Source organism: Pseudomonas sp. NY8896, from assembly GCF_039634505.1.
In genome coordinates this window covers 574,536-689,878 of sequence record NZ_CP132350.1, presented here as the reverse complement: position 1 = coordinate 689,878, position 115,343 = coordinate 574,536, and the positions used below count along the sequence as shown (strand labels likewise).

Sequence of the window (115,343 nt, the reverse complement as noted above, 5' to 3'; positions counted from 1 at the left end):
CGCGGACATTCGGAATATCGCCCATCTTGGTCGTCAGGTAATGCCGCATAAAGGCATCAAAGTGCTGGGTATAAGCCGCCTGGCCGAAGGCTTTTTCCATGGGGCGCCAATAACTTTTATACAACTCCGTCTGCAGCGCAGGCTCCAGCCCCATTAGGATGTAGTTGCGAATCAGGTCGGCCTGACTGAGCTCCAGGCCGGTGGAGTTCATGCTTTCGAAAATCAGCTGCGGATTATCCTGACCACGATCAAGGGAGACATCGACGATGACCAGCTTCGCGAGCCCTTCACAGATCGCAACCAGTTCGGAACTATTCTGTCTCAGCAGGGACTGGAAAAGCTGAAAGTTCTCCTGAATGCGGGTGCTGCGCTCGGCAGGCATCGGCGCTTGCTTGAGGATTGCCAGCAGCGATTCCTTGTCGGTTTCCGAAAGAATCAGCTTGAAGTGACGGTCGCCGTCCTCATCGGGGTTGAGCAGATAGTAATTGCGCAGCTTCCTGGCCGAGAACGTCTCCAGCAGCTCATCAAGCGCCGCCAACTGATCATCAGGAAGACTCTCGATATGACTGGATAATGCAGCGATCAGCAGAGTACAGGTTGTCAGGCGCTGCTGCCCATCGATGACCAACAATGCTTCCGGACTGGTGACCGACGACAGGGCGCGCTCGATGTACACGATGGAACCGATGAAATGGGCATTGACGGACTTCTCACGCCCGGCACGATGGATGTCCGACCACAGCTGACGGCACTGTTCTTCTGTCCAGGAGTAGTTGCGCTGGTAAATCGGGATGACAAACTGCGGTGACTTGCGGAGAAACTTGAGCAGATTGGCTTCGGTCGCTTTCACTTCGTTCCCTCGGATATGCCTTTGCGGCCGGACCTCATCTTCAAAGTCCGCTCCGCGAACAGAAAACCCTTTGCTCCAGACACAGAAAGCACCTGGAGCACTGAGTCATTCGGGCCTATTGCTCAGCCCTACACCTTTCAGCTCACCACCGATACAACTGCCTTTACCTCAAACCTCAGATAGTCCATCAATCGCTTCGCCTCGGTTACTTCGCTGTGCGGGATCAGCAGATACTTCCAGGGCTTGCCGCCGACGCTCTTTGCGTAGTCGGAGGCATGCTTGGCCCACTGTGCAGCAGCGGCAGCCTTGGCCTGCACTTCCTGGGTCTCCAGGTCGCTGGCAGCCTTGGTTTCGGCGAGGAAAATACAGCTGTCCGTCTCCACTACGAAGTCCGGCACATACTCCGGCTGCTCAGCACCGAGCTTGTAGAATATCTGGAACTGCCCCTTAGCCGGCTTAAGCCACTTCAGGGCTTCACGCTCAAGGATCACGGCAAAACGCCGCTCGGTGTCCGAATCGAACTTCTGCAGCGGGTACAGGCAGCGGGTGAAGCCGCCGAACAGCATCTGCTTGATCCGGCTAGTCTCGGTGACTGTTTCGCGCACGCGGTGTACCGGTTGGTTAGCCGCTACCGTGTAGTTGCAGGGCTTGAGCCCGGTGAAGCCGCGGCTGACCTTGACCTCGTAGCCGCTGGCCTCTTCCCAGAAGTGCTTGTGCATTTCTGCATGGATCAGGCGGGCCAGATCTGCACCGTGAGTATCGAGGATCTCGTGCAGCTCGCTTTCGGCATAGTTCTGCTTCTGGTAGTGGGCCACCGCCTGCTCGGCCAGGTTGTAGAGCAGCTCGGCCTGAGTGAAATAATCCACGTCATCAAAGTCGATCAGCTTCTTGACGATATAGTCCTCCAGGCGCTTTTCGCGGATACCGCTTTCGCGGCTCAACGTGGACTGCTTGCTGGTGCGCAGCTCCTGCACAAGGAGCTCGCGCTGGCCCCGCTGGTAGTTGGGCAGATCGCCCAGCGTGAACGGATGGTAACCCGAGGTTACCTCGCCGGTCGGCACCACCGTGATGCGCGGAATATCGATGGTCTTCTGCACCACCACTTCGGCGGTTTTGGCCACCACCTCATCCAGATTCAGCTCAGGTGCAGTCGCGTCCTGTCCTTCCAACAACGAGCCCTGCTGGGGCTTAAGGCGCTCGGCGACTTCGGCCTTGATCTGCTCCTGCACCTCCTTCTTAAGCAAATCCTTGCTGCTTGGCACCAGATCACGGCGAGTTTCGTACTGGCCGATGACCTCCATCACCACACGGGCGGCCTGCCTCTCTGCATCAGTGGTGAAAATCGGCGAAGGCTTTAGTGTTTCGGCGTTCGCGCCTGTACTGCTTGCCTCGCCAGACTCGCTCTCTTGCTCAGCAGCCGGCTGCGCTGTGCCTTCGCTCAGGCCGAGCATCGCATGCGCACCGGACTGCACCTGCACGCTGGTCTTGTTATCGTCCGCCTTGGGCGCATCGAGAATTACCTGCTTGAGGCGGATTGGCGAATCGCCGCGGTTGGCCTCGTCGATAATTTCCTGGAACTTGTCGTGAGCGACGATGTTCAGGCGATCCACGGCCTCCACTCCGGTGCGTTTGCCATAGGGCAGGCGCAGGCCGCGGCCGATTGACTGCTCGATCAGCGTGCGTGCATTGGCGGCCCGCAGCGGAACGATGGTGTACAGGTTGGTAACGTCCCAGCCCTCCTTGAGCATATTGACGTGGATGACGATTTCGGTCGGCTCATCCACGCTCTCCACGGCCAGCAGGCGGGTGATCATTTCCTCTTCATCCTTACCGCTCTTGCTGGAGTCGACCTGGATGGCCTTGCCGCGATAGCGCCCCTCGAAGAAGACATCCGATTCCAACAACGCCAGCAGTTGTCCGGCATGGGCGGTGTCGCGAGCGATCACCAGCATGAAGGGCTTCACCACCCTGGCGTCGTTTTCGCGGGCGTAGGTCAGCAGCTCGGCCTTGGTCGCCTCGTGCAGGCGCACGCCGTCCTCCAGCTTGACCCGCTCCACTTCTTCCGGCGTATGCTGCCTGGCGTTGAAATCGCGTTGAGTGACCACGGCCGGTTCCTTGACGAAGCCGTCTTCGATGGCACGAGCCAGCGGGTAGTCCATCACGACGTTCTTGAACGGCACCGGCCCCTTGCTCGACTCCGTGAAGGGAGTAGCGGTCACTTCCAGGCCGAACAGCGGCTTGAGCTCGTTTATCGCCCGCATCCCGGCCTGGGCGCGGTAGCGGTGCGACTCATCCATCAGCAGCACCAGATCCTCCAGGTCGGACAGATGGTTGAAGTAGCTATCACCCAGCACCTCGCGCATCCGTTTGATCCGCGGCTCCTTACCTCCGCGCACCTCAGAGCTGATCTTGGCGATGTTGAAGATATTAATGCGAACCTCGCCGAACAACTCACCACCGAGGATGTTCTGCTGGTCGTAATTGTCGCCAGTGATGACCCGCGGCACATTGATCGAGAACTCGCCGATGCCCTTGAATACGTACTTGGGCGTGTTCGGGGTGAAGTCGTTGATCAGCTTGTTGTAGATGGTCAGGTTCGGCGCGAGCACGAAGAAGTTGTTGATCTGGTGCTCAAGGTGCAGATAAGCAATGAAGGCGCCCATCAGCCGGGTCTTACCCACACCGGTGGCCAGCGAGAAGCACAGTGACGGGAAGTCGCGCTCGAAGTCCTCCAGGGTCGGGAACTGTGCCTTCAGGGTATCGAGGATCGCCCGCACGCTCTGCTGATGTTCCAGCATCTCCGGCGCAGAGCCCAACGCCTGCACCAGCTTGCTCAGCGACTCGGCCTGCGGCGGGCGCAGCGACAGGCGCCCGGAAACGTGATGTTGAATACGCGAACTGCTCATACTGTCTTCCTTTGTTCCTTGTAGCCGGCAGGCTTTGCGCGGCTTTCAGGCATCACGCCTCGTCTTCACCAAATAGCGCGGCTTGTGCCGGCTCAGCGACCTTGCTCTTTTTGCCTTCTTTCACTGGCTCGGGCGCTACAACGGGTTGCTCAGCCAGCGGCAGGTTGGCTACGTTCAGGCTGTAGTCGTCGTGGCCCCACTCACAGCGCGTCAGCACCATCTTGGGGATCTTTTTCAGCGTCAGGTTCGGCCAGCGTGCTTCGGCCTGAGCAGCGTTCACGCCGTGGAAGGCGGCACAGCAAACCAGCAGGCTCTGCTCGGCCCCCACGTCATCGGCCAGTGCCTGTAACTGTTCGGTGGACAGGTTCTGGGTGGTGACGTAGATGAAATCGCGCTCGCTGGAATGACCGTGCAGCCACCAGTGGGCTTCCGAGGGCCCATAGGTGAAGCCTTCCAGCTTAGCCAGTGCCTCGGCCAGCATGGCGGCGTTGTACTCCGGATTGATCACCGAATTGCCCCAGCGGTCATTGACGATCAGTGTGGGGGCCAGCTTGTAGTAGCGGAAGCCACCGCCGCCCTGCCAGTTGACCACCTTGCTGATACCTCCTTGGTCGGTTCCGTCGATAACCTTCTGCATACGCGGGGTAATGCAAGTATCACAGTGCTCACCCAACTCGACCATGATCCAGCGGCGCCCCATCTTGTGCGCAACTGCGCCAGTGGTACCAGAGCCAGCGAAAGAGTCGAGTACAACATCTCCTGGGTTGGTCGCAATCGTTATAATTTGTGCAAGCAAACGCTCCGGCTTGGGAGTATCAAAAGGGATCTCTCCCGGGAAAAGGGCTTGAATCTCTCGCTTAGCCTCTTGAGAGTGCCCTACATCAGTGTGTGGCCACCAAGTCCTGGGCACCAATCCCTCTTGGACTTCACTCAAAAACAACTTCACGGCCGGATTATTGTCGCCACTCTCACCAAAAACGATCCTACCCTCATCAACCATTCGCCAAAATTGGTCCTCTAGCATGCGCCAATGGCTTCCCTTCGGAGGGCGCACCTCTCTCCCTGACGGAGTTTTAATTGTGTACATAAGCCCATCATGACGTTCACCACCTGCGAATATTGGCCCCAGACGCCAAGCCCCCCGTGGATCACCATCAAGATTCTTATATTTACCGGCACTTTCCTCTCCCCGAGGAAGAAGGTTTCGGACCTTCTTCCAATCCTGACCCATCGGGGAATACAAGAGAACATAGTTATGCGCAGGAGAAATTGCCGCAGCATTACTCCGACCATAAAAATTCTCCCAGACCATTGATGTAATAAATGCCTGACGTCCAAAAATCTCGTCACACAAGACCTTTAAGTAATGCCCTTCATTATCATCAATAGCGATCCATAAAGACCCATCCTCCGACAACAATCGTTGAATGATCTCCAGTCGATCCCGCATCAAGCCTAGCCAAATCGAATGCTCCAGCCCGTCGTCGTAATGGGTGAAGGCACTGCCGGTGTTGTACGGCGGATCGATGAACACACACTTCACCTTGCCGGAAAACTCCTGCTCCAGCGCCTTCAGAGCCAGGAGATTGTCACCGAATATCAACCGGTTATCAAAGATATCGTTTTCCGTCATGCGATGACTGGAGTGATACGACTTCGCCGGATCTTCCAGCAGAATGCGCGGTTCCAGCTTGGGACGCTTGTCCTTGCCGATCCAGGTGAGTTCGAGTTTTTGCTTGCTCATTGTGGTGACACCTTAGTTCTTGTGCAGACCAAGCCTCTCGAAGAGCACGCGATTTCTCCGCGCTGCGTCCTTTATAAGCTTGTCATAGGAAATTATTTCAACGTATCCGTTGCCGCCCGTGAGCGTCTTAAAATAGCCTTCGCCGTCAATCGACTCGTGATAGTTCATGCGCATCTCTCGCTTGAGAGAAGGCGTTAAATCTGCAATCAAATAGCCAAAAAACCGAATACCGCGTGCGTTGATGGGTCTTCCATCCACGTCGTCTAGTTTGCTCTCTTGAATCTCGACAAACCTCTTGATGATCTGCTGGGCGGGATCCGTCTGATAGTCGTCACGACCGGGGCGTTTGAACTCAATTACAACAATCGCCCCCGTGGAGTCCTCTTCTTCCCGTACACCGATGGGGGTGTCGTAGAAGAAGGCGCAGATGTCGGGCTCCTTGCCGGACGTGTCTTCAAGGCCCTCGATCGATTTCAGTTTCTTATCTGAGGTGAGCAGCGTGTGATAACAAAGCCGTTCGTCAATCACCCAAAGGTTTTGCTGCTCAAAGAAAATATCCTTCGAAGTTGCACCCATGGGGAAAAGCATCTTGTGCAAAACCCGTTCAAGGGGGTATTTGTTGTCCGAGCGTCGCTTCTTGAGGCTCAGTGACACCAGGTCAAGAATCGTCCGACGATGAGTGATGTACTTCGCAAGCTCAGCCTTGCCTAGCTCGTTAGCCTGTTCGGCGAGCGTTTGGAAGCGTTCGGCGTACTGTTCAAACGACTCACTCTCAAAGTAGGTGGCCGCATGACGCAGATCCTTGCGAACACTGTCTTCAACGTCCCGTTTGACATGCAGGAGCGCTTCATCCAGCTTCTCGTCTGACAAGCCAGGTTGAATCCTCTGCTCAATGATTTCTCGGTAGCGTGGATGAGTCAGCGCCCTGTACTCGGGCGCCTGTTCGACGAATTTTTCGATCTGGACGCGCTTTTCTTCATTGGTTGACTTCAGGTCGCCAGTGAGCAAGGGTCGCAATGCGCCGGTGATGCCCTGGTTCAAGGCGCGACGAGAGACAAGCGTCTGCTCCAGCTCGGGCTCTTCATCGCTCTGGAACGCGATCCGCGTGCGCTCCTGGTTGGCGTGGTCGTCCAGATACTCCCCGGTCACCAGCACAATGAGGGTGTACGGCGACTGCTCGTCATCCAGAAACTTCTCTGGCAGCTCCGGCAGCAGATCACGCAGCTTGGTGGTGGTGACTTCGCGCCCGTTGGCGCACAGGTTCAGCTCATGACGCGAACGGCCATCACGGTGTCGATAGGCCTGCAAGGCGAACGTGTGGCCGGACACATCGAAGAACTGCTCTTCAATGTGGGCCAGCACCGTGGACTGAAACAGTGCGTGCAGGTCAATCGGCGCGTGACCAGGTAATTCCAGCGTCATCGGCGGGCAGGAGCGGGCCGCAAAACGGATCAAGAAATGCGTGATCACGCGCTCGGCAATCATCTCGGGCTGTGTGGGCCACCCAGCGCGATACTTCTCGTTCATGCCCCGCAGAGAAGTCGTCGTGCCTGGGGTCAGTTCGACCTCGGTCGTGACATCCGCGCCCTTAAGCTCATCTTCGATGCTAAAGTCGAACTCACGCAGCAAGGCTTGCCGCTCGCGCTTGAAGACGCTGCGAATGCGGACGGATGAGAACACTTTCAGAAAGGTAAAACGGCCAACACCTCGCCCACCAAGCTTCACCTTTGACAGCGTGTGGGCCTCTTTAAAAGAGGCCAGATTTTTGTCATTGAAGCCGACGCCGTCGTCAATGACATCGAAGCCGTCTACGATCAGCGTCCCGTCTCCGGCCTGGTGGGCGAGATCATGGGAAGCAACCAGACGAATACGAATCGAGTGGTTGCTAAAGCCGTCTTGATGCTCTTCGATAGCATCGACGGCGTTAGAAATGGCCTCATAGAGAGGCATCATGGCCTTGGCCTGGGAAAGCTCCAGCCGGTCTACCAGACCTTTAATGTTAGCTTGCACTACTGATTTTCTCCCTGGCGTGACGCCTCACTATCAGCACTCAGCATGAAAATATGCGCAGGCCCATATAAGAGCATGTTAGTGGTATTTCCCAGAGCGATTATTGAATGCAGGCTTGGTGCCTTCCAGTACGGTCACAACCGCACTATTCAGTAGTGGGTTTTCCAATGAGCCAGACACATAGTTGATGCTGCAGCTTGAGGCTCGGTCAAAGGATGCATGAATAATCTGCTCTGCATCACAGACCACCGCCAGGTTCGGGTTATGGGTAACCATGATGATCTGTCGTTTCTTTTTGGCCTCGGTTAGCACCGGAACCAAGAGACGGAACACGGTTTCGTTGTCAAGATTTTCTTCGGGCTGGTCCAAGATGATGGGCGTCTTGCCGTTGTCCACCAGCAAATAGAAGATCAGCAAAAGCGCGCCGCGCTGGCCAGGAGACAGCTGCTCAATCTGCGTATCTTGGAAGAGCAGTGAATACCTTGGCTCGAGAAAATCGAGCCCGAAAATCAAGTCGTAGACCGAAATGGCCGATTGGTCCTTCTTCAGTAGGCTGGCAATACCGACCCCAGCACCAGGTCCCTTGGCCGCCTCTTCAAGGGTTTCATGTAAGGCCTTCGCAAAGGCCAGGGCGCCCTCCTTGGTGTTCAAGTCGTGACTATCAAAGAGCTTCGTGACTGTTAACAGCGCCTCGTCTTGGCCACGCAGCACACCTGACGTCTGCTTGATCAAGGCGAAGAGGCGCTCCGCGATGGCCTCTGCCGAAGCGGCCAGCGTCGCCTGAAACTGAAGCCGGTAATCCTCGCGGATCAAGTCATTCGCCTTGATCAAGTCTTGCACTGGCTTGAAGAGTTCTTCTCGCGCCTTCCGCTGCGCATCCAAGGAGTCGAATATCTCGGCCGTCAGCTGAAGTCGTGCAGCTTGCAGTTCCTCACGCTTGGCAGGCAGCTTCTTGATCTGGGCCAGTCTGGTTTCCAAGCCCACCTTAGTGTCTGGATCCGTCGGCGTGCCGGCCAGGGCATCCAGCATCTTAGTCCACTCAGCGAGCTGGTGCTGGTATGTTTCGAACTGCTGCTGACGGGCGTTGAGCTTGGTAGCGTGGGCCTTCTTCTCTTCCCCGAGGGTCTCGAGGGCGCCGGCCAAAGTGCCCGCCTCGGCCTGAAGAGTCGACTGCTGTTCTGTGAGGACAGAGGACCGTTCATCGAGCAAGTTAGTCTTGATATCCAACTTCGCGACGTCGCTCCAGTTCAAGCCCGCGAGCTCGAGGTCTTGGGCAACTTGCTGCTGGGTTTGATCGAAGGAGCGCTGAAGTAGTCGCAATTGCTCTTTCGCGTTGGCGAGAGCCTTCTGTTTCTTGGCGATCGACGTGAGTTCCGCCTGAATATCCTGCGTGCGCTTGGTGGAGGCGTCGATCTTCTGAGCCGTGGCCGCAAGCGCATCAGCTGCTTGCTTCTGCTCCGGCTCCATCGTTTCAGGCGGTGCTGCAACCTCCGCGGGTTTGATCTTCTGGTGTTCCTCGATCTCCCGCATCTTGACCAGCAGCTGGTCCGTCAACTTCTTCTCCTCAATCGGCTGCAGCTGATCTTCAATCCGCGCGATGGTGGCATTGACGATCCTCAGCTCCTTGCGGTATTCACCAAGTCGATTTCTCAGCGCTTGCTCCTGCTGCTCAGTCAGCTGATCGAAATCGAGGGCGCCAAGACGCATCTCCTCACTGGTGTGAGAGAAGATGACGGCCCGCAGCTCCTGCTCAAAGGCGTCCGATTTGCCAGAGACGTGATCGTTGCAAAGCTCCTCAAAGTAGTTCTGAGGGATGTATCGAACCAGCTCTTGTTTGTCTTCTGTCGGAGGCTCGTCAAGTGGACGAGCCTCGATACTCTCATCTCGCCAGGTCAGAGTGCCCGTAAATTGACGTGCGGGATCTCCACTCTTGCCCAGAAAGCGATCACGCTTGAGAAAACTGAAGTGCTTTGCTTGCCGCGAATGTCCAAGGGTCGCGATGACATCGGCCAAAGCGCTCTTGCCGCTGCCCTTGTTGCCGATGATGGCGACAAGGTCCGGATTGATCGGCAGATCGCAACCGTGCAGCCAGTTGCCGATACCAGCCTTAGTGCCTGTCTTGGCGACTTCGATTGACTCAATGAAGTGAGTTTTGCTCGTCTCCACGGCATGGAGCTTAGGGGGCTTCTCCCCAATAAACGACCGCTTGGCCGGCTCCAGGATTGCCTGCTTGAGTCCGTGGAAAGACAGGTCTGCCTTGATCCAGGTCTTTTTACCTGATGGGAAGTCGCCGTACCCGCGGCGGTCGTTGTCACCTGCCACGCCGACGAAACAGTGCGCATCGCTGCCGGAGACGACGAGCCTCGGGATGTTCTTGAGGCCATGCTTGAAGTTGCCGATCCAAGCTTTGTTCTTCGGCGTTTCCTCGCAGAGGAACGCAGCTCTGAGGTCGGCATTCCGTGACTCAAAGATGGGAGACGACTCAAGGAGACCGAGGAAGTAGGCGTAGTGGTCCTCCCACTTCACCTCCGTCAGGCCATCACTCGTATCGAACGGCATGAAGCCAATGGCCTGTCCGTCAGGAACCTTCTTGATGGCGGCCTTGTAGCTATCGGCCTTCACTTCCGCCAGCTTGTACCCTGCCATCAGGGCTTCTTGAGCATCGCTATCAACAGCAACCTTCTTGTGGCCCTTCTTCATGAGCATGTCGTCGGCGGTGCCGCGCGCTAGGTCGATCAGAGACTCCTTGGACACGGACCTGTCCGTACGCTCAAGCTTCAGGTCAGACAAGAACTCGCGCAGATGGTGGTCGGGAATAGTCTCCGCGAAAATGACATGTGCGTTGAGGCGCTTAGTTGTCGGGGCGGAAAGTCGCAGCTCGATTCCCGGAAAGACCGTCTTCTTCAGCACAGGCGCGCCAGCTTCGGCCAGCCGGTTCTTGAGCGCGAACCATCCGTCAAACGTCCAGTAGTCCATGATTGCGAATGCGGCAGGTTCGGCAGCATTCATCGCATTGATCATTTCATCGATCAGCGCCCGATTTTCCGGTGATGACAGATCGCCCTCGAACTTCTTGCCCGTCCAGTGGAAGGAGGCCGGCGTGTGTACGTGCAGATCCCACTGGCGCCAAGCCGAACCACGAGCCATTTCCCTATTTGACATCAAAGTAACTCCCATTCCACAGTAAACAGCGTCTGCTCCACCACATGGTGCTGAAGTTGAGCCTCCAACTGATCTATCAGCGCGTTGCGTTCTTCTTCGATCTCATCTTGGCGGGCATACAGCTCACGGCGCAATTTACTGCGCCTGCCTTCCAGCTCACGTTGCTGCTTCTGGTAGCCGAGCTTCTCTTCCAGCGTCGCCGCGGTTGCCGCTGTACGACGCAATTCCTTAATCTCACTATCTATTGACTTAATTTCCTGCTCCAAGCCCAGCTTGAGATCGTCGGCCCAGGCATCGAGCTTGGCGACTTCCTGCTCAAAGTAACCCATATTGCGCTGGTTGATCTCGCCCAACAGCTGATGCTTGCGCTGCTCCAGGTCGTTGGCCAACTGTGCCGCTCCGGCTGCTGCATCACCATGTTCCAGACGTGCCGGCAGGCGCAGCAGCTTGCCCGGATCATCCTCGGGCAAGGCATGACCGTCAGCCGTGACGGCTGAAACCACCAGATGCTGCTCCAGGCTCCCCAGCGCCTCGACGGAAAACAGTTTCAAAGTCAGCCAGCCGTGCTGGCCACGCAGGGGCTCCAGGGTGCTGATCCGAGTACCATAGGCGGCGTAGTCGAGTACCAGTCTGGCCGCTGGTTGCTGATCGAGCTGACGGTTCTTGGCCTGATCGATCACCCAGACTGCCAGTGGGTGGCCGAGACGGTACAAATGCGACTCACCGCCACGGCGCGGCAGTTCATAACGCCCTAAGGAAATGCTGGAACCACTGCCGGCCGGCAGCCTGTGAAGCTCGAAGCTGTCACCTTCAAAGTGGGCGTAGTCGTCAAGTTCGGCGCGGGTCAGGTCGAGCAGCAGGCGTTCGAAACGGTTGCGAGTGGAATTGCTGTCTTCGGCACGGATGCGTAGCTTGTCCTGCACCTCTTCGTCGAAGTTTTCCAGCAGCACCTGACGGGTCTTGAGCATGGCTTCGCTGATTTCCCCGGAAAGTTGCAACTGTAACTGCTCGAAGCTGCGGCGGATTTCCTCTGGGTCTCGGCAGTTCTGATAAATGTCAGCAATGCGGCGCTCGAAGTCGACACCGGAACCGATGGAGCCAAGCACCTCGTCGCTTGCGCCGAAAACGCCCTCGAACAACTGAAACTTCTCGGCCAGCAGTTCGTAGACTCGTGCATCCGCCTCGTTGCTGCGGTCGACAAAGTTCACCACCACCACGTCATGCTTCTGGCCGTAGCGGTGGCTGCGTCCGATACGCTGCTCAATGCGCTGTGGGTTCCAGGGCAGGTCGTAGTTGATCACCAGCGAGCAAAACTGCAGGTTGATGCCTTCAGCCCCCGCCTCGGTGGCAATCATGATGGTGCCGCGCTCCTTGAAGTACTCGACAAGTGCGGCACGAGTATCGGCAGTCTTGGAGCCGGTGATTCGATCACTGCCAGCATGGCGCTGCAGCCAGTCCTTATAAATGCGCTGGGCCGTGACATCGGTATTGGTTCCATTAAACAGAACGATGCCATCGCCATAAGCTGTATCGGCCAGCAGCGACAGAAGGTAGTCCTGGGTGCGCCGCGACTCGGTGAAGATGATAGCCTTGCGAGCGGCTCCAAGCCGGTCGAGTTCCGCAAAGGCACGCTCTAGTGCGACCAGCAGCGCCTTGCCCTTGGCGTTCTCACGGATGCTGGTGGCCAGGTTCTTGAAATGCTGCAGCTCAGCGATTTCAGCCGCGATGGCGTCCCGCTCACTAGCCGAAAGGGCCACTGCCTCATGGTTATCCAGCTCTTTTTCGCTCTCGTCGGCCAACTCATCGAGGCCTTCGTAGTCTTCGTCCAGCGTTTGCGTAAGGTCGATGACTTCAGCCGCCTTATCGAGATTACCCTGCAGGCGTCTGGCCATGGTATCCAGCGCACCGGCGATCGCGTGAGTCGAAGACGCCAACAGTTTCCAGAGCACCAGAGAAATCAGTTGCCGCTGACCTTCGGGTAGGGCGTTGAGGTTCGGCCGGCGCAGGTAGTCGGCCACCAAACCAGACAGCTCGCGCTCTTCCTGACTGGGGGCGAACTCCTGAACAATCGCCCGTCTTGCTGTGTAGGGAACGTACTGCTGCACTTGACGACGTAGAGTGCGCTTGCAGATGCTGCCCAGGCGCTGACGCAAACCGCCAAAGGCCTGCGCCCTGTCGGTATTGACGAACTGGGCGCGGAAGCTGTCGACATCACCGAAAACCCGATCATCGATCATACTCACCAGCCCGTACAGTTCGAGCAACGAGTTCTGCAGTGGAGTTGCGGTCAGTAGCACCTTGGAATGCACATGGGCTAATGCGTCCTTCAGTGTCTTGCCAATGACGTTGTTGCTCTTGTAGACGTTGCGCAGACGGTGCGCTTCATCCAGCACAACCAGATCCCAGGCAATGGCCTTGACGTCCTTCGCCTTGGCTTTGGCGAACTGATAAGAGCAGAGCACCGGGCCGTTGGCGAACACGAAAGGGTTTCCGACGCCTTGCTTGCGAAGCGCGTTGTAGCTCTTGGCTTCCAGAATCAGACCTTGCAGATTGAACTTGTCCTGCAACTCTTGGTGCCACTGCTTGCGCAGATTAGCGGGAGCAATGATCAAGATGCGCCGTCTCCGTTCGGCCCAGCGCTGCGAGATCACCAGTCCGGCCTCGATGGTTTTGCCCAGGCCCACCTCGTCAGCTAGGATCACCCCGCGTGACAGGGGATTGCGACAGGCAAAAAGCGCTGCATCGACCTGATGTGGATTGAGATCCACCTGAGAGTCGACTAACGTCGAGGCAAGCGACTCAACCGAATCGCCAGCCGCTCGTCGGGTGAGAAGCCATGCGTAGTACTGACATTGGTGCTCAGTAAGGCGGACTGAAGCCATCTTATCCCTTCAAACACAACTCAAATAACGTGAATCATCGCACGAACTGTAAGCACACGGGCAAACCATCTTGCACAGCTGCGCCAGATTGCCCCTATCAACAGCAAGGCCCCTATAAAAACCGCATCCCACGCAACCATGCCCCCTCCATAAGCTCAACACCCCGAAGACAGCAAGACGATATGTAGCAAAAAAAGACACGTCTATAATGTAGGCTTATACAGGTAAAGAAATCGAGCATATGGAGAGGGCATGAAACGCAAGCAATCCATCGAACAGGTTCGCTGGGACCTAGCCCTTCGCTATCGCCTGATTGAAACCGTAGCCTGGTGGGGAGGCCGGCTGACCACGGGACACCTGATCCAGAGCTTTGGCATCAGTCGGCAGCAGGCATCGAAAGACATCAATACCTACCGGTTCGCTGGATAACCAAGCGAGGCGCATCACCAAAAAATGCGATACGCCATCACTAAAAATAAAGCCTTCGCCAAATGCTTATTGGCGAGAAAATAGCTTGGCCGGCTTTCGTTCTATCCCTACCGCTTGCAGTCACACGTGCAGCGCCTGAATACTGGTTAAGCATACAGGTAAATATTTCAATCATGCACCTCCGCGCAAGGCCCTGAAATGAGCACTGCATCTGAAGAAAACCCCGGGATATGGGCGTTTTGTTGACAGTTTACCATGCCAAATCAAAGTGCCATCATACAGACAGAACAGATAGCGCCGATCTATTGGTCACCCAACGCAATCTCATCCGGGAAGCGATATGCCATCAGTTATTGGGCATGCGCGATCAACACCCTACAGACAAGGACGTGTGCATGCCTTTGCCCTCCCCTTCCATTGCACTCAATGCTTCTGTAACAAGACCACGAGCCAAGCAGTGACGCACTGACCTCGTGAACGGCCCTGAACGCGACCCGAATGCGGCAACTGCGGTTGTAACCTTCTCGGGCCGGCCCCCTTCTCGCACGACGAGAAAAGACCAGCGATTACTTGAATATCCCAGCGCATAAGCCTCTGTGTACCCTATGCCATGCCTTCGCGCAGACCATCAACACTTAAAGGAATATCACCATGCTCGAAAGCCAGAAAGAGTTCGCCACTTACTTGAAGAAAATGCAGGTGCTGCTCAATGACCAAGCGTTTTCATTCGATCAGTCATTGCTTCCAAAAGTGATGGAGACCGAGCTTGTGGTGCCCGTAATCGGGGCCTTCAGCGCCGGTAAAAGCTCGCTGTTGAACGCGCTGATGGGCCAGGACATTTTGCCAGTTGGAATTGCGCCGGAAACTGAACTGGCGACCGAACTGCGTTATTCATCTGAGCCCTATCTGCTGGCAATCAAACCCGACGGTGTGCAGGAACGTTTGCCTGTTGAAGCGCTGAGTACCATCAATCGTCGTTCCAGCGAGTTTTCACACTTGCGCCTGTACCTCGACAGCGAGGCGTTGAAAGCCATTGCGCCCCTGGTGCTGGTCGACATGCCGGGCTTCGGCTCATCGCTGGAAAACCACAATAAGGCCATTGCTTACTACCTGCCGCGCGGTGTGCACTTCGTGGTGCTGACCAGCATCGAGGACGGCAACATTACGCAGTCGATGCTGCGCAAACTCGACGAGCTAAAAACCTACAACACCGATTTCACCTTCCTGCTGAGCAAATGCAACCTGCGCGCCGCCGACCAGGTTGAAGACGTGCAGGCCTACATTGACGACCAGCTCGGGGTGTATTTCGGCGAGCACTACCGCAGCATCACTATCGGTAACCGTGGTGGTGAGGAACTGACAAATGCACTGACCGCATTGCAGCCTGACGTGCTGTTCTCGCGCCTGTTCATCGACATCCTCAAGGACCAGAACTTCGAAGTACTGGCGCAGATCAACCTGGCGCTGAGCATGCTGAAAAAGGACAAGGCCGAGAGCGAGCAAACCGCACGCGCACTCGAGCAGGCCTTGGCAAAGCTGCTGGAGCAACGCAAAGACGTCGAGTCGGACCTGAAAGATCGCTACTCGGGAAAAATGCTCGACCGTAGCCTGCGCGGCCTGGATAACGCGCTTAATGACTCCCTCGACGAGCTGGTCACCTTGGGCAGCAGCAAGAACCCGAGTGCCCTGTCGAATGCACTCTCCGACATCATCCGCAGCAGCCTGTCCAGCACGATCAAATCTGAAGTGCAGGACATCTCCACCAACATGGTCGACCGGATTGCCAGCAACCTCAGTGCCACCAGCAGCCAGATGTCCGTACTGGACATCAGCGGCAACTGGAGCGAGGAGCTTTCCCGCAAAGTCAAGTTTTCGCTGGAGCGCACCACGGAAATGCTCAGCGACTGGTCGACACGCCTGAGCAATCGTGCCGAGGAAGACAAGAACAGCGGCGTCATGCTCTACCGCAGCCTATCTACCGTGCTCGCTGTCACCACCACCGTGGTCAATCCGCTGGTAGAGCTGGTGATCATCTTCTTGCCCGAAATTCTCAAGATGTTTAACGGTGGCGGTAACGAGCGCGAGAAGTTTCGCCAGAAACTGACCGGCGAAGTGTTCCCCAACATCAAGGCGGAACTGCGCGGAAAAATTCCTGCAGTCATCGACGAGCAGCTCAACGCCATGCTGAAGAAGATCAGCGACGGTTTCGAAGAGCAGATCACCAAGCAAAAGCATGTGATCGACTCAATTGCACAGGAAAGCCTGCAGCTTGAAGCACAGATCAGCGAGAAGACTGCTGTGCTGGAAAACCTTGCCACCGCAGTAAAAGCCGCTGCAAACGAACACCTCTACAAGTAAGGCGAACGACCTAATGGATTACCAATCACTCGTCGCTTTTAGCGAAAGCCTGCACACGCTGGCAGCAAGCAACCAGGACCTGTTTGAGCGCGAAATCGAGCAGTTCAAGCGGCTGAACGGCATCGACCAACCGCAACAGCTCGCGCAAGCGTGCCAGACGTTGCAGGACCAGAACCGGCTGATGAACATCGGTATTGTTGGTCGTGTGAAAGCCGGAAAGTCATCGCTGCTCAATGCGCTGATTTTTAATGGCGAACCGATCCTGCCCAAGGCCGCAACACCCATGACCGCTGCACTGACCACCATTACCTGGGGCGAAGTGTTCCAGGCCAAGGTTGAGTTCTACAGCGAAACGGACATCGCCGCGATCCGCTTCAAATCGGACCAGTTCGAGCAACGCCTTGCCACGCGCAAGCGCGAATGCCTGGAAGAGCTGGTGAAGCGTCGTAACGCCCAAGCCAATAGCGCGCCCCTCGATATGGCGCAGCTGACGATCATGGCCGATAAAAAAGCCTTGAGCGAACTGCAACGCGAAGAAGGCTTGTTCGCGGCATACGACCAGTTCCAGCGCATGAAGAGGTCAGGGCTCGATGCGGCCATCCTGCACTTGCACAGCGAGATTCAGGCAGGTAACCCGAAAGAGCTGGCGGCTCGTCTGCACAACTATGTCGGTGCCGACGGCACGTACATGCCGTTCACCAAGACGGTTCATGTCGCCATGCCGCTGGAGGCACTACGCGATATCTGCATCATCGATACCCCCGGCATGAACGATCCGGTCCAGTCGCGCGAAGAGCGCACGGTCGAATTGCTGAAAACCTGCGACGTGGTGTTCATCGTCAGCCCGGCCGGCCAGTTCCTCAATGAGCAAGACCTTGAGGTGATGGGGCGTATTACCCAGAAGGAAGGCATTCAGGAACTGGTACTGGTGGCCAGCCAGATCGACACACAACTGTACGGCAGCGAAAAACGCGCGCGCTTGAGCGATGCCGTGGAAGCCATCCGAGCCCAGCTGTCGGCACGGGCACAGAGCACCCTTGCAGACCTCAAGATGAGCAGCCCGGAAGTGGGCTCGGTGTTCGACAACCTGATCGGATCGGTACACCGTAACCTGCTGCATAGCTCCGGCTTGTGCCACAGCCTCAACCGCCGCTTCGAAACGCCCGAAACCTGGGACTCGAACGAGCAGGTGACCTGGGACAACCTGTCCACCGATTACCCGGATTACTTCACTCGTGACAACCAGGCACTGTCGTTGAGCAGCCTGGACAGCTTGGCAAACATTGACGCGATCAACGCCATGCTTGCCCAGGTGCGCGAGAAGAAAACGGAGATCACACGGGAAAAAATCGCCAACCTGATGGTTCGCAAACAAAAGAACCTTGAGGCATTCAAGGCGCTGATCATCACCCTGGCACGCAACCAGGTCATCCAGATCAAGAACGCCAACGTCGATCAGCTGGACGAACAACTGGCTTCGCTGGAGTCGAAGCGACTGGATCTCTCGCTGGAACTGGATGTCAGCTTCAAATACACCATGGCCGACTACCGCCAGAAGTTGCGTGACGACATGCGCAAGACAGCTGCGCAATTGCTTCGCGAGACGCAGTCCACTGTCAAAGACGCGGAAGGCTCTTTCAGTGAAACCATTGTCGTCGACAACCCTGGGGTTGGCAGCTGGTTTGCCCGCAAGCTTTGGGGCGGCGGCACTACCGAGAAAACGGTCGTCCGCGCCAAGATCATCAGTAGCCAGGTCATCTCCACCATCAACGAGTTCATGAACGACATCCAGGATGAGCTGGGCGCCAAGGTGGAGAGCTCTCATCGCGGGTTGAACGAAGAACTGGCCCGGACCCTCACGCCCAAGATCCGTGAGGTGCTTGAACAGGATGCCAATGCGCAAATGATCAAGCTCGCGATTCTTTCGATCATTCAATCGATTCCTGACGATGACTTTGATTTGGGCATTCCGTTGCCTGACTCCCTGAAAAGCAACGGCACGCTCAAGGGCTACGAGGCCGAACGTTTCAAGGATGCCGCCGATGACTTCATCGGCTCGTTGGGTAGCAAGGTCAAAAGCAAGATCAGTTCGTTCATCAACGATGTTGAACGCAATGCACCTTCCACCATCTCCAACTCCTTCGTCGATGAGATTCAACGCCGGATCAATGTGCTCAAGGATCAGGTCGACAACGCGGCTCAAACCATTGACCGGCTTGAACGTCTGGCACGCAAGGCCGAAGAGGTCACCCTGTGAGCAACCCGCCAGCCATTCATAAACAGGCACGCTCGACGCTGGAGTCGCTGTCCCGCTTCTGGCAGTTCAAACGCAAGAAGCTGGCAGCTGAACTTCAGGGCCACCTGGATGATGCCCAGTGCCAGCTCGACACGTTTTTCAGCACCAATCAGCAATTGTCCGCGCTGTGCGCGGGCCAGAACGACGAAATCGGCGAGCTAAAATCGCGCAACGGCTCGCTAGTCGATGCGTTGCAGCTTCAAACAACCAATTTGGCCTCGACCTCCGAAGCGTTAGCGCAGGAGAAGGGCAAGCTCCAGAAGGCTATGCTCGCACTGGCCCAGGCCAAGGTGTACGCCAAGGATCTGGAAGAGCGGCAGGCTCAGGCCATGACCCAGATCGCAGGGCTCGAAGAGCACCTTGCCGATCACAAGCAGGAGCTTGTCGACAAAGAGCGGTGCATTCAGGAACTCCAGCACACCCTGGCCGATACTCGACAGCAGATCGAAGCGCTGAACAACGTCAAACAGCGGTTGACCGAGCAGTGCGCCGAGCAGACTGAGCAGATCCGCACCCTGGAGTCGAGCAATGAGACGCTCAGCGACCAGTTGCAGGCAGAACAGGCCAATACGGCAGAGCTGGAAGCACGCAAGGACCAGGCGCTTGCCGAGATCGCCACCCTTCAACAGCAGCTAGCAGATCGCAAGCAGGCGCTGGTGGAAAAAGAACAGCGTATCGCTGAACTTGGACACACCCTCTCGGACGCGCAACAGCAGATCGAAGCACTGAACGACGCCAAACAGCAGTTGGCCGAACAGTGCACCGGGCAGGCTGTACAGATCGACTCGCTGGAGTCGGACAATGAAGCGCTAACAACCCAGTTGCAGGCAGAACGAGCCAACGCGGCCGAGCTGGAGGAACGCAAGGCACAGGCGCTGGCACAAATTGCCGAGCTGGAGACGTACCTGGAGGAACATAAGAACCAGTTGCTTTCCACGGAGCAGAACGTCGACCTACTGGAAAGCCTGACCGAACAACTGAAGGCCTCCCAGCAGCACCTGGAAGACAACTACGCCGACATCAACAAGCAGCACCTGTCGCTAACCGAGAAATTTTCCCTGGTGAGCAAAGTCCTGGCCCAGCAACCGCCCGGTAATGAAGAGCTGGCCAAATTCGCCGACCTGATCAACCACGACTACATGGAGTTCGCCAGCCGAGAATCGTCGTTGGCCGGTGAAGCCCAAGCAGTGCTCGACATGCAGGCGATCCTCGCCGAGATGCAGATGCTGAACAACTTCCCGAGCATTGCCGGCAAAACCATCCTGAGCATTGCGGGTGGTTTCAGCAGCGGAAAGTCGGCGTTCGTCAACAGCTTCATCCGTAACCCGAGCGTGAAGTTGGCGACCGGCATCAACCCGGTGACCGTGGTCCCCAGCTACGTGGTGTGCTCCGAAGAAACCCGGATCAAGGGTTATTCGTATAACGGTGGGGCCATCGACCTGGAGCCCAGCCTGTACGCGTCGATGTGCCACGAATATGTTCAGGCCTTCGGCTTCGACCTGCGGCGCATCCTGCCCTTCATCAGCGTCAAGGTTCCCATGGACCCGGAGCTGTTCGGCAACCTGTGCATCATCGATACGCCCGGCTACAACCCGGGTACCACGGGTGGGGCCGCGGCCTCCGACCGTAGCACTGCAGCCTCCCTGGTCAATCAGGCCTCGGCGCTGGTCTGGGTCATCGGCCTTGACCCAGCCGGGACCATCGACCAGTCTGACATCGAGTTCATCGAATCCACGCCGTTCCGCGCAGAGTCGCTGTATATCGTGTTGAACAAGGCGGATGTGAAGTCTCAGGACGATATTCTTGAGATCATGGAGCAAGTAGCCGACGACCTGAGTTTCGCGGGTATCGAGTATGCCGGCATGTGCGCCTATTCGTCCACGCGCAAGAAAGACTACCCCTCCAGCGGCCTGACGTTCGAGCAGTTCCTGCGCTCGATCAACCGTAAAGTGGATGTAGTCGGCAAGGTTAACAGCAAGCTCGATACTGTATTCGATGCCTACAAGCAGGCCATCCAGGCCGATATTGCGCAACTGGAAGGCCGCAAGGGCGAGTTCAATGCGTTCAAGCTCGATGCGCTGGAAATAGGCGGAACGGCGCTGTTTGACAGAATTGATCAAGCATTCCCCATCTCTGAGCAAATGTTCGATTCTTCCGGGCTGGAAAAACTCGTTGATGAATGCGAAGGCCTTCGTCGAACGCTCAAGCTGGCCGCTCGAAAAGCCCTGGAGGTTTGCGAACTCGTTCGCACCAGAACCTCTGTCGAGTCTGATGACTTTCTTCGCACTCGAATACGCCGCTAAACGCCGGCACACAGCGTGTTACTAACCCAGGCCTGCCTGCTGGCAGGCCGTTGCTGGCCAGGGCGCTGAGCCCTGGCCTGTGCGCTCAAAATCGCCGCCGCGCCAGCAACTCCGCCAACGCCCCTTCAAGCCACCCTGCGGTGCGCATCTTCAGTGCCTTGCTCCCGCACCTCGGGCACTGGTCAAACCACTCGCCGGGCATCAGCACATCACTTTGCGGTGCCACTGTCTTTGTCCAACCGCATCCTTCACATTCAAAGGTTAAGGGCCTGGGTTTGATGGGCATTCTAAAGCTCCTTGGTCTCTTCGCTGATGTATTGCCATCGGTGCATTCAACTGCCCGGATAAGCCAATTCGATCTGCTCGTCGAACGCACCACCAACCCCGCAGTAATCACGTGGAACACGCTCAAGATCCTCGGCTACCTGCACGATCACCTGGCGCAGTTCCAGGCGTTCGAACCAGCGGGCAGGAATGGCAGCAGCACCATACTGGGCACCCAACAAGTGCCCGGCGACAAGCCCTGTGCTGTTGCTATCGCCACTGTGATTCACCGCCGTGATCACCCCTTCTTCGAGTGATCGTGCTGTCAGCGCACACCACAGTCCAATCGCCAGCGCCTGCTCGGCAACCCACCCACCCCCAAGGTCGCCAATGCGTTGCGGGGTGGGTGTATAGCCCTCGTAGTAGAAAAACAGCACGCGCTCGATGAGGCTGCGCGTTTCTTCCATACCAGGTACTTGCCCATATTTGGCCAAGCTTTGAGTTACCGCGTGTTCCAGGCTGTCTTGTCTTTCGACAACACGCTGAAGAATGTCGGCGAATAGCCCTGCCGCCAGGTAGCCCGTCGGATGCCCGTGCGTCAGGCGTCCAGACTGCGCCGCGTAGTCAAATGCATTGGCAAAGAACGCACAGGGTGCAACACGTACCAAGGCGCCGCAGCCCTTGCTGTTGTTTTCGGCAACCGCTCCCAACCGCGCGCTGGCCTTTAGTGCATTCAGGCAAGTTGTGCCTGGGGAGCGACGAGACCAGAGTTCGACTTGCTTGATCAGCCAGCCATCTGTGACGATCGGTATCGCAGAGGGGTAATCCTGGGTCATCAGCCAGCGCAGCAACGCTTGGTGAACAATGCTCGGGACATGGCACGCCTGCCGTAAACTGCCAAGCACAAAAGCGCGCAGCAAACCTTCCGCGGTGAACAGCATCATCTGCGTTTCGTCGCTGATGGCGCCGGTGTTGCCGTAAGCCGGGGCAAAATCAATGATGCCCTGCGGACCGAACTTGGCTTCGATGGCAGGCCACTCAAGAAACTCCACGGGGGCGCCAAGCGCGTCTCCGACAGCACCACCCAGCAGGCAGCCTTTGATCCGTTCAAGTCTGTTCATGCACTTCCCTTATCGCTCTGCAGAGATCAAGTTCTGCAAAATCACCAGCTTGCTTTGCAACTGCTCGATGTGCGCTTTCTCAGCACGCAGTGCCGAACGTAGCTCCCGGTTTTCCATCTCCCAGATCCGCGCCCAACGTGCGTCCTGGCGGCAGGCAAGCGCCACGTGCCAGATTTCTCGCAACCTCAGGTACTGCATCAGGAGCACCGTCAGGATCACCCCGATCAACACCAACGCCCCTGTCGAAACCGCTTCAGACATAGTCATGTCCACATCCTTTCGTGACTTCAATTTATTTCGAAGACAGACACACGATATGTAGTGATCAACGACAGGTCTAGAATGTAGACTTATACAGGTAAAGTATTCGCGCACATGGAGAGGGTATGAAACGCAAGCAATCTGTTGAACAGGTACGCTGGGACCTGGCACTTCGCTATCGTTTGATCGAGACCGTTGCCTGGTGGGAAGGCAGGCTGACCACGGGGCACTTGATGCAGAGCTTTGGCATCAGCCGCCAGCAGGCATCCAAGGACATCAATACCTACATCACCGAGCATGCGCCCAAAAACTTGACATATGACAAGCAGCTCAAGGGGTATGTGCCGAGCAAGCAGTTCAAACCCCTGTTCATCGACGACAGTGCCAGCGCCTATTTGCACCTGCTCTATCAGAACAATGAGCGTGCCCCGCACATTGATGGATTGGCACTGGCCTATGCGCACACCAAGGTGTTGGAAGTGCCCGATCGCCCCATTCGACCGGAGATTCTGCGCCCCTTGCTCAAGGCCTGCCGCGAAGGCCTGCGCCTGGAAACCGAGTACGTGTCGTTCAATACCCCGAACGTAGAGGTTCGCCTCATCGCCCCTCACACGCTGGTGTACACCGGCATGCGCTGGCATGTGCGGGCCTACTGCGAAAAGAATGGCCAGTACCGCGACTTCGTGCTAAGCCGTCTGCGCGGGCAGCCGGACCTGCTAGACGAATCGCCGAATACACGGGAGCTGGATGAAGACTGGAATGTCGAGATTCCGGTTATCTTCGAGCCCGATGGGCGATTGAACGAGGCGCAGAAGGCAATCATCGAAACCGACTTCGGGATGACGCAAGGACAATTGGTGGTGCCCAGCCGCAGGGCCTTGGTGAAGTATGTGTTGCAGCGTTATCAGATCGACCCGCGCAACCTGGCGACGAGCCCTGAAGCCCAGCAAGTTGTAGTGAGCAACCTCAAGGAATTGAGGCCGTGGCTGATGAATGACTGACGCTCAAATCTCCGAGACGAGGGGCATGACGCCCCTCGTCGATGGCCGGCTCGTGCTCGTTCAGCCGCAGGTGTATCTGCTCAACCCTATTCGGAGAACGACTCACTAGCGGCCAGCCAAGAAGAGATCCAGCCGTCGAGGATTTCAGCCAAACCGGCTGACGACATCTGTATCAACAGTCAGGTTTGTCCCCAGTCACTGTAGTTTCCGCCCCACGCCTTGGGCCTCGATGATCATGCGGTCGAGCAGAGCGAGCATGTCATCGACATCAATTTCCTGAAAGCAGCCCTTCGCCTCCTGCTCCAGGATCATGGCGGCGAATTCCTCGCTGTATTCGACCTCATCCTCGGTTCTAACTTGCGCGGGACCTGGGTCATCCGAGTGACCATCCCCTTGGTCATTACACATCACGAACCTCGCATTGAAATGGGACCTTAGCTGAACGGTCGCGCCAACTTGGCCCAAGCAGACACCCGTTGGAAGCAGAAAAAGGACGGAGTTGTCGACGTTATCGGCGTTTGTCAGGCCGAATCGGAAGCACGTCGGTCCAGCTCCTGTTTCATCTCCATGTATTCACGGACAAACTCGTAGCCCTTCTTGGCAACGACGATAACACCGATAATTGCGAACAGATTTTTCATAGCAAAACCTCTTGGGATTGACGGGTTTCGTCGAGCGTTCCGTACCTGACCGCCATGCACAAGCCGTTGACCAAGTTCATGTCTTGCGGCGTCTGGCAACGAATGGCCGTCAGATCAGGACTGGCGACAATACAAGCTAGCGACTTCGCCCGGCTGACCGCTACATTCAAACGGTTTTTCGAGTACAGGAAGCCGATGTCCCTGGGCAGGTAGTCTTCATTCGACGTCGCCATCGAGACGATGACAATCTCTGCCTCTTGCCCCTGAAACTTATCCACAGTGCCGACGCGCGCACCCGCCGGCAGCACCTGCTTCAACAGCTGTACCTGCAAATTATAGGGCGCCACGACCAGGATGTTTTCGAGAGACACAGCGTGCTCCTCGCCGGTGTTATCCACATAGCGCTGCTGCAGAAAGTACGTGTACAGCGCTTTGATGTACGCGGCTTCTTCATCGGAACTCTGGCCGTTGCCGTCGTGCTCCACAGAGCAAAACATCAGTCCGCTGCCCGGTACATCTGGCCGCTGGCCATCCAGTCGCAACACCTGCCGCTCGGTTCCTGGTGCCGACGACAGTTGACCTTCGTACACCGCATGAGAAATGAATGAGCAAACGTGCGGATGCATCCGCCAGGTTTGCGCCAGAAACACCCCACGATCAGGCGCAATGGTGGGCGTGCCATCCAGCAGATAATCGAGGATAGAGTCACCGGAACGGCCAGGGTGCACGCCTTGCACTGGTTGCGACAATTGCATCTGGTCGCCCATCAAGACGATGTTGCGTGCCGCAATGCCCATGGTAACCAGGTTCGCCACGCTCACTTGACCGGCCTCGTCGATGAAGAGGTAATCCAACGCCTCGGTGAAGGTCTCGTCGGCAAATAGCCAGGCAGTACCCGCAGTCAGGTCAATTCCCGGCCCCCAGGCATCAAGGAAATCCTTTTTGTCTTCGATGGAGCGAATGCAGCAACCAGTGAACTCAGTGCCCTCTCCCTCCGATGACTTTTTCAACCCCTTGAATGCAACGCCCTCTGCTTGTGCACGAGACTCAACAGCAGACAACAGGTTGTTGATGGCATAGTGCGAATTGGAGGTCACACCGATGCGCTTGCCTGCTTTGAGCAGGTCAACAATCACGTGCGAGCCCGTGTAGGTCTTGCCGGCACCCGGCGGCCCTTGAATAAACAGCACGCTGTTCTCAAGATTGCGTACCACCTGCTTGATGGCATCCGTCGTCGTCAGGCGTGGATCCAGTAGTGGCGCACCCGGCTGGACGTCTTTCACCCGCGGAGCGCATCGATGGAGAAAGTCCGACACCGCCTGGAAGCGCTGCTCACCGGCCAGGACGCTGTCGGCATAGCGAAACAGTGCCTCGCGCAGCGAAGTCGATGGAATCGGCCTGCCGGGAATCATGTCGAAGTCATCCGGTGGCGCTTTGTTCGCGGTGGCTTTGAACATCGCCAGACACGCGTTACTGTCCAGGTTAACCAACTGCACATTGGCCAGGGACTCGGTGATGACGCCTTGGGAACCCGTGCGCATCTTGCTTTCTTGAGGTTCGAAACTGTATTCAAACAGAAATGATTTCTTGATCGGTTCGGGCGGCGTTTTTGTACGCCGCAAACCGGCCAGGCTCTCGATATCCTCCAGCAGCTCCTCAGTGGTCATGTCCTGACGGCTGAACAACTGCCACCATGTCGGCTTGTCTGCCCGACGGTGGAAGTCGAGCAGCTGGAAGGTGAGCAACCTGACTTGATCCGCTTCGCTCAGGGCACATTCGGCGGCGGGCAAGCCAGCGAGCAAACGATCGCGATAGCTTTCCAGACGAACCTCAATCTCCTTTTGTTCCGCTACAGCTTTCTCGCTTTCTGTTTCAGGCTCGGAGAGAGCGCTCGCATCCGACGGTTTAATGCTCAAAAGCCAGTTGCGCAGAAGATAGGTGGATAGCACGTCGTCTTCGTTGTACCGCTCGATCTGCTTGAGCAACGCCGACTCGCCAGTCTCTTTCCAACGCTCATAAAACACGATGCTCGCACCGGCATTGGTAACGTCGCCGTCTCGCTGCCCCATGTAAAAATGCTCGATGTTCTTGATCGAGTAGCTGGGCTCAGACACCCGGATCGCTTCGCGCACAACCTTGTAGAGGTCGATCAGCTTGCCGTTGCGCAGCAACCAGTCCACTTGTGCCTCGCGTGTACCGTGCTGGCTCATCAGGCGCTTGATGGCCGTCTCTTCATAGCTGGCATAGTGGTAGATATGTGCGCTGGGGTAACGCTTGAGGTGAGCGATGACCCAGTCGATGAACTGCTCGAACGCGATCTTTTCTGCCTCTCGGCTATGGGCCCAGAAAGGTTTGAAGGATTGCTGGCCACCTTCGTCGATATACAGACCGAAGAGATATTCCAGGCCGCCCTCCTCCAGCGGATTGCCCTCCATGTCGAAGAACAGATCGCCCTCAACCGCCGTGGGCATTCGGTTAAAACCACGCCTCTTCCCCACGACCGGCAGAAACTCGAACAACGGGCCATCGCTGGAGCGCCCCTGGAACTGCAAACGTGCCTGATGGCGCAACTTGCCCAGCGACTCCACTTGCAACTTGGGGATGCGCAAGTCATCGGTACTGTTCGCCAACTGCTGCAATGTGGTCACACCACCAGCCTGCAATTTCTTGATTTGCGATCGGCTGATGCCGGCGACTGCCGAGAGGTGATCGTCTTGCAGCCGTTGTTCGTCACAGCGATCGCGCCACACACAAAACCCGCAATGCCCGCATGGCTCCGGGTACGTCACAGGTTGTCCGTGACTGTTCACGAACGCCGTGAAACGCTGCAGCACTTGCTCCAGATAATCGGCGTAGTCAGCGACCCGAAACGCCTGCTCCGTACGCGCAGAATCACCCAGTACGACATACATGAACTGCGGCTGTATGCCCTGGATCGCAATCAGCATTCGCGAGTAAAGCGCAACCTGTACAAGGAACTTGGCCTTTGCAGACTTGGCCAGCTTGGTGTCGATCACCTCATAGCTATGATCGCCCAGCGTCGACGCCCGCGGCACCTTACGCAGGAAGTCGGCATGCCCAATAAAGGCACCTTCCTGGAGCGAAGCCTGGAAGATGATGTCCGCACCAGCCTTCATGGCCTCAATGGTCAGTTCCACCCGCCGCGCGAAACTCGGATTGCCCTCGGCAATGTCGACTACGTGAGCATTTTCGCGTTTGAGTCGTTCAAGAAACGTCGCTTCATGAGCGAGCCCCTTGCCCTGGATCAGGCGGTTCTGCTCGCTTGCCGGCGCTTTTTCCATAGGGGCAACAAGATGCTGAAGGTCCAGTGCCGTTAGGTGCTGGCACTCCAGAAAACCACAGATGTCTGAGGCGGAATACAACTGAACGCCGTTCCGGGTTTGCATGGTTGTATTCCACCCTGTGAAAGGCCAAGGGGCACATGGTGCTGCGCAAATGTTGCGTGTGTTGCTCAGGCGTCGAGCGAGCAGTCCTGGTAAAACTGCTCGAACAGACTCGTTGGCGAGTGCTGCGCATCAAGCAGGCCGAAGTGCTTGCCCACGTTACGCCCCAGGGCCATGAGTGTCCTTGCAGAGTTCTCGGTACCGGCATAGCCGGCACTCACGATGTAGTCGACACGATCCTTGTCGGTCGTCGCTCGCGCATACGCGTTGCCCGTGATCAACACATCCACCAAGCAGACACTGACGCGCTCATCACCGACTGTGAACGGCTCGAGGGCCTCGGTAGCCAGGGCCGCACGCAATCCGTCCTCACCACCGGCAACGATGCGCTCAAGCTGTGCAAGCGGTCGGCCGAACAAGTCGAACTCTTCAATGGAAAACGGGAAACAGTAGCCCTGTGCAGTGGTACGCGTGAGCGGCTTCTCGTCACGCGGCTGGGCCACCAGCCATTCAACAAACGAGGTTTTGTTATCGAGAGCACCGCTGTAGCGGAAGGCCAGATAATCCTTGAGAACCTGGCTGAAAGGATGCCCCGTGGGCACCCAATTATTGCCTCCACGCTCGCAGTCCTGCGCCTCGACTTCTGGCTTACCCGCTATGGAATTAGACGCCAGCGCCAGACCAAAGCAGCGAAGGTCATAGCCAAGCATGAACAGGCTGGCCTCGAAGGCATGGTAACGCGCGGGGAGAGTCCCTTGCCCAGCAAACCAATTGGTACGCTCGAGCAGCGCTCGAATAATCCAGCCCAAGCGCACTTGCCAACGCGCCCACTCGGCATAGTCGATCGTCGAAAACTGCGGCGCCGCCACGCTGTTCAAGAACGCTCCCGGGTTGCGGATCTGGCTGCCTCGCGCGCCGCCGGACGGGAACATCAGCAAGGGTTTACCACGCCCCGCCCACTGCTGGCGAAACAGCGAATACAACATGGCAATCGCAGCGCCCACACGGCTGTCATAGATTGGAGAACCAGACAAATCGAGCAAGGCGTGAATCTTGGTCAGGCCAGAATCGAAACGCTCGACACTGCTAGCGTCGAGGTCATCCAGGTCATTGTCACCGTCGAGCGTCATGAGTCCGGCCATCTTTTTCAGGTAGCCCGACAACTCGGCTTTGGCCTCCAACCGGTGCAAGAACGGAATGGCGCCCCGCACGCCGCCCCAACGAAGAATCTGCAAACACGCCTGAAGCGCTTGTTGCTCATCACCAGCGTTGACCGCACTCGTCAGCCACTCACGCAGTTGCCCCAAAGAGCGTTGGGTTTCAGCCCAGGTTTCAGACTCAACCACACTCTGGTTGGAGTCGTGCCAGCTTGCCTTCCAGCGATAGTGCTCAAGTACCCGCTCAATCCCCTGGACTTCAACCGTCAAACCGCCAGGTACAAACTTGCTGGACTTGAAGCGCAGCTTGAACGTGAGCGCCGGCAAGTTGGCTGCCAGCCATGCAACGAAAGATTCCACTTCGGGTTGTGCCAGGAACTGTTCACGCTTCATGCAGGCCGCCTTGCGGGCAATGTCGAATGGCCATACCCTAAGCAAAATGGCAGGCCACGTCCACGTTGTCTGTTCATACAGGTAAACAAATTGAGCAGGTTCTAATGCCCTGAATAGACGCTTTTCAACGCCAGCGGCGATTGGCCCGGCCACCTGTAAAGTTTTCAGGCACACGCTACCTCTTTACCGACCGCCCACGACTTCAAGGATCGGCACTTAATGGACCATCAAGCACTCAAAGCCCGTCACCGCCAGGAACGTGAAGGCCACCATCCCAACCTCACCTTGCGCGTTCATCGCGCATTAAGCTGGCTGAATCGCGCCGAGCAGGCGGATGATCTTGATGGGCGCTTTATCTTTCTGTGGATCGCCTTCAACTCTGCCTATGCCACGGACATTGATGAGCAGTTCCGACTTTCCGAGCAGTCCACGTTCAAGGCGTTCCTGGACAAACTCTGTGCGCTAGACACAGCCAACCTGATCGAGAACCTGGTCTGGTCCGAGTTCTCAGGCAGTATCCGCGCATTGCTGGACAACCCCTACGTATTTCAGAGTTTCTGGGACAACCAGAACGGCAAGATCAGCGAGCAACAGTGGACCGAGCGGTTTGCCAGCGGTCGACGAGCAGCGCAGCAAGCGTTAGCCAACCGCAATACCCCAGCAGTACTCGGTGTTCTGTTCAATCGAATCTATACATTGCGTAACCAGGTAATGCATGGGGGCGCAACCTGGAACAGCAGTGTGAACCGGGATCAACTGCGCGACTGCTCGAACCTCCTCGGCAAGCTGGTGCCTGTGATTATTTTGCTGATGTTGGATAACCCGGAAACGCTATGGGGTGATGCTTGTTATCCGGTTGTTGCTTAGGCAGACCACATTCCAATCCCGCGATGACCGGTGACAAACCAAGTGATTCCGCTTGCTGCTTACACTGAGTGGAAGGCGTTCACACGCGTTTGAATATGCGCGAATGCTTTGCCTGTAGGAAGTCAACGCAACAAGAATTTGAATTCAGGGCTCGAATTTGTCCTCAGTGACAAAGCCCTCCAAGCCCTCAGGTCAGTTTGCCTTCCTGAGGGCTGGACTGGGAACAAGCTACTTACCCTCTATCCTCGGCTGAATCCGAAGCCATGAGCGCCCTCCCCATAACGCTTCGTCGCAGCTTTACAAAGGTAGCTGGCACGATGAAACAGATCAGGTAAGTAATCCACATTCCCTGGCCGGACCTCCCGGTCTACTCGGTATTCCGCATTAGACGGGATATGTACCAAGCCCCTCACTTGCTCAACCTCGCACTTCAACGCACTGGCCCAAGCCTCCTGCATGCGGCTGATCATGTTCGGCCTCTGTGGCTGCAACCGCCCGATTGTGTAGTAGGCGTCCCTGTTGAGCAGGATCAGCAGGTGGTAATGCTGTCGCCCTGCCTCGCTCCTCTCTCTCGCCCATACGTAACGTACCCTGCAGTCATGGGCGTACTTGTTCTGCTCACGTGCTTTCTCACGATTGTGCTCAATTTTTGCTTTGAACGACTCGATGAACCTACTAATCACACGGTTTGACAACGCATCATCCGGAATACCCCCAAAACGCGGAAGACGCAGGTCCACCCTGAACGCAATCACCCTAGGATACTGATCAAGTGCAAGTTTGATGGTGCGACTCAGGGCTTCAAGGTATCCAAGGATAAAAGGGCCTTTTTCACCCATTATCGGCAGGCCCTGAAAAGTATCTGCTGAGTACAAACGAAGATTACGGTTCTCTGAAAAACGACGCATGGTTACTACCTACTCTACTGAAGTTCATATCTTCAGTCGGCTTGATAGTTATTTACACGTTCACCGCAACCCATTGAGCTAGACCTCAACGAGCTCATCACGCAGATACCAAAGTTCAATATCGATCACCTAAACCATACTGCCAACCGCAAGGTATAAAGTAGACATTCATGATAGATACCAGTTAGAGGGACATCTATGACCTTAACCTAATGATTCAATATCAGGCCCTGCATGAGTGATAGGCAGGAGTTATTAAACAGTAGTGCTTAGAACACTAAAGCATACTACCCGCACCGAAAGCTCCAAAAGCATAAACCCTAGAGAAAGTTAAAGCATTCCTGTTCAGAGCCAGAAAAACAACGCCACCAAAAGGTCCGGCAAAAAAACATCATGTCCGGGAGTCAACCGGACATGATGTTTTCATTGAAAGAAAACAAAGCAAACAAGAAGCAGACCAGCTGCCAAGAACAAGCCCATCAAGACCTACTAATTTCGCTCAACTAGCCTAGACTGAATCCAGGAATGAACCTCTGACTCCAACCAGCCAACAGAGCGCCCGCCTAACGAAATAGGCTTCGGAAATATCCCTTCAGCAACGTACTTATACACCGTAGATCGGGCCAGACCAGTAATTTCAATAACCGTTTTCATTCGAAGTATGCGCATGACCAACTCCTCAAATCCGTACACAGGATCTAGGGAAATCCTGAAAAAGACTTCCTGATTTGGCAAAATCCCCGGACACCAATCGCCGAGCTTTTCGATGATGAAACAAATGACCTTCGCCGATGCCGAGTACGCCGGTAAGCGCAAGCAGACCCGCAAGGAGCTGTTCCTGATAGAGATGGATCGGGTCGTACCCTGGGAGGGTTTGATTGCTCTGATCAAACCTCATTACCCAAAGGGCGAAGGGGGCCGTCCAGCCTATCCGCTGATGGCGATGCTGCGGATTCATCTAATGCAGAACTGGTTCGGTTACAGCGATCCGGCGATGGAAGAGGCGCTGTACGAGACGACGATCCTGCGCCAGTTTTCCGGTCTGAGCCTGGAGCGAATCCCGGATGAAACCACCATCCTCAACTTCCGTCGCCTGCTGGAAAAGCATGAGTTGGCCACCGGTATTCTCGGCGTGATCAATGGCTATTTGGGCGACCGTGGCTTGTCACTGCGACAAGGCACCATCGTCGATGCCACTCTGATTCATGCGCCCAGTTCGACCAAGAACAAGGACGGCAAACGCGACCCGGAAATGCATCAGACCAAGAAGGGCAACCAGTATTACTTCGGTGCCAAAGCTCACATTGGTGTCGACGATGAGTCCGGGCTTGTGCACAGCGTGGTGGTCACTGCGGCCAACGTCGCGGACGTAACCCAAGTCGACAAACTGCTGCACGGTGGTGAGAACGTGGTCTGCGCTGATGCGGGCTATACCGGTGTAGAGAAGCGTGAAGAGCATGAGGGGCGCCAAGTCATCTGGCAGATTGCAGCCCGGCGCAGCACTTACAAAAAGCACGGTAACCGCAGCGCGTTATACAAAGCGATACGTAAGATCGAAAGAGCCAAGGCCCAGGTTCGCTCCAAGGTTGAGCATCCATTTCGGGTGATCAAGCGCCAGTTTGGTTATACGAAAGTGCGCTTCCGAGGCTTGGTGAAAAACACTGCTCAGATGGTGACGCTGTTCGCCCTGTCGAACATTTGGATGGCGCGTCGACATTTGCTCTCCAATGCAGGAGAGGTGCGTCCGTGAAGAGTGAAGTGACTGCTGCGAGGTGCTTGCAGCGGCAAAAAAGGCTGAAATAGACGGCAGGTTTGACCGGGATTTGAGCGGCTACCGTTTTTTGAAAGTGTCGATGGCGAAGTAGCCGGAAAACAGGGGCTACTTCAGACCATCCCTAGGAGGCCGGTAAAGAGTTACTGACCATTACTGGCATACAGAGCGATTTACCCCCCGATACCGATAGCGCGTGGGAGTATGAACCTGAAAAAGAAGGCCAAAACGATAACGGTCAATCTCAGGCATCTCCTCCTCACTTGAAAACCTCTCACACGTAGGCTCGCCAAGATTGCTCTCATTCATGACATAGCACTCTCCTGCTCGAAAACTATTACCAGGAACAATCAACAAAGACCGGCCAACAGCAAACCGCCCAAAGTATGTACCGGGCTCAAAACTCGGCAGGATCTGCAACCCGGCAATTTCGTACGCAAAACCCTTAGCACTTAAAACCAAACTCTGCACACGCCGAGCCATCAAAACAGCGACTACATAAACAAACTCAAAAAACAGCTCGCTTCGAAAGCCATCATCCTTGAAATCTCGCCCTGTGCCCGTTCCTTTACTGAAATCTTTCTTGATTCGCAGCTGCAATTCATCATCAGAATTAAACTGACCTAGCTCCAAGGCTTTCCAATGCTTGGACAGTAGCCCTGACGCGTACTCCTCCAATCTAACCTGAAGCGCCCTCGACGAGCTTCTATCCTTGGCTAAAGAAGAAAACAACCCCGCCAGCGCATTAAATCTATCGCTATCAGGCAGTATTCCAGAAAACTTTTTATGCCTCTCGAATTCCAGCCCTTTGCCAAGCCCCGCAGAGCCAATGATGGCTGCAACCTCACTCATCTCCCCCGAATCCCCACTGGATTTCGAGACGAAAGTTAGCACGATCGCTCCCGAACTACCTTTTTGAAAAAACCCATGATGAAAATTAATAAAGTAAACTGACTTTGAAACGCCCAATACAACAGATGTTGCAACCCCCGGAATCACCCCTCTCATGACCCTCAGAGCGATCAGCTTGTGCACCTGGGCCTTTATTCGATCTCGATTCAGACCAGTAGCCTGGGACAGCCTGGATACTCCGATTCCCCGTACAATCCCAAATTGATCGGCGTATAGAAGCAGAGTGGACAGTAGCAACCGATTACAAACACTCAAGCCACCCTTACAATTTTCCGCAGAAGGGTTCAGTACGTGATCAATTCTCGGTCTATTTATCACATTGAGCTTTTTGTTTTCGTCTTCTAACAACCTAGACAACTTACTTGACGCCCGATACCCACTCTTGGGGCGTCCCCGCCCGCAGACGATAGGTGTGCGTATCAAAAGATCTTCGGCCACCAATTCAGCCAGAGCGCTAGATACCACACGATCCGTAGCACCTGAGGCCTTGGCTAACTCCTTAACCCCGATTGTGATCGACTCCCACAACCCGTACAGCTGCACGAACCTTACAAGGACAAACTTCGCCTCAGGGCTGACCCCAGCCAATCCAAGACCCAACAGAACGCAGTGCATCACCCACCCTCACCTCTTAAGGAAGGCAGCCATTAAATCGTAGAATAACACCCTGTTTCAAGCACATGGAGAATAGTCTATGCTACTACGTAACGTCACTCCGTAACGACGCATTAAAAATTACTCTATATAACCTTTAATTTTAATAAGCGCATTAGCGAGGGATTCCTTGGAAAAGGCACAAAATAGACTTGGATGGATAAAAAAAGACAACCAAGACATGCTGAAGTGGGCCATTCGATATTTAAACAATCACAGAGCAAGTATTCCCGAGCAAATCACCTACGACGGGCTTATAAGGGAATCTGAGAAATGGCCTGAAGGCAGTGAGATACGAGAGCTCTTAAAAAAGATGAAAGGCGCCTGGCGCCAAAAGAAACTGAGAGAAAGCCTAAATGGGAAAAAGCCCAGCAACTTTATACTTTCGACTTCAGCAAAGAAATGTCTGGAAAATTTAGCCAAATCAAGACGCAGCACCATAACCGAAACACTGGAGTGGTTAATTAAAAATGGAGTTGAAATAAAAAATCAATACCGCGACCAACTCAACGAGCTAAACAAGTCCCACCGCAAACAACTCGGCGATTATCAAATAGCGGCTATCACTCTCACTGAAAAACTAAGCGAATCTCTAACCGAAAACTGCAAATTAACCCTTCAAATTGAAGCATTAACCCCCACCCCGAAAAGTCTTCCAACCCCACATAAGGACCAGATCGAAAATCTTTTCAGAAAGAAAAAATCAACACTCTTGAAATCAAGTTCAATCATCAAAAGAGACGCCATACGAATACACGAAAGGCAGATACAACCAACAATCCACTACCTTGAGCAGGAGCTGGAGCAATGAATAGCTCCTAAAAATCACCCAATCAGTACTGCAACCGAAAAATCATCGGAAGATAGACCGCGTCCTGCGCTCAGTATTTTATTTCCGTTTGATAGCTAACTGGTTAAGAATTTTAGTTTCGGCATAACAATGCAATTACACCAGCAATCTTAGATATTCTTTACTTACTAAACCGAGGTTTCATACGTCTGAAGATACGACTTGGAGAATCACTAAGACCAAACTTTAGCGTGTCATCCAGCACCTTCTGACGGACTTTTCTAGCCTGGCCACTGGTACCAAATCACCCCCATACTTGGAAAGCACCTCTGCCACAACCAAGTTTTCAGAAGTATTACGTCAGGTCTGTTACGGGAGATACTGCACCGTCACTTTAGGTAGTCTTGGAGAAAGCTCCGCGAGTTCGGCAACACTACTTAGACCCGACTTTTATTCCGTTCAAAACCCTCAAAGACTATCTTTCTATAGACAACCAAGAATACTTAAAAGCTAAAACTCGGTCAAAGCTTTCCAAACCTGCTCTTGATTGATTGGCCACTTCAGCCAAAAAAGATCCAGCACCTGGCCGGCTGGACCGGCGAAAACATCACCAGGTAGCAGCTAGTGAAAGATACAAATTCTTAATACCTCGCAAAGTAAGTACCCTCAGGGTAGCAACTGACCCATCAACATATGCTCGTAAGCGTCAAGAAATTTCATACTAATTGCATGACCAGCTCATTACAGTCGGGCGAAAGCCAACTTGCCGCTACGGATTTAGTTGTCAACCACCAAGGAAATCCTTATGAAACCAAAATAAAAAATCAATAACGCTTTATAACTCATGATCATAGCGTCGGCCATGTAAGCCCAAGACTGCATCACCTGACAAAACTAGGCGAGATATCTAGCCTGATTATAACTTGTCCGGATTTTGCTCCTCTCGGCATGCGCCAATTCACGCTCGATCACGTCCGAGCGAGATTCCATCTAGTTGAGCATGGTCCAGGCTCTGGCGCGAATGTCATGGGCTGAAAAGCCGATGCGGTCCTTACCCATGCGTTCGGGTCCTCGACTCAATGTCGTTGCTGTCATGCACTCATCCGACTTGCGATAATAAGGAAATAGCAACCGATGCGCTCCGTATAGGTGAGAAGCTCACGTAGAAACTCGACCGCCGGAAGACGCAATTCGACAGGATCCAGATCAAATCCCACCACTCCGCCCTGCAGAGTTCTACTGTGCGAACAAAGATGAAAGCATCATATGCAGCACAATCCACGTAGTCTTGTACAAGCCGTTCGGCCTGTCTGCTGTGTGACGGACGGACACCCCAGAAAATCAGTGACCTAGTATTTCTCGCTCATTGCGCACATCAGCCAGTCCGATCTCTCGGGATGCCTCGATCAACTTGCTGCGCAGTGACGGCAAGTCGTAATCTGCTCGGCACGCAGCGCTATTTGCTGAAAACAGCCTGACGCAGCGTGCGTCGAGGGCGTTTTCTGCCCGGTTCTCCGTATTAAGCGCGTGACTCGCCCATACTCATCAGGTGTTTTCGAGCCATCCGCAGGTTCGACAGAGCGAACAGGGTGGTCAACTGAGCCGTGTTTTTCATCAGCCCGCGAAAGCGTACTTTCACGTATCCAAACTGGCGCTTGATCATCCGAAACGGGTGCTCGACCTTGGCGCGCGTTTGGGCTTTGAGATACTCGATTTTACGCTTGGCCTTGTAGATCAGACCGCGCTTGTTGAGCTTGGAATAGGTGCCGCGCCGGGCAGCGATCTGCCAGATCACCTTACGACTTTTGTGCTCCTCGCGCTTCTCGACTCCGGTATATCCGGCGTCCGCGTACACCGCGTTTTCGTCGCATGCAGCAGCTCTGCGACCTGGGTGACGTCAGCTACATTCGCGGACGTACCCTAGGTAAGCGGTTGTGAAGGAACGATCTAGCAATAGCACCGTGTCAGCCCCCCAAGGACCAAGCAAATCCTATCGGCATTCCAAATGGCATTCCAACAAAAAAATCAAACCGATATTTTGTTTTATAATCAATAGCTTATGACTTCTGTTCAGATTACCCCGGCCCAGCGAATAATCCTGGCCCCCGCCTTCAACGTAAACCACACGCAACAACATCCCTAACCCCCCGCCACCATCCCCCCTGCCGCGTCGCCCCCTTACAAACACCCTCCACCACAATGGCAATCAGCCATCAAAACAAGGTAAATTCGCCACATAAATGACGTCAACAATCGCCCGTCCCACGCCCACAAGGAAGTAGCGATGCCCAATCCCAGGGAGTCTCTCCTCAAACACCTCCCCCAGCCGTATCCAACTGCGAGGCCCCCATCCCCCTGCCCTCCAAGCCCGCTGCTCAAAACGCAGCCCGTCCACGGATAGGAAGCCCTCATGCCCCACCCCTTCCATTTCCAGAGTGCGCGGTCTGCCGGCGCCACCGCCACAGAAGCCAACATCTTCATCCACGGCTACAGCGCGGGCCACAGCGATGAAGACAAGCAGTTCTTGCTCGACCGAATCCCCGAGCAACTGAAGCACTACACCAATATCTTCGCGTTCTGGCCTTCGAACCACATCTTTCGGTTCGACAAGTCCTCAGCCTGGAAACTTGCTACGGCAGGCCTGAGCGCCGGCGCAGCGTTCACCGGCGCTCCCATGGGGTCGCTGAGCCTTGTGGGCTCGCTGGCCAAGGACCGGATGGGCAACTTCACCCAGGCCCGCGCACGTGCCGAAAGCATGGGCGCGGTTTTGCTCGACCAGCTTCAGGCGTACCTGCTAAACAACCATCCACAGATCAAGACCATCAACCTGATCGGCCACTCGCTCGGCGGCCGACTGGTCATCAGCAGCCTTAAACACTTTTCGAACAGGCAACAACTGGCCATCAACGATGTGCTGCTGATGGCCGCGGCCGTTGAGGTCACAGCCCTCGAGGCCCGCGAGATGCGGGGGCTGCTCCAGGGGCGACTGATCAATGCCTATTCGAAGGCGGACAAGACTCTGCTGCTGAACGTGGGGGAAACCTGCCTGGGGCGGAACGAGGTCGAACACTTCGAGAGCATCGAGATGGACGACTTCGGCCATACCGATTACTGGGAGCGGCTGCCCGAGGTGCTGACTAAATCACGCTTCAAAACGTGCTTACCGCCCTCACCCGAGCCTGCTCAACCCACCGCTCAACCCAAAAAACCAACCCGCGCCCCCACGCAACCCGCCGAAGCAAAGTCGATGAAACTTGAACTGAACAGCCCACGTGACGTTTATCAGCAAATCAACGATGAACTGTCACTGATCATCGCAGAGCTGAGAAACCCCGCAGACGACGAAACGTTGAACCTGGCTCGCGAAGAGGCACTCCAGCGCCTCAGTGAGCACCGCACAGCCCTGTACATGCGCCTCGCCGAACTGGAGAAGAACGCCGAGTGGAACACATTCACCATTGCCTTCTATGGTGAAACCGGCGCGGGCAAATCCACGCTTATCGAAACCTTGCGCATTCTGCTTCAGGAGCCCGGTAAACGGGCCAGCCAACAAGCTTTTCGCAAACTGCGCGAACAATATGGGGTGACTGAAGATAATCTGCAGCGGCTGCAGCAGGACATCGAGCAAGCCGAAGCGCGCCTTGGCGAATTGACGCAGCAGTTAACTGCCACCCTGCAGCAGTTCGAGCTGCCGTTCAACGAGGCCCGCAGCGCCCTCGACCAGGCCAACACGCAATCCAACGGGCTGTCTCAACGGCTTGGCACTGCACTTGAACAACACGAGCAAGCACACAGGGACGCCCTTGCGGCCGTTACCCGCCTGCATACGCTGCTCGCCACTCGCAAAAACACCGCCTCCCTCTGGCAGACGCTCATGAGCCTGTTCCGGAAATTGCCGGAAGAAGTCGAGCTGAATGCAGCCACCGCGTCGCTGACTGAGACCACTCAAGCACGCGATAGCGCGGCGGCGGCCTTGAACGCCGAACAGCAGAGGTCGAACCATGAGCGCTTGGCCCTGGAGCAGCGGTTAGGCGAGGTGACAACGGCACGCGACCAAGCCTGTTCGGCGCTTGCCAGCCAACAGGCACAGGTCACGCAGCAACAGCAGGCGCTCGTCCAGCAGCGCCTGGAGAATGAAAGCCAGCTGGCAGACCTGGTGGCGCAGCTGCAGCGTCATGCTGATGGTGAAATCATCGGTGACGGGCGGCCCGACCACACACGAGAGACACAGCGCTACGACTTCGAGCTGGACGGCCAGCCATTTGCGCTATTGGATGTACCGGGCATCGAGGGCAAGGAAGGCTTGGTACTCGACCAGATAGAACGTGCCGTGCAAACCGCTCACGCCGTGTTCTATGTCACCAACCAGCCGGCACCACCGCAAACGGGCGATGGGCAGCACCAAGGCACGCTGGAGAAAATCAAACAGCACCTGGGGGCGCAAACCGAAGTCTGGACCATTTTCAACAAGAAGATCTCCAACCCCAAGCACTCTCTGGGTAACCGTCCGCTGACCTCCGACGACGAAAACATCAGCCTTGCCGGGCTGAATGAGAAGATGAGCGAGCAGCTTGGCAAACACTATCAGGAGGTGTTCGCGCTGAGCGCGCTGCCGGCATTCCTCGCCTCGACCGACCACCTTGCACCCGGCTCGCAGAATGCCAAACGTCGCAGCAAAGCACTCGAGGACTTCGGCGCCGACGAGTTGCTGGAAAAATCCCGCCTGCGGGCCTTCCTGCAGATGCTCAGCGATCGGTTGATCCTTAACGGCAAAGCCAAGATCGTGCGGGCCAACTTCAACAAGGCGAACGATGCGCTCAACCAGACCACCACGACGCTCTCAGGCGTGCAGCAAACGTTAAGCGCGCTGTCGAGGAAGCTGTCTCAGGAAGAGCAAAGTGCCAAAAGCCAGCTGAACAGCAGTTTCCAGGCGCTGAAAAAGCGGCTGGAAGCCTGTGGCGAAACCTTGATCGATGACTTCGCCAGCAACGTGCGCAACAGCGTTTACAAACAGATTGAAGCCAATATCAGTAACGACACTTTCAAAAGCACCCTGACCAAGGAGCTTGAAAGCCAGCAAGCACTGCTGGGCAAACAACTGCCCGAGGCGGTGAACGCAGAGGTCGGCAAGTTCCAAAAGGCGGCCGAAGCTATTCTCAAACGCTTTGAAGAGCATGCCCAGGAGCTGACCGCAAGTTACGCGAAGCTCGGCAGCATGCGTTTCAATGAGCATTTCAAGCTCAACATTAAAATCGATAACGGCATCAACGTGATGGGCCTGTTGGCCAGCCTTGCGGGGATCGCCGCTGCACCGTTCACTGGCGGCGCCAGCCTCTGGTTCGTCGGTGCCTCGGTACTGGCCGCACTGGTCTCGGTCAGCAAAGCCCTTATTGGTGCGTTCAGCTCAAGCTACAAAATGTCACAACAACGCCAGGCCCTGGAAAATAACCTGCGCAGCGCTGCCGAGCAATTGCGCGAAACGCTGCATTCCAGCCTGGCGGCTGCCCTTGACGATATGCAGGACACGATCGAACAACTTGACCTTGCCCTGGAGGCACCGGCCAAACAAGCAGCCAACCAGGTAGACACGCTGTCACGTTCGACTAACCGGCTGAAAATCCTCTCCCGCCAAATTGAAATCGCAGGAAACCTGTAATGGAAAACACCCTTAAGACATTCAAGGCCCAACAGGCGAGCGCATTGACGTTGCTTGACCGGCTGCAAGGCTTTCTCGGGCAGGGCGCGCAGGCCGGCATACCGATTGATCCTGCATTGATCGGCAAATTGCAGAATGTGATCAACAGTTTGTCAGGTGAAAAACTCAAGGTCGCGCTGATTGGCGGCTTCTCTGAAGGCAAGACTTCGATCGCGGCGGCCTGGATGGAAAAGCTGGACAGGTCCAGCATGAAGATCAGCCACCAGGAGTCTTCCAATGAGGTGAAGGTCTACGAGGTCGGCGAAGACTTCGTGCTAATCGATACCCCCGGGCTGTTCGGTTTCAAGCAACAGGAAAATACAGAAACGCACACCCTCGAGAAGTACAAGGACATCACCAAGAAGTACGTGAGCGAAGCGCACTTGGTGCTGTACGTGATGAACTCGACCAACCCCATCAAGGAAAGCCACAAGGATGACCTGACCTGGTTGTTCCGCACCCTGGACCTCCTGCCCCGCACCGTGTTCGTCCTCAGCCGCTTCGACGAAGTGGCCGATGTAGAGGACGAACAGGACTACCAATCCAACTTGCAAGTCAAGCGCGACAACGTGGCAGGTCGGCTTCGTGAACAAATCGGGCTGAGCGACCAAGAGGTCGCCGAACTGTCCATCGTCGCCGTGGCCGCAAACCCTTTCGACTTGGGTGTCGAGCACTGGCTAGCCAACCTTGAGCAATTCAAGGCGCTGTCGCACATCGCTACGTTGCAGACGGCTACCACTGGCAAGATCAAGCAGAACGGTGGCAGCGCCGCGCTGGCCAACGAAATGCGCGTCAGCGTCATCCGTGACGTGCTCAACAACCAATTGCCTGTGGCCATCGAGAACGATGAGAAGGTCGCATTGGAGGTTGCCAGGCTTGATGAACTCAACAACCGCTTGGTCAATCAGCTGGCAGTGACCGGGCAGCAAATCGAGGAGGCACGCATCAGCCTGCGCGCCTTCGCCACGCGCTATTTCTCTGACTTGATCATTCAAGCCAAAGGCTCCAGCCTGGAAACCTTCGGTGACTTTTTCGAGCGTGAGGTTGGCGCTGAAGGCATTATCGTCTCCACCCGTCTGCAGAACGAGTTCAGCCGCCAGACCCAGTCGATCACGCTTGAGGTCGAGAAGATGCAAGTGGGCTTCGACAGCGAGGTCAACCACTTCAATACCACCGTCAAGGCACTGGGCAAGCAAGGCATCAACCATCTGCTCAAGGGCAACCTGATCAATAACACCACGGTACTGGCCGCACGCGATGGCCTCACGACGATTGCCAAGACGGTAGGCATGGATATCGGCAAGTATCTGAAGTTCAAGCCATGGGGCGCCGTGAAGTTCGCCAAAGGTGCCAACGGGGCCCTCGCCTTCATCGGCGTGGCGCTTGAAGCCTGGGACAGCTGGGAACAATACAAGCGCGAAGAAGCGTTCAAGAAGTCTGTTGCGGAGATTGTCAGCAACTTCGAACAGCAGCGTCAGGACTTCCTGGACCTGGTGAACTCCGAAACCTTCAAAGAAAAGTTCTTCCCCGACTACCTGCAGCTCAATACTCGTCGACAAGAACTTCAGGCCAACGTGGATGAAAGCCGCGTGCGTCAGCAGCGCTTCCAGGCATGGCGCGACGAAGCTGAAGCCATCGATGCAGAATTCAAAAGGTTGAACTAACCCGGTTCAGGTGCCCGCTGCGCAAGGCAGCGGGCGCTTGGCGAGAGCGTTGCCAAGCACTAATCCACAACCGGCACCACCCCCTGCAACAACTCCACCTTGCGCCGCAACTGCCCCACATGTTCCCGCTCCGCCCGCAACGCCGCCCTCAGCTCGCGGTTCTCCATCTCCCAAATCTGCAACCAGCGCAAATCCTTCTGGCAGTGCTCCACCTTCTTGCCCAGCTCGCCCAGCCTCAACCCCTGCTGAATCAGCACCAGCAAGATGATCCCCATCGCCACCAAGGCACCCGTCGCAACCACTTCCGGCATCGTCATGCTCATGTCCTTTGCTACCTTCGGAGCGTTCCGAAGACGAACCAAAGATATGTAATGCAAAACTACACGTCTAGAATGTAGACTTATACAGGTAAAGTAATCGCGCACATGGAGAGGGTATGAAACGCAAGCAATCCATCGAGCAGGTACGCTGGGACCTGGCACTTCGCTATCGTTTGATCGAAACCGTTGCCTGGTGGGAAGGCCGGCTGACCACGGGCCACCTGATGCAGAGCTTTGGCATCAGCCGCCAGCAGGCGTCGAAGGACATCAATACCTACATCACCGAACATGCGCCCGAAAACTTGACGTATGACAAGCAGATCAAGGGCTATGTACCGAGCGAGCAGTTCGAGCCGCTGTTCATCGATAACAGCGCCAGCGCCTATCTGCACCTGCTCTACCAGAACAACGAACGGGCGCCGCACATCGACGGGTTGGCACTGGCCTACGCGCACACCCGTGTACTGGAGGTGCCTGACCGCCCCATTCGGCCAGAGGTGCTGCGCCCATTGCTCAAGGCTTGCCGTGAAGGCCTGCGCCTGGAAACCGAATACGTGTCCTTCAACACCCCCAACGTCGAGGTGCGCCTGATCGCCCCGCACACGCTGGTGTACACCGGCATGCGCTGGCACGTGCGGGCCTACTGCGAAAAGAACGGCCAATACCGCGACTTCGTCCTCAGCCGCCTGCGTGGGCAGCCAGACTTGCTCGACGCGTCGCCGAACACGCGTGAGCAGGATGAAGACTGGAATGTCGAGGTGCCGGTCATCTTCGCGCCTGATGGGCGGTTGAACACGGCGCAGCAGGCAATCATCGAAACCGACTTCGGCATGACCGATGGCCAATTGGTGGTGCCTAGCCGCAGGGCATTGGTGAAGTATGTGTTGCAGCGGTATCAAATCGACCACCGCAACATGGCGATACTGCCCGAGGCCCAGCAACTGGTGGTGAGCAACCTCCAGGAACTGCAACCGTGGTTGATGAAGTACTGACGCAGGGCGCTTGCTCTAGCTGCAACGCGTCATGTGTTGTTCTGTGGGAGCGGGCTTGCCCGCGAACACGGGCGAAGCCCGTGCCAGCCCGCCCCACCTCACCAGCTGTAACTCAACTTGGCCGTCACTTCGCGCCCCGGGTTGTAGTAGTTCGCCGTCCCCGACCCAACCACATGTTGCTCGTCGAACAGGTTGCTGACATTCAGCGCCAGGTCGGTCCCCTTGGCGATCTTGTAGTTCAGCGCCGCGTCGAACAGTGTTGTGCCGTCGCTCTTCTTGGTGTTGGCAGCATCCATGTAGTAGGCACCCACGTACCGCGCGCCCAGACCCACGCTCACATCCGTGCCCGGTACGTCGTAATAGCTCCACAGCGATGCGGTGTGCTTCGGTGCAGTGGCAAATTCATTGCCCTTGAGCGAGTCGCCGTTCCACAACGACCCGCGCAGCACCTCGGACTCCATGTAGGAGTAAGCACCGATCACGCTGATGTCTTGCGTGACTTGCGCCTTGGCTTCCAGATCCAGACCGCGCACGCGTGACTCGCCCACTGTCTGCTGCTCGATGATGCCGCTTGGCAGCACCACGGCAATGGTCACGTTCTCCTGGGTCAGGTCGTAAACGGCAGCCGAGAACAGTGCGTCCATGCCCAAGGGCGAATACTTCACGCCCACTTCATACTGCCTGCCCGTTTGCGGCGTAACGCCAACTTGCGGGGGTGATACGGACTCCACCATGCTCACATAGGTAGAGACTTCATCGTTGACGATATAGGTCAGTGCCGCGCGATAAGAGGTTTCGGAGAAGTTGTCCTTTTCCGTCTGCTCGCCACCGATGTACTCCTTGCTGGACAGGTCCATCGAGTCATTACGCACGCCTGCGGTGGCGATGACGCGGTCAAAGAACGACAGGTTCTGCTGCAGGAACACCGCCTTGGTGGTGGCATCATTCTTCTTGCGGGTATAGGGCGTGATGCCGCCTGGCACGCCGGTGAATACCGGGTTGGCGATGTCGATGGAAGGCGCCAAGCCGTAGACCGAACTCTGCTTGGTCGTCGAGTCGAGGTACTCCACGCCCACCAGGGTGCTGCTGTCGATATGCTCGAATTGGGCATCGTACTGCAGCATCAGGTTGCCATTGAGCTGATCGGCATCACTGTCGGTGCCGAAGATGTAGCGTGGAATCGTAGTGCCGACACGCGAGGTGCTGTCGCTCAGGTACGCGTAGCCAAAGTCATCGCTCAGCTCGCTGTAACGCAGGTTGCTGCGCAATACGAAGCCATTGTCGAAGTCGTGGGTGATGTTGCCGCTGAGGCTGGTGCGCTCCACATTGTGGAAGTTGTAGCTGGGCTCGCCATAGAAATCGCTGCGGTCGTATTCCTTGTCCAGCGGGTAGCCGCCACTGTTCGGCGAGCTATCGGTTTTCAGGTAGTCGAGCACCATGGTGGCCGAGGTGAAGTCGGTGGGCGCCCAGGTCAGGCCGCCCATCACGAACCGGTTGTCGTCCTGGGAGTGGTCGTACTCGCGGTCGCTGTTCTGCATCTTGGCCGTGAAGCGGCCGGCCAGGGTTTGTTCGTCGTTCAGGGCATCGCCTACATCGATACCGGTTTCGGCATGGTTGTAGGAGCCGTAGGTCACGTAGCCCTGGCCAAACTTCTCGAAGCGCGGTTGCTTGGTCACGAAGTTGACCGAGCCACCTGGGTCTGCCGGGCCGAACAGCGTGGAGTTGGCACCACGCAGAATTTCTATGCGCTCGTAGGCGTAAGGGTCTTCACGCACACCGCGCATCGAACTGAGGGTCAGGCCGTCACGGTAGGTGGTGGCCTGAAAGCCGCGGATCAGGAAGTAATCGTTGCGGTCGTCCGAACCGTAGTAGTCGCTGACCACGCCGGGGGTGTACTGCAGCGCCTCTTCGGTTGTGCTGACGCTGCGCTGCTGCATTTCCTTGTTGGTCACCACAGACACGGAGGCTGGCGTGTTGAGGATGCTGGTCGCCACCTTGCCGCCTACCCACAGCTCCTTGGCAACCACCGAGTTGCTGTCTTCGTCGGCGCTGGCTTTGACCTTGGCATTGATGATGACGGGCGCCAGGCGGTAGTCCTCGGTCGCCCCCAGCTCCAGCGGGCCGGCAGGCTTGGGCTGCGGTACCACCAGATAAGCACTGGGGCCTTGCTGCTGCGCCTGAAGCTCGGTCCCCTGCAACAACTGCGAGAGTGCCGCCGACATGCCCAGCGTACCTTGCACACCTGCCGTGTTGCGGTCGGCTATGCGCTGCGCGTCGAAGGACAGGCTAATGCCCGCCTGGCGTGCAAAGCGGTCAAGCGCCGGCGCCAGTGGGCCGCCAGGAATGTTCCATTGCTGCGCCTGGTTGCTGTGTTCAGCAGTTGCAGATTGCGCAAGGGCAGGCAGCGCACAGCTACTGACAACCAGGCCCAGGAAAGCACCGTGCACAGCACGACTCAATGGGTGGCGCTGTGGAACCGGGGTCGAACTCATTTTTCTCGCTCCGTAGAGGGGTCGGCGGGCTGGCCTGTATTCCGGCCTTCTCTACAAGCCGAACGAGAATGATAAAACACCTCATTTATTTTTAGATCGTTGCACGGACCCTGGCCGTTTCAAGGTCGCCCTTCGGCCATCAGCCCCTCCTGCATGGCAGGCAGTGGCCGGCTCAGCAACACGCCGACCAGCAGCGCAAACAGCAACGCCGCCACACCCGCGACCTGTAACACAGCCTCGAAACCGCCCATGAATGCCTGGCGGGCCAATGGCGCCACCGCCTCACGCAAGCCTGGCTCAAGCAGGGCCAGCGCCGCCTGCAAGTCGCCCGCTGCAACCCGCCTGGCCATCGCGGCAACCTGGCTCGATTGTGCGGGTGCCACAGTGGCCATGGCCTCCTGCAGCAACTGCCCGCTACGGGCAGCGAGCACACCCCCGAGCACACCAACGGCCAGCACGATCGCACCAAACCGCGTGGTGGTGCTCAGGCCCGAGGCCATACCGGTACGCTCACGCGGTACGCAGGCCATGATGTTTTTCTGCGTATCGCCATTGAGCAGCCCGGCGCCCGCCCCCAACACCACGCTGGCCAGGGCGAATGCCCCATAACCGCCGTGGCGCGTGGCCCAGGCACACAGCAAGTTGCCCGTGCCCACCAGCACCAGGCCCAGCGCAAACACCTGCGCCGGGCTGCAGTGGGCAGCCAGGCGCATGCCCAGGCGCGGCGTCAGCAGCATGGCAACGGCGAACGGCAACATACCCGCCCCCGCGGCCAGGGCCGACAGTTGCAGGCCGTTCTGCAAATACAGCGGCAGCAGGGTCATCATCACCTGGGCGCAGGCGGCGTAGGCAAACATGCCCAGCAGAGCCCCTACAAAACGCCCGCTACGCATCAGTTGCAAGTCGATCATCGGCCGCTGCTGGCTGCGCTCGACCATGATGAACAGGCTGAACAGAAAGGCGCTGATCACCAACCGGCCAAGGGTTTGCGCGCTGCCCCAGCCCACCTGGTTGGCATCGATCATCGCCCAGATCAGGTAGCCCAGGCTGCCGGCGAAGGTCAGGCTGCCCCAGGGGTCCAGGCGTGCCGCCGCACTGTCGCGAGACTCTTCGATACTGCGCATGACCATTACCGCCAGCAGTGCCACCAGCGGCAGGTTGATGTAGAAGATCCAGCGCCAGCCCAAGGTACTGGCAATCACCCCGCCCAGCAGCGGCGCGAAGGTGATGGTGGCGCCCATGCAGGCGCCCCAGAAGGCCCAGGCACGCATGCGTTCTTGTGGCTGATGGTACCGGTTGCCAATCGCCGCCAGGGCCGAGGTAAGCAGCAACGCAGCGCCTACCCCCTTGGCGGCTCTGGCCAGGTCGAGAAACAGCAGGCTGGGCGCCGCACCGCAGGCCAGCGAAGCCACGCCGAACAGCACCAGGCCGAGCAGCAGCATGCGCCGCCGGCCGAAGCGGTCGGCCAGGCTACCGGCGGGCAACAGGCAAGCGGCGAAGGCCAGCAGGTAGGCGCTGACTACCCATTCGATGTCGGCGAACGAGCCGGACAGGTCTCGCGCGATACTGGGCAGGCTGACCGCGACAATGTTGGTGTCGAGGATGATCAGGGCGCAGACCAGGGAAGCGGTAAGCAAGGTAAAGCGTGCTGAAGGGGCAGGCATGGCAGGCTCCAGAAGCAGGCTGGTCGTATCAGCGCCAGCCTTGTAGTGTTGACCCCACCATAACGCCGCCAACACCAAGCCTTGTTAGCCCCGGCGGCCTGCGTCATTACCCTGTAGGTAACACCCATGGAAATCCGCCATTTCCGCTACTTCCTCTGCGTCGCCCGCCACGGCCATTTCACCCGGGCCGCCGAGCAACTGGGCATCGCCCCGCCCACCCTCAGCCGGCAGATCCAGGACATGGAGCGCGAGCTGGGCGTGCGCCTGTTCGAGCGTAACCAGCGCGAGGTCAACCTTACCGCCGCCGGCCAGGCGCTGTTGATCGAGGCTGAACAGGCCGTGCGCCAGTTCGACGCCGCACAACTGGGCGCGCAGCGCGCCGCCCGTGGCGAAAGCGGGCGCATCGAGCTGGGCTACGTGGCCTCGGCCGCCTACTCGGGCATGCTTCAGCAGCAAGTCAGCCACTACAGCGAAACCTGCCCCGGCGTGCGCCTGAATATCCGCGAACTGCCCATGGCCGATCTGCCCGGCATGGTTCGCGATGGCCTGCTTGACCTGGCCTATGTGCGCTCGCCCATGGAGCTGCCGGAAGCACTCGAAGCCATTGCCTTGCGCCAGGAAGGCTTCGTGCTCGCCCTGCCGGCCAGCTCGCGCATCAATGAAGTGCCACAGATCCCGGCCGCGCGCCTGGCCAATGAAACCTTCATCCTGCCCGAGCAGATCTCCGGCACGCTGGAGGTGGCCGCGCAAGGTGGTTTCGTGCCACGGCTCGGCCCGCAACCTGGCAGCCTGGTGGCGGTGATTACCCTGGTGTCCCTTGGCCAAGGCATTGCCGTGGTCCCGGAATCGGTCGTGCAGCGCATTAGCTTGCCGCAGGTGAACTACCGGCAAATAGTCGACTGCCAGGCCAGCTCGTGGCTGAGCCTGATCCATCGACGCTTCGAAAAAGCGCCGGCAGTGATGCGGTATGTGCAAAGCGTGATGGGCGGCACTTGATGGCTGCTCAAGCGCTCGGATCGTCTGCAGTACCCAAGGCATAGAACTCATGCAGCTTGGCTTGCAGCAGTGCCTTGTCTGGCAAGCGCGTTTGATACTCGGCAATCAGCGCGGGGGACAAACTGCGATTGAGTGCGTACTCAACCACCTCGTCGTCTCTGCTGGCGCATAGCAACACGCCGATGGCCGGGTTTTCATGACGCTTACGCTCATTGCGGTCCAGTGCTTCGAGATAGAAATCCAGCTTGCCCAGGTACTCTGGCTCGAAGCGACCGACTTTCAGTTCGATCGCTACCAGGCAGTTGAGGCCACGGTAGAAGAACAGCAAGTCGAGTGCGAAGTCACGGCCGCCGACCTGAAGCGGGTATTGTGAGCCGACGAAGCAGAAATCCCGGCCCAGCTCGATCAGGAACTGTTTGAGCCGGTCCATCAATGCGCAATGCAGGTCTGATTCGGCATGCACACCAGGCAGACCAAGAAATTCGACCATGTAGGCATCCCGAAAAACGTCCATGGCCGCAGGATAGTTCTGCCTCAGCGCTGCCGAAACTTTTGCCGGGTTAGCAACGCAGCGCTCATACAGAGCAGCTTTAAGTTGACGCTCAAGCTCACGCCGCGTCTACGCCTGGCAAGCCCCACGCCGACCGCTCGTGCTGCCAAACAAGTGTTTCAAAAAACAAAGGGCACCCATCCACGAGTGCCCTTTGCCCTACCACCCGGTGAACTCAATCACCCCATCGACCGCGCCCCCACCGGTTGCGCATGGCCCCGCGAGGTCACGATCCCCAGGAAGGAAATCACGATCGCCAGGCCCAACGTGGAACTCACTTCCGCCCGGTGCTCAGGCGTGTACATCATCACCGCCAGCGCCCCGGCAATGAAGATGATCACCGCCCAGGTCAGGTACGGGAACAGCCACATGCGGAACTTCAGCTCGGTGTTTTCCCGCTCCAGGCGGCGGCGCATGCGCAGCTGCGAGATGGCGATGACCATGTACACCAGCAAGGCAATGGCGCCGGAGCTTGCCAGCAGGAACTCGAACACACCCTTCGGCGCGAAGTAGTTGAGCACAGCGATGGCCGCACCGATCAGCGTGCTGCCGAACACCGCGGCACGCGGTACACCGACCTTGGAGGTCTTGTTGAGGAAGGCCGGGGCGTCACCGCGCTTGGCCAGCGAGTACATCATCCGCGAAGCGATGTAGATCGACGAGTTCATGCAACTGGTCACGGCCACCAGCACCACCAGGTCGACCATGAACGCCGCGTTGGGGATGTTCATGATTTCCAGCGCACGCTGGTACGAACCCACCACCGCCAGCTGCGGGTCGTTCCACGGCACCACCGAGATGATCACGAAGATCGACAGGATGTAGAAGGTGCTGATACGCCAGATCACCGAGCGGGTGGCCTTGGCGATGTTGCGCGATGGGTCGCTGGACTCGGAGGCCGCGATGGTCACCGCCTCGGTGCCGATGAAGCTGAACATCACGGTAATGAACGCACCGACCACGGCCGACCAGCCCTTCGGCGCAAAGCCGCCGTACTCGGCCATCAACCCGCTCAGCCCGCTGACCTCACGGTTGGGCAGCCAACCCATCAGCGCGGCGAAACCCAGGCCGATGAAACCCAGAATGGCGGTGACCTTGAGGATGGCGAACCAGAACTCGAACTCGCCGTACTTGGCCACACTGAACAGGTTGGTACCGGCCAGCAACAGCACCGAAGCCAAGGCGAAGATCCAGCTGTCCACCTGCGGGAACCAGGCGTTCAGCACATGCCCGGCGGCCAGCGCTTCGATAGGGATGACCAGCACCCAGAACCACCAGTACAACCAGCCGATGGTGTACCCGGCCCAGCGGCCAATGGCCTGGTCGGCATAGGTGGAAAACGATCCGGTGTCAGGGTGTGCCACGGCCATTTCGCCGAGCATGCGCATGACCAGTACCACCAGGGTCCCGGCCACGAAATAGGAAATTATGGTTGCTGGCCCGGCTGCCGCGATGGCATGGCCGGAGCCTACGAAAAGTCCGGCGCCGATGATGCCGGCGATGGACAGCATCGTTACATGACGTGGCTTGAAACCTTGTGCAAGGTTGCCATCAGATCCCACGGTGTTCATTGATGTTGTTCTCTTTTTGCTGACACAAGGATGGACGGGCAGGCGTAGGCGAAAATATCTCCTTTGAATTCAATTAGTCGACAGCTTACTCGCGTTCTGTTGTTGATCTTTGGCACGCATCACAGAGCAGCTGTCAGTGCAGGACGGGCTTCATTTAAGCCCCGCATGGCTGTGGGTAATTACACGAGAACGCCCCGGAACTGTTCGATCACGACAGGGCGTTTCCATTAACGCCAGATGTCGCGAATGGCATGCCCGATCGCGTCACCGGGCCGTTTGGCGCTTTTGTTTTTCATTTGGATGTGTGTTGCCTGCACTGGCCCTATCGGTCAGATACAAAAAAGCCCCGGTTTCCCGAGGCCTTCCTTGCAAAGTCTTGAACCCGCCTTAACGCACCAGGCAAGGCCGCTTGTTATCGAAGCACCACCCCGGTATCAGGTACTGCATCGCCACGCTGTCATCCCGCGCGCCAAGGCCCATGTTGCGGTAGCACTCATGCGCCTTGGCCAGTTGGTCTTCATCCAACTCCACCCCCAGCCCTGGCCGCGCCGGCACCCGCACATGCCCGTCGACAATACGCAGCGGCTCGCGGGTCAGGCGTTGGCCGTCCTGCCAGATCCAATGGGTGTCGATGGCGGTGATCTCACCCGGCGCCGCAGCCGCCACCTGAGTGAACATCGCCAGCGAAATGTCGAAGTGGTTGTTGGAGTGGGAACCCCAGGTCAGCCCCCAGTCGTTGCACATCTGCGCCACCCGCACCGAACCCTGCAAAGTCCAGAAGTGCGGGTCGGCCAGCGGGATGTCTACCGACTGCAACTGGATGGCATGGCCCATCTGTCGCCAGTCGGTGGCGATCATGTTGGTGGCGGTGGGCAGACCAGTGGCGCGGCGGAACTCGGCCATCACTTCACGGCCCGAGTAACCGTTCTCGGCACCGCACGGGTCTTCGGCGTAGGCCAGCACGCCGTGCTTGTCGCGACACAGGGCAATGGCCTCTTGCAATGACCAGGCGCCGTTCGGGTCAAGAGTGATGCGCGCTTCGGGGAAGCGCTCGGCCAAGGCCGTTACCGCTTCCATCTCTTCTTCGCCGCGCAATACCCCGCCCTTGAGCTTGAAGTCGCTGAAGCCATAACGCGCCTTGGCGGCCTCGGCCAGACGTACCACCGTCTCTGTGGTCAGCGCCTTTTCGTGACGCAGGCGGAACCAGTCTTCATCGCTATCGGTTTCGTTGCGGTAAGCCAGGTCGGTCTGCTGACGGTCGCCGATATAGAATAGGTAACCGAGCATCTTCACTGCATCGCGTTGCTGCCCCTCGCCCAGCAGTGCCGCCATCGGCACGTTCAGATGCTGGCCGAGCAGGTCGAGCAGCGCCGACTCGATGGCGGTCACCGCGTGCACGGTGATGCGCAGGTCGAAGGTTTGCAGGCCACGGCCGGCCGAGTCGCGGTTGGCGAAGGTCTGGCGCATGGCATTGAGCACACGCTGGTAATGGCCGATTGGCTGGCCGACCACCAGGCTGCGGGCGTCCTCCAAGGTTTGGCGAATCTTCTCGCCGCCGGGCACTTCGCCAAGGCCGGTGTTGCCGGCGCTGTCGCGCAGCACCACCACGTTGCGGGTGAAGTACGGGCCATGGGCGCCACTGAGGTTGAGCAGCATGCTGTCATGGCCGGCGACGGGGATCACGCGCAGGTCGGTGACCACCGGGGTGCTGGTGTGAACGGCTGGGTTGGTCTGCATGTTCATGGTTGTTGTCTCGCAGTCATCAGTGGGTCTGGCCCAGGGCCGAAGGGGCCTTGAGGTCATCGGAAGGGGCGCCTTTGGGGCGCATGCGTACGAAGAAGATGGCGATGGCTGCAAGCACCGAGGTTACCGCCAGGCCGTACAGCCCACCCTGGATCGAGCCGGTTTGCTGCTCCAGCAGGCCAAAGGTGGTGGGGGCGACGAAGCCACCGAGGTTGCCGACCGAGTTGATCAGGGCAATGACCGCTGCCGCGATACGGGCATCCAGGTAGCCCTGGGGGATTGGCCAGAACAGCGACGACGCCGACTTGAAGCCAATCGCGGCGAAGCACACCGCGACGAAGGCGAACACCGGCCCACCGGTAGTGGACATGAACATGCCGATGGCGGCGACCAGCAGGGCTCCCGCCACCCAGGCCTGCTGGAATTTCCAGCGTGTGGAACCGGCGGCGAAGGCGTACATGGCCAGGATCGAGATCAGCCACGGGATCGAGTTGAAGAACCCGACCTGCATGTCACTCAGATCGCCCATGCGCTTGATGATGCTCGGCAGCCAGAACGTGGCGGCATAGATGGTCAACTGGATGCAGAAGTAGATCAGGCAGAACAGCACGATCTGGCGGTCCTTGAGCAGGCTCCAGGCCGACGGTTTGACAGCGCCAACGGCCTCGCGTGCTTGCTGCTCGCGGTCGATGGTGGCGACCAGTGCGTCCTGTTCGGCCTTGCTCAGCCACTTGGCATCTTGCGGCTTGGAGTCGAGCCAGAAGAACACGAAGAAGCACAGCACCACCGAGGCCATGCCTTCGATGAACAGCATCCACTGCCAGCCATGCAGGCCCAAGCCCTGAAGCTGCATCAGCGCCCCGGCCAGCGGCCCGGAAATCAACGAAGCCAGTGCCGAACCGCTGAGGAAGATGGCAATGGCCTTGCCGCGCTCGGCAGCCGGCAACCAACGGGTGAAGTAGTAGATCACCCCTGGGAAGAACCCCGCTTCGGCCACACCCAGTAGAAAGCGCAGCACATAGAACTGGGTTTCGTTCTGCACAAAGGCCATGGCCGTGGCCACCAGCCCCCAGGTGAACATGATGCGGGTCAGCCACAGGCGGGCACCGACCTTTTGCAGCAGCATGTTGGAGGGCACTTCGAACAGCGCGTAGCCGATGAAGAACAAGCCGGCGCCAAAGCCGAAGGCCGCAGCGCTGATGCCCAGGTCACTTTCCAGGTGCGGGCGGACAAAGCCGATGTTGACGCGGTCGAGGTAGTTGACGATGAACATGATGACGAACAGCGGCAGTACGTGGCGCTTGACCTTGGCCACGGCGCTGGCCAACGCGTCGCCGTCATGCCGGGCAGACGGAGCGAGGGTGTCGTTCACTTGCGGATCTCCCACTAATTGTTTTTGTGCGGGTCGAGGTTGTCTGACATGGCAGTGGGGGTGAGCATATGCGCCGCGCAGTTGTACGACAAGCTTACTAACGTCGGTAAATCCTCAAAATACAAGCCATCACAATGGCAATCTGCTTCGATTATGCAAAAACACTTAACCTACGCGTTGACTTGATCACGTGAAAAACCAGCAAAAAATATTTCTATCGATTAACTTGTCATACAAGTACAACAATCAGCGGATGGCACATGGAACCCGAACACGCCCGTAAACGCGGCCACAGCCGCGCTCATGACCTGGTTTCCAGCCTGACCCAGCACATTTTGCTGGGCACCTTCAAACCGGGCGACAAGTTGCCCTCGGAAAACACCCTGGTGCGCGAGCACGGAGTCAGCCGCACGGTGGTGCGCGAAGCCTTGTCCAAGTTGCAAGCTTCGGGGCTGGTGGAGCCGCGCCACGGTATCGGTACGTTCGTGATGGAGCGCCAGGCCCAGGCCGGCCTGCGCGTGGCGGCGGAAAGCGCGGCGAATGTGCGTGATCTGCTGGAACTGCGTATTGGCCTGGAGGGTCAGGCCGCCGCATTGGCCGCGCTGCGCCGTGACGAGGGGCAGCTGGCACGCATGCGCCAGGCGCTGGATGACTACCAGGACCTGGCCGCAGCTGGCGACAGTTGCATCGAAGCCGACCGGCGCTTTCACCTGCTGATTGCCGAGGCCACTGGCAACCTGTATTTCACCGAGATGCTGCTGCAGCTAGGCAACGGCCTGATCCCGCGTAACCGCATGGCCCTGGCCGAACGCTCCGGGGCCAAGCTGGCGCGGCAAGCCTACCTGGCCAACCTGGAGCACGAGGCGATCCTCAATGCCATCCGCCGACAAGACCCGGATGCGGCGCGGGCGGCGGTGTGCCTGCACCTGTCCAACAGCCGCGACCGGTTGCTGCCAGGTTGATAATCATCCGACTGGCGCATCCCCCCTGTGTAGGAGCGGCCTTGTGTCGCGAAAGGGCCGCGAAGCGCCCCCCGGTCATCAGCTATATCGCATAAATCGGGGGGCTGCTTCGCAGCCCTTTCGCGACACAAGGCCGCTCCTACAAGGGACCGCATCTGGCCGGTTTTCAAGCCAACGCCCGGTCCACCAGCACCTGCAGGCGCCCCTGCGAACAGCGCTCCACCCGGGCCACCACGCCATACACCTCAGCCAACAGCCCCGGCTGCAGCACATCCCCCGGCGCCCCGCAGGCCACCACCCTGCCCTCACGCAACACCACCAGCCAATCTGCGTGGCTGGCTGCCAGGTTGATGTCATGCAGCACCGCCACCGCCAGCAACCGATGCGCCTGCACGCGTTCGCGCACAGCGCCCATCACCCGCAACTGGTAATGCAGGTCCAGCGCACTGGTCGGCTCGTCCAGCAACAGCACCTGTGGGTTGCGTGCCAGCAACTGGGCCAAGGCCACCAGCTGCCGTTGCCCGCCAGACAAACTGTCCAGCGAGCGCTCGGCCAAACCCTCGATGCCCAACTGGCGCAACGCATCGAAGGCGCTGCCCAGCAGATCGCTGCCAGCGCTCACGCGCAAGGCCGCAACAATGCTTTCCAATACGCCCAAGGCGATACCCGGCGGTAGCTGCTGGGGCATATAGGCCAGGCGACGTGAGCGCTCGGCAAAGCCCAGGCGCGTCACATCCTGCCCATCCAGGCGCAAACCACCGCGCATCCGCTCCAGCCCTGCCAAGGCACGCAACAACGTGGATTTGCCCGCACCATTTGGCCCGACCAGCGCTACCAGGCTGCCGGCCGGCAACGCCGGCAGGCTCACCCCCTGCAGGATCTGCCGCGCGCCGTAGGCCACCGAAACACCCTCGATCAACAGGCTCACAACCTTCTCCCCCGGCGGAACACCAGCACCACGAATACCGGCACGCCCACCAGCGCGGTAACGATGCCCACCGGCACGATCACCCCCGGCAAGATCGCCTTGCTGACAAGCGACGACAGCGACAGCATCAACGCCCCCACCAGCGCACTGGCGGGCAGCAGGAAGCGTTGGTCCTCACCGACCAGCAGCCGGGCGATGTGCGGCCCGACCAGGCCGACAAAACCGATGGTGCCGACGAATGCCACCGCCGTTGCCGACAACAGGCTGATGCGCAGCAGCGAGGCAAAACGCAGGCGCCGGGTATCGACGCCAAAACTGCGCGCACGGTCCTCGCCCATGCGCAGCAAGGTCATGGCCGGTGCCGCCCGTAGCGAAAACGGCAACAGCAACCCCAGCACCAGGGCCAGCATGCCAAGCTTGTGCCAGTCGGCGCGGGCCAGGCTACCCAAGGTCCAGAACACCAGTTGCTGCAGCACATCCTCGGTGGCCAGCAATTGCAGCAACGAGACCAACGCATTGCAGCTGAACACCAAGGCGATGCCAAACAGCACCAGGCTCTCGACCCCGGCGCCACGCAACCGCGACATGGCCTGCAACAGCACCACCGACAGGCAGGCGAAGATGAACGCCATCACCGTCACCTGGGCGCTCGGCGCCAGCCAGGCAATGCCCAGTGGGTAGGCAATCGCCAGCGAGGCGCCGAGTGCCGCCGATGACGACACACCCAAGGTGAAGGGGCTGGCCAGCGGGTTGTCTAGAATCGCCTGCATCTCGGCACCGGCAAGCGCCAAGGCCGCCCCCACCAGCACCGCCATCAGCGAGTACGGCAGGCGCACGTTCCAGATGATCACCCGCTCGGTGGCACTCAACGTCGCCGGGTCGAAGACGCCATGCAGCAATTGCCCCAGGCCCATGCCCGAGGCACCGCTGGCCAGGTCGCCCAGTACCGACAACAACAGCAACAACGCCAGCGTGAAGACCAGCAAGGCCCGCCGCCACAACAGGCGACGATAATGCCAGGCTGCCAACGCCGCGCCTTCGTGGGCCAGCGCGGTCACCTGGCATCGACCCAGTACTGGCCGTCCAGGCCGACCTTGAGCATGCGGTTGATTTCACCCATGGTTGCCTGCGGGTCGAGCGCCTTGAAACGCTCCGGGTGTACCCATCGGGCCATGGCCTCGACCGCCAGGATGTTGAACGGCGAGTTGTAGAAGTCATGCCACAAGCCATGGGCCTGGCCAGCCTGGATCGGCCGCAGCGGGGCGAACTCGGGGCGCGCGGTGATCTTCGCCAGGCTCTGGCGTGCCGTATCGGTGGAGACGCCAGCCCCCAGCAGCACCCCGGGCGCGCGGTTGCCGGTGGCGATGTACACGTCCGGGTCGGCTTGCAACACGTACTCGACACTCACATCACCCAGCGCCCCAGGCACCACATCGGCACCAATGTTGTGCCCGCCTACGGCTTCGACCACGCTGCCCAATCCGCTCTTGCCAGTGGTGTGCCCCGGTGCCTGCCACACGCCAGCCAACAGTTCGAGAAACACCTTGGGCCGCTCGCTTTCCTTGATCCTGGCCACGCCGTCGGTTACCCGCTTCAGGTGACGGTCGTACAGGTTCAGGTACTCCGCCGCCTGCGGCTCACGCCCCAGCAGCGTGCCCAGTGCCTGCATGCTCACCCGGGTATTGCGGATCGGGTGCACGCGAAAGTCGATGAACAGCACCGGCACCCCGGCCTTTTCCAGTAGATCGGCCACCGGGCTGTGCTGGGTCGGGCCCTCACCGGCGATGCTGAAAATGGCCAGGTCGGGCTTGAGCGCCAGTATCTGCTCAGCGCTCACGCTCTGCTCGGACGCCTGGCCGATCAGCGGCAACTTGGCCACTTGTGGGTACTGCTGCGCATACACCTCATAGGTATGCGGGTCGAGCAGGCGCATGTCGTTCTGCCAGCCGACCACCCGCTGGAATGGGTTGTCACGGTCAAGCAAAGCCAGCGCGAAAAACAGCCGCCCTTCGCCAAGCACGATGCGCTGAGGCGGGTGGTCAACCTCGACCTTGCGCCCGAGCACGTCGGTCACTTGCACGGCGCTGGCAGGTTGGATGAAGCCGAGGCAGGTAGCCAACAGCAAGACAGGCAGCAAACGCTGCCAGAAAAGGGGAGTCGGGCACATCAGGGCATCCTCTTGAAGAGAATCAATCGCAACAGAGCGGGGCATTCTAGCCAGCCGCCCTGTGCTGCCGATGTGCGCGAATGTATTGGCTTGTAGGGTGGCCGTTACATCCAGCCGCCCTCACCTATCCTCACCAAGTCAGGCAGATCTTGCCGAAATGCCGGTTGCTCTCCTGGTAACGGAACGCCTCGACGATCTGCTCCAACTCGAAATGCTTGTCCACCACCGGGCGCAGGCCGTTGGCATCGATCGCCCGCACCATCGCCTGCTGCTGCGCACGGCTGCCTACCAGCACCCCTTGCAGGCGAATCTGCCGCACCAGCGCCTGCACCAGCGGCAACTGCCCAGCCACCCCGGTGAGGATACCGATCAGCGAAACATGCCCACCGATGCGCGCGGCAATCATCGACTGCTCCAGCGTCGCCGGGCCACCCACTTCGATCACATGATCAACCCCGCGGTTGCCCGTCAGCTCACGCACTTTCTCACCCCAGGCCGGGGTGCTCTTGTAATTGATCAGGTGGTCGGCACCCAACGCTTTCAGGCGCTCCAACTTGGCATCGCTGGACGAGGTGGCGATCACTGTGGCGCCGGCCAGCTTGGCGAACTGCAAGGCGAAAATCGACACACCGCCAGTGCCCTGCACCAGCACCGTGTCGCCGGGCTTGAGGTGATCATCACTCATCAGCGCGCGCCAGGCGGTAAGCCCGGCGGTGGTCAGGGTGGCCGCTTCGGCATGGCTGAAACCCTTGGGCGCCAGGGTGAACGCAGTGGCACGGGCGGTGACCTGCTCTCGGGCGTAGCCATCGAGGCCGTCGCCAGGCACCTGGGCAAAGCCCTCGACATTGGCCTGGCCATCGAGCCAATCGGGGAAGAAGGTGCTGACCACGCTGTCGCCGACCTGGAACTCGGTAACGCCAGCCCCCACCGCGACCACCTCACCGGCGCCATCGGCCATGGGGATGCGCCGCTCGCTCGGGCCCCACATGCCGCTGACCACGGCGAAATCGTGGTAGTTGAGGGAGCTGGCGTGCAGGCGCACGGTGATCTCGCCGGCCTTGGGGGCCAGGGCCTCGCTGGTGCCGACCTCGACCTTGTCGTAGCCGCCGCCGGGTTGTACGTAGATGGCCTTGCTGGTCATGGGTAGGTCTCCGTATCAGAAGAAAGAATGGGGTTCAGCATAGACAGGTCCGGCCCTTTCGCGGGCATGCCCGCGAACAGGCCCGCATTGCCAACACAAGAATCAGCCCAGCATCACCTTCAATGCCTGGCAATCGGCCGCATGCCAATCCACCAGCTCCGGCCACGGGTTATCCGGCAGGTTCACCAGCACCGTGCGCGCCCCCGCCGCCCGTCCACAGTCCAGGTCAAAGCGGTAATCCCCCACCATCACCAGCTCACTGGGCGCCACGCCCCAGGCACTGGCAATTTTCAGTAACCCATCCGGGCTCGGCTTGGGCGCCGCTTCGTCACGCCCGAGAATGTGCTCCACCGCGAAGCAGTCCGCCAGGCCGATGGCCTCCAGCGTCACATGCGCAAGCTCACGCGCATTGCGGGTAAGAATACCCAGCCGGCAACCGCGCTCGGCCAGTTCGCGCACCAGTTCCACCGCCCCGGTGGCCGCCGTGGAGGCAACCGCCAGGTCCCGCTCGTGCTCCAGCAACCAGGCATGCTTGGCTGCCGCCTCATCAGCCGGCAGCGCCGCCAGGTGGGTGAGGATGTCGTGCTCGGCCGGGATGTCCAACGCCACGCGAATGGCGGCAAAGTCGTGCACCGCCACGGTCAAGGTGCCGTCCATGTCGAACACCCAGTTGCGCACCTCGCCAAGGAGGCTCATGCCCAATCCTTGCGATGACGAATCAGGCCTTCCTGGCTGGACGATGCCACCAGTTGCCCGGCCTGGTTGAAGATGCTGCCGCGGCAGAAACCACGGGAATTACCGGCCCAGGGGCTATCGGTTGCGTACAGCAGCCATTCGTCAGCGCGCAGGTTGCCATGGAACCACAACGAATGGTCGAGGCTGGCGATCTGCATGTCGCGCTGCCACACCGACTTGCCATGGGGCAGCAGCGCAGTGGTCAGCAGGCCGAAGTCCGAGGCGTAGGCCAGCAGGTACTTGTGCAGGGCGGGTACGTCAGGCAGGTTGCCGTCGGCGCGGAACCAGGCGTACTTCACCGGGTCGCCGGGCTTGGGGTTGAACGGGTCACGCTCGGTGACCGGGCGGATCTCGATCGGCTTGGCGCACAGCACTTTGTCGCGAATGCGCTCGGGCAACTGGTCGGCCATGGCGCGGGCCAGTTCGACTTCGGTCGGCAGGTTTTCCGGGCCGACCACCTCTGGCATCTGCGCCTGGTGCTCGAACCCTTCCTCGTCGTACTGGAACGATGCGCTGCAGGTGAAGATGGTCTGGCCTTTCTGGATCGCCGTCACCCGCCGGGTGCTGAAACTGCCGCCATCGCGCACGCGGTCCACCGAGTACACCACCGGCAGGCTGGCATCGCCCGGGCGCAGGAAGTAGCCGTGCAACGAATGCACATGGCGCGCGTCCTCGACCGTCTGGCTGGCTGCCGACAACGACTGCCCCAGCACTTGCCCACCGTAAAGCTGGCGGAAGCCCAGGTCCTGGCTGCGGCCACGGAACAGGTTCTCCTCGATGGCTTCGAGGCTCAACAGGTCGACCAGGTCGTCCAACACATGACTCATCGGGGGTTCTCCGTAGGAGCGAGCTTGCTCGCGATGCGCCGCCCGAGCGGCGCTCGATCTCACAGGCGCTGAACGTGCAACATGCAGCGCCTTCCAAGTGGGCAAATAATACAGGGTTTGTCATTCGTGCCGGGCATGGCCATGCATTCAGGGGCGCAGGGTGCGCTCCCAATGGGTGCGGTCGATGCGGTACAGCACATGCGGGCGTAGCGGGTGGCCCTCAGGCAGGCGGGGGTGCTCGAAACTGCCCTGCGCGTCCTGCTGCATACCGATGGCTTGCATGACCTTCTGCGACGGCAGGTTGCTCTCGCTAGTGAACGACACGACTTCCTCCAGGCGCAATTGGGCGAAAGCACAACGCAGGCAGGTCCACGCCGCCTCGCTGGCAAAACCCAGGCCCCAGTGACGGCGGGCCAGGCGCCAGCCAATCTCCACAGCGGGGGTGAAATCGGCCTCGAAGCCCACGTGCAGCAAACCGGTCATGCCGATGAACGCGCCGCTGTCCTTGCGCTCAAGGGCCCACAAACCAAAACCGTATTCATTGAAGTGCCCGCGCACCCGACCGATCAATGCAGCGGCTTCCAGACGCGTCAGGGGCGCCGGGAAGTAGCGCATCACCTGCGGGTCGGCGCACAGCGCGGCGAACTCGCGCAGGTCGTCGTCGTGCCATTGGCGCAGCACCAGCCGTGCGCTTTCCAGTTCAAGGATGGGGGTCATGGGGCCTGCTCCGGTTTTGCCGCCTTGCAGTGTACAGCGTAGGCGCGGGCTCGGCTTTCACCCAACCGGTAGCCGCCGAATGCAATTTTCACACGCCCTTCACCGGCCCCCGACAGGCCCCTCAGCACAATCCCGCCATCTCTGCCGCGCCAGACGCGGCCATGCCAACGGAGCTACGCATGCAATCGAGCAATACCCTGGGGCACGCTGCCATTCACACCCGGCGCAAGCGGCGCCTGTCTCGCAAAGCCCTCGGTGCCGCCCTTGGCCTGTGCATGGTCGTGGCGGCGTTGACCACCTGGCTGGCGACGAGGACGCATATCGTGGACCTTGGCAACGAGCAACAACTGAGTGACAGCGGTTTACTGCAAGACTGGGCCGAAGGCGCGGTGATCGTGATGATCCGCCACGCCGAACGCTGCGACAGCGCACCCGGCCCCTGCCTGGACGACCCCACCGGTATCACCGTAAGCGGTAGCCAGGCCGCAACCCGTGTTGGCCAAGGGCTGAACCGGCTGGGCCTGCACAACGCCGACCTGCTGACCAGCCCGAAACTGCGCACCCGGCAAACCGCGCACTTCATCCTCGGTCAGGCGGTGGCCAGCGAAGGCTGGCTGGAAACCTGCGACAGCCAGTTCGCCAGCGAGGCGCTGGCGCGCAAACGTGCGGGGCACAACCTGGTGCTGGTGACCCACAACGGCTGCATCGACCATTTCGCCCGCCAGCAGAGCGTTGCCGGTGGCGAACGTCAAAGCAGCTACGCCAGCGCTTTGTTCGTGTCGGTGGATGGCGATGGCAAGGCGCGCATCCTAGGGCGCCTGAACGAGCCGGACTGGCAACGCGTATTGGCCAGCGCAGGACGATAACTGGCAAGATCAGCACTGGCCCCGATTGTGAACACCCCATGCCGCTGCCGCTGATCTACCACGAAGACTACAGCCCGGAGTTCCCCGCCGAACACCGCTTCCCGATGGACAAGTTCCGCCTGCTGCGCGACCACTTGGTCGACAGCGGGCTGACCACCGACCAAGCCCTGCTGCGCCCGGACATCTGCCCCAACGACATCCTCGCCCTGGCCCACGACCGCAGCTACATCGAGCGCTACATGAACGGCGAGCTGTCGCGCGAGGACCAGCGCCGCCTCGGCCTGCCCTGGAGCGAGGCGCTGGCCCGGCGCACCGTGCGCGCCGTCGGCGGCTCGCTGCTCACGGCCGAAATGGCCCTGCAGCACGGCATCGCCTGCCACCTCGCCGGTGGCACCCACCATGCCCATTACGACCACCCCGCCGGCTTCTGCATCTTCAACGACCTCGCGGTGATCAGCCGTTACCTGCTGGCGGCTGGCCGGGTACACCGGGTGCTGATTTTCGACTGCGACGTGCACCAGGGCGATGGCACCGCGCGCATCCTGCACGACACGCCAGAGGCCATCACCGTGTCGCTGCACTGCGAGCAGAACTTCCCGGCCCGCAAGGCGCAAAGCGACTGGGATATCCCCCTGCCCCGTGGCATGGGCGATACCGCCTACCTGAAGGTGGTGGACGACGCCCTCAATTACCTGCTGCCGTTGTATCAGCCCGACCTGGTGCTGTATGACGCCGGCGTCGATGTGCACAAAGACGACGCCTTGGGCTACCTGCAACTGACCGATGCTGGCGTTGCCGCCCGTGACGAAGCCGTATTGCGCCACTGCCTGGGCCGCGATATCCCGGTGGTGGGCGTGATCGGCGGTGGTTACAGCAAGGACCGCGCAGCCTTGGCCAAACGCCACGGCATCCTTCACCACAGCGCAGCACGCGTCATCGGTTGTTCACAATGACTGTGGAACCGCTTGTGGATAACCTGCGGGAAAGGCGCTACAGCCCTTTGATGGCAAGGCCTGCAGACTTCTGAGCATTTTTTGACCAGTGCTTCCATGGCCAGCGCTGCGCTAGAATGCGCCTCTTTTCCACAGCCTGCTGCCCACCATGCCCGATCTGAACCCCGCATCCTCTCCCCTCGCTGTCGTCATCGGTGGCGGCCCTGCCGGCTTGATGGCTGCCGAAGCACTGGCCCAGGCAGGCCTGTCAGTCGAGGTGTTCGATGCCATGCCTTCGGTTGGGCGCAAGTTCCTGCTGGCAGGCGTCGGCGGCATGAACATCACCCATTCCGAGCCCTACTCGGCGTTCGTGGCCCGCTATGCCGAACGCCAGGGCGAGATCGAGGCGTTGCTGCGCGACTTCGATGCGGACGCATTACGCCAATGGATTCACGGCCTGGGCATCGAAACCTTCGTCGGCACCTCGGGCCGGGTGTTTCCGACCGACATGAAAGCCGCGCCGCTGCTACGTGCCTGGCTCAAGCGCCTGCGTGACAACGGGGTAGTTATCCACACCCGTCATCGCTGGCTGGGCTGGAACTCCGATGGCGCGTTGCGGATTGCTTATCCACAGGGCGAACGGCTGGTGAAAGCCGCCGTCGTGGTGCTGGCACTGGGTGGCGCCAGCTGGGCGCGACTGGGCTCCGACGGCAGTTGGCAAGCGCTGCTGGCCGAACGGGCTGTGGATATCTCGCCTTTGCAGCCGAGCAACTGCGGTTTTGAAGTGGACAGTTGGAGCGCCTTGCTCAAGGACAAGTTCGCCGGCGCGCCGCTGAAGAACATTGCCCTCAGCGTACCGGGCAGTGCACCGCGCAAAGGCGAGTTCATCCTCACCGCGCAAGGTGTGGAGGGCAGCCTGGTGTATGCCTGGTCGGCACCGCTGCGCGAGGCCATCAACCGTGACGGCCGTGGGCTGTTGTTGCTCGACCTGCTGCCGGACAAGCCTGTGGACAAAATTGCCCAGGCACTGGCCAAGCCACGCGGTTCACGCTCCATGGCCAAGCATCTGCACAGCCAGTTGGGTATCGATGGGGTCAAGGCGGCACTGCTGCGGGAGCTGACCGATCACGCGAGCTTTGCCGACCCGCAGGCGCTGGCCCGATCGATCAAGGCATTGCCGATCACGTTGGTGCGTACACGGCCGCTGGATGAAGCGATCAGTAGCGCCGGCGGGGTGCGTTTCGAGGGGCTGGATGAGGGGTTGATGGTCAAGGGCATGCCGGGGGTGTTCTGTGCCGGCGAAATGCTGGACTGGGAGGCGCCGACCGGGGGGTATTTGCTAACGGCGTGCTTTGCCAGCGGCTTGCGCGCCGGGCGAGCGGCGGCGGATTGGATTAAGCCGGTTTCCTGAAAGATTGCAGGGGCTGCTGCGCAGCCCTTTCGCGACACAAGGCCGCTGCCACAGGTACGGCGCGGGCCTGAACTGTGTCGCGATGGGCCGCAGAGCGGCCCCGAAATCTCAGGGCTTACGCTTGCGCGGCCCACCATTGAAACTCGGCACCTTGCGCACCGCCTTGACTGCCGGCTCGGAATTACCCGCCTCAGAACTGTCCATCCAACGGCCCAGCCCGCGCTTGGCGCTGTTTTCTTTCGGCTTCTTGGGCTTCTTCGGTTTCTTGATCACCTGGCCACTGGCATCGGTCAGCGGCACCCGGTGATCAGGGATAAAATCAGGCTCTTCATGACGCGGCAGGGTCTGCCGGGTCAGCACTTCGATAGCCGCCAGCAGTTGCACTTCATCCGCGCACACCAGCGAAATCGCCTCGCCCTTGTTGCCCGCCCGCCCGGTACGGCCGATGCGGTGCACGTAGTCCTCGGCAACGATCGGCAGGTCAAGGTTGACCACCAGCGGCAAATCATCGATGTCCAGGCCACGGGCTGCCACATCGGTGGCCACCAGCACCTGCACTTCGCGGGCCTTGAAGCTGTCCAGCGCGCGCTGACGGGTAGCCTGCGGGCGGTCCCCATGAATGCCGTCGGCGTTCACACCTTCGGCCAGCAAACGCTGCACCAGTTGGTCGACACCGTTACGGGTCTTGGCGAACACCAGCACCTGGGTCCAGCGCTGCTTGCGCAGCAGGTGGCAGAACAGGTCTTCCTTGCGCTTTTTATCCACAGGCACCAGCCACTGCTTGACGCTGGTCGCGGTGGCGTTGCGCGGGCTCACTTCGATACTGAGCGGGTCATTCAAGGCCAACCCCGCCAGCACGCGAATCTGATCGGAGAAGGTGGCGGAGAACAGCAGCGTCTGGCGCTTGCGGGGCAGCGCCGCGTAAACCGATTGCAGCTCCTCGGCAAAGCCCAGGTCGAGCATGCGGTCGGCTTCGTCCAGTACCAGGGTCTGCACCTGGTTGAACTTCACCGCGTTCTGCCGGAACAGGTCGAGCAAACGACCCGGGGTGGCCACCAGCAGGTCGACACCACGGCGCAGGCGCATCATCTGCGGGTTGATGCTGACGCCGCCATACACCGCGTAGGTGCTCAGCGGCAGGTTCTCGGCGTATTCGCGCACGTTGTTGTGCACCTGCTCGGCCAGTTCGCGGGTAGGTACCAGCACCAGCGCACGGATGGAGTTGCTGGCCACCTTTTCGCCTTCCAGCGCCAGGCGCTGCAGCACGGGCAAGGCAAAGCCTGCGGTCTTGCCGGTACCGGTCTGGGCTGCGGCCATCAGGTCGCGGCCGGCCAGCACGGCGGGGATGGCCTTGGCCTGCACCGGGGTCGGGGTGGTGTAGTCCAGCTGCTGCAGGGTACGCAGCAGCGGTTCGATCAGGCCGAGTTTGGCGAAATTCATGGCAATACCGTCGGGGGGTTCAGCGAAGGCGGCAAGTTTACCGCATCACCCCTGCCTACTTGCAGATTTCGCCTTTCAACGGCTGCGCAGGCGCCTTGCGCCACTGTGGAAGGCCAATCAGCACCACCGCACCGATAATCACCGCCATCGCCACGCACTCTTCGGCGCCAATCTGTTCGCCGGCGAAGACGATGCCCAACAGCACCGCCACCGCCGGGTTGACGTAGGCGTAGCTGGTGGCGGCTGCCGGGCGCACATGTTTGAGCAAATACATGTAGGCACTGAACGCCAGGATCGAGCCGAAGAACACCAGATAGGCCAACGCCCCCCAGCCGGCAGCGGTCGGCATCTGCGTCATACGCTCGCCCGACAGCACACTGCCCAGCAACAGTACCGCCCCCCCCACCAGCATTTCTGCCGCGCTGGCCATAGGCCCCTGGGGCAGCGGCAAGGTTTTGCTCCACACCGAGCCGAACGCCCAGGACGCCGCTGCGAACAGGATCAGCGCTGCACCCATCGGGCTTGCCTGCAGGTTGGAGCCCAGGTTCAGCAGGCCGATACCCACCAGCCCCAGGGCAATGCCCGCCCACTCCAGCTTCGAATTGCGGTGCCCGAACAACAGGCCGAACAGCAGGGTGAACAGTGGCACTGTCGCCACGGCCAGCGCCGCTACGCCCGACGCCACGCCAGCATGCTCGGCCACGGTCACACCACCGTTGCCACAGCTAAGCAGCAAAAAGCCAATCGCCCCTGCCGCCCGCCACTGCGGCCAGGTCGGCGCGGGCACACCGCGCCAGCGCAAAAAACCGTACAGCAGGCCGCCGGCAATCAGAAAGCGCACCCCGGCCATGAGCATCGGAGGCCAGCTCTCCACGCCGATACGAATGAACAGATAAGTGGAACCCCAAACCAGGTACAAGGCCAGGAAAGCACCAATGAGCAACAGCGGGAAGCGACGGGCGGCAGGCATGGGAAAACTCGAAATCCGTTTACGGGTGCTTCAGTTTAACGGCCTGCCTGGGCGAAGATACGTTACAGAACGGGCTCAAATGAGCGGCACACTTTTGGTGCGTTCGGCTTGAGCCCTGTATTGCCGGCCAGCCCTAACGGTACTTGGCCAGCGTGTCGCGCACCTTTGCAGCCGGGACTTTCTGCAACCGACAAAGCAGGCCGTGCGAAAGTTGCTGTAAACCGTGGTCCTGGCGCAACACGCCAGTCAGGTGTTGCAGCAGGTTGGCGGCCATTTCGGCATCGGCCATGGCCCGGTGCGCGGTCCCGGTGTCCGGCAACCCAGCCCAACGTGTCAGAGTACCCAGCTTGTGGTTCGGCGCCGCCGGCAGCAGGCGCCGTGACAGCAGCAGAGAGCAAGCGAACGGCTGGCTGCGGCTGCGACCGATGCGGCTCAGTTCGTAGTCCCAGAACTTCTGGTCGAAGGCCGCGTTGTGCGCCAGCAATGGGGTGCCACCGACAAACTCGGCCACCTCGTTCATCACTTTGTCCACCGGCGGCGCAGTGCGCAACATGGCGGTGGTGATGCCGGTCAGGCCGGCGACGAAGGCCGGCACTGGCACGCCCGCGTTCATCAGGCTCTGGTAGCGTTCGACAATGCGCCCGCCTTCGAGCATTACCACCGCCACCTCGGTGGCGCGGCAACCGGCACCGGGGGAAACACCGGTGGTTTCAAAGTCGATGACAGCGATACGTTCCATGAAAAACCTTAGTGTTTGAGCAACAGTGCGCCCTCGATGGGCACATAGCGGGTGGCGGCACGGATCAATGACAGCGCCGTCAGCCCCGGCACGCCATACACCACGGCTTCGGTGCCATGGCGCTGGATCACCCGCTCCAGCAGCAGGTCGAAATCACCATCGCCAGAAGCCAGCACTACCTGGTCGACCCTGCTTGCCGCGTCGATTACATCCAGGGTAATGCCCACATCCCAGTCGCCTTTGGCCGAGCCATCGCTGCGCTGGATGAAGGGTTTGAGACGCACGTCGAAACCGAGGTTGCGCAAAATCTGCTGGAACTGTTGCTGCTTGGCGTCGCCACGGTCGATGGCATAGGCCACGGCTTCGACGATCTGGCCTTCGCGGCTGACGTCGGCCCAAAGGGCGGTGTAGTTGAAATGGCAGCCATGGGCCTGGCGCACGGTGTAGTAGAGGTTCTGCACATCGGCGAACAGCGCGATCTTTTTCACCTGGGAACCTCGTGTCCGGTCTGGGATTTTGGGGCTGCGTTGCAGCCCTTTCACGACACAAGGCCGCTCCCACAGGTCGGGCAATGCGTGTGAAGCCTGCACTTTACCTGTGGGAGCGGCCTTGCGTCGCGAAAGGGGCGCACAGCGCCCCTCAAAAATGCCAGCAGTATGCCAGACCTGTCAGACGTACGAGTCGTCGTCCGAGAAGAACCCGCCATCATCGCTGCCATAATCGCTGTCGGCGTAACCACCCTGGTCACTGCCCCAACCGCCATTGTCAGCCACTTGCTGCTGACCGCCCTGGTCGTTCCAGCCGCCGCTGTCGCTGGCCGGTGTCGGTTCTTCCTTGATCACCTCGACCACTTCTTCCGGCTGCGAGTTGTGGTTGAACAGGCTGCTGATACCCTGCGCCAGCAACACACCACCGGCCACACCGGCAGCGGTCTGCATGGCCCCACCGAGGAAACTGCTGGCGCCGCCGCGCGCCGGCGCGGCGGCAAAGCCAGGTTGCTGTGTTGGCGGCTGGGAGAAGCCCGGTGCCGAAGGCTCGCGCCAGCCACCACCCGACGCCACCGGGGCAGCAGCGGGACGCTGCGGCTGCACCGCCGGGGCCGCGTTACGCCCACCCGAACCAAAGATGCTGGACAGGAAACCACCCCCGCCATTGCTTGGCGCGCTGCTGGCGGCTTGTGCGGCCTGGGCCTGGGCGCGGGCCTGCTGCAGTTCGGCCTCCAGCTGCTTGTTCTGCTCGTCGAGGCGCTTGATCGCAGCCTCCTGCACCAATATGGCTTGTGCCATGTAGTAAGGCGCCGCCGGCTGTTGACGCAGATGTTGCTCGATGCACGCCTGGGCCTGCGGATCGCGCGGCTGGCTCGGGTCTTCAGCTTGCTTGATGCGGCCGAACAGGCCGTCGATCAGGGTTTGTTCTTCAGTGTTCATGGGCGACCTCGTGGGGTAGCGGGACAACGGACAGCGTCAAAGATGGGGCGTACGGACGCGGGATTCAATCACCGGCGCGGTGAAACTTTTTTCAGCAAGTGACAGCCCCAGGCCTGCTTTGGGCTAAAGTTAGGCCCCTGTTTTTACTGCCATGCGATGTTGACTGATGAATCCGCTGAGCGTTCTGCGCGACTCCCTGTACTTCTTCCGCCGCCACCTGCCGAACATTGTCCAACTGTGCCTGCCGCTGGTGGTGCTGGAAGCCCTGCTCACTCAGTTGCTGTACCGGCAGTTGGGCGACCAGGCATCGCCTGCCTACGGCATGCTCGTCAGCCTGCTGCTCTACCCGCTGTACAGCGCCGCGCTGATCCTTTACCTCGATACCCGCAGCAAGGGCCAGGAAATCGCCAAGCGCGACCTGTTCGCCCGCGCCCTGCAGCTCTGGCCACAACTGGCCCTGCTGATTCTCATCAGTTCGCTGCTGATCATGGCGGGCCTTGCCTTGTTCGTCTTCCCGGGCGTATGGATCATGATCAATCTGGTGTTCGCCGAGTACCTGCTGGTGCTGCGCGGCCGCCCGGTGGTGCAGGCGATGCGCGAAAGTGCCAGCATGACCACCGGTCACTTCATGCGCATCATGTTCTGTGTGGTGGCTGTGCTGGCACCGATCTGGCTGATCGACGGGCTGCTGCTGATGGCTTTCCCAGAACCCTCGCCTGGCATGGAGCTGGCCATGGACAGCCTCAGCGGCTTCCTGCAGCTGTTCAGCACCGTGGTGCTGTACCGCCTGTTCATGCTGCTGGAAGGTGAAGCCGGCGCCTGAGGCAACCGGGGAAAGTCTTCGATCTGCCTGGGCGTCGCGCTTGGGCATTAGGGTGCGAAACCTTCAATGCCAACCGAGGAAAGCACCATGCACGAAGACATCAAAGCGGAATTTGCCAGGTCGTTTCGCGGCAGGCTGTACATGCGCGCCGTCAACCGGTACATCCCACTGCGCCTGAGCCGCAGCAGTGACAAGTTCAGCTGGGGGGTTACCCCTGAGGATGACTGGCTACAGGTTGGGGGAAAGCAGGACTCGCCGGTGATGGACTTTCATTACCACTCGCAGACCGACGATCGCCTGCATCACCACATCAGCATCCCTGGGCGACCACAAGCCAAGAAACTGGGCATCAGCCGCAATGGCTACCTGGGCTTCTACTGGCATGCCGACGTCACTGACTACTGGAAGATCGAGCCACTGGAGCTGACCGAGGACGGCCTGGTCTGCCATCTGCGCGACCACCGAGGCCACAGGGTTGGCATCATCAAGGATACGCCGCACAAAAGCGGCGACTGGGTGGCCTTGCTCAATGTCGAGGAAGGTGAAGTGTTCACCTTCCTGCTCGTACCGCTCGACTGACAGCCGCCCCGGCCACGCTCAGGTCCCCCGAGGTTTGGCTCGCGCCGTAGCCTCGGCCACCAAGGGGTCGTCAGGCCAGTAATGCTTCGGATACCGCCCCTTCAAATCCTTCTTCACCTCGGCGTAGGTGGTGCGCCAGAAGTTCGCCAAGTCCTGGGTCACCTGCACCGGCCGGCGTGCGGGTGACAGCAGGTGCAGCTTGACCTGCTGCCGGCCGTTGGCGATGCGTGGGGTGTCGGCAAGCCCGAACAGCTCTTGCAAGCGCACGGCGAGGACCGGCGGGCTCTCGCTGTAGTCCAGACGAATGTTCGAGCCGGACGGCACCGCCAGGTGCGCGGGGGCCTGTTCGTCCAGGCGCTGTGGCAGCGGCCAGGGCAACAGGTTGCGCAACAGCGACGGCAGGTCCAGCGCGGCAAAGTGGCTAAGGCGCGACACTTTGCCCAGGTAGGGCTGCAGCCAGTCTTCCAGGTTGGCGAGCAGGGCCTCGTCGCCCAGGTCGGGCCATTCGCTGTGGCCATCCTTTTCCAGGTCCAGCTGGCGCAGCAGTGCCACCCGTGCCTGCCACTGGCGCAGTTCCGGCGTCCAGGTCAGCAGGTTCAGGCCCTTGCGCCGAACCAGGCCAAGCAGCGCCCTGGCCTTGGCCTCGTCATCCAGGCCGGGTAGCGGCTCACGGCTGAGGACCAGTTCGCCAACCTTGACCTGCCGCTCGGCGCGCAACACCTGCTCGCGCTCGTCCCAATCAACGATATCGACCCGCTCGACCTGCTCGGCCAGCACGCCATCGAGCAACGCCGGATCGAATTCGGCGGCCAGGTAGATGCGCTCCTCACGCTGCCCCTGGCGGCTACCCAGGTCGGCGACTACCAACCAGGGGCACTTCATCAACGCGTCAACCTCGGCAAACAGCGCCGCACGGCCGTTGGCCAACCGATACTCCGCCCCGCCCTCGCGGCGCTGCAGGGCGACGCGGTCGGGATAGGCCAGCGCCAGAAGCGCGCCCAGCCAGCGCGCGTGGTCGGGGTCGGCGACCGGCGCACCGGCCTTGCCTCGCAACAGACCACGGTACTGGCGGGCCAGCTGACGCGCCCGCTGCACACCACCCTGGCCGCCACGCGCCGCCTTGCTTTCGCCACTGACCAGCGCCAGCCGGTTGTGCAAGTCCGCACCACCCCCACGCTGGATATCCCGCTCCCCCAGCAGCGCAGCCACATCGCAGGCCATCTGTGCCAGGCCCAGGTCCTGGCCACGCAGCAGCAAATGCGCGATGCGTGGGTGCGCCGGCAGTTCGGCCATGGCCTGGCCGTGTTCGCTGAGGTTGTCACGGCTACCAGGCTTGAAGGCATTGAGCCGCACCAACAGGTCTTGGGCCTGGGCGAACGCGGCAGCCGGCGGTTGGTCAAGCCAGCGCAACTGCTCGGGGGTAACGCCCCAGCGCGCCAGTTGCAGGGCCAACCCGGCCAGGTCGGCCTGGAGGATTTCGGCGCTGCCATGGGCGGCCAGTTGCTCATGCTGGGCTTCGGACCACAGGCGGTAGCACACGCCGGGCTCCAGGCGGCCGGCCCGGCCGGCGCGCTGAGTGGCGCTGGCGCGGGAGATACGCTGAGTGTCCAGGCGGGTCATACCGCTGCCAGGGTCGAAGCGCGGCACACGGGCCAGGCCGGCATCGATCACCACACGCACGCCATCGATGGTCAGGCTGGTTTCGGCGATGTTGGTGGCCAGCACCACCTTGCGCAGGCCCTTGGCCGGCGGGTCGATGGCGGCACGCTGGGCATTGAGATCCAGTTCGCCATGCAGTGGGCAGAGCAGAATTTCGGGCCGATCGCCCAAGGCCTCCTGCAGGCTCTGGTGCACCCGGCGGATCTCGGCCTGCCCAGGCAGGAATACCAGCACGCTGCCGGCTTGGTCTGCCAGCGCCTGCAGCACGCTGTCCACCACCCGTGGTTCGATGAACTCGCCCGGCTGGAACGCTCGCCCCCAACGGATATCCACCGGATGCATGCGGCCTTCGCTGCTGACCACCGGCGCATCGTCCAGCAACCGCGACAGGCGCTCGCCTTCCAGGGTGGCGGACATCAGGAGAATCTTCAGCGGCGGGTCGTCACGCAGCAACTCGCGGCCATTGAGGCTCAGCGCCAGGGCCAGGTCGGCATCCAGGCTGCGCTCTACGAATTCGTCGAAGATCAGCAAGCCCACACCCTCCAGTGCCGGGTCGGCCTGCAGGCGGCGGGTGAGGATGCCCTCGGTCACCACTTCGATACGGGTTTTAAGCCCGACCTTGCTGTCCAGGCGGATGCGGTAACCCACCGTTTCCCCCACCTGCTCGCCCAGCTCGCTGGCCAGCCGCTCGGCGGCCGCCCGCGCCGCCAGGCGCCGTGGCTCAAGCATCAGGATGGTCTGCCCGGCCAGCCACGGCTCGTGCAGCAGCGCCAACGGCACGCGGGTGGTCTTGCCAGCGCCGGGCGGCGCTTCAAGCACCGCTTCGTCACGGTTTGCCAGGGCCTGGCGCAAAGCGGGCAAGGCCGCATCAATGGGTAATGAAATCATGGTGGTCCTCGAACAGTCTGGCGAGTATAACGGCGAACCCAGCCTGCTCTATCATGGTCTTAGCATCAGGCGCAGGCGCTTCGCTTGCCCTGCTGAACACCTTCTCGGAGATTTACATGCGCATCTCGACCCGCGTCATCGGTGGCGCCCTCATTGCCACCCTGCTGACCCAACTGACGGCCTGCGGCACCATTTTCTACCCGGACCGGCGCGGCCAGATCGGCGGCAAGATCGACCCTGTGGTTGCCGCAATGGACGCCATTGGCATCCTGTTCTACGTGATCCCTGGGCTGATCGCCTTCGGCATCGACTTCGCCACGGGCGCCATCTACTACCCAGGTGGCCGCACCGCCCAGGTCGACCCAGCCAAACTGCAAGAAGCCGTCAAACCAGATGGCAAGGTCGACAACCTCAAGTTGCAGGCCATTCTCGAAAGCGAACTGGGCCAGCGCCTGCCATTGGACGACCCTCGGCTGATCCAGCACCGCGGCAGTGTCGAGCAGTTGGCCAGCCTGGGCCTGGTGCCAGCCGCCTGAGCCACAAGGACACCGACCACGGATGATCACCACCCCGGCTGAACACCAGCGCCTGCTACGCCTGGCCACGCGCGCGTCATTGGCGGTGGCCAGTATTCTGGTGCTGAGCAAGGCGCTGGCCTGGTGGCTGAGCGGTTCGGTGAGCCTGCTGGCCGGGCTGACCGATTCGGCACTGGACGCTGTGGCCTCGTTCCTCAACCTGCTGGCGGTGCATTATGCGCTGCGCCCGGCAGACGACGATCACCGGTTCGGCCATGGCAAGGCCGAGGCCCTGGCCGGCATGGCGCAGGCGCTGTTCATCGGGGTCAGTGCAGTGCTGATCGGCGTGCAGGCGGTCGAGCGCCTGCACACCCCGCAACCGCTGGGTGATACCGCCATCGGCATCGCGGTGATGCTGCTGTCGCTGGTGCTGACCGTCGCCCTGCTGGCCTTGCAGTACAAGGTCATCCGCCTGACCGGCTCTACCGCGGTGCGGGCCGACTCCCTGCACTACCGCTCGGACTTGCTGCTAAACAGCAGCATCCTGCTGGCCCTGCTGCTGGCGCGTTTCGGCTGGCCCCAGCTGGATGCGCTGTTCGGCCTGGGCATCGCCTTTTACATCCTCTGGAGTGCCTTGCAGATTGCCCGCGAAAGCACGGCAATCCTGATGGACAAGGAACTGCCCAGCGATGTCGGCGAAGACATGGCCACGCGGGTACTGGCCATTCCCGGCGTCAAGGGCGTGCACGACCTGCGTACGCGGGTGTCGGGCAACCAGTGGTTCGTGCAGTTGCACCTGGAGCTACCAGGGCAGCTACCACTGCATGAAGCACACGGATTGTGCGTGGAGGCCTCACGGGTGATCCGCCAGCGTTATCCACAGGCGGATGTGATGGTGCACGCCGACCCGGTATAGATATTCTTCAGGCTAACAGGCCGCGCCTACCGCTTTAGTTGATGCTGTATCCCCGGCCACTGAAGCAGGCACCCAGCGCCCGCCGATAATTGTCGAGCACATTGGCTGGCGGTGCGTATGTCGCCGTCGCCGGGTCGAAGCCGGATTGGCTCACTGCCCAGCGATGGCACTGGTAACGGTCCTGTTCCTGCTGTTCCTGCCCCTGGCCATACATCGGGTAAGCCACCACGTCATACCCACCGTTCGACGGTGCCACCGGTACGGGCGCCGGCACGCCGACCGGTGGGTTGACCACCACGTACTCCTGGCTGTCCGCCAGGTACTGGTAGTAGGTATCGGCTACCAGGAAGAACAGCCCACCCCCCAGCCACACTTCCCGCGCATAAGGCGGCAGGTAATTGACCCGCACGCCATAGGGCGGCCTCACCACGATGTAGCTGCCACCATGAGGGCGGTACCAGTAGCCGCCGGAGTAGAAGTAGTCAGCACCACGGTAAGGCACTTTCCAGTAGCGGTCGGGAAAATGGTCGACTGTGTGCCCGGGGCGATACTGCGGCCCAGGCCCCCAGCCATTGCCATGTCCATCTGGGCGCCCTTGCCAGTCACCACCGGGCCGTTGCCCAGGGCCACCGGCTTGCCAGTGATGGTCATCACCGTGGCGGCGGGGAATGTCCTGGTAATAACCCTGGCGCGGGGGCTGGGTCTGGCGCACTTCGTCGCGCGAGTTGAGCGAGCGGCCAGGCACGCCCTCACCTTGCACCTGCTGGCCGCGTTCGCCATGCCCCTCGCCCGGCCCTTCGGCCATGGCCCCGAGGCTGATGCTCAAACCCAGCAAACCAACACCTGCCAACTGCCAGATGCGCGACTTCATGGTATTCCTCTCGGTAGAAAACTGCGCCCGCAACCAGTCTACCGCGCCCATCACGCAGGCCAATTAAATTTCCGGACAGAAAAAAGGAGGCCACAAGGCCTCCCTTCAGGAATTGTCGTCCGTGCTCGGCACTTGTGGCGCCGGCTCACCTCACACCGTCTTCTGGAGGGTGTGTAGCCCGGGGGCCTGCAGATCCTGTTGGATGGCTGGCCGCGACCGCCCGCCTAGGGCGCGTCGCCGTGGACTGATGTCCGGGCAGTGATTCTGGTGATAAAGATACCGGACGGCTTGCGACAGATGATTGCGAAGATTGCTCAGATAAATAGCACTTGCGCAATTTTTCACCCTGGATTGATAATTCGCCGCAATACGAACAGAAAAGGCAAATGCCATGAGCAAACTTGACCGTTACGACCTGAGCATCCTCGCCGAATTGCAGCGCGATGCGCGCATTTCCAACCAGGAGCTGGCCGAACGCATCGGCCTGTCACCTTCGCCATGCTCGCGTCGGGTCAAGCAACTGGAGGACGATGGCTACATTTCGCGCCAGGTTGCGCTGCTCGACCGCAAGAAGCTGGGCCTGAGCCTGACGGCCTATGTGCTGATCGGCATGGACCGCCACACCCCTGAGCGTTTCGAAACGTTCGAGGCCGCCATCCGCAACCTGCCGCAGGTGCTGGAATGCAGCCTGGTCACCGGCATGGATGCCGACTACCAGCTCAAAGTGGTGGTGCCCGACATGGACCACTACCAGAAACTGCTTCTAGGCAGCCTGACCCGTATCGAAGGCGTCACCAGCGTGCGTTCGAGCTTCGTGCTCAACCAGGTACTGGCCAGCACCGAGCTGCCATTGACCCACCTGCGTTAAACCCTCACGCCAGCCAGCGTATAATCGGACGCTCAACCCGCCTGGAGAACACCGATGGATCCCGCCGTATTCGAAGAGTGGATGATGATCATCCTGGTCACCGTGCTGATCGGTTTCATGGGCTTCATCGTCTGGGACCTGGCAAAAAAATCCAAGGCGGGCAAGTTCGGGACGCTGATCCTGTTCTTCGTGCTGGGGCTCGGGGTGCTGGCCTTCATCATCAAGAGCGTGGTGGTGGGGTTTCTCGAAGGGGTGTAAGGCTCAAGGCTGCCGGGAGCGTGCTGCGGCCCCGGCTAGCGCTTTAATTTTGCCGGGACTTCGCGCCAGCAACCCTGCTCCAGCCCATCCAGCGCCCAATCGCCAATCCTCACCCGCACCAGGCGCAAGGTCGGCAACCCCACCGCTGCCGTCATCCGCCGCACCTGGCGGTTACGCCCCTCCCGGATCACAAGTTCCAGCCAGCTGGTCGGCACGCTCTTGCGAAAGCGTACAGGCGGGTTGCGCGGCCATAGCTCGGGTTCTTCCAGCCGCCGCGCCTCGGCCGGCAAGGTCGGCCCATCGTTCAGTTCCACACCGTCACGCAAGCGCTGCAACTGCTCGTCGCTCGGTTCGCCCTCCACCTGTACCCAGTAAGTCTTGGCCAACTTGTGCTTGGGGTCGGCAATCCGCGCCTGCAGCCCGCCATCGTTGGTCAGCAACAGCAGGCCTTCACTGTCGCGGTCCAGCCGACCGGCCGGGTACACGCCCGCGATGTCGATGAAGTCTTTGAGGGTCGCGCGCCCTTCGCAGTCGCTGAACTGGGTCAGCACGTCGAACGGCTTGTTGAACAGGATCAGGCGCGGCTCGGCCGGTGGCGCCTTGGCCTGGCGACGCGGGCCGGTGGCAGGCCGCGCCTGGGGACGGCGCGGCTTGTTACGGGGTGGCAGTGACATGAATCCTCAGCGGAACGGCGGCTCATCGAAGCTGCGCAGTTTACGCGAGTGCAGCGAGTTGAGCTCGGTGCGCAGCAGGTCGAGAGCAGCAATGCCGATTTTCAGGTGTTGGCTGACCGCGCGGTTGTAGAAGGCGTTGGCCGAACCCGGCAGCTTGATCTCGCTGTGCAGCGGCTTGTCGGACACACACAGCAAGGTGCCGTACGGCACGCGCAATCGGTAGCCCTGGGCAGCGATGGTGCCGCTTTCCATGTCCACCGCCACCGCACGCGACAGGTTGATCAGCGGGCGTTCCTGAGCCCAGCGCAGCTCCCAGTTGCGGTCGTCGTAGGTGAGCACGGTGCCGGTGCGCAGGCGCTTCTTCAGCTGTTCGCCACGCTCGCCAGTGACCTGCGCGGCGGCTTCCTGCAAGGCCATCTGCACTTCGGCCAAGGCCGGGATCGGGATATTCGGCGGCACAACCCGGTCGAGAATCCCGTCGCGGCGCATGTAGGCGTGGGCCAGCACATAGTCGCCAATGGTTTGCGACTGCCGCAGGCCACCGCAGTGGCCGATCATCAGCCAGCAGTGCGGGCGCAGTACCGCCAGGTGGTCGGTGATGTTCTTGGCGTTGGACGGGCCGACACCGATGTTGACCAACGTAACACCGTCGCCGTCGGCGGCGATCAGGTGGTAGGCCGGCATCTGGTAGCGGTGCCAGACCACGCTGGCCACCAGGGCCTGGGTTTCGCCGTGGTCCATGCCCTTTTCGATCACCACGTTGCCCGGTAGCACCATGCGCACGAAGCGCGGGTCGTCACGCAGTTGCTCCAAGCCATGGCTGATGAACTGGTCGACATAACGGTGGTAGTTGGTCAGCAGGATCCACGGCTGCACATGGCGCCAGTCGCTGCCCGTGTAGTGCACCAGGCGGCGCAGCGAGAAATCGACCCGCGCGGCATCGAACAGCGCCAGCGGCAGCACTTCGGCACGGTCCCAGTCGTACAGACCATCGGCGATATTGTCGGTGGCGGCCGACAGGTCGGTGCTGGGGAACACCCGCGCCAGCTGCGCGGCGGTAATGCCGCTGCCGGCCAGCTCGTCGCCCTGATCGACCACGTAGGGGTACGGGATGTTCTGTTCACTGACGCCGACTTCTACCGTGACGGTGTAGTCGTGCATCAGCGGGCGCAGTTGCTCCAGCAGGTAGCCACGAAATGCAGCAGGCTGGGTGACGGTAACGCTGTAGGTACCGGCTACCTGGACCTTGGCGTAGGCGCGCGTGGTGGCGGCGACCTCACCGTGGCTGATGTAGGTCAGGCGCAGTGCCGGGTAGCGGAACAGGTCGCGCTCCTCGGCGTTCGGCTCGGTACGGTCCTTCAGGTAACGCTTGAGGGCCTGGCTAAGGGCCCCGGTGGCCTGTTCATGCAGGGCCGCCAGACGGTCGACGGCCTGTTCGGGGGTATCAACGACTACAAAAGCTTGGCTCACACTGTGCTTCCTGTCTGGACATGCATGTGAACCATCTTGCCTGCCTTCTGGGTTAAATACACCCCCATTGATCGGTGCTGGATTCATTCGCGGGCAAGCCCGCGCCTACAGCGGCCAGGCGGGCGTAGCCCTTGTTACCAGCGCCTCGACATCAACCCCCCGCGGCAATGCCCCGTACGCCCTCCCGCTCCCGGCCAGGCGGCTGCCGATAAACGCATCGCTGACCACCGCATTCCCCGCCTCCAGCAACAGCTTGGCCTGCAACGCCAAGGCTATATCTTCGGTCAACTGCCGCGCCCGGTACTGCATGTCGCCGGTGTCGGCAAACGCACCCTTGAGGTTGCCGATGTGCGCCGCCAGGCGCGGGTCGCCATGGCCATCGCCCAGTTCGGTGAACAGCGCATCGAGCACACCCGGCTCCTTGGACAAGGCCCGCAGCACATCCAGGCACTGCACATTGCCCGAGCCCTCCCAGGTCGAGTTGACCGGCGCCTCGCGGTACAGCCTTGGCAGAATGCTGTCTTCCACATAACCGGCGCCACCCAGGCATTCGGCAGCCTCGTTGATCATGGCCGGCGCACGCTTGCAGATCCAGTACTTGCCCACCGCCGTGACCAGCCGGGCGAAATGCGCTTGCTGGGGGTCGTCCAATTGCTCCAGCGCCTGGCCCATGCGCAGGCTCAGGGCCAGTGCCGCCTCGCTTTCCAGGGCCAGGTCGGCCAGAACGTTCTGCATCAGTGGCTGCTCGTTCAGCACACGGCCACCGACCTTGCGGTGCGCACAGTGGTGGGCGGCTTGGGTCAACGCCTGGCGCATCAAGGCGCTGGAGCCGACCATGCAGTCGAAACGGGTCATGGCCACCATCTCGATGATGGTCGGTACGCCCCGCCCTTCTTCGCCAATCATCCACGCCAGCGCCCCACGGAACTCCACCTCGCTGGAGGCGTTGGAACTGTTGCCCAACTTGTTCTTCAGGCGCTGGATATAGAACTGGTTGCGGTTGTCATCCGGGCGGTGGCGCGGCAGCAGGAAGCAACTCAGGCCTTTTTCGGTTTGCGCCAGGGTGAGGAAAGCATCACACATGGGCGCCGAGCAGAACCACTTGTGGCCGACCAGCTCATAGGCCTGGCCAGGGCCTGGTGCACCGACAGGGTAGGCCCGCGTAGTGTTGGCGCGCACGTCGGTACCGCCCTGCTTTTCAGTCATGGCCATGCCCAGGGTGACCCCGGCCTTGTGCCGGTCGCCGACGTTGCGCGGGTCGTACTCGCAGGCAAGAATTTTTGGCAGCCAGTATTCGGCCAGCTCAGGTTGCAAGCGCAGCGCCGGCACAGCGGCGAAGGTCATGGTCAGCGGGCAACCGGTGCCAGCCTCGGCCTGGCTGTGCAGGTAGGTCATCGACGCCCGCGCCACATGGGCGCCTGCGCGGGGTTCTGCCCATGGCAAAGAAGGTAACCCGTGCTCGACGGCGGTGCGCATCAGCACGTGGTAGGCCGGGTGAAACTCAACCAGGTCGATGCGATGGCCATAGCGGTCGTGGCTGCTGAATTCAGGCTTATGCGCGTTGGCCAGGAAGCCCGCCTGCATCAGTGGGCCGCCGGCCAGGGCACCGTAGGCATCGATCCGCGATTCGGCCCAGCCCGCGCCAAAACGCCGGGACCATTCTTGCAATGGCAAGTCGAGGCGGTACAGGTTGGCACCGTCGAGGGACGGCGGCTGGTTGGTGACTTCGTGGGTTTCAGCGTACTGGTGCAGGTTCATCGGGGGGCTCCTGGATCCGGGTAGGCTTGAGAGACCCAGTGAAGCACTCCCTGCGGGGCAGTCAAAGTGGCATTCATGACTAAACGTGTGGCGGTGGGAGCAAACGCGCGCCGTAGGCCATGAGTGCTACAGCGAGCGCCGTGACTGCAGAATACTCGGACTCATCTGCACCTGCGAAATAGCCATGTTCAAACTGAGTTCAAACCGGCTGCCCAACCCGCGCGTCGACTCATGCGCCAACCTGGCGCCCAGCAATTCCCCCATCTGCCGGCAAATCGACAACCCGATCCCCAAGCCGCCGTAGCGCCGGGTCATCGAACCATCCACCTGGAAGAACCGCTGGTACAGGGTCGACTGGTCCAGGTCATCAAAGCCGATACCGCTATCACTGACCGTGAAGGTCAACGCCAGATCGTCCGGCCCCACGCGGCGGCCGCGCACCTGAATCATCACCCCACCCTGATGAGTGAACTTCAAACCGTTGTCCACCAGGCAGCCCAGGCAGTGCGCCAGTTTCTGCCCGTCACCGAGCAACCCGTCCGGCAGGTCGGCCGGGATATCCAGGCTCAGGTACAAACCTTTGCCCAAGGCCTGCCCGGCATAACCGGCGCGCACCCCCTGCAACAGGGCGCGCAGGCTGAACGGTGCTGGCTGCGCCCGTAGGCGGCCGGCCTGCAGTTCGGACAGAGTGAGGATCGCATCCACCATGTCCATCATGCCCTGGGCAGACCCCGCCGCCGTGCGATGGTACTGCGCCATTTCGGCCTCCATCGGCAGGGTGTGCATCAGCTCCAGCGAGCCAATCACGCCGTTCATCGGGGTACGCAGTTCATGGGTGACGCTGGCCAGAAACTCGTCCTTCAGACGGTTGCTCCTGGCCAGTTGCAGGTTCAGTTGCTCCAGTGTGCGCCCGGTTTCGCGCAAGGTCTGCGCCTGCTGCTCACGCAGGCTGTTGATACGGTCGGCCAGCGCCAGCGACAGCAAGGCCACCTCCAGCGCAGAACCCAACTGGCTGGCATACATGGTAATGAACACATTTGGCAGGTAGCCCAGCACCATCAAGGTGTTGACCAAGCCACCGAGCAGGAACGCAGTCCAGGCGATAATGAACCAGCGCGCCACGCGCAAGCCACGCCACCAGGCGTACAAGCCGGCGCTGAAGATGCTCACGGTAAACAGCAATGCCAGCAGCGTGGCCATGCGCAGGGCAATGCCGTAGGGCATGCTCACCGCCAGCACCATGACCAGCGCGCCGCCCAGCATCAGTAGCTGCAGCAGCCGGTCGAAACCACGGCTGGTGTTGCCCAGTTGCAGGAAGTGCCGGGCGAACTGGCAACCGAACAGGCCGGAGGCACCAATGAACAGTGGCGTGGATGCATTCGCCCACCAGGGGCTGTCCGGCCAGAAGTAGGCCACGCCCGCACCGTTCACCGACACCTGGTACAACCCGAACGAGGCAATATAGAGGATGTAGTAGAGGTAGCTGACGTCGCGCACGCTGAGGTAGATGAACAGGTTGTACACCAGCATCACCAGCAACACGCCGTAGATCATCCCCAGCACATACAGGCGTGTGGGCTGCTCCTCCATGTAGGCCTCGGCGGACCACAGCGCCAACGGCACCTGCACCGAACCCTGGCTGTGCAGCCGCAGGTAGGCGGTGGTCACCTTGCCAGGGGGCAACTGCAGTTCGAACAGGTAATTGTTCTGCAGGATCTGCCGGCTGTCGTAGGGCAAGGCATCACCGGTGCGTTGCGCCAGGCGGTACAAGCCGCTGCTGTCAGGCAAAAATAGCTCAAGGTGATCCAGCGGCGGGTAGGCCAGCTCCAGCAGCCATTGCCGTGGGGCCGCGCCAGGCGCGGCAAGCGGGCGCAGCTCGACCTTGAGCCAGAACACCGAGGTGGAGTAACCGGCGTTCAGCACGTCTTCATGGTGGGCTTGGAAGTGTTTGGCGAACCCAGGGGCACTGACCTGGGCAATGCTGGCACTGCCATCGAGGTCTTCATAAACCTGCATGGCCTTGCCCAGTGGAAGATGCCGGGTAGCGTCGTCGAAATCGACCGCTCCGGCCAGCACGGGCAGCAAACCCAGAAGCACAATCAGCAAATAGCGCATACAGCCCCAGCATGGCCTGTCCGGTCGCGTCGCGGTAGCCTCCCATCCGTTTGAGACGACGTGATCCTGCAGAACCCGTTTGTCGAGTTATCCGAGCACTCTAGCATAGCTTCACAACCTGGTAATCGGCCATATAAAAACACAAAGAAAAGGCTCTAACTCAATGCTTTCAGAAGAAAAACAAAATCTAATCTGACCGTTCGATCAACAAATCTCGTTTGTCGGACGATCCGCCCAAACAGGTTTGGTGGTAAGCTCGCCGACCATGAATACCTACAGCTCCCGCCCCGTTGTCCTCTGTCTCTCCGGCCACGACCCCAGTGGCGGCGCCGGCTTGCAGGCAGATATCGAAGCCCTGATCGCCCAAGGCTGTCACGCTGCACCTGCAGTGACCGCCCTGACCGTGCAGGATACCGTCAACGTTTCCGACTTCCGCGTGCTCGACCGCGAGTGGGTGCTGGCCCAGGCCAACGCCGTGCTGGCCGACTCCACGGTGGCCGCCGTCAAGCTGGGCATGCTCGGCTCGATCGACATGGTCGACACCGTCGCCGAACTGCTGGCTGCCCACCCGCACCTGCCGCTGGTCTGCGACCCGGTGCTGCGGGCCGGTGGCGGTGGCCGCCTGGGCAAGGACGAAGTGGGTTATGCCCTGCGCGAACGCCTGCTGCCGCTGGCGACCATCGCCACGCCGAACCTGCCCGAAGCACGCATCCTCGCCGAGCTGCCTGAAGGCACCGCCGACGAATGCGCCGAAAAACTGTTGCCGTTCTGTAGACACCTGCTGATTACCGGCGGTCACGGCGACGAAGTCGAAATTCACAACCGCCTGTACACCCAGGACGGCCAGCAACACACCTGGACCTGCCAGCGCCTGCCAGGCAGCTACCACGGTTCGGGCTGCACGCTGGCCAGCGCCCTGGCGGGCCGCCTGGCCCTCGGCGAACAGCTGGAAAGCGCCGTGCGCAGCGCCCTGGACTATACCTGGCGCACCCTGCGTGATGCCGAGCAGTTGGGCAAAGGCCAGTTCGTGCCGCGCCGCCTGCCCCTGGACTTCTGCTCCTGATACGAGGCCTTCAATGAAGCTACGCGGTCTGTATGCCATCACCGACAGCCAGCTGCTCGCCGGCCGTTTCCTGTCCCATGTCGAGGCGGCCCTGGACGGCGGCGTGTGCCTGCTGCAGTACCGCGACAAAAGTGACGACGCGGCGCGCCGTCTGCGTGAAGCCGAAGGGCTTATGAAGCTCTGCGAGCGCTACGGCACCCAACTGCTGATCAACGACGACGCCGAACTGGCCGCACGCCTGGGCGTCGGCGTGCACCTGGGCCAGACGGACGGCCCGCTGACCCCGGCCCGCACCCTGCTCGGCCGCCAGGCGATCATCGGCTCCACCTGCCACGCCAGCCTCGAGCTGGCCGCCCAGGCCGCCAGCGAAGGCGCCAGCTACGTGGCCTTTGGCCGCTTCTTCAACTCCGTCACCAAGCCGGGCGCGCCCGCTGCCAACGTCGACCTGCTGGAGCAGGCCCGCGCCCAGGTGAAACTGCCGATCGCGGTGATCGGCGGCATCACCCTCGACAACGCCGCCCCGCTGGTCGCCCATGGCGCCGACCTGCTGGCGGTGATCCACGGCCTGTTCGGTGCCGACAGCGCGCAGGAAGTCACCCGCCGCGCCCGCGCCTTCAATGCCTTGTTCGCATCCTGATTTCGAGAGAACTTCCATGTCCCGTTCCGAAGACCTGTTCGCCAAAGCCCAGAAGCACATCCCCGGTGGCGTCAACTCGCCGGTCCGCGCTTTCAAGAGCGTTGGCGGCACGCCGCTGTTCTTCAAGCATGCCGAAGGCGCCTATGTCGTTGACGAGGACGACAAGCGCTACGTCGACTACGTTGGCTCCTGGGGCCCGATGATCCTCGGTCACGGCCACCCGGACGTGCTGGACTCGGTACGCAAGCAACTGGAGCACGGCCTGTCCTATGGCGCACCGACCGCCATGGAAACCGACATGGCCGACCTGGTCTGCTCGCTGGTGCCGTCCATGGAAATGGTGCGCATGGTCAGCTCGGGCACCGAAGCCACCATGAGCGCCATCCGCCTGGCCCGTGGCTACACCGGCCGTGACGCCATCATCAAGTTCGAAGGCTGCTACCACGGCCACTCCGACAGCCTGCTGGTAAAAGCCGGCTCCGGCTTGCTGACCCAAGGCGTGCCAAGCTCGGCAGGCGTGCCGGCGGACTTCGCCAAGCACACCCTGACCCTGCCGTTCAACGACATCGCCGCGGTCGAGAAGACACTGGCAGAAGTCAGCCAGACCGTGGCCTGCATCATCGTCGAGCCGGTGGCTGGCAACATGAACTGCGTCCCCCCGGCGCCGGGCTTCCTCGAAGGCCTGCGCGAGCAGTGCGACAAGCATGGCGTGGTGCTGATCTTCGACGAAGTGATGACCGGCTTCCGCGTCTCGCTCGGCGGTGCCCAGGGCCACTATGGCATCAAGCCGGACCTGTCCACCTTCGGCAAGATCGTCGGCGGCGGCATGCCGGTCGGCTGCTTCGGCGGCAAACGTGAAATCATGGGCTGCATCGCCCCGCTCGGCCCGGTCTACCAGGCGGGCACCCTGTCGGGCAACCCGCTGGCCATGGCCGCCGGCCTGACCACCCTGAAGCTGATCAGCCGCCCAGGCTTCCACGCCGAACTGACCGACTACACCAGCCGCATGCTCGACGGCCTGCAGCAGCGCGCCGATGCGGCTGGCGTACCATTCGTCACCACCCAGGCCGGCGCCATGTTCGGCCTTTACTTCAGCGGCGCTGACGACATTGTCACCTTCGAAGACGTGATGGCCAGCGATGCCGAACGCTTCAAGCGCTTCTTCCACCTGATGCTCGACGGTGGCGTGTACCTGGCGCCGAGCGCGTTCGAGGCGGGCTTCACCTCCATCGCCCATGGCGACAAGGAGCTGCAAATCACCCTGGATGCGGCTGAAAAGGCTTTTGCAGCGCTGAAATAAGCAGCTGCTCCCCTTTGTGGGTGCAGCCTTGTGTCGCGATTGGGCCGCAAAGCAGCCCCAGCGATTGATGCATTTTTGCTGAAAATTATGGGGCTGCTCCGCAGCCCTTTCGCGACACAAGGCCGCGCCCACAGCGGCTGGTAGAGGCAACAAAAGACCGCGCACAATCAGCTAACGCCCCAAACCAAGCAGAAATTCGAGTAAAACTTTGTAAGGTTGGCGCTGCTTATCCCATAATGTGCCACCAGAGACATTGGCCGCAGCTTTGCAGAGGTAAGTCGATCCCCATGAACCGCACCGGCCGCGCCCTGACCCTGGGCTGCCTGTTGCTTCTTCAGCCCCTGCTGGCCTTGGCGGAGGGCGGTAACTCGTTGCTGATTCCGGCGACGGGCCGCTGCACCTTGAACGTTCAGCCTGAAGACCTGGCAAACGCCCTCAAGGCCTGTGAGCAGACGGCAACCGCGGGGGATGCCCAGGCGCAGTTCGAACTGGGCGAGTACTACTACACGCAAACGCCAAAAAAACTCGACAAAGCCCTGGACTGGTTCCAGAAGGCTTCGCTGCAAGGCCAGGCTGATGCCCAGTATCGCCTGGGTGCCATGTTCTTCCATGGTGAAGGGGTCAAGGCCAACAACGTACAGGCCTACATTCTGCTGAAGATGGCCGCGGTCAATGGCGCCGAAGATGCGCTGGACATGGCCGACGAAGTGACCGAGCAAATGCCCCGCGACGAGCTGGAGCATGCCACCCAGGTGCTCGGCCAGATCTTCCGCAAATACCTGCTGGAACTGCAGAACGCCGAAGGCCGCACGCCGTTCTCGCCACTCCCCTGAGGGTTACTTTTCCGGCATCGGCATCGGGAACGGCATGACATTGCCGCCACCCTTGGCTTCGCTGATTTTCGCCGTACCCAGTCGCTCCACCTCATCGATGCGCACAATCGCATGCATCGGCACGAAACTGCGGATAACGCCCTCGAACTGGCTCTTGAGCTTCTCCTCGCTCGGGTCCACCACCAGTTGCGAGCGTTCGCCGAACACGAACTCCTCGATTTCCAGAAAACCCCATAGGTCGCTCTGGTAGATCTGCTTGGCGTACATCTCGAAGACCTGCCCCTGGTTGAGGAAGATCACTTTATAGATGGCAGGTTCGCGTTTGCTCATGTTCGACGGGATAACACATGCGTAAGAAAAGGCGGGCATCATAGCAGTGCCGGCCTGCTCGCGGGTAAACCCGCGACGAGGCCGGAACAGGCCGCACATACCGTTGAACGTTTCAGTGCTTTCGCCACTGCCATTCAAGGGTTATTCTTGAGTTCACATCCATCGCCGTCGAGCGGCTAAAAACGACCTTGAACGCACCCATAGAACCCCATCGTTTCATCCTCGAGCCCTTCGAGGCCAACCGTTTCGCCAACTTGTGCGGCCAGTTCGACGAGCACCTGCGCCTGATCGAACAGCGCCTGGCCATCGAAATCCGCAACCGCGGCAATCAGTTCGAACTGATCGGCGAACCCAGGACCACCTCCGCTGCCGAACAGCTGCTGCGCCGTCTCTACCGCGAGACCAAGGCCACCGACCTGTCGCCGGAAACCGTGCACCTGTACCTGCAGGAATCGGCTGTCGAGAACATCGACAACCCGGCCGTCAACGAGGTCAGCGTGTCGTTGCGCACGCGCAAGGGCAACATCCGCCCGCGCGGGCTCAACCAGCAGCGCTACGTGAAGGAAATCCTGGCCAACGACATCAACTTCGGCATCGGCCCGGCCGGTACCGGCAAGACCTACCTGGCCGTGGCCTGCGCCGTGGACGCGCTGGAGCGCGAACAGGTGCGCCGCATCCTGCTGGTGCGCCCGGCGGTCGAGGCGGGTGAAAAGCTCGGCTTCCTGCCCGGCGACCTGGCACAGAAGATCGACCCGTACCTGCGCCCACTGTACGACGCGCTGTACGAAATGCTCGGCTTCGAACACGTGGCCAAGCTGATCGAACGCCAGGTGATCGAGATCGCCCCGCTGGCCTACATGCGTGGCCGCACCCTGAACAACAGCTTCATCATCCTCGACGAAAGCCAGAACACCACGCTGGAACAGATGAAAATGTTCCTCACCCGCATCGGCTTCGGCTCCACGGCGGTGATCACCGGTGACATCACCCAGGTCGACCTGCCACGGGGCACCAAGTCGGGCCTGGCACACGTCATCGAGGTGCTCGAGGACGTTCCGGGTATCAGCTTCACCCACTTCCAACCCAAAGATGTGGTTCGTCACCCACTGGTGCAGCGCATCGTCGAGGCCTACGACCGCTTCGAAGGCCGCCAGAACAAGCCCGAGGCGCCCGGCAAAGATGCTTGAACTTGATATCCAACGGGCCACGGATGCCGCCGCCCCGGATGACGCCGCCTTCCGCCGCTGGTGCGAACTGGCCCTGCGCCAGCGCACCGCCGACTCTGAAATGACCATTCGCCTGGTCGACGAAGCCGAAGGCCGCGAACTGAACCACACCTACCGGCACAAAGACTACGCGACCAACGTGCTGTCGTTCCCGGCCGATGTGCCCGATGACCTGCTCGATATCCCGCTACTGGGCGACCTGGTGATCTGCGTGGCGGTGGTCGAGCGCGAAGCGGCCGAACAGGGCAAATCGCTGGAAGCGCACTGGGCACACCTGGTCATGCACGGTTGCCTGCACCTGCTCGGCTACGACCACATCGAGGATGAGGAAGCCGAGGAAATGGAAGGCCTGGAACGGGAATTGCTGGCAGAACTGGGTCACCCCGACCCGTACGCCGACGATGAAACCGACACAATCACACACTGATACACGAAGGATCACGAGAACCGCCATGAGCGAAGATCGATCGAGCAACGGGCAGAAGTCCTGGTTGGGTAAACTGACCCAGGCTTTTGCCCATGAGCCGAAAAACCGCCAGGAGCTGCTTGAGCTGCTGCGCGAAGCCCATCAGAACAAACTGCTGGACAGCGAAGCACTGACCATCGTCGAAGGCGCCATCCAGGTCGCCGACCTGCAGGTGCGCGACATCATGGTGCCGCGCTCGCAGATGAACAGCATCAAGGCAGGTCAGTCGCCACGCGAGTTCCTGCCGGCGGTGATCGACGCCGCGCACTCGCGCTACCCGGTCATCGGCGAAAGCCATGACGATGTGCTCGGGATCCTGCTCGCCAAAGACCTGCTGCCGTTGATCCTCAAGGAGAACGGCGACAGCTTCAACATCAAGGACCTGCTGCGCCCGGCCACCTTCGTGCCCGAGTCCAAGCGCCTGAACGTGTTGCTGCGCGAGTTCCGCGCCAACCATAACCACATGGCCATCGTCATCGACGAATATGGCGGTGTAGCGGGCCTGGTCACCATCGAGGACGTGCTTGAGCAGATCGTCGGCGACATCGAGGACGAGCACGACGTCGAGGAAGACAGCTACATCAAGCCGCTGCCCAGCGGTGATTTCCTGGTCAAGGCGCTTACCCCGATCGAGAACTTCAACGAGTTCTTCGACAGCGAGTTCTCCGATGACGAGTTCGACACGGTCGGCGGCCTGGTGATGAGCGCCTTTGGCCACCTGCCCAAGCGCAACGAAACCACCGAGATCGGGTCTTACAAGTTCCGTATTCTCAACGCCGACAGCCGGCGGATACACTTGCTGCGCCTGACCCCGATCACCCGTTAAGGACAAACATGCGTTGGATCACCCGCCCCGGCTGGCCCGGTAACCTGCTGGCCCTGGCGGCCGGTGCTTCCACCCTACTGGCCTTGGCGCCGTTCGACATCTGGCCGCTGGCCGTGCTGTCCATCGCCATGCTCTACCTCGGCTTGCGCGAGCTCAGCCCGCGCCAGGCCATGTGGCGTGGCTGGTGGTTCGGTTTTGGCCTGTATGGCGCTGGCACCTGGTGGATCTACGTCAGCATGAACACCTATGGCGGCGCCTCGCCGCTGTTGGCCATTCTGCTGCTGTTGGCGTTTTTCGCCGCCCTGGCGTGGTTCTTTGCCCTGCCCACCTGGTTATGGGCGCGCTGGCTACGGCGCAACGAAGCGCCACTGGCCGACGCCCTGTGCTTCGCCGCCCTGTGGCTGCTGCAAGAGGCCTTCCGCGGCTGGTTCCTGACCGGCTTCCCTTGGCTCTACGCCGGCTACAGCCAGCTGGACGGCCCACTGGCCGGCCTGGCACCGCTGGGCGGCGTGTGGCTCATATCCTTCACCCTGGCCCTCACCGCTGCCCTGCTGTGCAACCTGCACCGCCTGCGCGCCCGTCCCTCGTTCCTGGCGGTGGCCACTGTACTGCTACTGGCCCCTTGGGTGCTGGGCCTGGCGCTCAAGGGCCATGCCTGGACCAAGCCGGCTGGCGACCCGCTGAAAGTGGCGGCAATCCAGGGCAACGTGGAGCAGGACCTGAAATGGGACCCGGCACACATCGACGCGCAACTGGCGCTGTACCGCGACCTGAGCTTCAGTTCCAAGCCGGTGGACCTGCTTGTCTGGCCGGAAACTGCGGTGCCGGTACTCAAGGACCAGGCGCAAGGCTACATCGACGTAATGGGCCGCTTCGCCGCCGAGCGGCATTCGGCGCTGATCACCGGCGTACCAGTGCGTGAAGAAGTGCACCACCAGCGCCGCTACTACAACGGCATCACTGCCACTGGCGAAGGTGACGGCACCTACCTCAAGCAAAAGCTGGTGCCGTTTGGCGAATATGTACCGCTGCAAGACCTGCTGCGTGGCGCCATCGAGTTCTTCAACCTGCCCATGTCGGACTTTGCCCGCGGGCCGGAGGACCAGCCGCTGCTGCAGGCCAAGGGTTACCAGATTGCGCCGTACATCTGTTACGAGGTGGTCTACCCCGAGTTCGCCGCCGGCCTGGCCGCGCGCAGCGACCTGCTGCTGACCATCAGCAACGACACCTGGTTCGGTAAATCGATCGGCCCCTTGCAGCACCTGCAAATGGCACAAATGCGTGCGCTGGAAGCCGGCCGCTGGATGATCCGCGCCACCAACAACGGCGTGACTGCGCTGATCGACCCATTTGGCCGCATTACCACGCAGATTCCGCAGTTCCAGCAAGCCGTGCTGTATGGCGAAGTGGTGCCGATGCAGCAACTGACGCCTTACCTGCAATGGCGTTCGTGGCCGCTGGCGATTGTCTGTGCGCTGCTGCTGGGTTGGGCGTTGCTGGCAGGCCGCATAGCCAAGACTGTTTAAGTTCTCCTGCACTGGCCTCTTCGCGGGTAAACCCGCTCCCACAGGTACACCACCGCCCGAGAAACCCGTGCGGCTTCTGTGGGAGCGGGTTTACCCGCGAAAAGGCCGGTACAGGCGACAGAAGGCTCAATAGAACACCCGATACCCCACCAACCCCACCACTTCATTGAACAACTGCCCGCTTTGCCACATCGCCCGGCTCTCGGGCAACAAGCCCGCAAACGGCCGCGCATGATCGCGCCCCAGGAACCCCACCGGCGCCGGCACCACCTCGAACCCCGCCTGTTCAAAGCTCCAGCGCGAGCGTTGCATGTGCCAGGCCTGGGTTACCAGCACCACCCGGCGAATCCCCAACGGCTGCAGCACCTTGGCCGTCAGCTGGGCATTTTCCCAGGTCGTGCGGCTGGCCTCTTCGCGCCACTTCACCGCGACAGCGAAGTCTTCCTGCAGGCGATCAGCCATCAGCCGAGCCTCACTGGGCGGCGTGCCGTAATGCAGCCCGCCACTGGTCAACACTGGCAGGCCCGAGGCCTTGGCCAATCGCGCAGCAAAGCGCATGCGCTCAAGTGCCGTGGCGGTGGGCTGGTCACTGCCGCCCCAAGCCGGGTCACCGCGTTCGCGCCCCGCGCCCAGCACCACAATGGCATCGGCCCGGCTCGCCAGGCCTGCCCAGTCGTCCACCACCAGTGGCGGCTCGGTTTCCAGTTGCCGAGCCGTTTCCTGCACCACCAGCGGCAGGCTCATCAACCATAGGCCACCCAACCCCACGGCAAAGCACAGCACCGCCAGCCGTGGCCGCCGCGTACGCAGCCACCAAGCCGCAAGCAGCAGCAGGAACAAGACGCCCGGAGGCATCAGCCATTGTTTGATGAAAAATCGGATCGGCATCGGCCACACCTCCTTGGCAGGCGTGCAGCCTAGAAGGATCGACGCCGGTCAACAAGTGCGCTCCGGCGTCGATCTGAGTTGTGTGATATTGAAGAACCGGCGCGCGATGGCCTGCGCCTGGCGTCCTGAACGGCTAGCGATGTGGCAGCGTCCTGGATCTCGCCGTACTGGCGGGGCGTTTCTTGTCCTTGAGCCAAATGATCTTGGCCGATGTCGGCTCCGCTTGTGGGTAACTGCCAACAGAGGCATTGTGGCGCTCCGGGAGGGATTCCAGGTAGGCCCTGATCACTTCGAACTCTGCGTGGCTCAGGCCACGCAACTCCAGCTCGGCTGGCATCTCGTCGCGCAATCGTACCGAGGTCCTGGCCACTTCCAGTGCCAGGCCAAGCCGGTCGATCAGGCGTTCGTAAAGCTCCGGTTTCATTGCGGGTAGCTGCGTCTCTCCCATCCGTTCACCTCATTGAAGATAAAGAATATCTCCCCCCACACCTGAGCTTAGCGGCGCTATGAAAAGCAGCCGGACGCCGCGACCAGCGGGCATTCGCAACGAAGGTTTCCCACGATGCACAGCGCTGCTGTATGCTACGGCGTTCACTCTAAACGACACCGGAGTGCCGGACGCAGCGAGGTTCCGCTGCCTGGAACAAGGTCTCTTCTCTCTCAGCCAAAAGTAGCCATGCACGAACAATACACGCCCCGTGATATCGAAGCCGCCGCCCAGAAGTTCTGGGACGAGCAACAATCGTTCGCTGTTACCGAACAGCCAGGCAAAGACACTTACTATTGCCTATCGATGTTCCCGTACCCGAGCGGCAAGCTACACATGGGCCACGTGCGCAACTACACCATCGGTGACGTGATTGCCCGCTACCAGCGCATGCTGGGCAAGAACGTCCTGCAGCCGATGGGCTGGGACGCTTTCGGCATGCCCGCGGAAAACGCGGCGATGAAAAACAACGTCGCCCCGGCCAAGTGGACGTACGAAAACATCGACTACATGAAGACCCAGCTCAAGAGCCTGGGCCTGGCCATCGACTGGGCACGTGAAGTCACCACCTGCAAACCCGACTACTACCGTTGGGAGCAGTGGCTGTTCACCCGCCTGTTCGAGAAAGGCATCATCTACCGCAAGAACGGCACCGTGAACTGGGACCCGGCGGACCAGACCGTACTGGCCAACGAACAGGTCATCGACGGCCGTGGCTGGCGTTCGGGCGCGCTGATCGAAAAGCGCGAAATCCCGATGTACTACTTCCGCATCACCGACTACGCCGACGAGCTGCTGGAAAGCCTCGACGAGCTGCCGGGCTGGCCTGAACAGGTCAAGACCATGCAGCGCAACTGGATCGGCAAGTCGCGCGGCATGGAAGTCCAGTTCCCGTACGACCAGGCCAGCATTGGCCATGAAGGTACGCTGAAGGTCTTCACCACCCGTCCCGACACGCTGATGGGCGCCACCTACGTCGCCGTCGCCGCTGAGCACCCGTTGGCCACCCAAGCCGCCCAGGGCAACCCGGCGCTGCAGGCGTTCATCGACGAATGCAAGAGCGGCAGCGTTGCCGAAGCCGACATGGCCACCCAGGAGAAGAAGGGCATGGCCACTTCCCTGCTGGTCGAGCACCCGCTGACTGGCGAGAAGCTGCCGGTATGGGTCGCCAACTACGTGCTGATGCACTACGGCGATGGCGCGGTCATGGCCGTGCCAGCCCACGACGAGCGCGACTTCGAGTTCGCCCACAAGTACAACCTGCCGGTCAAGGCCGTGGTGCGCACCAGCGCTGGCGATGAAGTCGGCAGCGAGTGGCAGGCCGCCTATGGCGAGCACGGCCAACTGATCAATTCCGCCGAGTTCGACGGCCTGGACTTCGCTGGCGCCTTCGACGCCATCGAAGCAGCCCTGATCCGCAAGGAACTGGGCAAATCGCGTACCCAGTTCCGCCTGCGCGACTGGGGTATCAGCCGTCAGCGCTACTGGGGCTGCCCGATCCCGATCATCCACTGCCCGTCCTGCGGCGACGTACCGGTGCCGGAAGACCAGCTGCCGGTCACCCTGCCGGAGAACGTGGTGCCGGACGGCGCCGGCTCGCCACTGGCGCGCATGCCTGAATTTTACGAATGCACCTGCCCGAAATGCGGCACCGCGGCCAAGCGCGAAACCGACACCATGGACACCTTCGTCGAGTCGTCCTGGTACTTCGCCCGCTACGCCTCGCCAAACTACGACAAAGGCCTGGTCGACCCGAAAGCCGCCAACCATTGGCTGCCGGTGGATCAGTACATCGGTGGCATCGAGCACGCGATCCTGCACCTGCTGTACGCGCGCTTCTTCCACAAGCTGATGCGTGACGAAGGCCTGGTGACCTCGAACGAGCCGTTCAAGAACCTGCTGACCCAGGGCATGGTGGTCGCCGAGACCTACTACCGTGTGGCCAGCAACGGCGGCAAGGACTGGTTCAACCCGGCCGATGTCGAAATCGAGCGCGATGCCAAGGCCAAGATCATTGGCGCACGCCTGAAGACCGACGGCCTGCCGGTGGAAATCGGTGGCACCGAAAAGATGTCGAAGTCGAAGAACAACGGCGTCGACCCGCAGTCCATGATCGAAGCCTACGGCGCCGACACCTGCCGCCTGTTCATGATGTTCGCCTCGCCGCCCGACATGAGCCTGGAGTGGTCCGACTCCGGCGTCGAAGGCGCCAGCCGCTTCCTGCGCCGTGTCTGGCGCCTGGCTCAGGCTCACGTCAGCCAGGGCCTGCCAGGCAAGCTGGATGTTGCCACTCTGGACGACGCGCAAAAGGTCATCCGCCGCGCCATTCACGCTGCCATCAAGCAGGCCAGCACCGACGTGGGCCAGTTCCACAAGTTCAACACCGCCATCGCCCAGGTGATGACCGTGATGAACGTGCTGGAAAAGGCCCCGCAAGCCACCGAACAGGACCGCGCCCTGCTGCAGGAAGGCCTGGAAGCCGTCACCTTGCTGCTGGCGCCGATCACCCCGCACATCTCCCACGAGCTGTGGCAGCAACTGGGCCACGCAGGGTCGGTGATCGATGCCGCCTGGCCGAGTGTCGACGAACAAGCGCTGGTGCAGGACACCATTACCCTGGTGGTTCAGGTCAACGGTAAACTGCGCGGCCAGGTCGAAATGCCTGCCGCTGCCAGCCGCGAAGAAGTCGAGGCCGCTGCCCGCGGCAACGAGAATGTCCTGCGCTTCATTGATGGTCTGACCATCCGCAAGGTCATCGTGGTACCGGGCAAGCTGGTCAACATCGTCGCCAACTGATGAAAACGCCCACCCGCATTGGCTGCGGGTGGGCGGAACAGGCCCACAAGGGAGCAACAACATGATCAAACGCAATTTGCTGGTAATCGGCCTGGCGGTCATGCTGAGCGCCTGCGGTTTCCAGCTGCGCGGCACCGGCTCCACCGAGCTGAGCGTGAAGGAAATGGACGTCAGCGCACGCAATGCCTACGGCCCGACCGTGGTTCAACTGCGTGAAGTACTGGAACGTAGCGGCGTCAACGTGCACGCAGGTGCACCGTATCGCCTGGTGCTGACCAACGAACAGGAGCGTGAGCGCTCGGCCACTTACAACAGTGGCAACCGTACCGCCGAGTACGAGCTGACCACAGAGCTGAACTACAGCATCCAGGGCCTGAATAACCTGGAGCTGATGAGCGACAAGCTGGAAGTGCGCAAGATCTACGTGCGTGACGGCTCGAACATCACCGGTTCCGAGCAGGAAGCCAACCGCGCCCGTGAAGAAATGCGCCGCGACCTGGTCAACGGCATGGTCGTGCGTTTGCAAATGCTGACCCCGTCCCAGCTGGACGAGCTGCAGCGTAAAGCCGACGAGCGCGCCAAAGCCGAAGCTGCCGCGTTGGAGGCTGCCCGCCGCCAGCAAGCCGAAACACCTCAGCAATCGCCACTGGAAGTACCGGGCAACTAAGCCCGTGCGGGGCGCCCTCGGGTGCCCCGCCTGTTCCCCATGAAGCTCGCCCCCGCCCAACTCAACAAGCACCTGCAAGGCGCCCTGGCACCGGTCTACGTGGTCAGCGGCGACGACCCGCTGCTGTGCCAGGAAGCCGCCGACGCCATCCGCAATGCCGCGCGGCAGCAAGGTTTCGACGAACGCCAGGTATTCAGTGCCGACGCCAACTTCGACTGGGGCACGCTGCTCCAGGCTGGCGCCAGCCTCTCGCTGTTCGCCCAACGCCGCCTGCTGGAACTGCGCCTGCCCTCGGGCAAGCCCGGTGACAAGGGCGCCGCCGCGCTGATGGAGTACTGCGCCAACCCTGCCGAAGACACCCTGCTGCTGATCAGCCTGCCCAAGCTCGACGGCAGTGCGCAGAAGACCAAGTGGGGCAAGGCATTGATCGAAGGCGCCCACTGCCAGTTCATCCAGATCTGGCCGGTGGATGTGCACCAGTTGCCGCAGTGGATCAACCAGCGCCTGCAACAGGCCGGTTTATCAGCACAGCGTGACGCCGTCGACCTGATTGCCGCCCGTGTGGAAGGCAACCTGCTGGCAGCCGCGCAGGAAATCGAAAAGCTCAAATTGCTGGCCGAAGGCAGCCAGATCACCGTGGAAACCGTGCAGGCCGCCGTGGCCGACAGTGCCCGCTTCGATGTTTTCGGCCTGGTCGATGCCATTCTCAACGGCGAAGCTGCACATGCGCTGCGCATGCTCGAAGGCTTGCGCGGTGAGGGTGTGGAGCCGCCAGTCATCCTCTGGGCCCTGGCCCGCGAGCTGCGTCAGCTGGCTGGGTTGGCCCAACAGTTCAGCCAGGGCGTGCCGCTGGACAAAGCCTTCAGCCAGGCCCGCCCGCCTGTCTGGGACAAACGCAGGCCGCTGGTCAGCAAGGCCCTGCAGCGCCTCTCGGCGCAGCGCTGGGCGCAGTTGCTGCAGGACGCCCAGCGCATCGATGCGCAAATCAAGGGCCAGGCCGAGGGATCGCCCTGGACGGGCCTGGCGCGGCTATCACTGTTGATGGCTGGGCAGCGCCTGACCCTCCCCCCTGAGTAATGGGGCTGCTTTGCAGCCCTTTCGCGGCCATAAACACAATCAATTGGCCCCACCCCGCACCACGCCCTACAGTGCGCCCCGAAACCCACCCAACCGGGGAACCCCGCCATGAGCAAAAAGCCGAAAAAACACGGCCCCAACAAGGCCAAGTCGATCATCGCCCAGCCCCTGTTCCGCTGTCGCCAGGAACAACCCGACAAGGGCAAAGGCAGCTACCGCCGCGAAGCCTTCCAATCGAGAGATTGGGAGGCTTCCTACTTTTTGGCGGCATGAAAGCATCGCAAGCGCAGGCATGGTATGGTCGTCACCTGACCTGCAATTCTGGATCTGTGCATGCTCTTCCGTCTTCTCCCCCGTTGGGAAACCCGCCAGCTGATCGCGGCCTCCAGCTTCATCCTGCTTGTGGCCTGCGCGGAAAAACCCACCGCCGCCGACGCACTGCCGCTGGCCCCTGCCCAACCCGCTCCAGTGGTGACTGTGCCCGGCACAACGCCTGACGTCAGCACTGAAATCCAGCCTCTGCAAACCTTCGCCCAGTGGCAGGCAGGCTTCCGCCAGCAAGCCCTGCAAGCCGGCATCTCGCCGAGCACCTTCGACCGAGCCTTCCTCGGCGTCACCCCCGATATGGACGTGATCAAGGCCGACCGCAGCCAGCCGGAGTTCACCCGCCCGGTATGGGAATACCTCGAAGGCGCCCTATCGCCCCTGCGCGTGCGCAACGGCAAGAAGCTGCTGGAGCAGAACGCCGAACTGCTGACCCGCCTCGAACAACGCTATGGCGTCGACCGCCAGGTGCTGGTCGCGGTGTGGGGCATGGAAAGCAACTTTGGCCAGTTCCAGGGCAACAAGTCGGTGATCCGCTCGCTGGCCACCCTGGCCTATGAGGGCCGCCGCCCGCAGTTCGCCCAGGACCAGCTCATCGCCGCGCTACAGATCATTCAGCATGGCGACATCCAGCCCGAGGCCATGCGCGGTTCGTGGGCCGGCGCCATGGGCCAGACCCAGTTCATCCCGACCACCTACAACACCCATGCCGTGGACTTCGACGGTGATGGCCGCCGCGACATCTGGAACAGCACACCGGACGCCCTGGCCTCGACCGCGCATTACCTGCAAAGCTCGGGCTGGAAGCGTGGTCAGCCGTGGGGCTTCGAGGTACAGGTGCCGGCTGGTTTCGACTTCTGGCAGGCTGATGGCGCGCTGCGCAAACCGGTGAGCGAATGGCTGGCGATGGGCGTGAAACTGCCAGCAGGCACCCAGCTGCCGGCCGGTAGCAACCAGCTGTCTGCCGCCCTGCTGCTGCCGGCTGGCGCGCGCGGGCCGGCGTTCCTGGTACTGGACAACTTCCGCGCCATTCTCAAGTACAACAACTCGTCGTCCTACGCGCTGGCAGTGAGCCTGTTGGGTGACCGCTTTAGCGGCTGGGGCTTCATTGCCGGCGCTTGGCCGAAGGAAGACTTGCCGCTCAGCCGCAGCGAGCGCATGGAGTTGCAGAACCTGCTGAACAGCCGTGGGCATGATGCGGGCAATGCCGATGGCATTATCGGCGCCAACACCCGCAAGGCAATCCGTAATGCCCAGCAGGGGCTGGGGTGGCCGGCGGATGGATACCCGACCCACAAGCTGCTCGAGAGCTTGCGCCAGCAGTGAGATTGCCCGGGCCGCTCCCACAGGAGGATCGCATCGCTCTGGTGGGAGCGACCTTGTGTCGCGATGGGCTGCAACGCAGCCCCGGCAATCTCAAGCCTTGTACAAGTCCTGCTCCAGCACCAAGCTCTGCCGATCACTGTCCAGCCTGACCCGAGCCCCCAGCGGCAAACATACATTCGGGTCGCAATGCCCACTGCGCCACCCCGCCAGCACCGGCACACCCAGCGGCGCGAAAGTGTCCTCCAGCAACGGCGCCAACGCCGCCGTGGTAATCCCGGCAAAGTCCCCCACCAGCACACCTTTCACCCCTTCCAGCTTGCCTGCCAGACGCAACTGGGTCAGCAACCGGTCCACCCGGTACAACGGCTCGTTGACGTCCTCGATGAACAGGATGCACCCCTGGGTATCCAGTTCGGCAAGGGTCCCCATGGTCGCACCCAACATAGACAGGTTGCCGCCCAGCAGCGGCCCGCTGGCCGCTCCCGGCAACACACTGCTCAAGGCATAGTCCGCCGGGTGCGCGATCTGCTCGCCTGCCCGCACATGCCCGCCCAATTGCGCCAGCAACGACGACTCGGTCGGTGGCAACTTCGCCCCCAACAGGTCGGCATTGAGCATCCCCCCATGGAAGGTAACCAGCCCGGCATGCCGGTAGATCGCCGTGTGCAACGCAGTGATGTCGCTGTAACCGATCAACGGCTTAGGGTTGCGCCGAACCAGCTCGAAGTCGAGCTGGTCGAGCAAGCGCATGCTGCCGTAGCCCCCACGCATGCACAGGATGGCGTCGATGGACGGGTCGGCAAAGGCATCGTGCAGGTCCTGCAGGCGCTGTTGGTCCGGCCCGGCCAGGTAACCCTGGGCTTGCAGGGCACCTGGGTAGATACGACAACGGTAGCCACGGTCAGCGAACCACTGGCTGACCTTGTGCGTATCCAGACGCGCCGCGCCCGCCGGGGCGACAATGGCAAAGCAGGCGTTGGCCGGCAGTGCGGCTGGCAGGCTGGGTTGAAAGGTTTCGGCGCAATTCATCGCGGCTCCTTGCAGCGCGTGTGGCACAAACAAAAATGCCGATGCCGCCTTACGGCGTGCATCGGCATAGGTCGCTCTGCGCTAGGCTCAGAGCTTGATCTTGGCTTCGTGAGCCTGTTGGTCGGCGTGGTACGAAGAGCGCACCAGCGGGCCGGAGGCAACGTTCTTGAAGCCCATCTTGTAACCTTCTTCGGCGAACCAGGCGAAGGTGTCCGGGTGCACGAAACGTTGTACCGGCAGGTGGCTGCGCGATGGCTGCAGGTACTGGCCGAGGGTGAGCATGTCGATTTCATGCTCACGCATGCGGTGCATTACCTCGATCACTTCTTCGTCGGTCTCGCCCAGGCCGAGCATCAAGCCCGACTTGGTCGGTACGTGCGGCACCATCTGCTTGAACTTCTGCAGCAGGTCCAGCGACCAGTCGTAGTCCGAGCCTGGGCGTGCGGCCTTGTACAGGCGCGGTACGGTTTCGAGGTTGTGGTTGAACACATCTGGCGGCTCTTGCGCGGTGATCTCCAACGCAACGTCCATGCGGCCACGGTAGTCCGGCACCAGGGTTTCCAGTTGCACACCCGGCGACAATGCGCGGATTTCGCGGATGCAGTCGGCAAAGTGCTGGGCACCGCCGTCACGCAGGTCGTCGCGGTCCACCGAGGTGATCACCACATACTTCAGGCGCAGGTCGGCAATCGCGACAGCCAGGTTTTTCGGCTCGTCCAGGTCCAGCGGTTTCGGCCGGCCGTGGCCAACGTCGCAGAACGGGCAACGACGGGTGCAGATGTCACCCATGATCATGAAGGTAGCGGTACCACCGGAGAAGCACTCGCCCAGGTTCGGGCAGGAGGCCTCTTCGCACACGCTGTGCAGCTTATGCTTGCGCAGCAGTTGCTTGATGCGGTCTACCTCGGGCGACACCGGGATCCGCACGCGGATCCAGTCAGGCTTTTTCGGCAACTCGTCGGTAGGGATGATTTTTACCGGGATGCGCGCCACCTTGTCGGCGCCACGCAGCTTGACCCCAGCTTCCACCTTCTTTGGCGCTGGGCGCGGGGTGGCATCCTGGGTAGGTATCAGGTTCGGCACGGCTTCTTGCACAGTTGTCATATTCAGTCGATTCCGCCCGTGAGGGTCGTCTGCTCAGCGTAGTCGAGGTGCTTGACCAGCTGTCCGCGCAGCCTTGTCCTGACCTCGTCGAGTTCGATCGGGCCTGCCAGATCGCGCAGCTGGGTCATGGCCAGCCCCGCATAGCCGCAGGGGTTGATTCGGCGGAATGGCGCAAGGTCCATGTCCACGTTCAGGGCAAGGCCGTGGAACGAACGGCCGTTGCGGATTCGCAGGCCGAGGGAGGCGATTTTCGCTCCATCGACATAGACGCCCGGAGCATCGGGCTTGGCCGATGCCTGCACGTCGTAACTGGCGAGCAGGCCGATCAAGGCCTGTTCGATACGGCTGACCAGCTCACGCACGCCAAAGCCCAGCCGGCGCACGTCCAGCAGCAGGTAGGCCACCTGCTGACCGGGGCCATGATAGGTCACCTGGCCACCGCGGTCAGTCTGCACCACCGGGATGTCGCCCGGCACCAGCAGGTGCTCGGCCTTGCCAGCCTGGCCCTGGGTGAAGACCGCGGGGTGCTCGACCAGCCAGATTTCATCCTGGCTGTCCGGGCTGCGCTGCTCGGTAAAACGGCGCATGGCCTCCAGCACCGGTTCATAGGGCTGCAGGCCAAGCTCGCGAAAACCGAGGCAAGCGGACATCAGAGCACCATTTTCACGATGCCGGTAGCGCGCAGGGCGCTGTTGATATCGTGCAGCTGGTTCTCGCTTTCGGCAACGATGTGCAATTGCACGGTGGTGTACTTGCCTTCCTTGCTCTGGCGTTCGGCCAGGGTGGAAAGGTCGACTTTGGCGTGCTTGCTGAGAATCTCGATGACCGTGTCCTTGAAACCGACAACGGTATCGCCGATTACCTTGATCGGGTAATCGTCGCAAGGGAATTCGATCTTATGCGACTTGACGTCTGGTTCGCTCATGGCGGAAACGGCCTCGTAAGCCGTGGCAACAACAACGCCCCCGCGAGATACGCGGGGGCATGCAGGTCACGTATCAGTTGAACAACCCGTAGAAGAATAGACGGATGCTATCCCACATACGGCGGAAGAAACCACCTTCCTCGACGCCATCGAGGGCGATCAGGTCGGCGCTGTGAACCACTTTCTCGTCCAGTTTGACTTCCACTTTGCCGATCACGTCACCTTTGGCGATCGGTGCGGTGAGCTGCGGGTTCATGGTCATCGAAGCCTGCAGGCGCTTCAATTGGCCTTTAGGCATAGTCATGGTGAGGTCGTCAGCCAGGCCAGCCTTGATCTGGCCGGTGGCGCCCTTCCAGACCGGAGCCTGGGTCAGCTCGGTGCCCTTCTGGTAGAAGGTCTGGGTTTCGAAGAAGCGGAAGCCATAGGTCAGCAGCTTTTGGGTCTCGGCAGCACGCGACTGCTCGCTGTTGGTGCCGAACACCACGGCGATCAGGCGCTGGCCGTCACGAACGGCCGAAGCCACCATGCAGTAGCCGGCTTCGTCGGTGTGGCCGGTTTTCAGGCCATCGACGGTCTTGTCACGCCACAGCAGCAGGTTGCGGTTGGGCTGCTTGATGTTGTTCCAGAAGAACTCTTTCTGCGAGTAGATCGCGTAGTGAGCCGGGTCGACGGTGATGATCGCGCGGGCCAGGGTCGCCATGTCGTGCGCCGACGAGTAGTGCTCCGGGTTCGGCAGGCCAGTCGGGTTCATGAAGTGGCTGTTGGTCATGCCCAGGTCGGCAGCCGTCTTGTTCATCATGTCGGCAAACGCATCTTCGCTGCCGGCGATGTGCTCGGACAAGGCGACCGAGGCGTCGTTACCGGACTGAATGATGATGCCGTGCAGCAGGTCGCTGACAGTCACCTGGCTGCCAACCTTGATGAACATGCGTGAACCGCCGGTACGCCAGGCGTTTTCGCTGACGGTAACCGGGTCGTTCTCACCGATTTGGCCACGGCGGATGTCCAGGGTGGCGATGTAGGCGGTCATCAGCTTGGTCAGGCTGGCTGGCGGCAGGCGCTCGTCACCGTTGTTCTCGACCAGCACGTTGCCGCTGGACGCGTCCATGAGTACGTAGGACTTGGCTGCCAGTTGTGGTGGCGCCGGCGTCATCTGCTCTGCCGCGAAGGCGGCAGGCGTGATCATCAGCAGTACAGGCAGGCAAAGTCGTTTGGCAAGGTTGGTGATGTTCATCCGTCTCTCGAAAATCGCTAATGGTCTGAGATGTTCCCTGGGCAAGATCATGTGCCCAGCGCCAGTCAGTCTAGTTTTATGGCCGGTGGCCTGGCCCGCGAACGTGCGGCTTTATGTCGCTGCGGGCAAAAGCCGTCATTGTACATGGGCGCGCCCGGCAATTCATGACAAAACCGACAGTTTGGAGTTGCCCTGCGGGACCGGGCAAGCCCGCTTCCACAGTCAGTCAGCTGTGACCAGCTTGGCCTGCCCCAAGTTCGCCAGGCGGATGCTGTCTTGTGCTTGCTGGATCTCACCTTGGCTGCCAATCGGCCCCAGGCGCACGCGGTGCAGGGTCTGCTGGTTTCGCACGATCGAGCTGATGAACACCGGCGCGCTGACCATGGTGCTGAGCTTGGAGCGCAGCAACTCGGCAGCGTCCGGGTTGGCGAAAGCGCCTACCTGCAGGAAGCTGCCGCCGTTGCCGCCGGGTACATTGTTGCCACCTACCTGAACCGGCACCACCGGCGCCGCATGCTGCTGTGGCGGCGGGGTCCATTGCTCGACGCGCCCGGTGCTGGCCGGGATCGCTTGGGTCTGCGCCACTTGTGGCTCTTTCAGCACCATCGGCGGCGTCTGGCCACGCTGGGCCCACCACTGCTGCGGGTCGATACCCTCGACGCGCACGTGCGCGGTGCCGATCTCCGCATAGCCGAGCTTTTTCGCCGCGGCATAGGACAGGTCGATGATGCGGTCGGAATAGAACGGGCCACGGTCGTTCACCCGCAGGATCACGCTACGGCCGTTGGCCAGGTTGGTCACCCGCACATAGGCCGGCAGCGGCAGGGTCTTGTGCGCCGCGCTCATGCCATACAGGTCGTACAGCTCGCCGTTAGCGGTGTTTTGCCCGTGGAACTTGGTGCCATACCACGACGCCGTGCCCTCGGCGCGGTAGTTGCGCGAGTCCTGCATCGGGTAGTACGTCTTGCCCAGCACCGTGTACGGGTTGGCCTTGTAGTTGCCGGTATGCACGGTCGGCGTGGCATCGGGGATCTTGTTCACATCCACGTCCCACCACGGTGCGCCGTCCTTGTGCGCCCGGTTGATGTCCAGGCCCGGCTGGCTGCGCACGACATTGCCACTGCTTTGCTGGGTCGGACGGCTGGAAGAGCAACTGGCCAGCGCCACGCCGACGGCGAGGCAGGTGAACAGCTTGAAAGCGTTGCCAGAGATGATTGCACGCATTACTTGACGCCCCGTACTTGAACCAGCTGTTCCGCGAGCTGATGCACCGCCATGGCATACATCACGCTGCGGTTGTAGCGAGTGATCGCATAGAAGTTCTTCAGGCCCATCCAGTACTCGGGGCCGTTGTCGCCCTCGAGACGGAAGGCGGTAACCGGCAGATCATCGCGCAGCGAATCATGAACCGACCAGCCAAGCCCGCGCAACTCCCCTACCGTTTTCACCGGCTCGATGCCTGTAGTCAAGCCTTCGTCTGCGCGCTCACCTTCGATCCAGGCACGGCTGACCACACCCTCACCAGCCACCCAGCCGTGGCGCTTGAAGTAGCTGGCCACGCTGCCGATGGCATCGTCCGGGTTGTTCCAGATATTGATATGACCGTCGCCGTCGAAGTCCACCGCGTAGTTGCGAAAACTGCTTGGCATGAACTGCGGCAAGCCCATGGCGCCGGCGTACGAGCCCTTGAGCATCAAGGGGTCGAGCTGTTCCTCACGCGCCAGCAGCAGGAACTCGCGCAGCTCCTTGCGGAAGAATTCGGCCCGTGGCGGGTAGTCGAAGCCCAAGGTCGACAGGGCGTCGATCACGCGGTAGTTGCCGGTATTGCGGCCGAAGAAGGTTTCCACGCCGATGATCGCGACAATGTACTGCGCCGGTACGCCGTATTCCTGCTCGGCACGCGCCAATACCGCCTCATGCTGGCGCCAGAAATCTACACCGCGGGCAATGCGCGCATCGGTGAGGAACATCGGCCGGTAGTCCTTCCACGGTTTTACCCGTTCGGCCGGGCGCGAAATGGCGTCGAGGATCGACTGCTTGCGCTGTACCTCACGGAACACGCCCATCAGTTGCTCAGGGGCAAAACCATAGTCGCGGCTCATTTCGCCAACGAACTCGGTTACCTGCGGCGAGCCCTCGTAATCACCGGCATGGGCCAGCTGTACAGCGCCGAACAGGCCCACCGCACCGATCCACGGCGCACAACGGGCAGCCCAGTTACGCACTGCTTGCATGAAATTGTTCACCTTATTCAAACCTGCGCGATCCATTTGCGGTGCGTATGGATCGACATCAGAACGCCAAACGCTGAAAGCAGCGTCACCAACGATGTTCCGCCATAACTGATGAAAGGCAGCGGCACGCCCACCACGGGCAGAAGGCCGCTGACCATTCCGATATTGACGAACACGTATACAAAGAAGGTCATGGTCAGGCTGCCCGCAAGCAGCTTGCCAAACAGGGTCTGTGCCTGGGCGGTGATCATCAGGCCACGGCCGATCAGCAGCAGGTAGACGATCAACAGCAGGCAGATACCGACCAGGCCGAATTCCTCACCAAGCACGGCGATGATGAAGTCGGTGTGGCTTTCCGGCAGGAAGTCCAGGTGCGACTGAGTGCCGAGCAGCCAGCCCTTGCCGAACACGCCGCCCGAGCCGATCGCCGCCTTGGACTGGATGATGTTCCAACCGGTGCCCAACGGGTCGCTTTCCGGGTCGAGGAAGGTCAGCACCCGCTGCTTCTGGTAGTCGTGCATGACGAAGAACCACATCGCCACCGCCACCGGCACCGTCGCGGCCAGCACGCTGAGGATCCAGCGCCAGCGCAGGCCACCCATGAACAGCACGAAGGCGCCGGAGGCGAGAATCAGCAAGGCTGTGCCCAGGTCGGGCTGACGCACGATCAGGATGAACGGCACGCCAATCAGCACCAGGCTGATTGCCACGTGCTTCAAATGCGGCGGCAAGGTGCGTTTGGACAGGTACCAGGCGATGGTCGCCGGCATGATGATCTTCATGAACTCCGAGGGCTGGAAGCGAATCACCCCGGGGATGTTGATCCAGCGCGTGGCGCCCATGGCGTTGTGGCCCATCACGTCCACCACTACCAGCAACAGCACCCCGGCCAGGTAGGCCAGCGGCACCCAGCGGGCCATGAAGCGCGGCTCCAGCTGGGCGATGACGAACATCGACACCAGGCCGATGCCGAACGAGGTGGCCTGCTTGAGCAGCAGGTCCCAGTTCTTGCCACTGGCCGAGTAAAGGACGAACAGGCTGCCAGCCGCAAGGGTCAGCAGAATGATCAGCAGGGGGCCGTCGACATGGATGCGCTGCAGAAAGCTGGCGCGCCGACGCATCACATCCTCGCTGGAGAGCATGCGATCGAAATTGTTCATCACAGAGGCGATTCCTGGGTAACGGTGGCAGGCGCGAACTCGGGCTTGAGCCGGCCATTTTCATCGAGCAGCCAGGCGTCCATGATCTGGCGTACCACCGGCGCGGCGACGCCAGAGCCGGACTCACCGTTCTCGACCATTACCGACACCACGATTTTCGGGGCCTCGGCCGGGGCAAAGGCGACGAACAGCGCGTGGTCGCGGTGGCGCTCCTGGAGCTTGTTGCGGTCGTACTTTTCGCCCTGCTTGATCGCCACCACCTGGGCGGTACCGCTCTTGCCGGCAATGCGGTACTGAGCACCGGCGGCGGCCTTGCGCGCGGTACCACGGGCGTTGTGCATCACCTGCTCCATGCCATGGGTGACCTTGGCCCAGTCGGACTTGTCACGCAGCACGATGTCTTCCATCGGGTTGTCGTCCACCGGTGCCTGGCCTTCGATGGTCTTGGCCAGGTGCGGGCGGTTCCACACGCCTTTGTTGGCGATCAATGCAGTGGCCTGGGCCAGTTGCAGCGGCGTGGCCTGCATGTAGCCCTGGCCGATGCCGAGAATCAGGGTTTCGCCGGGGAACCAGGCCTGGCGACGGGTAGCACGCTTCCATTCGCGCGAAGGCATCAACCCGGCGGACTCCTCGAACATGTCGAGGGAAACCCGCTGGCCGATGCCGAACTTGTTCATGTAGCTGGACAGCCGATCGATGCCCATCTTGTGCGCAAGGTCGTAGAAGTAGGTGTCGTTGGACCGCATGATGGCGGTGTCCAGGTCGACCCAGCCATCACCGGAACGGTTCCAGTTACGGTATTTGTGATCGTAGTTGGGCAACTGGTAGTAGCCCGGGTCGAACACCCGGCTGCCCGCATTGACCACACCACTGTCCAGGCCAGCAATGGCCACCGCCGGCTTGATGGTCGAACCCGGTGGGTACAGGCCGCGCAGCACGCGGTTGAACAGCGGCCGGTCTATCGAGTCGCGCAGTTCGGCATAGGCCTTGAAGCTGATGCCGGTAACGAACAGGTTGGGGTCGAAGCTTGGCTGGCTGACCATCGCCAGCACCTCGCCGGTCCGAGGGTCGAGCGCCACCACCGCGCCGCGTCGGCCACCCAGGGCAGCCTCGGCAGCCTCCTGCAGCTTGATGTCCAGGCTCAGCACAATGTCCTTGCCCGGTTTAGGGTCGGTACGCTTGAGCACCCGCAGCACACGGCCACGGGCGTTGGTCTCGACTTCCTCGTAACCCACCTGGCCGTGCAGGGCATCTTCGTAGAAACGCTCGATGCCCGTCTTGCCGATATGGTGGGTGCCGCTGTAGTTCACCGGGTCGAGCGTTTTCAGCTCTTTCTCGTTAATCCGCCCTACATACCCCACCGAATGGGCGAAATGCGCGCCCTGCGGGTAATGCCGCACCAACTGGGCCACCACTTCCACGCCCGGCAGGCGGAACTGGTTTACCGCCACCCGGGCGATCTGCTCTTCGTTGAGCTCGAACAGAATCGGCACCGGCTCGAACGGCCGGCGGCCCTGGCGCATGCGCTTCTCGAACAGGGCGCGGTCGTCGTCGGTCAGCTCCAGCACTTCAACGATGGTATCCAGCACTTCCTGCCAGTTACCCGCGCGTTCGCGGGTCATCGACAGGCTGAAGCTGGGCCGGTTATCGGCGACGATCACCCCATTGCGGTCGAAGATCAGCCCGCGGGTCGGCGGGATCGGCTGCACGTGCACCCGATTGTTTTCCGACAGCGTGGAGTGGTAGTCGTACTGGATGATCTGCAGGTAGTACAGCCGCGCAATCAGCACGCAAATAAGCAGCATGATCGCCACCGCGCCGACCACGACGCGGTTGCGCACCAGGCGGGCGTCTTTCTCGTGGTCCTTGAGACGGATCGGCTGCGACATCGGACTGCTTACAGGCTCATTTGTGGTAAGGGTGCCCGGACAGCACGGTCCAGGCGCGGTAGATCTGCTCGCCGATGAGTATCCTTACCAACGGGTGCGGCAACGTCAGCGGCGACAGCGACCAACGTTGCTCGGCGCGCGCGCAAACCTCGGGCGCCAGGCCTTCCGGGCCACCCACCATCAAATTCACCGTGCGCGCATCCAGGCGCCAGCGGTCCAGCTCGGTGGCCAGCTGCTCGGTACTCCAGGGCTTGCCATGGACCTCGAGGGTGACAATGCGTTCCCCAGGCTGCACCTTGCTCAGCATGGCTTCGCCCTCCTGACGGATCAGGCGAGCGACGTCGGCATTCTTGCCACGGGTATTCAGCGGGATTTCCACCAGCTCCAGCGACAGCTCGGTGGGCAGGCGCTTGGCATATTCATGCCAGCCTTCCTCGACCCACTTGGGCATGCGCGAGCCGACCGCAATCAGGCGCAGACGCACAGCGCTTTCCTTATTCGCGGTCTTTGAGCTTGTCGGAGTACTCGTGAGCATGGTCCGGGCTGTGGTGCTTGCCATCGGCGGCACGGCTTTGCTCGGCACCCTGCCACAGACGCTCCAGGTCGTAGAACTGACGGGCAGCGGCGGTCATCATGTGCACGATGACGTCGTTCAGGTCCAGCAGCACCCAGTCGCTGTCGCCTTTGCCTTCTTCACCCAGTGGCTGGGCGCCCTTGGCCTTGACCGCTTCACGGACCTTTTCGGCCATCGCGTTGATCTGGCGGTTGGAGGTACCGGTGGCAATGATCATGTAGTCGGTCAGGCTGTGCTTTTCGCGCACGTCGATGACCTGGATGTCCTGGGCCTTGACGTCTTCCAGCGCTGCCTTGGTCACTGCGACCAGTTCTTCGCCGTAAATTTTCTGCTTGGTCATATAAAACTCGTTCAACTCGTTGGATGAGGCGCCAGAGGCACCGTCAGTTGGGCGCACGATACAGTTCGTGCGCCTCGATATAGGCCAGTACGGCGTCCGGCACCAGGAACCTCACCGATTTGCCGCTGGCCAGCAGCTGTCGGATCTGTGTAGCCGACACCGCAAGCGGCGTCTGCCAGACGAACGAAATATTTCCCGCCGGGCCGGACATGGCGGTGGGATCGCTCTCCGAGCGCGCAGCCAGCAGGTTGCGCAGCTCGTCAGGGGGTTCTACGTCGGCATCCGGGCGTTGCAGCACCAGGATGTGACAGTGTTGCAGCAACTCTTCCCAGCGGTGCCAGGCAGGCAGGCCACAAAAGGCATCCCAGCCCAGCACCAGGAACAGCTGGTCGTTGCCGGCCAGTTCGGCTCGGATCGATTCCAGCGTATCGATGGTGTACGACGGCTTGTCGCGCTCCAGCTCGCGGGCGTCGACGCTCAGGCAAGCAACGCCCTGCACCGCTTCACGCACCATGGCCAGGCGATCCTGCGCGGCCACCTGTGGCGTGTCGCGGTGTGGCGGCCGGGCATTGGGCAACAGGCGCAACTCATCCAGCCCCATGAGCTCGGCCACTTCCAGCGCGCTGCGCAGGTGGCCGATATGCACGGGGTCGAAGGTGCCGCCTAGAATGCCGATGCGCCGGACTGCCTGGGCCTTGCTCAACTCAGCAGGTCCCCTGGCCGCGCAGCTGGCCGTCACCGATTACCACGTACTTCTCGCAGGTCAGGCCTTCCAGGCCGACCGGGCCACGGGCATGCAGCTTGTCGGTGGAAATACCGATTTCCGCGCCCAGGCCGTACTCGAAGCCGTCGGCAAAGCAGGTCGGGGTGTTGAGCATGACCGACGCCGAATCGACTTCAGCCATGAACTGGCGGGCTTCACCCTGGTGTTCGCTGATGATCGAGTCGGTGTGGTGCGAGCCATAGTGGTTGATGTGCTCGATGGCCTGGTCCAGGCCATCGACGACGCGGATCGACAGGATCGCGTCCAGGTACTCGGTGTGCCAGTCGTCTTCAGTGGCCGGTTTGGCCTCGACCAGCGCGCGAGTACGCTCGCAGCCACGCAGCTCCACGCCCTTCTCCTGGAAGCGGCGGGCCATTTCCGGCAGGAAGCGCTCCGCCACCCGCTGGTCGACCAGCAGGGTTTCCATGGCCCCGCAAATGCCGTAGCGGTAGGTCTTGGCGTTGAAGGCCACATTCCAGGCCTTGTCCAGGTCGGCATGCTGGCTGACATAAACGTGGCAGATGCCGTCCAGGTGCTTGATCACCGGTACGCGGGCATCGCGGCTGATGCGTTCGATCAGGCCACGGCCGCCGCGCGGCACGATGACATCGACGAATTGCGGCATGCTGATCAGCGCGCCCACGGCTTCGCGGTCAGTGGTCTCGACCACCTGCACCACGGCTGCCGGCAAGCCGGCTTCGGCCAGGCCACGCTGGATGCAGGTGGCAATGGCGCGGTTGGAATGGATGGCTTCGGAGCCGCCACGCAGGATGGTCGCGTTACCCGACTTCAGGCACAGGCTGGCGGCATCGATGGTCACGTTCGGGCGCGACTCGTAGATGATCCCGATCACCCCCAGCGGCGTGCGCATTTTGCCGACCTGAATACCCGATGGGCGGTAGCTCATGTCGCGGATGGCACCGACCGGGTCCGGCAGGCTGGCCACCTGGCGCAGGCCGGTGATCATGCCGTCGATGCGTGCCGGGGTCAGCGCCAGGCGGTCGAGCAGCGCTGGCTCCAGGCCATTGGCGCGGCCAGCGGCCAGGTCCAGCTCATTGGCAGCAGTGAGCTCGGCACGGGCGGCGTCCAGCGCATCGGCGGCGGCTTGCAGGGCGCGGTTCTTCTGCGCGGTGCTGGCACGGCCGATCACCCGGGAAGCCTCACGGGCGGCGCGACCCAGGCGGGTCATATAGTCAAGAACGGACTCAGTCATGGGTTCGGTGTCTTGGCGAAGGGGAAATCGGCTGATTATAACTGCCGCGCAGGTGTACGCCCAGCGGCGGGTGGCGGATGGTAGAAAATGGCTGGGGCAATGGACGGGAAAGATGTAACCAGGGTTATCGAAAAATTCACCACCCGTTGTGGCCTTTTCGCGGGCACGCCCACGCCCACAGGGCTTTCATAAGGCCTGCCCCCTTACAACGACACTGCCAACATCACGATCGATTCAGCCTCGATTAAGCCATTCATTGCTATCATCCCGCCTCCCCAGCCACGAACCGTCCGCATGCCAGCCCTGCCCGACAGCTTTTTCGACCGTGATGCCCAAACCGTGGCCAAGGGCCTGCTCGGCAAGGTTATCCGCCATCGCCACGGCGACCTGTGGCTGGCTGCGCGCATCATCGAGACCGAGGCCTACTACCTCACCGACAAAGGCAGCCACGCCTCGCTCGGTTACACCGAAAAGCGCAAGGCGCTGTTCCTTGATGGCGGGCATATCTACATGTACTACGCCCGCGGCGGCGACTCGCTGAACTTCAGCGCTCACGGGCCGGGTAACGCGGTGCTGATCAAGTCGTCCATATTTTACCTGTAGGAATCGTCTGCATTCGCCGCCATTTTACTCAAGGTCGATTTTTGTGGTTGAACTTGTTCAAGCATGAAAATTGAGCACATATAAAATTTTATATAAAAGCACCGATTAAGGTCGAACGCTAATTTTTAAATTTTGACAATTACTATCCAACCTTAAATATATTTTCAATTTGCTATTGACACGATATTTAGTTGATTTTAAGCCATTTATTGACTGCCCTCAAAACTTAAAACTCAAAAAAAGTTCATAAAAAAAGAAAATAACGTCGAACTTAATTTTCAATGAACTAACGGAATCGGACAAAATACGCTACGTTTTTATTATCGGTATTGTTATACACGAAAGAAATTTCAAGCTCTAAAAAGGGCTATTTTATGAATTTTAATTTTTAGAAAAATTACTAGCCTTGATGACTTTTGAAGCACCAAATTCTTTTGAGGCTCGGGGACATATCCCCGAACCAAAGAACAGTTATAAAATTGACTTTCAGGAATGTTACTAAACATCGACGCCATGGTTTTAATTAGCGAACAAAGTTCGCAATACCCAGATGCTTTTGACTTTGATGCTTTTGAATATTACTTATAGTTACATGCGATTTGATTTTTTATAAAAAAATGCTATATTGATAGCAAGGCAATATATATATAACAATATGAGAAGAAAAGCAGTAATTGACAGATTGATAAATGAAAAAGAGAGATTGATGCAGGATAATCCACAACTGAAATTTTACGAAAGACAAAAAGGTTTGCTTTTTAATGTGAAGCCGCAAGATATTGATACTGCGGGATATTGGAGATTAAATAATAGAAAAGTAAAGGCTAATGCCAAGCCTATTGCTTATGTTGTTAGTGGAAGGGGTGGAACACGAAACGGAACGAAATTTTTAACGCATTTCGTTGCTGCATATCACATAACCCAAACAGAAATAATTTAAACAAACCAGCAAAATGCTGGTTTTTTTTTGCTTTTGATTTTGATTTTGCTCTCCTTGGATAACTCTTAAATAAGTGTCGCAAGCTGATTTTATGGGATAATTTAACTATTTTGCTTCTTGAAAATATAAGCTGCATTAAATATATACTTCTATTGACAAGATTTTGTCCTGTGGTAAATGTATATATATGAAACCACATTTTAAACTATGATATTTATTCCGCATCGCATAACACTTGAAAATCTCACTGCTAAATTATTCTTTGCAGAATGCGAGGCACAGTATGTTTATGAGCGAGCTATCGAAAAGAAACTGACTTCGAAGGAATATTATCAAAACAAGTTAAACAATTCATCAGAAAGAAACCATAAAGCATTAGTCAAAGAAATACGAAATCTTGAGCAAAAAAAGACTTGGGTTGCAAATTGCGAAGAATATAAATGTTGGAAGATACAGCATAAATATGCTCTCGATGGCGATTTGAACGAAATCGTCAAAAATATCACGTTTGTTTTCAAGAGAATTCAAGAAAATCTCATTATTAAGAAAAGAAATCTCAAAAATGACGAGTGCGGCGAAAACGTGCTCTCACATATAAATCATAACTGGAATATTGGCTACAACATCAAAATTAAAGATATCAAAGGGTCAACTATAAAAGACAAGCTAATCAATATTACTGATGAGAAAAAGCTCAAATCACAAATAAAAAGGATACAAAAGCAACGAAGCGAACTTTCAAAGATGCACTCAGGTTTAATTGGTTCGGGTCAAGCATATGAGATTTGTAGTGATGAAGTTGTTCGCAATAGAGAAACTGACGAACAAAAACAATATGAATACATATTGAGCAAATACGTTGTCTATGCAAACAACAAGAAAATCCCGCTATCAAAAGTAGCAAGCACTGAAAAACAAAGATTTGCTGAGATATATATTCAAGTTATGTCATTAGACGCATACGCAAAGAGACTTGACTACAAGCCTCTTTTCATAACTTTTACCGCTCCGGCAAGGTTTCACCCAATGCCGTCAAAAGGCGTTAGTTCTTGGGATGGTTCAACGCCAAAAGAAAGCAATGACTATTTAAAAGGTTTGTGGAATGCTTTTAGAAAAGACATCCATAGACATAAGATTGAGATGAATGGTTTCTGGGCTGTCGAGCCACACAAAGACCAATGTTTTCACAAGCACGCTTTAATGTATGTAAACAAAAAGCATTTTGACGAATTAGTCATATTGATTAACAAACATTTTAGGCATTCTGAAAATGCCGTTAGAATTGAAGAAATTGACACAAAGAAAAGCAAGGCAACATCATACGTGATGAAATATCTAACTAAGTCATTCAATATGGATTTCGAGTTGAAGGGCGGCGTTCTAAATATAGATAAGTTGGAAATTTCAAATCACAAAAAAGTTAGAGCTGTTCAAGCTTTGTGGGGTGTGCGTAGATATGCAATGTTCGGCGTTAAAAACACGCTTTCATTATGGAGAGAATTAAAAAGAAAACCATTTTTTAAAGGTAAAAATGAAAACCTTGATAAAGCATTCATGTTTATTGAGAAAAACGACTTTATTGGCTTCTCGATGTTTGTTAATGGAAAGCTAAAAATAATGAGGGTCTTCAATGAAATACAAATCATGAAAGATGATTTGCTGGGCGATGTATTTGGAAAAAGTCTAGCAGGTAAATACATAATTGATTTGGTGACTGATGAAGTAATTGATATCAAATCAACTTGCAAGATAGTAGATGTTTCATTGTTTGATACTGCAGCCGGAAAATAAATATATATTTATCTATTGATTATTTATAATCGCATGTTACATTGTAACTAACAAACTGGAGAACAACAATATGAAATTAATACTAGTGGCTAGCGGAAAGAAAGAAGTCTTAAAGTCTATTAAAAAATTTGGCATAGATGGTATGTATGAGAATATTAAGAGCATACACAATGATAGCGAGTGCGACTTATTTTATGATACCGTTGACGGCGAATTTAAAGCCTTGGTAGACCAAAGTAAGGTTCCTTATGAGTATTGGGACAACTGCTTAAAGGTCTAATCAATCTGAACTCTGTCAGCCAGCTAACGCTGGTTTTATTACGCCAACTTAAATAAAAGTATATACATCTATTGACAAGTTGCAATTGCATGATTTAATGGATGTAATACTAGAACAAAGGTGTTATATGAAAAGGAAGGTTAAGGTTTATTTATTGAAATCTGAGCAAGGGCTAATGAATGAGGCATTAGAAATCACAAAGAAAAACGATTTTTCATTAGCAAGTTTTCTAAATGCTTGCATAGAGCAATATGTGAAAAGTTACAGGATTAATGGTTTTGAAACCAACATACATCTTGATGTTGAGATAAAGAAATACAAGAGAACTAATAAGCAATGAGGGATATATGAATGGAGTTAAATACTTAGTAATAGCAATCGCAATAGCAACAACATTTAATGCAAATGCTGAATATATTGTTAAAATCCCAATCGAGCAAGCATCTGGTGGTTTTTTAACTGATGACAGTATCACATTCACAAGACCGAGCGATGTGGGTTCAAATCCTGTCGATCCAGTAACGCCTGAAAATCCTGACAGCTCAAATGAAACTCCAGTTGAAAAAACTGGTGCTGAATTGTGTGATGACAGAGTGCAACCAACGATAAATTTTTTAGCGATGAATTATTCCGAAAGCTCTTACAAATCACATGAATTTAGTGATTTATATGTTGCGATAATTGACCCTGTTC

92 protein-coding genes and 4 pseudogenes (2 of these 96 cut by a window edge) are annotated in these 115,343 nt (G+C 59.7%); 40 read left to right on the top strand and 56 right to left on the bottom strand.

Annotation, left to right across the window (positions count from 1 at the left end; translation table 11 throughout):
* The 6 genes from Q9451_RS03010 to Q9451_RS02985 form a co-directional block, all read right to left on the bottom strand.
* Positions 1-850, bottom strand: partial view of a DUF262 domain-containing protein gene (locus Q9451_RS03010; protein WP_034100772.1) — the 5' portion only. It extends 1,283 nt beyond the left edge of the window; 850 of the gene's 2,133 nt are visible here — the first part of the coding sequence; it begins with the start codon at positions 848-850; the stop codon falls past the left edge of the window.
* 137 nt (positions 851-987) lie between these two features.
* The gene (locus Q9451_RS03005) at positions 988-3,756 is read right to left on the bottom strand and encodes a DEAD/DEAH box helicase family protein (RefSeq protein ID WP_181126762.1); all 2,769 of its coding nucleotides are present in this window, start codon (positions 3,754-3,756) and stop codon (positions 988-990) included.
* Positions 3,757-3,808: 52 nt separating this feature from the next.
* A complete protein-coding gene (locus tag Q9451_RS03000) occupies positions 3,809-5,500 on the bottom strand; it encodes a site-specific DNA-methyltransferase (protein WP_181126763.1) in 1,692 nt (563 codons plus the stop codon).
* Between the two features lie 12 nt (positions 5,501-5,512).
* Positions 5,513-7,510, bottom strand: coding sequence for an ATP-binding protein (locus Q9451_RS02995; protein ID WP_181126764.1), 1,998 nt, complete (start codon positions 7,508-7,510; stop codon positions 5,513-5,515).
* Positions 7,511-7,588: 78 nt separating this feature from the next.
* Entirely contained in the window at positions 7,589-10,672 is a 3,084-nt protein-coding gene (locus Q9451_RS02990; RefSeq protein ID WP_181126765.1) for a TrlF family AAA-like ATPase, read from the bottom strand.
* The gene (locus Q9451_RS02985; RefSeq protein ID WP_181126766.1) at positions 10,672-13,554 is read right to left on the bottom strand and encodes an SNF2-related protein; all 2,883 of its coding nucleotides are present in this window, start codon (positions 13,552-13,554) and stop codon (positions 10,672-10,674) included. Before Q9451_RS02985 ends, Q9451_RS02990 begins: the two co-directional genes overlap by 1 nt.
* Before the next feature lie 252 nt (positions 13,555-13,806).
* Between Q9451_RS02985 and Q9451_RS02980 the strand changes: the two are divergent.
* The 4 genes and pseudogenes from Q9451_RS02980 to Q9451_RS02965 form a co-directional block, all read left to right on the top strand.
* A pseudogene (locus Q9451_RS02980) lies at positions 13,807-13,968 on the top strand (WYL domain-containing protein); the annotation flags it as partial.
* A 666-nt stretch (positions 13,969-14,634) separates the two neighbouring features.
* The gene (locus Q9451_RS02975; protein WP_181126767.1) at positions 14,635-16,341 is read left to right on the top strand and encodes a dynamin family protein; all 1,707 of its coding nucleotides are present in this window, start codon (positions 14,635-14,637) and stop codon (positions 16,339-16,341) included.
* Between the two features lie 13 nt (positions 16,342-16,354).
* Positions 16,355-18,598, top strand: a complete 2,244-nt coding sequence (locus Q9451_RS02970) for a dynamin family protein (RefSeq protein WP_034100779.1) — start codon at positions 16,355-16,357, stop codon at positions 18,596-18,598.
* On the top strand, positions 18,595-20,940 hold the full coding sequence (locus tag Q9451_RS02965) for a dynamin family protein (protein WP_181126768.1): 2,346 nt from the start codon (positions 18,595-18,597) through the stop codon (positions 20,938-20,940). Before Q9451_RS02970 ends, Q9451_RS02965 begins: the two co-directional genes overlap by 4 nt.
* Before the next feature lie 332 nt (positions 20,941-21,272).
* Here Q9451_RS02965 and Q9451_RS02960 read toward each other — a convergent pair whose 3' ends face one another.
* Positions 21,273-22,325 carry an ADP-ribosylglycohydrolase family protein gene (locus tag Q9451_RS02960; protein WP_181126769.1) on the bottom strand — a complete coding sequence of 351 codons (1,053 nt, stop codon included), beginning with the start codon at positions 22,323-22,325 and terminating at the stop codon, positions 21,273-21,275.
* A gap of 9 nt (positions 22,326-22,334) precedes the next feature.
* Positions 22,335-22,592, bottom strand: a complete 258-nt coding sequence (locus tag Q9451_RS02955; RefSeq protein ID WP_024947250.1) for a hypothetical protein — start codon at positions 22,590-22,592, stop codon at positions 22,335-22,337.
* 119 nt (positions 22,593-22,711) lie between these two features.
* Here Q9451_RS02955 and Q9451_RS02950 point away from each other — a divergent pair, with 119 nt between their 5' ends.
* Positions 22,712-23,587 (top strand): WYL domain-containing protein, encoded by an 876-nt coding sequence (locus Q9451_RS02950; protein ID WP_024947249.1) that lies wholly within the window; start codon positions 22,712-22,714, stop codon positions 23,585-23,587.
* Between the two features lie 195 nt (positions 23,588-23,782).
* On the opposite strand, the gene Q9451_RS02945 is transcribed toward Q9451_RS02950, so the two are convergent.
* From Q9451_RS02945 to Q9451_RS02935, 3 genes are all read right to left on the bottom strand, one after another.
* Positions 23,783-23,995 (bottom strand): hypothetical protein, encoded by a 213-nt coding sequence (locus Q9451_RS02945; protein ID WP_024947248.1) that lies wholly within the window; start codon positions 23,993-23,995, stop codon positions 23,783-23,785.
* A gap of 229 nt (positions 23,996-24,224) precedes the next feature.
* On the bottom strand, positions 24,225-27,635 hold the full coding sequence (locus Q9451_RS02940; protein ID WP_181126770.1) for a TM0106 family RecB-like putative nuclease: 3,411 nt from the start codon (positions 27,633-27,635) through the stop codon (positions 24,225-24,227).
* Positions 27,636-27,700: 65 nt separating this feature from the next.
* Positions 27,701-29,356 carry a hypothetical protein gene (locus tag Q9451_RS02935; protein WP_308811987.1) on the bottom strand — a complete coding sequence of 552 codons (1,656 nt, stop codon included), beginning with the start codon at positions 29,354-29,356 and terminating at the stop codon, positions 27,701-27,703.
* A gap of 45 nt (positions 29,357-29,401) precedes the next feature.
* Here Q9451_RS02935 and Q9451_RS02930 point away from each other — a divergent pair, with 45 nt between their 5' ends.
* Positions 29,402-30,049 carry a HEPN domain-containing protein gene (locus Q9451_RS02930; RefSeq protein ID WP_033968774.1) on the top strand — a complete coding sequence of 216 codons (648 nt, stop codon included), beginning with the start codon at positions 29,402-29,404 and terminating at the stop codon, positions 30,047-30,049.
* Positions 30,050-30,288: 239 nt separating this feature from the next.
* Here Q9451_RS02930 and Q9451_RS02925 read toward each other — a convergent pair whose 3' ends face one another.
* Together Q9451_RS02925 and Q9451_RS02920 are read right to left on the bottom strand one after the other, a co-directional pair.
* Positions 30,289-30,957: an inovirus Gp2 family protein gene (locus Q9451_RS02925; protein ID WP_024947928.1), complete on the bottom strand. Its 669-nt coding sequence runs from the start codon at positions 30,955-30,957 to the stop codon at positions 30,289-30,291.
* 489 nt (positions 30,958-31,446) lie between these two features.
* Entirely contained in the window at positions 31,447-31,626 is a 180-nt protein-coding gene (locus Q9451_RS02920; RefSeq protein ID WP_023442851.1) for an AlpA family transcriptional regulator, read from the bottom strand.
* A gap of 100 nt (positions 31,627-31,726) precedes the next feature.
* On the opposite strand from Q9451_RS02920, the gene Q9451_RS02915 reads away from it, so the two are divergent.
* Positions 31,727-32,707 carry an IS5-like element ISPa26 family transposase gene (locus Q9451_RS02915; RefSeq protein WP_024086516.1) on the top strand — a complete coding sequence of 327 codons (981 nt, stop codon included), beginning with the start codon at positions 31,727-31,729 and terminating at the stop codon, positions 32,705-32,707.
* A 174-nt stretch (positions 32,708-32,881) separates the two neighbouring features.
* Here the strand turns inward: Q9451_RS02915 and Q9451_RS02910 are convergent, their stop codons facing one another.
* The gene (locus Q9451_RS02910; RefSeq protein WP_181126771.1) at positions 32,882-33,763 is read right to left on the bottom strand and encodes a hypothetical protein; all 882 of its coding nucleotides are present in this window, start codon (positions 33,761-33,763) and stop codon (positions 32,882-32,884) included.
* A 661-nt stretch (positions 33,764-34,424) separates the two neighbouring features.
* Here Q9451_RS02910 and Q9451_RS02905 point away from each other — a divergent pair.
* Complete coding sequence (locus Q9451_RS02905) at positions 34,425-35,105, top strand: hypothetical protein (protein WP_181126772.1); 681 nt, start codon at positions 34,425-34,427, stop codon at positions 35,103-35,105.
* Positions 35,106-36,603: 1,498 nt separating this feature from the next.
* Here Q9451_RS02905 and Q9451_RS02900 read toward each other — a convergent pair.
* Positions 36,604-37,004 (bottom strand): annotated as a pseudogene (locus tag Q9451_RS02900) (transposase); the annotation flags it as partial.
* A gap of 490 nt (positions 37,005-37,494) precedes the next feature.
* Here Q9451_RS02900 and Q9451_RS02895 point away from each other — a divergent pair.
* Together Q9451_RS02895 and Q9451_RS02890 are read left to right on the top strand one after the other, a co-directional pair.
* The gene (locus Q9451_RS02895) at positions 37,495-40,740 is read left to right on the top strand and encodes a DUF726 domain-containing protein (protein WP_012274284.1); all 3,246 of its coding nucleotides are present in this window, start codon (positions 37,495-37,497) and stop codon (positions 40,738-40,740) included.
* The gene (locus Q9451_RS02890; RefSeq protein WP_012274285.1) at positions 40,740-42,443 is read left to right on the top strand and encodes a LeoA/HP0731 family dynamin-like GTPase; all 1,704 of its coding nucleotides are present in this window, start codon (positions 40,740-40,742) and stop codon (positions 42,441-42,443) included. Before Q9451_RS02895 ends, Q9451_RS02890 begins: the two co-directional genes overlap by 1 nt.
* A gap of 59 nt (positions 42,444-42,502) precedes the next feature.
* Here the strand turns inward: Q9451_RS02890 and Q9451_RS02885 are convergent, their stop codons facing one another.
* Positions 42,503-42,760: a hypothetical protein gene (locus tag Q9451_RS02885; protein WP_012274286.1), complete on the bottom strand. Its 258-nt coding sequence runs from the start codon at positions 42,758-42,760 to the stop codon at positions 42,503-42,505.
* Positions 42,761-42,879: 119 nt separating this feature from the next.
* Here Q9451_RS02885 and Q9451_RS02880 point away from each other — a divergent pair, with 119 nt between their 5' ends.
* A complete protein-coding gene (locus Q9451_RS02880; protein WP_012274287.1) occupies positions 42,880-43,755 on the top strand; it encodes a WYL domain-containing protein in 876 nt (291 codons plus the stop codon).
* A gap of 98 nt (positions 43,756-43,853) precedes the next feature.
* Here Q9451_RS02880 and Q9451_RS02875 read toward each other — a convergent pair whose 3' ends face one another.
* Both Q9451_RS02875 and Q9451_RS02870 read right to left on the bottom strand, forming a co-directional pair.
* Entirely contained in the window at positions 43,854-46,247 is a 2,394-nt protein-coding gene (locus tag Q9451_RS02875; protein ID WP_012274288.1) for a TonB-dependent siderophore receptor, read from the bottom strand.
* A gap of 119 nt (positions 46,248-46,366) precedes the next feature.
* Positions 46,367-47,911, bottom strand: coding sequence for an MFS transporter (locus Q9451_RS02870; RefSeq protein WP_012274289.1), 1,545 nt, complete (start codon positions 47,909-47,911; stop codon positions 46,367-46,369).
* A gap of 126 nt (positions 47,912-48,037) precedes the next feature.
* Here Q9451_RS02870 and Q9451_RS02865 point away from each other — a divergent pair, with 126 nt between their 5' ends.
* Positions 48,038-48,907: a LysR family transcriptional regulator gene (locus Q9451_RS02865; RefSeq protein ID WP_012274290.1), complete on the top strand. Its 870-nt coding sequence runs from the start codon at positions 48,038-48,040 to the stop codon at positions 48,905-48,907.
* A 7-nt stretch (positions 48,908-48,914) separates the two neighbouring features.
* Here Q9451_RS02865 and Q9451_RS02860 read toward each other — a convergent pair.
* The 4 genes and pseudogenes from Q9451_RS02860 to Q9451_RS02845 all read right to left on the bottom strand — a co-directional run.
* Positions 48,915-49,526, bottom strand: a pseudogene (locus tag Q9451_RS02860) (PDDEXK nuclease domain-containing protein); the annotation flags it as partial.
* A gap of 110 nt (positions 49,527-49,636) precedes the next feature.
* Positions 49,637-51,028 (bottom strand): amino acid permease, encoded by a 1,392-nt coding sequence (locus Q9451_RS02855; RefSeq protein WP_012274292.1) that lies wholly within the window; start codon positions 51,026-51,028, stop codon positions 49,637-49,639.
* A 387-nt stretch (positions 51,029-51,415) separates the two neighbouring features.
* Entirely contained in the window at positions 51,416-52,771 is a 1,356-nt protein-coding gene (gudD, locus tag Q9451_RS02850; protein WP_012274293.1) for a glucarate dehydratase, read from the bottom strand.
* A 19-nt stretch (positions 52,772-52,790) separates the two neighbouring features.
* Positions 52,791-54,143 carry an MFS transporter gene (locus Q9451_RS02845; protein WP_012274294.1) on the bottom strand — a complete coding sequence of 451 codons (1,353 nt, stop codon included), beginning with the start codon at positions 54,141-54,143 and terminating at the stop codon, positions 52,791-52,793.
* Positions 54,144-54,403: 260 nt separating this feature from the next.
* Between Q9451_RS02845 and Q9451_RS02840 the strand changes: the two genes are divergently transcribed.
* Positions 54,404-55,105, top strand: a complete 702-nt coding sequence (locus tag Q9451_RS02840; protein WP_012274295.1) for a FadR/GntR family transcriptional regulator — start codon at positions 54,404-54,406, stop codon at positions 55,103-55,105.
* A 166-nt stretch (positions 55,106-55,271) separates the two neighbouring features.
* Here Q9451_RS02840 and Q9451_RS02835 read toward each other — a convergent pair whose 3' ends face one another.
* The 7 genes from Q9451_RS02835 to Q9451_RS02805 all read right to left on the bottom strand — a co-directional run bounded on the left by Q9451_RS02835 (position 55,272) and on the right by Q9451_RS02805 (position 61,620).
* Positions 55,272-56,033 (bottom strand): ABC transporter ATP-binding protein, encoded by a 762-nt coding sequence (locus tag Q9451_RS02835; RefSeq protein WP_012274296.1) that lies wholly within the window; start codon positions 56,031-56,033, stop codon positions 55,272-55,274.
* The gene (locus Q9451_RS02830; RefSeq protein WP_012274297.1) at positions 56,030-57,091 is read right to left on the bottom strand and encodes an iron ABC transporter permease; all 1,062 of its coding nucleotides are present in this window, start codon (positions 57,089-57,091) and stop codon (positions 56,030-56,032) included. The genes Q9451_RS02835 and Q9451_RS02830 overlap by 4 nt, the downstream gene beginning before the upstream one ends.
* The gene (locus Q9451_RS02825; protein WP_012274298.1) at positions 57,088-58,200 is read right to left on the bottom strand and encodes an ABC transporter substrate-binding protein; all 1,113 of its coding nucleotides are present in this window, start codon (positions 58,198-58,200) and stop codon (positions 57,088-57,090) included. Before Q9451_RS02825 ends, Q9451_RS02830 begins: the two co-directional genes overlap by 4 nt.
* A 130-nt stretch (positions 58,201-58,330) precedes the next feature.
* Positions 58,331-59,341 (bottom strand): NAD(P)-dependent alcohol dehydrogenase, encoded by a 1,011-nt coding sequence (locus tag Q9451_RS02820; RefSeq protein ID WP_012274299.1) that lies wholly within the window; start codon positions 59,339-59,341, stop codon positions 58,331-58,333.
* A gap of 102 nt (positions 59,342-59,443) precedes the next feature.
* Positions 59,444-60,037 carry an HAD family hydrolase gene (locus tag Q9451_RS02815; RefSeq protein WP_012274300.1) on the bottom strand — a complete coding sequence of 198 codons (594 nt, stop codon included), beginning with the start codon at positions 60,035-60,037 and terminating at the stop codon, positions 59,444-59,446.
* Positions 60,034-60,903: an acyl-CoA thioesterase II gene (gene tesB / locus Q9451_RS02810; RefSeq protein WP_012274301.1), complete on the bottom strand. Its 870-nt coding sequence runs from the start codon at positions 60,901-60,903 to the stop codon at positions 60,034-60,036. The genes Q9451_RS02815 and tesB overlap by 4 nt, the downstream gene beginning before the upstream one ends.
* A 147-nt stretch (positions 60,904-61,050) precedes the next feature.
* Positions 61,051-61,620 (bottom strand): GNAT family N-acetyltransferase, encoded by a 570-nt coding sequence (locus Q9451_RS02805; RefSeq protein ID WP_012274302.1) that lies wholly within the window; start codon positions 61,618-61,620, stop codon positions 61,051-61,053.
* A gap of 179 nt (positions 61,621-61,799) precedes the next feature.
* On the opposite strand from Q9451_RS02805, the gene Q9451_RS02800 reads away from it, so the two are divergent.
* The 3 genes from Q9451_RS02800 (at position 61,800) to Q9451_RS02790 (ending at position 64,829) form a co-directional block, all read left to right on the top strand.
* The gene (locus tag Q9451_RS02800) at positions 61,800-62,486 is read left to right on the top strand and encodes a phosphohistidine phosphatase (protein WP_012274303.1); all 687 of its coding nucleotides are present in this window, start codon (positions 61,800-61,802) and stop codon (positions 62,484-62,486) included.
* A 38-nt stretch (positions 62,487-62,524) separates the two neighbouring features.
* Entirely contained in the window at positions 62,525-63,439 is a 915-nt protein-coding gene (locus tag Q9451_RS02795) for a histone deacetylase (protein WP_012274304.1), read from the top strand.
* Positions 63,440-63,587: 148 nt separating this feature from the next.
* Positions 63,588-64,829: a TIGR03862 family flavoprotein gene (locus Q9451_RS02790; RefSeq protein WP_012274305.1), complete on the top strand. Its 1,242-nt coding sequence runs from the start codon at positions 63,588-63,590 to the stop codon at positions 64,827-64,829.
* A 108-nt stretch (positions 64,830-64,937) separates the two neighbouring features.
* On the opposite strand, the gene Q9451_RS02785 is transcribed toward Q9451_RS02790, so the two are convergent.
* The 5 genes from Q9451_RS02785 to Q9451_RS02765 all read right to left on the bottom strand — a co-directional run bounded on the left by Q9451_RS02785 (position 64,938) and on the right by Q9451_RS02765 (position 69,405).
* On the bottom strand, positions 64,938-66,269 hold the full coding sequence (locus Q9451_RS02785; protein ID WP_012274306.1) for a DEAD/DEAH box helicase: 1,332 nt from the start codon (positions 66,267-66,269) through the stop codon (positions 64,938-64,940).
* Positions 66,270-66,324: 55 nt separating this feature from the next.
* Positions 66,325-67,239 carry a drug/metabolite exporter YedA gene (gene yedA / locus Q9451_RS02780; RefSeq protein ID WP_012274307.1) on the bottom strand — a complete coding sequence of 305 codons (915 nt, stop codon included), beginning with the start codon at positions 67,237-67,239 and terminating at the stop codon, positions 66,325-66,327.
* A 133-nt stretch (positions 67,240-67,372) separates the two neighbouring features.
* Positions 67,373-67,978, bottom strand: coding sequence for a 3'-5' exonuclease (locus Q9451_RS02775; protein WP_012274308.1), 606 nt, complete (start codon positions 67,976-67,978; stop codon positions 67,373-67,375).
* Positions 67,979-67,986: 8 nt separating this feature from the next.
* Positions 67,987-68,466 (bottom strand): NYN domain-containing protein, encoded by a 480-nt coding sequence (locus tag Q9451_RS02770; protein WP_012274309.1) that lies wholly within the window; start codon positions 68,464-68,466, stop codon positions 67,987-67,989.
* Positions 68,467-68,646: 180 nt separating this feature from the next.
* Positions 68,647-69,405 carry a DUF2076 domain-containing protein gene (locus Q9451_RS02765; protein WP_012274310.1) on the bottom strand — a complete coding sequence of 253 codons (759 nt, stop codon included), beginning with the start codon at positions 69,403-69,405 and terminating at the stop codon, positions 68,647-68,649.
* A 166-nt stretch (positions 69,406-69,571) separates the two neighbouring features.
* On the opposite strand from Q9451_RS02765, the gene Q9451_RS02760 reads away from it, so the two are divergent.
* Positions 69,572-70,228 (top strand): YciC family protein, encoded by a 657-nt coding sequence (locus tag Q9451_RS02760; RefSeq protein WP_012274311.1) that lies wholly within the window; start codon positions 69,572-69,574, stop codon positions 70,226-70,228.
* Between the two features lie 87 nt (positions 70,229-70,315).
* Positions 70,316-70,807, top strand: a complete 492-nt coding sequence (locus Q9451_RS02755; protein ID WP_012274312.1) for a hypothetical protein — start codon at positions 70,316-70,318, stop codon at positions 70,805-70,807.
* An 18-nt stretch (positions 70,808-70,825) separates the two neighbouring features.
* On the opposite strand, the gene hrpB is transcribed toward Q9451_RS02755, so the two are convergent.
* The gene (gene hrpB, locus Q9451_RS02750) at positions 70,826-73,354 is read right to left on the bottom strand and encodes an ATP-dependent helicase HrpB (RefSeq protein ID WP_238045883.1); all 2,529 of its coding nucleotides are present in this window, start codon (positions 73,352-73,354) and stop codon (positions 70,826-70,828) included.
* A gap of 116 nt (positions 73,355-73,470) precedes the next feature.
* On the opposite strand from hrpB, the gene Q9451_RS02745 reads away from it, so the two are divergent.
* Together Q9451_RS02745 and Q9451_RS02740 are read left to right on the top strand one after the other, a co-directional pair.
* On the top strand, positions 73,471-73,890 hold the full coding sequence (locus tag Q9451_RS02745; RefSeq protein ID WP_012274348.1) for a hypothetical protein: 420 nt from the start codon (positions 73,471-73,473) through the stop codon (positions 73,888-73,890).
* A 22-nt stretch (positions 73,891-73,912) separates the two neighbouring features.
* The gene (locus Q9451_RS02740; protein WP_012274349.1) at positions 73,913-74,785 is read left to right on the top strand and encodes a cation diffusion facilitator family transporter; all 873 of its coding nucleotides are present in this window, start codon (positions 73,913-73,915) and stop codon (positions 74,783-74,785) included.
* A 34-nt stretch (positions 74,786-74,819) separates the two neighbouring features.
* On the opposite strand, the gene Q9451_RS02735 is transcribed toward Q9451_RS02740, so the two are convergent.
* Positions 74,820-75,656 (bottom strand): DUF6515 family protein, encoded by an 837-nt coding sequence (locus Q9451_RS02735; RefSeq protein ID WP_012274350.1) that lies wholly within the window; start codon positions 75,654-75,656, stop codon positions 74,820-74,822.
* A 391-nt stretch (positions 75,657-76,047) separates the two neighbouring features.
* Between Q9451_RS02735 and Q9451_RS02730 the strand changes: the two genes are divergently transcribed.
* Both Q9451_RS02730 and Q9451_RS02725 read left to right on the top strand, forming a co-directional pair.
* Positions 76,048-76,524 carry an Lrp/AsnC family transcriptional regulator gene (locus Q9451_RS02730; RefSeq protein WP_003249795.1) on the top strand — a complete coding sequence of 159 codons (477 nt, stop codon included), beginning with the start codon at positions 76,048-76,050 and terminating at the stop codon, positions 76,522-76,524.
* Between the two features lie 54 nt (positions 76,525-76,578).
* Positions 76,579-76,782, top strand: a complete 204-nt coding sequence (locus Q9451_RS02725) for a DUF2788 domain-containing protein (RefSeq protein WP_003249787.1) — start codon at positions 76,579-76,581, stop codon at positions 76,780-76,782.
* Positions 76,783-76,817: 35 nt separating this feature from the next.
* Here Q9451_RS02725 and Q9451_RS02720 read toward each other — a convergent pair whose 3' ends face one another.
* From Q9451_RS02720 to Q9451_RS02705, 4 genes are all read right to left on the bottom strand, one after another.
* The gene (locus tag Q9451_RS02720; protein ID WP_012274351.1) at positions 76,818-77,456 is read right to left on the bottom strand and encodes a pseudouridine synthase; all 639 of its coding nucleotides are present in this window, start codon (positions 77,454-77,456) and stop codon (positions 76,818-76,820) included.
* Between the two features lie 6 nt (positions 77,457-77,462).
* A complete protein-coding gene (gene amn, locus Q9451_RS02715) occupies positions 77,463-78,926 on the bottom strand; it encodes an AMP nucleosidase (RefSeq protein ID WP_012274352.1) in 1,464 nt (487 codons plus the stop codon).
* A gap of 105 nt (positions 78,927-79,031) precedes the next feature.
* Positions 79,032-80,684 carry an acyl-CoA dehydrogenase family protein gene (locus tag Q9451_RS02710; protein ID WP_012274353.1) on the bottom strand — a complete coding sequence of 551 codons (1,653 nt, stop codon included), beginning with the start codon at positions 80,682-80,684 and terminating at the stop codon, positions 79,032-79,034.
* A gap of 126 nt (positions 80,685-80,810) precedes the next feature.
* Positions 80,811-82,799: a hybrid sensor histidine kinase/response regulator gene (locus Q9451_RS02705; protein ID WP_012274354.1), complete on the bottom strand. Its 1,989-nt coding sequence runs from the start codon at positions 82,797-82,799 to the stop codon at positions 80,811-80,813.
* Between the two features lie 265 nt (positions 82,800-83,064).
* Here Q9451_RS02705 and Q9451_RS02700 point away from each other — a divergent pair, with 265 nt between their 5' ends.
* The 4 genes from Q9451_RS02700 to Q9451_RS02685 all read left to right on the top strand — a co-directional run bounded on the left by Q9451_RS02700 (position 83,065) and on the right by Q9451_RS02685 (position 86,632).
* Positions 83,065-83,862, top strand: a complete 798-nt coding sequence (locus Q9451_RS02700) for a hydroxymethylpyrimidine/phosphomethylpyrimidine kinase (protein WP_012274355.1) — start codon at positions 83,065-83,067, stop codon at positions 83,860-83,862.
* 13 nt (positions 83,863-83,875) lie between these two features.
* Positions 83,876-84,499: a thiamine phosphate synthase gene (thiE, locus tag Q9451_RS02695; protein ID WP_012274356.1), complete on the top strand. Its 624-nt coding sequence runs from the start codon at positions 83,876-83,878 to the stop codon at positions 84,497-84,499.
* A gap of 16 nt (positions 84,500-84,515) precedes the next feature.
* Positions 84,516-85,799, top strand: coding sequence for a glutamate-1-semialdehyde 2,1-aminomutase (hemL, locus tag Q9451_RS02690; RefSeq protein ID WP_012274357.1), 1,284 nt, complete (start codon positions 84,516-84,518; stop codon positions 85,797-85,799).
* Positions 85,800-86,086: 287 nt separating this feature from the next.
* A complete protein-coding gene (locus tag Q9451_RS02685; RefSeq protein ID WP_012274358.1) occupies positions 86,087-86,632 on the top strand; it encodes a tetratricopeptide repeat protein in 546 nt (181 codons plus the stop codon).
* A 3-nt stretch (positions 86,633-86,635) separates the two neighbouring features.
* Here Q9451_RS02685 and Q9451_RS02680 read toward each other — a convergent pair whose 3' ends face one another.
* Positions 86,636-86,962 (bottom strand): DUF1820 family protein, encoded by a 327-nt coding sequence (locus Q9451_RS02680; RefSeq protein ID WP_041166798.1) that lies wholly within the window; start codon positions 86,960-86,962, stop codon positions 86,636-86,638.
* A 188-nt stretch (positions 86,963-87,150) separates the two neighbouring features.
* On the opposite strand from Q9451_RS02680, the gene Q9451_RS02675 reads away from it, so the two are divergent.
* The 4 genes from Q9451_RS02675 to lnt are packed head-to-tail and all read left to right on the top strand — an operon-like array spanning position 87,151 to position 91,006.
* Positions 87,151-88,149, top strand: coding sequence for a PhoH family protein (locus tag Q9451_RS02675; protein ID WP_012274360.1), 999 nt, complete (start codon positions 87,151-87,153; stop codon positions 88,147-88,149).
* Positions 88,142-88,615, top strand: coding sequence for an rRNA maturation RNase YbeY (gene ybeY / locus Q9451_RS02670; RefSeq protein ID WP_012274361.1), 474 nt, complete (start codon positions 88,142-88,144; stop codon positions 88,613-88,615). Before Q9451_RS02675 ends, ybeY begins: the two co-directional genes overlap by 8 nt.
* Positions 88,616-88,640: 25 nt before the next feature.
* Positions 88,641-89,480, top strand: coding sequence for an HlyC/CorC family transporter (locus Q9451_RS02665; protein ID WP_003249762.1), 840 nt, complete (start codon positions 88,641-88,643; stop codon positions 89,478-89,480).
* An 8-nt stretch (positions 89,481-89,488) separates the two neighbouring features.
* Entirely contained in the window at positions 89,489-91,006 is a 1,518-nt protein-coding gene (lnt, locus tag Q9451_RS02660) for an apolipoprotein N-acyltransferase (protein ID WP_012274362.1), read from the top strand.
* A 126-nt stretch (positions 91,007-91,132) separates the two neighbouring features.
* Here lnt and Q9451_RS02655 read toward each other — a convergent pair whose 3' ends face one another.
* Together Q9451_RS02655 and Q9451_RS02650 are read right to left on the bottom strand one after the other, a co-directional pair.
* Positions 91,133-91,894: a YdcF family protein gene (locus Q9451_RS02655; RefSeq protein WP_012274363.1), complete on the bottom strand. Its 762-nt coding sequence runs from the start codon at positions 91,892-91,894 to the stop codon at positions 91,133-91,135.
* Between the two features lie 133 nt (positions 91,895-92,027).
* The gene (locus Q9451_RS02650) at positions 92,028-92,342 is read right to left on the bottom strand and encodes a hypothetical protein (protein WP_012274364.1); all 315 of its coding nucleotides are present in this window, start codon (positions 92,340-92,342) and stop codon (positions 92,028-92,030) included.
* Positions 92,343-92,570: 228 nt separating this feature from the next.
* Here Q9451_RS02650 and leuS point away from each other — a divergent pair, with 228 nt between their 5' ends.
* From leuS to Q9451_RS02625, 5 genes are all read left to right on the top strand, one after another.
* A complete protein-coding gene (gene leuS, locus Q9451_RS02645) occupies positions 92,571-95,177 on the top strand; it encodes a leucine--tRNA ligase (protein ID WP_012274365.1) in 2,607 nt (868 codons plus the stop codon).
* A 61-nt stretch (positions 95,178-95,238) separates the two neighbouring features.
* On the top strand, positions 95,239-95,844 hold the full coding sequence (gene lptE / locus Q9451_RS02640) for an LPS assembly lipoprotein LptE (RefSeq protein WP_012274366.1): 606 nt from the start codon (positions 95,239-95,241) through the stop codon (positions 95,842-95,844).
* Positions 95,845-95,883: 39 nt separating this feature from the next.
* Positions 95,884-96,921 carry a DNA polymerase III subunit delta gene (gene holA / locus Q9451_RS02635; protein WP_041166601.1) on the top strand — a complete coding sequence of 346 codons (1,038 nt, stop codon included), beginning with the start codon at positions 95,884-95,886 and terminating at the stop codon, positions 96,919-96,921.
* Positions 96,922-97,029: 108 nt separating this feature from the next.
* Complete coding sequence (gene arfA / locus Q9451_RS02630; RefSeq protein ID WP_012274368.1) at positions 97,030-97,194, top strand: alternative ribosome rescue factor ArfA; 165 nt, start codon at positions 97,030-97,032, stop codon at positions 97,192-97,194.
* Between the two features lie 60 nt (positions 97,195-97,254).
* A complete protein-coding gene (locus Q9451_RS02625) occupies positions 97,255-98,571 on the top strand; it encodes a lytic murein transglycosylase (protein WP_012274369.1) in 1,317 nt (438 codons plus the stop codon).
* Positions 98,572-98,661: 90 nt separating this feature from the next.
* Here the strand turns inward: Q9451_RS02625 and Q9451_RS02620 are convergent, their stop codons facing one another.
* The 13 genes from Q9451_RS02620 to Q9451_RS02560 all read right to left on the bottom strand — a co-directional run bounded on the left by Q9451_RS02620 (position 98,662) and on the right by Q9451_RS02560 (position 111,036).
* Positions 98,662-99,600 carry an LD-carboxypeptidase gene (locus Q9451_RS02620; RefSeq protein ID WP_012274370.1) on the bottom strand — a complete coding sequence of 313 codons (939 nt, stop codon included), beginning with the start codon at positions 99,598-99,600 and terminating at the stop codon, positions 98,662-98,664.
* Positions 99,601-99,687: 87 nt separating this feature from the next.
* Positions 99,688-100,704, bottom strand: coding sequence for a lipoyl synthase (gene lipA, locus Q9451_RS02615; RefSeq protein ID WP_012274371.1), 1,017 nt, complete (start codon positions 100,702-100,704; stop codon positions 99,688-99,690).
* A 2-nt stretch (positions 100,705-100,706) separates the two neighbouring features.
* Positions 100,707-101,354, bottom strand: a complete 648-nt coding sequence (gene lipB, locus Q9451_RS02610; RefSeq protein ID WP_012274372.1) for a lipoyl(octanoyl) transferase LipB — start codon at positions 101,352-101,354, stop codon at positions 100,707-100,709.
* Complete coding sequence (locus tag Q9451_RS02605) at positions 101,354-101,629, bottom strand: DUF493 domain-containing protein (RefSeq protein ID WP_003249736.1); 276 nt, start codon at positions 101,627-101,629, stop codon at positions 101,354-101,356. The genes lipB and Q9451_RS02605 overlap by 1 nt, the downstream gene beginning before the upstream one ends.
* 73 nt (positions 101,630-101,702) lie before the next feature.
* The gene (locus Q9451_RS02600; protein ID WP_012274373.1) at positions 101,703-102,863 is read right to left on the bottom strand and encodes a D-alanyl-D-alanine carboxypeptidase family protein; all 1,161 of its coding nucleotides are present in this window, start codon (positions 102,861-102,863) and stop codon (positions 101,703-101,705) included.
* Between the two features lie 222 nt (positions 102,864-103,085).
* Positions 103,086-104,087, bottom strand: coding sequence for a septal ring lytic transglycosylase RlpA family protein (locus Q9451_RS02595; protein WP_012274374.1), 1,002 nt, complete (start codon positions 104,085-104,087; stop codon positions 103,086-103,088).
* A complete protein-coding gene (gene mltB, locus Q9451_RS02590) occupies positions 104,087-105,097 on the bottom strand; it encodes a lytic murein transglycosylase B (protein WP_345960891.1) in 1,011 nt (336 codons plus the stop codon). Before mltB ends, Q9451_RS02595 begins: the two co-directional genes overlap by 1 nt.
* Before the next feature lie 17 nt (positions 105,098-105,114).
* Positions 105,115-106,218 (bottom strand): rod shape-determining protein RodA, encoded by a 1,104-nt coding sequence (rodA, locus tag Q9451_RS02585; protein ID WP_049773313.1) that lies wholly within the window; start codon positions 106,216-106,218, stop codon positions 105,115-105,117.
* Positions 106,219-106,256: 38 nt separating this feature from the next.
* Positions 106,257-108,146, bottom strand: coding sequence for a penicillin-binding protein 2 (gene mrdA / locus Q9451_RS02580; protein ID WP_012274377.1), 1,890 nt, complete (start codon positions 108,144-108,146; stop codon positions 106,257-106,259).
* A gap of 16 nt (positions 108,147-108,162) precedes the next feature.
* Positions 108,163-108,630: a 23S rRNA (pseudouridine(1915)-N(3))-methyltransferase RlmH gene (rlmH, locus tag Q9451_RS02575; RefSeq protein WP_012274378.1), complete on the bottom strand. Its 468-nt coding sequence runs from the start codon at positions 108,628-108,630 to the stop codon at positions 108,163-108,165.
* A 10-nt stretch (positions 108,631-108,640) separates the two neighbouring features.
* A complete protein-coding gene (gene rsfS, locus Q9451_RS02570) occupies positions 108,641-109,060 on the bottom strand; it encodes a ribosome silencing factor (RefSeq protein WP_009685825.1) in 420 nt (139 codons plus the stop codon).
* Positions 109,061-109,103: 43 nt separating this feature from the next.
* Entirely contained in the window at positions 109,104-109,763 is a 660-nt protein-coding gene (nadD, locus tag Q9451_RS02565; RefSeq protein ID WP_012274379.1) for a nicotinate-nucleotide adenylyltransferase, read from the bottom strand.
* A gap of 1 nt (position 109,764) precedes the next feature.
* A complete protein-coding gene (locus Q9451_RS02560; RefSeq protein WP_060493402.1) occupies positions 109,765-111,036 on the bottom strand; it encodes a glutamate-5-semialdehyde dehydrogenase in 1,272 nt (423 codons plus the stop codon).
* Between the two features lie 294 nt (positions 111,037-111,330).
* Here Q9451_RS02560 and Q9451_RS02555 point away from each other — a divergent pair.
* The 5 genes and pseudogenes from Q9451_RS02555 to Q9451_RS02535 all read left to right on the top strand — a co-directional run.
* Positions 111,331-111,621: pseudogene (locus Q9451_RS02555) on the top strand (DNA-3-methyladenine glycosylase); the annotation flags it as partial.
* Positions 111,622-112,345: 724 nt separating this feature from the next.
* Positions 112,346-112,579, top strand: coding sequence for a hypothetical protein (locus tag Q9451_RS02550; RefSeq protein WP_131727727.1), 234 nt, complete (start codon positions 112,346-112,348; stop codon positions 112,577-112,579).
* A gap of 207 nt (positions 112,580-112,786) precedes the next feature.
* A complete protein-coding gene (locus Q9451_RS02545; protein ID WP_060498522.1) occupies positions 112,787-114,370 on the top strand; it encodes a replication endonuclease in 1,584 nt (527 codons plus the stop codon).
* Between the two features lie 407 nt (positions 114,371-114,777).
* Complete coding sequence (locus Q9451_RS02540; RefSeq protein ID WP_156342111.1) at positions 114,778-114,990, top strand: hypothetical protein; 213 nt, start codon at positions 114,778-114,780, stop codon at positions 114,988-114,990.
* Positions 114,991-114,997: 7 nt separating this feature from the next.
* Positions 114,998-115,343, top strand: the 5' portion of a protein-coding gene (locus tag Q9451_RS02535) for a hypothetical protein (RefSeq protein ID WP_131727726.1). The gene runs 152 nt beyond the window's last position; 346 of the gene's 498 nt are visible here — the first part of the coding sequence; its start codon is at positions 114,998-115,000; its stop codon lies off the right edge, out of view.

Bases quoted from the DNA above. Each gene is read 5' to 3' on its own strand.
- Q9451_RS03005 (WP_181126762.1), bottom strand. From the start codon at position 3,756: ATGAGCAGTTCGCGTATTCAACATCACGTTTCCGGGCGCCTGTCGCTG.
- Q9451_RS03000 (WP_181126763.1), bottom strand. From the start codon at position 5,500: ATGAGCAAGCAAAAACTCGAACTCACCTGGATCGGCAAGGACAAGCGT.
- Q9451_RS02990 (WP_181126765.1), bottom strand. From the start codon at position 10,672: ATGTCAAATAGGGAAATGGCTCGTGGTTCGGCTTGGCGCCAGTGGGAT.
- Q9451_RS02985 (WP_181126766.1), bottom strand. From the start codon at position 13,554: ATGGCTTCAGTCCGCCTTACTGAGCACCAATGTCAGTACTACGCATGG.
- Q9451_RS02975 (WP_181126767.1), top strand. From the start codon at position 14,635: ATGCTCGAAAGCCAGAAAGAGTTCGCCACTTACTTGAAGAAAATGCAG.
- Q9451_RS02970 (WP_034100779.1), top strand. From the start codon at position 16,355: ATGGATTACCAATCACTCGTCGCTTTTAGCGAAAGCCTGCACACGCTG.
- Q9451_RS02960 (WP_181126769.1), bottom strand. From the start codon at position 22,325: ATGAACAGACTTGAACGGATCAAAGGCTGCCTGCTGGGTGGTGCTGTC.
- Q9451_RS02955 (WP_024947250.1), bottom strand. From the start codon at position 22,592: ATGACTATGTCTGAAGCGGTTTCGACAGGGGCGTTGGTGTTGATCGGG.
- Q9451_RS02950 (WP_024947249.1), top strand. From the start codon at position 22,712: ATGAAACGCAAGCAATCTGTTGAACAGGTACGCTGGGACCTGGCACTT.
- Q9451_RS02945 (WP_024947248.1), bottom strand. From the start codon at position 23,995: ATGTGTAATGACCAAGGGGATGGTCACTCGGATGACCCAGGTCCCGCG.
- Q9451_RS02940 (WP_181126770.1), bottom strand. From the start codon at position 27,635: ATGCAAACCCGGAACGGCGTTCAGTTGTATTCCGCCTCAGACATCTGT.
- Q9451_RS02930 (WP_033968774.1), top strand. From the start codon at position 29,402: ATGGACCATCAAGCACTCAAAGCCCGTCACCGCCAGGAACGTGAAGGC.
- Q9451_RS02925 (WP_024947928.1), bottom strand. From the start codon at position 30,957: ATGCGTCGTTTTTCAGAGAACCGTAATCTTCGTTTGTACTCAGCAGAT.
- Q9451_RS02920 (WP_023442851.1), bottom strand. From the start codon at position 31,626: ATGCGCATACTTCGAATGAAAACGGTTATTGAAATTACTGGTCTGGCC.
- Q9451_RS02915 (WP_024086516.1), top strand. From the start codon at position 31,727: ATGAAACAAATGACCTTCGCCGATGCCGAGTACGCCGGTAAGCGCAAG.
- Q9451_RS02895 (WP_012274284.1), top strand. From the start codon at position 37,495: ATGCCCCACCCCTTCCATTTCCAGAGTGCGCGGTCTGCCGGCGCCACC.
- Q9451_RS02890 (WP_012274285.1), top strand. From the start codon at position 40,740: ATGGAAAACACCCTTAAGACATTCAAGGCCCAACAGGCGAGCGCATTG.
- Q9451_RS02885 (WP_012274286.1), bottom strand. From the start codon at position 42,760: ATGACGATGCCGGAAGTGGTTGCGACGGGTGCCTTGGTGGCGATGGGG.
- Q9451_RS02880 (WP_012274287.1), top strand. From the start codon at position 42,880: ATGAAACGCAAGCAATCCATCGAGCAGGTACGCTGGGACCTGGCACTT.
- Q9451_RS02875 (WP_012274288.1), bottom strand. From the start codon at position 46,247: ATGAGTTCGACCCCGGTTCCACAGCGCCACCCATTGAGTCGTGCTGTG.
- Q9451_RS02870 (WP_012274289.1), bottom strand. From the start codon at position 47,911: ATGCCTGCCCCTTCAGCACGCTTTACCTTGCTTACCGCTTCCCTGGTC.
- Q9451_RS02865 (WP_012274290.1), top strand. From the start codon at position 48,038: ATGGAAATCCGCCATTTCCGCTACTTCCTCTGCGTCGCCCGCCACGGC.
- Q9451_RS02855 (WP_012274292.1), bottom strand. From the start codon at position 51,028: ATGAACACCGTGGGATCTGATGGCAACCTTGCACAAGGTTTCAAGCCA.
- gudD (WP_012274293.1), bottom strand. From the start codon at position 52,771: ATGAACATGCAGACCAACCCAGCCGTTCACACCAGCACCCCGGTGGTC.
- Q9451_RS02840 (WP_012274295.1), top strand. From the start codon at position 54,404: ATGGAACCCGAACACGCCCGTAAACGCGGCCACAGCCGCGCTCATGAC.
- Q9451_RS02825 (WP_012274298.1), bottom strand. From the start codon at position 58,200: ATGTGCCCGACTCCCCTTTTCTGGCAGCGTTTGCTGCCTGTCTTGCTG.
- Q9451_RS02820 (WP_012274299.1), bottom strand. From the start codon at position 59,341: ATGACCAGCAAGGCCATCTACGTACAACCCGGCGGCGGCTACGACAAG.
- Q9451_RS02815 (WP_012274300.1), bottom strand. From the start codon at position 60,037: ATGAGCCTCCTTGGCGAGGTGCGCAACTGGGTGTTCGACATGGACGGC.
- tesB (WP_012274301.1), bottom strand. From the start codon at position 60,903: ATGAGTCATGTGTTGGACGACCTGGTCGACCTGTTGAGCCTCGAAGCC.
- Q9451_RS02805 (WP_012274302.1), bottom strand. From the start codon at position 61,620: ATGACCCCCATCCTTGAACTGGAAAGCGCACGGCTGGTGCTGCGCCAA.
- Q9451_RS02800 (WP_012274303.1), top strand. From the start codon at position 61,800: ATGCAATCGAGCAATACCCTGGGGCACGCTGCCATTCACACCCGGCGC.
- Q9451_RS02795 (WP_012274304.1), top strand. From the start codon at position 62,525: ATGCCGCTGCCGCTGATCTACCACGAAGACTACAGCCCGGAGTTCCCC.
- Q9451_RS02790 (WP_012274305.1), top strand. From the start codon at position 63,588: ATGCCCGATCTGAACCCCGCATCCTCTCCCCTCGCTGTCGTCATCGGT.
- Q9451_RS02785 (WP_012274306.1), bottom strand. From the start codon at position 66,269: ATGAATTTCGCCAAACTCGGCCTGATCGAACCGCTGCTGCGTACCCTG.
- yedA (WP_012274307.1), bottom strand. From the start codon at position 67,239: ATGCCTGCCGCCCGTCGCTTCCCGCTGTTGCTCATTGGTGCTTTCCTG.
- Q9451_RS02775 (WP_012274308.1), bottom strand. From the start codon at position 67,978: ATGGAACGTATCGCTGTCATCGACTTTGAAACCACCGGTGTTTCCCCC.
- Q9451_RS02765 (WP_012274310.1), bottom strand. From the start codon at position 69,405: ATGAACACTGAAGAACAAACCCTGATCGACGGCCTGTTCGGCCGCATC.
- Q9451_RS02760 (WP_012274311.1), top strand. From the start codon at position 69,572: ATGAATCCGCTGAGCGTTCTGCGCGACTCCCTGTACTTCTTCCGCCGC.
- Q9451_RS02755 (WP_012274312.1), top strand. From the start codon at position 70,316: ATGCACGAAGACATCAAAGCGGAATTTGCCAGGTCGTTTCGCGGCAGG.
- hrpB (WP_238045883.1), bottom strand. From the start codon at position 73,354: ATGATTTCATTACCCATTGATGCGGCCTTGCCCGCTTTGCGCCAGGCC.
- Q9451_RS02745 (WP_012274348.1), top strand. From the start codon at position 73,471: ATGCGCATCTCGACCCGCGTCATCGGTGGCGCCCTCATTGCCACCCTG.
- Q9451_RS02740 (WP_012274349.1), top strand. From the start codon at position 73,913: ATGATCACCACCCCGGCTGAACACCAGCGCCTGCTACGCCTGGCCACG.
- Q9451_RS02735 (WP_012274350.1), bottom strand. From the start codon at position 75,656: ATGAAGTCGCGCATCTGGCAGTTGGCAGGTGTTGGTTTGCTGGGTTTG.
- Q9451_RS02730 (WP_003249795.1), top strand. From the start codon at position 76,048: ATGAGCAAACTTGACCGTTACGACCTGAGCATCCTCGCCGAATTGCAG.
- Q9451_RS02725 (WP_003249787.1), top strand. From the start codon at position 76,579: ATGGATCCCGCCGTATTCGAAGAGTGGATGATGATCATCCTGGTCACC.
- Q9451_RS02720 (WP_012274351.1), bottom strand. From the start codon at position 77,456: ATGTCACTGCCACCCCGTAACAAGCCGCGCCGTCCCCAGGCGCGGCCT.
- Q9451_RS02710 (WP_012274353.1), bottom strand. From the start codon at position 80,684: ATGAACCTGCACCAGTACGCTGAAACCCACGAAGTCACCAACCAGCCG.
- Q9451_RS02705 (WP_012274354.1), bottom strand. From the start codon at position 82,799: ATGCGCTATTTGCTGATTGTGCTTCTGGGTTTGCTGCCCGTGCTGGCC.
- Q9451_RS02700 (WP_012274355.1), top strand. From the start codon at position 83,065: ATGAATACCTACAGCTCCCGCCCCGTTGTCCTCTGTCTCTCCGGCCAC.
- thiE (WP_012274356.1), top strand. From the start codon at position 83,876: ATGAAGCTACGCGGTCTGTATGCCATCACCGACAGCCAGCTGCTCGCC.
- hemL (WP_012274357.1), top strand. From the start codon at position 84,516: ATGTCCCGTTCCGAAGACCTGTTCGCCAAAGCCCAGAAGCACATCCCC.
- Q9451_RS02685 (WP_012274358.1), top strand. From the start codon at position 86,087: ATGAACCGCACCGGCCGCGCCCTGACCCTGGGCTGCCTGTTGCTTCTT.
- Q9451_RS02680 (WP_041166798.1), bottom strand. From the start codon at position 86,962: ATGAGCAAACGCGAACCTGCCATCTATAAAGTGATCTTCCTCAACCAG.
- ybeY (WP_012274361.1), top strand. From the start codon at position 88,142: ATGCTTGAACTTGATATCCAACGGGCCACGGATGCCGCCGCCCCGGAT.
- Q9451_RS02665 (WP_003249762.1), top strand. From the start codon at position 88,641: ATGAGCGAAGATCGATCGAGCAACGGGCAGAAGTCCTGGTTGGGTAAA.
- lnt (WP_012274362.1), top strand. From the start codon at position 89,489: ATGCGTTGGATCACCCGCCCCGGCTGGCCCGGTAACCTGCTGGCCCTG.
- Q9451_RS02655 (WP_012274363.1), bottom strand. From the start codon at position 91,894: ATGCCGATCCGATTTTTCATCAAACAATGGCTGATGCCTCCGGGCGTC.
- Q9451_RS02650 (WP_012274364.1), bottom strand. From the start codon at position 92,342: ATGGGAGAGACGCAGCTACCCGCAATGAAACCGGAGCTTTACGAACGC.
- leuS (WP_012274365.1), top strand. From the start codon at position 92,571: ATGCACGAACAATACACGCCCCGTGATATCGAAGCCGCCGCCCAGAAG.
- lptE (WP_012274366.1), top strand. From the start codon at position 95,239: ATGATCAAACGCAATTTGCTGGTAATCGGCCTGGCGGTCATGCTGAGC.
- holA (WP_041166601.1), top strand. From the start codon at position 95,884: ATGAAGCTCGCCCCCGCCCAACTCAACAAGCACCTGCAAGGCGCCCTG.
- arfA (WP_012274368.1), top strand. From the start codon at position 97,030: ATGAGCAAAAAGCCGAAAAAACACGGCCCCAACAAGGCCAAGTCGATC.
- Q9451_RS02625 (WP_012274369.1), top strand. From the start codon at position 97,255: ATGCTCTTCCGTCTTCTCCCCCGTTGGGAAACCCGCCAGCTGATCGCG.
- Q9451_RS02620 (WP_012274370.1), bottom strand. From the start codon at position 99,600: ATGAATTGCGCCGAAACCTTTCAACCCAGCCTGCCAGCCGCACTGCCG.
- lipA (WP_012274371.1), bottom strand. From the start codon at position 100,704: ATGACAACTGTGCAAGAAGCCGTGCCGAACCTGATACCTACCCAGGAT.
- lipB (WP_012274372.1), bottom strand. From the start codon at position 101,354: ATGTCCGCTTGCCTCGGTTTTCGCGAGCTTGGCCTGCAGCCCTATGAA.
- Q9451_RS02605 (WP_003249736.1), bottom strand. From the start codon at position 101,629: ATGAGCGAACCAGACGTCAAGTCGCATAAGATCGAATTCCCTTGCGAC.
- Q9451_RS02600 (WP_012274373.1), bottom strand. From the start codon at position 102,863: ATGAACATCACCAACCTTGCCAAACGACTTTGCCTGCCTGTACTGCTG.
- Q9451_RS02595 (WP_012274374.1), bottom strand. From the start codon at position 104,087: ATGCGTGCAATCATCTCTGGCAACGCTTTCAAGCTGTTCACCTGCCTC.
- mltB (WP_345960891.1), bottom strand. From the start codon at position 105,097: ATGCAAGCAGTGCGTAACTGGGCTGCCCGTTGTGCGCCGTGGATCGGT.
- rodA (WP_049773313.1), bottom strand. From the start codon at position 106,218: ATGCGTCGGCGCGCCAGCTTTCTGCAGCGCATCCATGTCGACGGCCCC.
- mrdA (WP_012274377.1), bottom strand. From the start codon at position 108,146: ATGTCGCAGCCGATCCGTCTCAAGGACCACGAGAAAGACGCCCGCCTG.
- rsfS (WP_009685825.1), bottom strand. From the start codon at position 109,060: ATGACCAAGCAGAAAATTTACGGCGAAGAACTGGTCGCAGTGACCAAG.
- Q9451_RS02560 (WP_060493402.1), bottom strand. From the start codon at position 111,036: ATGACTGAGTCCGTTCTTGACTATATGACCCGCCTGGGTCGCGCCGCC.
- Q9451_RS02550 (WP_131727727.1), top strand. From the start codon at position 112,346: ATGCAGGATAATCCACAACTGAAATTTTACGAAAGACAAAAAGGTTTG.
- Q9451_RS02545 (WP_060498522.1), top strand. From the start codon at position 112,787: ATGATATTTATTCCGCATCGCATAACACTTGAAAATCTCACTGCTAAA.
- Q9451_RS02540 (WP_156342111.1), top strand. From the start codon at position 114,778: ATGAAAAGGAAGGTTAAGGTTTATTTATTGAAATCTGAGCAAGGGCTA.